This window comes from Paraburkholderia fynbosensis, assembly GCF_902859935.1.
Classification (GTDB): Bacteria; Pseudomonadota; Gammaproteobacteria; order Burkholderiales; family Burkholderiaceae; genus Paraburkholderia; species Paraburkholderia fynbosensis.
The window spans coordinates 284,592-399,934 of the sequence record NZ_CADIKI010000002.1; the positions used below are offsets into that span (position 1 = coordinate 284,592).

Sequence of the window (115,343 nt, forward strand, 5' to 3'; positions counted from 1 at the left end):
CGTTCGGCGTGATCTTCGAGACGAGATCCTTGAGCGCCTGATCGAGATCGAGGCCGCTCAGATCGACCACCAGCCGGTCCGGTCCCTGCAACAATTGCTGTGCGTTCTGCAACGGCTGATCGGATTCGATCGTCACGCGCGTGTAGTCGCGCGCCGGCCAGACGCGCACGCCGAGCACCGAACTGGCCATGGCCAGACGCGGCGCGACGAGGCCGAGCACGAGCGTGGAGGCGCCCGCCCGCAGAATCTGCCGGCGCCGCCAGTTATGCGTTGCGGTGGCCGCCGATTCGATCGAGCGGAACGGTTTGATCAACATCTTTCGAGACATGCCTTTCCTGATTCGCTGTATGCCCGTGCGACGAGCACGCGGCCGTCGCCGTCACTGTCGAGGTCGAGCGAGAAGACGAGATCCGGCACGCCGAGAAGACGCCCTGCGCGTTGCGGCCATTCGACGAGGCAGACCGCGCCGCTGTCGAAGTATTCGCGAAAGCCCGCGTCGGCCCATTCGGCCGGATCGGTGAATCTGTACAGATCGAAGTGATAGAGCGCGAGTTCCCCGAGTTCCCCGAGTTCGCCTTGTTCACCTTGCCGTGGTTCGAGCACGTAAGGTTCGACGAGCGTGTAAGTGGGACTGCGCACGCGGCCGGTGTGGCCGAGGCCGCGCAAGGTCGCGCGCACGAGCGTGGTCTTGCCCGCGCCAAGGTCGCCGACGAGTTGCACCTGCAGTCCGTGGAACGCGTTGCCACGTCGGGCGATCGTTGCGCGCACGCTTTCGATCGCCTGCGCGAAGCGCTCGCCGAAGGCGAGCGTGGCGGCTTCGTCCGCGAGCGCGAAGACGCGTTCGAGCAGGACGGCGGCGGGCGGTTGAATCGCGTGATCGGAGTTGGCAGACATTCTCGTAAAATGGCGTGATGAACCGAAGTCCGGAGTCCCCTGTTTCCAGCACGCCCGCGTCCGTCGACGCCGCGCGTGCCGTGCGTCATTTCGATGAAGCGGCGCTGAATGCGCTCGCGCTGAACATCAAAAGCTGGGGCCGTGAATTGGGTTTCGGGGCGATCGGCATTAGCGACACCGACCTCTCCGCTGCTGAAGCGCCGCTTGCAGCGTGGCTGGAAGCGGGGTGCCACGGCGAGATGGATTATATGGCGAAACACGGGATGAAACGCGCGCGCCCGGCCGAGCTTGTGGCCGGCACGCGACGCGTGATTACCGCGCGTATCGCCTATTTGCCTTTCGACACGCTGAGCGGCAACGCGAACCAGAGCACCACGCAGGAAGGGCCGCTCGCACGCGAGTGGCGCGCAGCGGAGCAGGCGCGGCTCGCGGACCCGTCGGCGGCGGTGGTGTCGATCTATGCGCGCGGGCGCGACTATCACAAGGTGATGCGTAACCGTCTGCAACATCTGGCCGAGAAAATCGAAGCCGAGATCGGCGGGTTCGGCTACCGTGTATTTACCGATTCGGCGCCGGTGCTGGAAGTAGAACTTGCGCAGAAGGCGGGCATCGGCTGGCGCGGCAAGCACACGCTGCTGTTGCAACGCGACGCCGGGTCGCTGTTTTTCCTAGGTGAAATCTATGTCGACGTGCCTTTGCCGACCGATGCCGAAACCTTGCCCGAGATCGCGCCGGAAACGCCGGGCTCGCATTGCGGCAGTTGCACGCGCTGCATCGGCGCATGTCCGACCGGGGCGATCGTCGCGCCTTACAAGGTCGATGCGCGCCTGTGCATCTCGTATCTCACGATTGAACTCAAAGGCAGTATTCCCCTGGACATGCGGCCGCTGATCGGCAATCGTGTGTATGGCTGCGACGATTGCCAGCTCGCGTGTCCATGGAACAAGTTCGCGCAGGCTGCGCCGGTCGCCGATTTCGATGTGCGGCATGGGCTCGATCGCGCGTCGCTGGTCGAGCTCTTCGCGTGGAGCGCGGACGAGTTCGATACGCGCATGCAGGGCAGCGCGATTCGCCGCATCGGCTACGAGAGCTGGCTGCGTAATCTCGCAGTGGGGATGGGTAATGCGCTCAGAGCGTCTGCGGGAAGTTTGAATGGCGCGGCGCGCGAGGCGATCGTGCAGGCACTGCGGCAGCGCGCCGACGACCCTTCCGCCGTGGTGCGCGAGCATGTGGAGTGGGCGTTGGAAGCGGCGTAGAGTAGCGGCAGTTCATTCAGCGAGATGTTTTTGTACGGCGCGGTTTGCGCATACGGTTCGCGTAGAGCGCCTGCCCATCCATGCAGGTTGCTACGTGGCCGTTGCAAGCCAGTGCGCCGCGTCTGTCAGGAGCAGGCAACCATGTTCAACGCAGTGATCGATGCACCGTTCGGCAAGGTCGGCATTCGTGTCGAAGGCGAGGCCGTGCGCGAGATCGTCTATCTGTCGGATTCGGTGCAGAGCGTCACGCCCGACACGCCGTTGGCGCGGCAAGCGGTCGAGCAGATCGAACGATATTTCGAGCAGCCGTCCGCGCGGTTCGAGTTGCCGCTGGCGTCCGTCGGCACCGCGTTTCAGCGGCGGGTGTGGCAGGCGCTCTGCGAGATTCCGCCCGGCGTCGTGCTGACCTACGGACAGTTGGCGAGGCAGTTGGGCAGCGTGCCGCGCGCGGTCGGCCAGGCTTGCGGTGCGAATGACTTTCCGATTGTGATTCCGTGTCATCGCGTCGTGAGTTCGAGCGGTATCGGCGGCTTCGCGCATCACGCCGAAGAGGGCTTCTTTCGCAACGTCAAGCGCTGGCTGCTGGCGCATGAGGGCATTCCGTACGCATGAGCGACATCACCGCAGACGGCGCGAGCGTCGTGTCACCTTCGTCCGCTTCATCGCCGGAGCTGCTCGCGAGCCTCGCGTCGATCGACGTGTTCTGCGACGCGCTGTGGCTCGAGCACGGGCTGTCGCGCAACACGCTCGAGGCGTACCGCCGCGACCTGCGGCTGTTCTCGGAATGGCTCGCGGCGAGCCGCAACATGTCGCTCGATACAGTCGGCGAAGCCGACCTCAACGCGTACAGCGCCGCGCGCCAGCACGACAAATCGACCTCGGCGAACCGGCGTCTCTCGGTGTTTCGCCGCTACTACGCGTGGGCGGTGCGCGAGCATCGCGCGACGGTCGATCCGACACTGCGCATCCGTTCGGCGCAGCAGCCGCCGCGTTTTCCGTCGACGCTCACCGAAGCGCAAGTCGAAGCTTTGCTCGGCGGGCCCGACATCGCCACCGCACTGGGCTTGCGCGATCGCACGATGCTGGAGCTGATGTACGCGAGCGGTTTGCGCGTTACCGAACTCGTCACGCTGAAGACGGTGGAAGTGGGACTGAACGAAGGTGTGGTGCGCGTGATGGGCAAGGGCTCGAAGGAGCGCCTGATTCCGTTCGGTGAAGAGGCGCATGGATGGATCGAGCGTTATCTGCGCGAGGCGCGCCCTGCGCTGCTCGGCGCGCGCGCCACCGATGCGCTGTTCGTCACGAGCCGTGCCGAAGGCATGACGCGCCAGCAGTTCTGGAACATCATCAAACGCCACGCGGCGGCGGCCGATGTGCACGCGCCGTTGTCGCCGCACACGTTGCGGCACGCGTTCGCGACGCACCTGCTCAATCACGGCGCCGACCTGCGCGTCGTGCAACTGCTGCTCGGCCATACCGATATCTCGACTACGCAGATCTATACCCACGTGGCCCGCGAACGGCTGAAGTCGCTGCATGCGCAGCATCATCCGCGAGGATGAGGCGCGCTTGCGTTGCGCGCGCGCGGCGCATGCCGTTGCGCCTGCTTCAGACGAATTCGCGCAGCCGGTGTTTGAGGATCTTGCCGGTCGAAGCGGCCGGCAGCGCGGCGAGCACTTTCAATTCGGCAGGCCGCTTGTACGGCGCGAGACGCTCCCCGCACCACGCGATCAAGTCGGCGGGCGTCACGCTCGCGCCCGCCGTCAATTCGACGAACGCGATCACTTCCTCGTTGCCCTCGACCGCCCGTCCGATCACCGCCGACTGCACGACTTGCGGATGCGCATTCAACACATGCTCGACCTCGGCCGGATAGACGTTGAACCCCGAGCGGATGATCAACTCCTTGCTGCGCCCGACGATATGCAGCGCGCCGTCCGTGTCCTGGCGCGCGAGATCGCCGGTCTTGAGCCAGCCGTCCGCGGTCACGGCCGCGCGGGTTTGCTCCGGACTGCGGTAGTAGCCGAGCATCACGTTCGGCCCGCGCACCCATAGCTCGCCGATTTCTCCCGGCGCCGCGTCGGCACCGTCGAGTCCGACGAACTTCACCTCGACGCCCGGAATGACCTCGCCGACCGAGCAGTCGCTGCGTGGCGCGTCGAGCATCGTGTGCGATACCGTGGGGCTGCTCTCGGTCATGCCGTAGCCGTTGTGCAGCGGCAGACCGTAGACGGCTTCGACCTGTGCCTTGAGCGCGGCGTCGAGCGGCGAGCCCCCCGAGTAGGCAAAGCGCAGGTGCGGCGCGGACCACGGAAGGCGGCGCGTCTGCAGATGTTCGAGCAGTTTGGCGTGCATGGCCGGCACGCCCTGGAAGATCGACACGCGTTCGTCGGCGAGGGCGCGGCGCACGGCTTCCGGCGCGAAGCGCGGCGCGAGCCGCAAGGTCGCGCCGGCGTGCAGGCTGCCCAGGCACACCGACGCGAAGCCGTACACGTGCGAGATCGGCAGCACGGCATAGACGACGTCGCCGGGACCGACCTTGCGCAGGCGGCTCGACACCGCGGCGATGTACAGCAGGTTGCGATGCGACAGCATCACGCCTTTTGGCGCGCCGGTGGTGCCGGTGGTGTAAATCAGCGCGGCGCATTGGCGGTGGTTGGCGGCTTCGACCGGTTCGGCTAGCGCCGCGCTGTCCACGGTGTACGCCCACGCGCCGATGTCCGGCGTGATGGCCGGCGCTGGCGTCGCCTGGTGGCGCAGCGCGTGCTGTTGGGCATCACCGGATTCCACCGCGTACGCGACCACGCGAGGTTGTGCGTGCGCGCGGATCGCGTCGAGTTCGGCTGCGGACAGGCGGGCGTTCGACACCAGCGCCCACGCGTCGAGCCGCGCGGTCGCGAACAGCAGCACGATCTGCGCGATGCTGTTTTCCGCGACGATCATCACGCGGTCGCCGCCGCGCACGCCCCATGCGCGCAGCAGGGCCGTGACGGCGTCGACGGCTTGCAGCAGTTGCGCGCTGGTCAACTGGCGCGCGTCCTCGATCAAGGCGATGTGCTGCGGATCGCGCGCGGCGGCGAGCGCCGGAATCTCGGCGATGCGCGCCGGCAGCGCGGCGAGCAGGGCGGGGATGTCGATTGTGGAACGGCTGGATGAGTCGAGATTCAACGTTGTCTCCTGTGTCGATCGGAGTTAGCGCTTTAGCGCTTACTCCGATCCCATGCCAACGGCGGTCGACCGGAGTTAGCGCTTTGGCGCTTACTCCGATCCCATGCCAACGGCCGCCGATCGGACCTGGCGCTTTTCCGAACGATCGTGCCACACCCGCATGGACCGCACAATCGGCCGTTCGGCAAATAGCCGATGTGCAAACTCGCCATTACAATGCGCCGATGAGCAAATCCAGACACGTTTCCGAAACGCCGGCCACGCAGTTTTTGCGCCGCCATGGCGTCATGTTCGGCGAGCATCCTTACGATTACGTCGAGCACGGCGGCACCGGCGAGTCGGCGCGCCAGCTCGGCGTGGACGAGCATCATGTCGTGAAGACCCTCGTGATGGAAGACGAACACGCGAAGCCGCTGATCGTGCTAATGCACGGCGACCGCACCGTCAGCACCAAAAACCTCGCCCGGCAGATCGGTGCAAAGCGCGTCGAGCCCTGCAAGCCCGAGGTGGCGAACCGGCATTCCGGCTATCTGATCGGCGGCACGTCGCCGTTCGGTACGCGCAAGCAGATGCCGGTCTACGTGGAGTCGAGCATTCTCGAAATGGACAGGATCTGGCTGAACGGCGGCCGGCGCGGCTTTCTGGTCAGCATCGAACCGACGGTGCTGACCGATCTGCTGGCGGCGAAGGCGGTGCAGTGCGCGAGCGTCGATTGACGTTTGCGCGAATGTTTTCCGTGCGGCCGCGTTCGGTAGAATGTGCGCCGCTTTGTTCCGAGTTGCGTTCCCTGTTGCGGTTGGAGTATCAAGTTTCAGACCGCTGATCCTTATAAGAGTCCCAGATGCAAAACCTGATCGTTGCTGTCGTTGCCTATCTGATCGGTTCGGTGTCGTTCGCCGTGATCGTGAGCGCCGCAATGGGCCTCGACGACCCGCGCTCATACGGCTCAGGCAACCCCGGCGCCACCAACGTGCTGCGCAGCGGCAGCAAGAAGGCGGCGATTCTCACGCTGATCGGCGATGCTTTCAAGGGCTGGCTCCCGGTGTGGTTCGTCGTGCACTTCGGCGCGCGCTACGGGCTGGACGAGACGTCGGTGGCGATTGCGTCGGTCGCGGTGTTTCTCGGCCACCTGTATCCGGTGTTCTTCCGCTTCAAGGGTGGCAAGGGCGTGGCGACCGCAGCGGGCGTGCTGCTCGCGATCAATCCGACGCTCGGCATCGCGACCCTGCTGACGTGGCTGATCGTTGCGTTCTTTACGCGTTATTCCTCGCTGGCGGCGCTGGCCGCTGCGGTGTTCGCGCCGCTTTTTTACGCGTTTCTGTTCGGGCCGCGCGTGATCGCGCTGGCGATCGTCGTGATGAGTTCGCTGCTGGTGTGGCGCCATCGCGGCAACATCGCCAAGCTGATGCGTGGGCAGGAAAGCCGCATCGGGGATAAGAAGAAGGCGGCTACGCCGGCGGCGGGTAACGACCTTTGAGGATGGATGGGGCGTGCATGCCACACGAGTGGCGCTTCGATTGATCGCGCAAGCCGTCTCATCTGGACTGCCCGCAGACCGGCCGTTGCTGCTGCCCGGGCGGTGTGGCGGCGATACGGGACTTCATTCGGGTTGCTCGCTGACTCCGCCCAGGCCGTGCGCTGCGACTGCGAAACCCGGCGCGGCCGGCTAGCCGGCAACTTACGAGTACGTGTTGGGCGGCGCACTGGTAAGGCGACCCCGGTGTGGAAGGCTCGCAAGCCCTGCGCGGGGGCACGCCTCGCGCTTGCCCGTTGCCCATGATCCGTTCTCCTCCCTGGGGACATAGCCGCGCCCCCTGAGCCTCAGTCCCGGAAGTTATTGAAGTCGAGTGGCGTATCGGTCACGTCCTTGCGCAGCATCGCAATCACGCTTTGCAGATCGTCGCGCTTGCCGCCGGTGATGCGCACCGCGTCGCCCTGAATGCTCGCCTGGACCTTGATCTTGCTGTCCTTCACGAGACGCACGATTTTCTTCGACAGATCGCCCGACACACCCTTCTTGATCTTGATGACCTGCTTGACCTTGTCGCCGCCGATCTTCTCGATCTTGCCGTAGTCGAGAAAGCGCACGTCCACGTTGCGCTTGGCCATTTTCGACAGCAGCACGTCCTTCACCTGGCCGAGCTTGAAGTCGTCGTCGGCATAGGCGGTGATTTCGTTTTCCTTATGTTCGACGCGCGCGTCCGACCCTTTGAAGTCGAAGCGCGTGGAAATTTCCTTGTTGGACTGTTCGATCGCGTTCTTGACTTCGATCATGTTCGCTTCGCAGACGACGTCAAACGATGGCATTGCATTCTCCCAATAGTGCTGCGGTGCGTGACGCGGCCGGTCGGCTGCGCACGGGGCACTCGCTATAATCACGAACCGGACGTCATTTTACCGACGCCACTCCCTTTTGCCCAAGGCCGCCGCGCATTGTCGCGCGGCCGGGGCGCGATCTGGTCTCTTTCGCTGCTTCATTCTCCTCGATTCCGATGTCCCACTCCGATTCCGCCGCGTTCATTGCCGGCTATCCGCTGAAGGCGCACAACACCTTTGGTTTCGATGTCCGCGCGCAGTTTGCATGCCGCATCGAGCGCGAAGCGCAATTGATGGCCGCGGTGCGCGACGCCCGCGCGGCGGGACTGCCGCGCCTCGTGCTGGGCGGCGGCAGCAACGTCGTGCTGACCGGCGACTTCCCCGGCCTGGTGCTGCTGGTGGCATTGCGGGGCCGCCGCCTCGTGCGCGAGGACGATGACGCATGGTACGTTGAGGCGGCCGGCGGCGAACCGTGGCACGAGTTCGTCGCATGGACTTTGTCGCAGGGATTGCCGGGGCTGGAGAATCTCGCTTTGATTCCTGGCACGGTCGGCGCGGCGCCGATTCAGAATATCGGCGCCTATGGATTGGAAATGTGCGAGCGGTTCGCCTCGCTGCGGGCCGTGGAGCTGGCCACGGGCGACGTCGTCGAGTTCGACGCCGAGGCCTGTGGGTTCGGCTATCGCGACAGCTTCTTCAAGCGGGCAGGGCGTGACCGGTTCGTGATCACGTCGGTGACGTTCCGCTTGCCGAAGGTCTGGCAGCCGCGCGCCGGTTACGCGGATCTGGCGCGTGAGTTGGCCGCGGGCTCTGACCGTGCCACGGGCGGTGACAGGCCGCCGACCGCGCGCGCCATCTTCGATGCGGTGGTGGCGGTGCGGCGCGCGAAGCTGCCCGATCCGCTGGAACTCGGCAACGCCGGGAGTTTCTTCAAGAATCCGGTGGTCGACGCGGCGCAGTTCGACGCGTTGAAGAGCCGGCAGCCGGATGTCGTGTCCTATCTTCAGGCGGATGGGCGGGTGAAGCTCGCGGCGGGCTGGTTGATCGACCGATGCGGCTGGAAAGGCCGTGCGATGGGCGCGGCGGCCGTGCATGAGCGGCAGGCGTTGGTGCTCGTGAATCGTGGCGGCGCGAGCGGTGCGGACGTGTTGGCGCTTGCCGATGCGATTCAGCGGGACGTGCTGGAGCGATTCGGTGTGGAGTTGGAAGCGGAGCCGGTTTGTTTGTGACGCGGCGGGCGCGGGTGCGGCCGACTGAGTTTGAGGCGCCGAAGTCTTGCTGCCAGCGCTCTCAGAAGTGGTTCGACGCTGCGCTGGGCGCGTTGTGACTGGTTAGGCGGAACGCTGAATGAAAAAAGCGCCGGGAGTTCTCTCCCGGCGCTTTTTTATCGTCTGCGTTTGGATCAGGCCTCGCCTTCAGCGCTTGACTTCGCTCGCGCGAAATTAGCCTTCACCGAACGCCCACCCTCAGTCGCGCTGACGGCGCGCATTTTCCGCAATCCGCATACGCAGTGCATTCAGCTTGATGAAGCCGCCGGCGTCCGCCTGGTTGTATGCGCCGCCGTCGTCGTCAAACGTGGCGATGGTCTTGTCGAACAGGGTTTCCTTCGAATCGCGCGCGACCACCGAGACGCTGCCCTTGTACAGCTTCACACGCACCCAGCCGTTGACCTTTTCCTGCGTGTGGTCGATCAGCACCTGGAGCGCGCGGCGCTCCGGGCTCCACCAGTAGCCGTTATAAATCAGCGCTGCGTAGCGGGCCATCAGGTCGTCTTTCAGGTGAGCGACTTCACGGTCGAGCGTGATCGACTCGATGCCGCGGTGCGCTTTCAGCATGATCGTGCCGCCCGGCGTTTCATAGCAGCCGCGCGACTTCATGCCGACGTAACGGTTTTCCACCAGATCCAGACGGCCGATGCCGTGCTTGCCGCCCAGGCGGTTCAGTTCGGTCAGCATTTCCGCGGCCGACAGACGCTTGCCGTTGATCGCGACCGGGTCGCCGTGCTCGTACTCGATGTCGAGGTATTCGGCCTGGTCCGGCGCCTGTTCCGGCGACACGGTCCAGCGCCACATATCGGCTTCGGCTTCCGCCTTCGGGTCTTCCAGGTGACGGCCTTCGAACGAGATGTGCAGCAGGTTCGCATCCATCGAATACGGCGCGCCGCCTTGCTTGTGCTTCATTTCGATCGGAATGCCGGCTTTTTCCGCGTACGCGAGCAGCTTTTCGCGCGACAGCAGGTCCCATTCACGCCACGGTGCGATGACCTTGATGCCCGGTTCCAGCGCGTAGTAACCGAGTTCGAAGCGAACCTGGTCGTTACCCTTGCCGGTGGCGCCGTGCGACACCGCTTGCGCGCCGGTGGCGCGGGCGATTTCGATCTGACGCTTGGCGATCAGCGGACGCGCGATCGACGTGCCCAGCAGGTACTCGCCTTCATAGATCGTGTTGGCACGGAACATCGGGAACACGAAGTCGCGCACGAATTCTTCGCGCAGGTCTTCGATGAAAATGTTTTCCTGCTTGATGCCGAGCTGCAGGGCCTTCTTGCGCGCCGGCTCCAGCTCTTCGCCCTGGCCGATGTCGGCCGTGAACGTGACGACTTCGGCGTCGTAATTGTCCTGCAACCACTTCAGGATGACGGAGGTGTCGAGGCCGCCCGAATAGGCGAGCACGACTTTCTTGATATCGCTCATGGTGAACTCGTAGCTGGAAAAAGCGGGAAAACAAGGCGCGCCGGCGGTTCCGGAGCGCGGAAAACCACTATTTTGACACTAAACCGCCGGGCGCCCGCGTTTTTGGAGCAGTGCGGTGATGCAGCCGGGTCCAGTTGCAACCGTGGACGCCGGCCCGATGCGCGGCGCGGACGTGGACGCGTTCCCTGGTAGTCAAGGCCCGTCGCGCTTCACGCAGATTTCACGCGGGTACTGCAGGGAGTGAAAAAAGCTCGCTCAGTGATTCAGCTTGCCGAGCAGCAGATATTCCAGCAACGCCTTTTGCACGTGCAGGCGATTTTCCGCCTCGTCCCACACCACACTTTGCGGGCCGTCGATCACTTCCGCGCTGACTTCCTCGCCGCGGTGGGCGGGCAGGCAGTGCATGAAGAGCGCGTCCGGGTTGGCGCGCGCCATCATTTCGGCGTCGACGCACCAGTCTGCGAAGGCTTTCTTGCGCGCTTCGTTTTCGGCTTCGAAGCCCATGCTGGTCCAGACATCGGTGGTGACGAGATCGGCGCCCGCGCAGGCTTCGTTCGGGTCGTCGAATTCTTCGTAGAACGGCGCGCTTTCGGCGGCGACCATCGCGCGGTCGAGCTTGTAGCCCGGCGGCGTGGATAGCCGCAGCCTGAAGCCGAGAATCTGCGCGGCTTCGATCCACGTGTACAGCATATTGTTGGCGTCGCCGACCCACGCAACCGTCTTGCCGCGAATCGGGCCGCGATGCTCGAAGTACGTGAAGATGTCGGCCAGCACCTGGCAGGGGTGATATTCGTTGGTCAAGCCGTTGATCACCGGCACTCGGGAATTTTCCGCAAAGCGCTGGATGATGTCCTGGCCGAAGGTGCGGATCATGATGATGTCGACCATGCGCGAAATCACCTGCGCAGCGTCTTCGATCGGCTCGCCGCGGCCGAGCTGCGTGTCGCGCGTGCTCATGAAGACGGCGTGACCGCCCAGCTGGAAGATGCCGGCTTCGAACGACAGGCGGGTGCGTGTCGAATTCTTTTCGAAGATCATGGCCAGCGTGCGATCGTGCAGCGGGTGGTAGGTCTCGTAGTTCTTGAATTTGCGCTTCAGAATGCGCGCGCGTTCCAGCACGTACTCGTAGTCTTCCAGCGAGAAATCCTTGAACTGCAGGTAGTGGCGAATTTTCTTGGCGGTCATGAAACAAATACGGCGGACTCACCCGGCAGGATTGCCGGACGGCGCCGCCGTCGTTTGTGGTAACCCAATGCAGCATAAAGGATTTCGCCCCGTTTGACGAGTCGGCCAAAGGGCCAAGAAAGCTGTCCGAAAGCGTCGCACCGCTGTCGGACGAGGCTTGTGTGCGCTGCGGAAAAAGGTCCGCTGCGCTATAATCTGGCGGTTCTCCCAAAGCCCGGCAGGTCGGAATCCGGCCTGCGGGACACGGCTCGCGCGGTTCGGAAAGCCTGCTCGCGGTGCGCCGTCATGACAAGCGACGAGGCTGCCCAGCCGGCCCGTGGCGTTTTCTGGTGGCGCGGCTCGCCATCGCGGCGTACAGCCGCGATGCAGGCATTTGAAGCCGGCGCGTGCCGTCGGCTTTGCCGTCATCACGCTGGGCAGTTACACAGGTATTCCTACATGGCCGAAGCAGCTCCAACCGAATTTTTCATTCAGGGCATTACGTCGACCGGAAAGCGATTCCGGCCGAGCGACTGGTCGGAGCGGCTCGCCGGTGTGATGGCATGTTTTGGGCCGGGAGCGAAGAAGGGGCCGAACGCCTATATGCAGTACTCGCTGTACGTGCGGCCAACCATGATCGGCGATCTCAAATGCGTGATTCTCGATTCGCGCCTGCGCGACATCGAACCAATGGCCTTCGATTTCGTGCTCAACTTCGCAAAAGACAACGACCTCGTCGTGACCGAGGCGTGTGAGTTGCAACTCGAGCACGCTGCCGTGCCGCAAGCCAAAAGGCACGTGATATAACGCAGGCCGCGCCGGATCTGCAAAAGCGAAAAAACCCGCAATTAGCGGGTTTTTTTGTGCGTGATGCGGGGGGCAGGGCGGTCCGTCAATTACGAGCGCGCGGCGCCGAACTGTTGCGGCAGCGTGCGAATCGGTCTGTTCCAAGCAAAAAAGCCCGCCGAGGCGGGCCTTTCTGTGCAGCGGAAACAGGAGGTAGCCCACCGAAGCGGGCTGACCGGAATTACTGTGCTGCGGACGCTTGCAGACCCTTGATGGCTGCAGCGAGACGGCTCTTATGGCGAGCAGCCTTGTTCTTGTGAACGATGTTCTTGTCGGCGATGATGTCGATGGTCTTCGACGATGCCTGGAAGATTTCCGCGGCCTTGGCCTTGTCGCCGGCGTCGATCGCCTTGCGAACAGCCTTGATAGCCGTGCGGAACTTCGAGCGCAGTGCCGAGTTGTGCGAGTTTGCCTTGGCGGCCTGGCGGGCGCGCTTGCGTGCTTGTGCGGAGTTAGCCATGACGGTTCCTTATCCTGTTCCTGTTTCCAGTACCTGACCTTCAAGTGGTGAGGTGCTGCTTTTAGATCCGAACTCTTGGAAGCGATTGCCCAAGAGCGCAAAAAGTGTCGAAAAAATCGATCGAACTACGCGAAGGCGGGCCTGTATTTCCGGCGATTCGAGGACGTCGCCAAGCGGCTTAGAGCCGGCCTGGCCGTTGTCCCGGAGCGCGTCCGAAAACTGAGCGAGCTTCGAAACCGGCGATTATAGCAACAAAATCAGGCACGTGGCAACGGGAATGCGTGAGCGCGCCGCGTGGGCCTGTCGCGGGAAGGCTCGCATCCTTCGGCGGGGATGGGGTGGCGAAAGCGGCGCGGCCGGGGCGACGCGAGTCCGGAACGACCGTTCCGGCGCAGGTTTCGTGACGCACGGCACGGCCCGACGCGCCGCAAAAAAATGCGCCGATCAGCCGATCGGATCGAACGTCTGCGCAGCAAATCGGTCCGAATCGCGTTCCGGCTCGTCGTCCGCACTTGCGGCACCCGTATAATAGGCGCCCCATGAATCTAATCCGAGCCCTGCTGACGGTCAGCGGCTTCACGCTGCTGTCGCGCGTGACCGGACTGGCCCGCGAAACGCTGATCGCTCGCGCGTTCGGCGCCAGTCAATACACTGACGCGTTCTACGTCGCCTTCCGTATCCCCAACCTGCTGCGCCGCATTTCCGCCGAAGGCGCGTTCTCGCAGGCCTTCGTGCCGATTCTCGCCGAGTTCAAGAACCAGCAGGGCCACGACGCCACCAAAGCGCTCGTCGACGCCACCTCGACCGTGCTCGCATGGGCGCTGGCGGTGCTGTCGCTGATCGGCGTGGCGGGCGCGTCGGGAGTGGTGTACGTCGTCGCTTCGGGCCTCGCGCACGAGGGCGAGGCGTACGCGCTCGCGGTCACGATGACGCGCATCATGTTCCCGTACATCATTTTCATCTCGCTGACCTCGCTGGCGTCGAGCGTACTGAATACGTACAAGAACTTCTCGCTGCCCGCATTCGCGCCGGTATTGCTGAACGTGGCCTTCATCGTCGCGGCGGTGTTCGTCGCGCCGCGTCTGCAAACACCGGTCTATGCGCTCGCGTGGGCGGTGATCGCCGGCGGCATCCTGCAGTTCATCGTACAACTGCCGGGGCTGAAAAAGATCGACATGGTGCCGCGCATCAGCCTCAATCCGTTGCGCGCGCTCGCGCATCGCGGCGTGAAGCGGGTGCTGTCGAAGATGGTGCCGGCGATGTTCGCCGTGTCGGTCGCGCAGATCAGCCTCATCATCAACACGAATATCGCGTCGCGCATTGGGCCGGGGGCGGTGTCGTGGATCAACTACGCCGATCGGCTGATGGAATTTCCGACCGCGCTGCTCGGCGTCGCGCTGGGCACGATCCTGCTGCCGAGCCTCTCGAAGGCGCACGTCGATGCCGACGCCCGCGAATATTCGTCACTGCTCGACTGGGGTTTGCGCGTTACATTCCTGCTGGCCGCGCCGAGCGCGGTCGCGCTGTTCTTCTTCGCGCAGCCGCTGACCGCGGTCCTGTTCAACTACGGCAAGTTCGACGGCCACTCGGTCGTGATGGTGAGCCGCGCGCTGGCCGCCTATGGCGTCGGCCTGATCGGTCTGATCCTGATCAAGATTCTCGCGCCCGGCTTCTACGCGAAGCAGGACATCAAGACGCCGGTCAAGATTGGCGTCGGCGTGCTGATCGCCACGCAGTTGAGCAACTACGTATTCGTGCCGCTTTTCTCGCATGCAGGCCTTACGCTGAGCGTCGGGCTCGGCGCTTGCGTCAATGCATTGCTACTGTTTGTCGGTCTGCGCAAGCGCGGCATTTATATGCCCTCAGGTGGCTGGCTCAAATTTTTCGTACAGTTGTTCGGCGCCTGTCTGGTGCTGGCCGGCACGATGCGCTGGCTGGCGATCAACTTCGACTGGATCGCCATGCATGACCGGCCGGTCGACCGGATGGTGCTGTTGGGCGCGTGCCTCGTGCTGTTCGCCGCGCTATATTTCGGTATGCTTTGGCTGATGGGCTTCAAGTACGCGTATTTCAAAAGGCGAGTGAAGTGATCACGATGACGCGGGTTCTCGACTATTTCAGCACGCTCGTCGCCGAAGACGACAGTCTCCCACTGACCGAGGCGGCGCTCTCCCTCGCGCAGGACGCCTACCCCGATCTCGATCTGCAAGCCACGCTCGCCGAGATCGACGAACTGGTGGTGCGCCTGCAGCGCCGCATGCCGGCCGACGCCGACATCAAACAAAAGCTCGGCATTCTGAACCGGTTCTTCTTCCGCGAGCTCGGCTTTGCCGCCAACCTCAACGACTATTACGATCCCGACAACAGCTATCTGAACGCGGTGCTCAAGCGCCGCCGCGGCATTCCGATTTCGCTTGCGGTGCTGTATCTGGAGATGGCCGAGCAGATCGGCATCCCGGCGCGCGGCGTGTCCTTTCCGGGGCACTTCCTGCTGCGCGTGACGACGCCCGATGGCGAAGAGATGCTCGATCCGACCACCGGCCAGTCGCTGACCGAAACGCAGATGGTCGAGATGCTCGAGCCGTATGTGGCGTCGGCGGGCGAGTCGGTGAGCCGGGCGCTGCGCATGCTGCTGCAGCCGGCGACGCGCCGCGAGATCATCGCGCGGATGCTGCGCAATCTGAAGTCCACCTACCTTCAAACCGAGCGCTGGCAGCGCCTGCTGGCGGTGCAGCAGCGTCTCGTGATCCTGCTGCCGGACAACATCGAAGAGGTGCGCGATCGCGGCTTCGCATACGCGCGGCTCGATTACCTGCGCCCCGCGCTCGAAGACCTCGAAAGCTATCTGGGCGACCGGCCGGATGCCGAGGACGCGACGGTGGTCGAGTCCCAGTTGCATGAGTTACGCCAACGTACCCAGCACGACGATCGCGAATAGCGCCCGGTGCTTTCCCGCACGCCGCTTTAAAACAGAGCGCCCGCACATGATTCATGTGCAGGCGTTTTTTTTCGGGCATGCCGCATCAGGCGGCAGGTGGGCGCATCGTTACTTCGGCTGCATGCGGATGGCGCCGTCCAGACGAATCACTTCGCCGTTGAGCATCGGATTGTCGAAGATCTGTTTGGCCAGCATCGCGTATTCGGCCGGCTTGCCGAGGCGCGGCGGGAACGGGACCATCGCGCCGAGCGCGTCCTGCACTTCCTGCGGCATGCCAAGCAGCATTGGCGTTTCGAAGATGCCCGGTGCGATCGTCATCACGCGGATCGCGTTGCGCGACAGGTCGCGTGCGATCGGCAACGTCATGCCGACCACGCCGCCTTTCGACGCCGCATAGGCCGCCTGGCCGATCTGGCCATCGTACGCGGCCACGGATGCCGTGTTGATGATAACGCCGCGTTCGCCACTCGCATTCGGCTCGTTCTTCGACATTGCCGCGGCGGCGAGCCGGATCATGTTGAAGGTGCCGATCAGATTGATCGAGATGGTGCGCGCGAACGAGTCGAGCGGATGCGGGCCGTCCTTGCCGACCGTTTTGACGGCCGGTGCTACGCCCGCGCAGTTGACGAGACCGCGCAGCGTGCCGAGCTTCGTCGCGGCTTCGACGGCCTGGATCGCGTCGTCTTCGCGGCTCACGTCGCATTTGACGAACACGCCGCCGAGTTCCTTGGCGAGCGCCTCGCCGGCATCCTGATTCAGGTCGGCGAGCACCACCTTCCCGCCGTTCTCGACGAGCAGGCGCGCGGTGGCGGCGCCCAGACCCGATGCACCGCCGGTGATCAGGAACGCATTGTCACGAATCTCCATGTCTACTCCTTTGCTACGGTTGTTCAGTCGTCTCTCGATCGAATATTTTTTCGATGATCGATTGTAGCGGCTATGGTGCAATGCGGAAAGCGCGGCGCAAGCAGGCAAACCGCTACGGATGTCTAACTAATCTGGATGGGTGTGATCAGCAGGGAATGGAAGGCGAGGCCCGCCTGAGCCGTCGGCCCAATTAAAAACCCGCCGGCAGGGGCGGGTTTTTCGTCAAAACAGAAGCGATCGGCAGCGAGCTTACTTCAACGCGTCGAATACGCGAGTACGAATCTCGTCGACGCTGCCGAGGCCCGAAATGCGGCGGTACTGCGGCGCCTTCAATGCGGTCGATGCATCGCCGTTCTTCGCCCAGCCGTTGTAATACTCGATCAGCGGCTTGGTCTGCGCCTCGTACACCTCCAGACGCTTCTTGACCGTTTCTTCCTTGTCGTCGTCGCGCTGGATCAGCGGTTCGCCGGTCACGTCGTCCACGCCTTCGACTTTCGGCGGATTGAACTTGACGTGATACGTACGGCCCGAAGCGGCGTGCGAGCGGCGGCCGCTCATACGCACGATGATTTCGTCGAACGGCACGTCGATTTCCAGCACGTAGTCGATCGCGACGCCGGCCTGCTTCATCGCTTCCGCTTGCGGAATGGTGCGCGGGAAACCGTCGAACAGATAGCCGTTCTCGCAGTCCGGCTGTTGCAGACGTTCCTTCACCAGGTTGATGATGAGTTCGTCCGTGACCAGCTCGCCGGCATCCATGAAGCGCTTGGCTTCGAGGCCCAGCGGCGTGCCTGCCTTGACGGCCGCGCGCAGCATGTCACCGGTGGAAATTTGCGGAATGCCGAATTTTTCCTTGATGAAGTTCGCCTGAGTGCCCTTGCCCGCACCGGGTGCACCCAAAAGGATCAAACGCATGTGATATCTCCAGATCTATGTGAATTCTTCGATGCCGCTGCAGCCATCCCACGATTCGTCGAGGGACCCGCATCGGCTACCGTGGCAGGTCTCGCGCTGCACGTCGAAACACGACGGCGCTGCAAGAGGGCAACGGTGCGACCGGGCAAACCCTGAGTTTCGCTGCTTTCGCTGGGGATGGGAGGCGCGTTTAAGCGTCCGATTATGCCATGGGTTTTTGTGCTCAAGACCCGAATAAAGCCTGTACGCGCGCGAGGTCCGCGGGTGTATCGACGCCGGGCAGCGGCGCGTCCGGCGTGACGAGCACCGCGATGCGCTCGCCATGCCACATCGCGCGAAGCTGTTCGAGCGCTTCAACCTGTTCGATTGGCGAGATCGCAAGACTCGGGTACGTGCGCAGGAACTGCGCGCGATATGCATACAGCCCGATATGCCGGTGAACCACCGCGGGCGCAGGCGGGACGGGCATCGATGCGATCTTCGGCCAGTGCGGCTGATAGGCGTCGCGAGCCCACGGAATCGGCGCGCGCGAGAAGTACAGCGCGACGCCGTGCGCGTCGAGCACGACCTTGACGACGTTCGGATTGAAGATTTCAGCGGGGTCGGTGATCGGATGCGCGGCGGTGGCGATCGCACAACCGCTGTTCGCCGCGAGGTGCGACGCGACGCCGCACACCAACGCCGGGTCGATCAGCGGTTCATCGCCTTGCACGTTGACGACGATTGTGTCGTCGCTCCAGCCGAAGTGCGTCGCGACTTCCGCGAGACGGTCGGTGCCCGACGGATGGTCGGCGCGCGTCAGCACGGCTTCGAAGCCGTGATCACGTGCCGCGTCGAGCACCGCTTGCGCGTCGGACGCGACCAGCACCTGCTGCGCGCCCGACTCGCGCGCGCGTTCGGCGACCCGCACCACCATCGGCTTGCCGCCGACATCGGCGAGTGGCTTGTTGGGCAGACGCGTCGAAGCGAGCCGGGCCGGTACGACGGCAATGAACGGGGCAGTGGCGGTGTGGGCTTGGGTCATCGGGAAGGCGAGCAGCGATCAAGCGGGAGGAAGCGCCCGCGCAGGCAGCGCGTGCGCAAACGGGAAAGACGGTCGCCGGCGCGCAGCAACGGCGCGGGGAGTGCCGACGCGTGGCCGCCCCGTGCGGGCAAACCTGACCTCAGGCGACCGAGCCCGGATTCAGATCGACCGGCGTGCCTTCCACGGTCTGCCTGGCTTCGTCGACGAGCATCACGGGAATGCCGTCGCGGATCGGGTACGCGAGCTTGTCCGCGTTGCAGATCAGCTCCTGCGCGCCACGGTCGTAGCTGAGCGGGCCCTTGCAGATCGGGCAGACGAGAATTTCAAGCAGGCGAGCGTCCACGAACTTTCTCCACAACTAATGCAATGAGGCGATGATCGAGCGCGGCTTCGACCGGGACAACCCAGATGCGCGCATCGTGCCAGGACCCTAATTTTACCGCATCCTTTTCGGTTATCAGGATCGCATCGGCGTCGACGTCCGTAAAAGGATTGCGCTCGAACGCGTAGTGATCGGGCAGCGCGCGCGTGGCGGGCGCGAGACCGGCGGCGCGCAGCGTCGCGAAAAAACGCTCCGGCGCGCCGATGCCGGCTGCAGCCAGCACGCGCTCGCCGCTGAATTGCGCGAGCGGACGGCGAAGTGCGGGGTTCTCCAGATGCCACGCGTCGGCGGGGGCGAGTTGCAGCGCGAACGTGTTCGGCCAAGGTGGAAGTGCGCGCGCGTAGGGGTCGTTGACGAGCGTTGCATCGCGGCGGCGCGACAACGGCTCGCGCAGCGGGCCGGCCGGCAGCAGAAAGCCGTTGCCACCGAGCCGGTGATCGAATACGACCAGTTCGGCGTCGCGTGCGAGGCGGTAATGTTGGAGGCCGTCGTCGCTCACGATCACGTCGACGTCGCGATGTGCGGCGCACAACGCTTGCGCGGCGGCCACCCGGTCCGGACAGACCCACACCGGCGCGCCGGTGCGACGCGCGATCAGCAACGGCTCGTCGCCGCCGACCGCTGCCGCCGATGCGGGCGTGATCGGCGTCGGCGTCCGGACGCGTGCACCGTACCCGCGCGACACCACGCCGGGATTGAAGCCCGCGGCGCGTAAGGCTTCAACCAGCGCGATCACGGTCGGCGTCTTGCCGGTACCGCCGACGGTCACGTTGCCGACCACCACCACCGGCACGCCGACGCGCACGGATTTCAACCAGCCCAGCGAGAAGGCGGCGCGCCGTGCACCGGCAATCGCGCCGAACAGGCACGCGAGCGGCGTCAGCGCCCACGCGAAAGGGCCGCGCTGTTGCCACTCGCGGGCGAAACGGGCTTCGAGACGATCGCCGAGTTCGCTCATGGATTGGTCGCGCGGACGAGCGGTGCGCCGTTCGCCGGGTGGGGGCGGCGCGGCGGCGTGGAGGTGCCAGCCGCAATACGCGGGGTCTGCATCAACGCGGTTCTCCGGACAGTCGAAAGTGAGGCGAAAAATGAAGCAGCGGCATTGTTCGCCGCACTCGCGCGGTGGCCACATCGGCGTCCTTTGCGCGGCGTTCGGCATGCCGTCGAACCCACCACTCTAGCGCGTGGGCGCCCCGCCCGGCAAGCCGCGCGGCGCATGTGCTGCGGTGAGTTGCAGCTGAGCTCGCTCTCCACGGCCTGTGGATAACTTTGTGGAGAACCTGCCGACGAACCGCCGGAAAGGGCTGTCGTGAGCCGCGCGCATCGGAAAGTGCCGCTGTTACCCAGTTATAAACGCCATATAAATCAACGGTATGCCTGGAATCCATGCGCGCCGGTGGGAGATCTGGCGGTATCTGTCTGGCAACTCCCGCCATGTGGACACTTTTAACAGTTCAGCGACTACGCTGGACGCGGATAGCCAGTCGGTCTATTGTCTGTCCGGCCAGTCACGGATATTCCCTCGCATGAATCCCGAAAGTCCCTTTTCTTCGTCGGCGGCGCCCGGCGGTGAAGTCGTCGTTCCCGTTTCCGCGCTCAACCGGGCGATCGGCACGATGCTCGAACGTTCGTTTCCGCTCGTCTGGGTGGCCGGCGAAGTGTCCAACTTCACCCGCGCCGCAAGTGGCCACTGGTATTTCTCGATCAAGGACGCGCAGGCGCAAATGCGTTGCGTGATGTTCCGGGGACGGGCTCAATATGCCGAGTTCACGCCGCGCGAAGGCGACCGCATCGAAGTGCGCGCGCTCGTCACGATGTACGAGCCGCGCGGCGAACTGCAACTGAACGTGGAAGCGGTGCGCCGCACCGGTCAGGGGCGGCTCTACGAAGCGTTTCTCCGGCTGAAGGCGCAGCTCGAAGCGGAGGGGCTCTTTGCCGCCGAGCGCAAGCGCGCGTTGCCGACCCATCCGCGGACGATCGGCATCGTGACGTCGTTGCAGGCCGCGGCGCTGCGTGACGTGCTGACTACGCTGGCGCGCCGTGCCCCACACATTCCGGTGATCGTTTATCCCGCGCCGGTGCAGGGCATCGGCGTCAGCGGCAAGCTCGCGGCGATGGTCGAGGCGGCCGGCGCGCGGCGCGAAGTCGACGTGCTGATCGTGTGCCGCGGTGGCGGCTCGATCGAAGACCTGTGGGCGTTCAACGAAGAAGTGCTGGCGCGTGCAATCGCGGAAAGCGCGATTCCCGTGGTGAGCGGCGTCGGTCACGAAACCGATTTCACGATCGCCGATTTCGCTGCCGACGTGCGCGCGCCGACGCCGACCGGCGCGGCCGAACTCGTCAGCCCGCAGCGCGTGTTGCTGCTGCGCGAACTCGATCATCGGCACGCGACGCTCGCGCGCGGCTTCGGCCGCATGATGGAGCGGCGTGCGCAGCAACTCGACTGGCTCGCTCGCCGTCTCGTGTCGCCGGTTGAGCGGCTCACGCGGCAACGCACGCATCTGCAGCAACTGAGTGTGCGGCTCGCGTCGGCGGGCGCGCGTCCGGTGCGTGACGCGCGAGCACGTTTTTCGCTGCTGCAGATGCGCTGGCAGCGTTGGCGTCCGGATCTCGCCGCGCATCGGACGAAGCTCGGCAGTCTTTCGCAACGTCTGGACGCGGCCTTGTTGCGCCAGCATGAGCGTCAGGTCGCGCGGATCGACACGCTAGCCGCACGGCTCGAAGTGCTGAGTCCGCAGCGCACGCTGGAGCGCGGTTATGCCGCGATGATCGACGCGCAGAGCGGGCGTGCAGTGCGCGCGCCGTCGTCGTTGCGACCGGGGCGGCGCCTGACTGTCCATCTCGCCGAAGGCTCGGCCGACATCGCACTGGCCGACGTGCAAGCGCGTCTCACGGACGGTTTCTGACACTTCGCCGACATTCGCGACAGCCGTCCTTGCAGCGAGCGGATGAGCCGGGCACGGGCCATGCGATCGCACTGATTACGCTGCGCGCGCGGTCTGTTTTCCGCTGCCGGGCGTAAAGTCCGTTGGTTTGCGGGGTTATTCCAACTCGCCTACAATCGAGTGCTCATAAGCGTTATCCGCAGACTCCCCCACAACAGATACAGACAGAAGGAAAGCACCATGGAACATACGCTCCCGCCGCTGCCGTTCGCGAAAAACGCACTCGCTCCGCACATGTCGGAAGAGACGCTCGAGTTTCACTACGGCAAGCATCACCAGACCTATGTGACCAACCTGAATAATCTGATCAAGGGCACGGAGTTCGAAAACCTGTCGCTGGAAGAGATCGTCAAGAAGTCGTCGGGCGGCGTGTTCAACAACTCAGCTCAAGTGTGGAACCACACGTTCTTCTGGAACAGCCTCTCGCCGCAAGGTGGTGGTGCACCGACCGGCGCGCTGGCCGACGCGATCAACGCCAAGTGGGGTTCGTTCGACAAGTTCAAGGAAGAATTCGCGAAGACCGCAGTCGGCACGTTCGGCTCCGGCTGGGCATGGCTCGTGAAGAAGGCCGACGGTTCGCTCGACCTCGTGTCGACGAGCAACGCCGCTACGCCCCTGACCACGGATGCCAAGGCACTGCTGACGATCGACGTGTGGGAACACGCGTACTACATCGACTACCGCAACGCGCGTCCGAAGTTCGTCGAAGCGTACTGGAACATCGTCAACTGGGAATTCGCGTCGAAGAACTTCGCGTGAGATTGCTGTTCCGTGACAATAAAGTTTGGAAACGGCAACAAAGTTTGGAAAGTGGGCAGGGAGCCACGCAATAAACATTGGAAACTGTAGCCAATCTGAAAGCCCTCTACGCGAGGGCTTTTTTGTGGCCGTCTCCGTGGCTAAGGCGGTTGCCACGAGTGGAAGGGCTAAAAGGCCATCGCCCGACGGTGGTGATCGGCGCTCTGCGGCCCCTCAAAATGCAGGCTGAAGCCGACGGCTGAGACTTCGCTAACCGTCTCCGTGCGGTCAAGCCGGTAGAATTTGCGTAAAGGCCTACTTGGCACCTGGGCTTCGCCATAACCAGTTCACGTAGCACGTGAGTAGGAGACAACCATACAAAGGGGGGAGATGGCATCTGCTAAGCGAGACTTTGAGCGATTTGTATCGTGGCTGCATCTGCCGGCCACCCAAGCCCCGCCAGAGGTGAAACGACTGGCGAACCTTGCCTTGGCTAACTTTGATGGGCTGGCTCAGACCGTTCGCCAGCACAGTCAGCGGTCCACCTACTTGGTCGATCACGCCCGCAGGACCCTGGCCCAGACGTCCGACGGACCGCCCGACATCCAAGCTGTGGTGGCTGATGGCGTCTGGCCGTGGCAACGGCTGCGGAACATGACTATCGGCCCCTTCCGAGGCTTTCGGATGCCCGAGTCCTTCGATCTACAAAAGCGGGTCATCCTATTCTACGGCCCCAACGGCAGCGGCAAAACCAGCTTTTGCGAGGGCCTGGAATATGGCCTGCTGGGCTCAGTCGAAGAGGCCGAGAGCAAACGCATCGACGGACGCACGTATCTCGCCAACCTCCACGCGCGCCGCTTTGAGCCACCTGCCCTGCGGGCGACCGACAAGCAGAACCGGGAAGTCGCGGTCAACTCAAACCCGGACACATTCCGGTTCTGCTTCATCGAGAAGAATCGGATCGACGCGTTCTCCCGAATCGCCGCTCGGCCGCCCGCTCAACGCACCGAACTAATCGCCACACTGTTCGGAATGGACAAGTTCAACGAGTTCGTGGGCCACTTTAATGAGTCCATTGATCAGCAGCTCGTGCTGACCGCCACCAAGCAACTCGCGCTGACTGGAAAGCGCAACGCCCTGGTCACCGACCAAGCCATGGTCAATGGCGAGGCGAAAGCCCTGCTGGACTTGGCGAACGAAGAGGCTGCCCTCGCCCTTACGCACTCTGCGGGTATGACGTATGCGGGACTCAAGGCGTTTATCGGCACAGCCGACGCGCCCGGCTGCGCATCCTCAGTGAAGGCCATATTCGGTGCCTAGGCTTGGCGATCTTGCTCGCCAAGGGCCAGAGCATCCAAAGCCCACTGATCGTGTTCGATGACGCGATCAACGCCATCGATCACGACCATCGTAGCGGCATCCGCGAGACGATCTTCGAGAGCGACCATTTCGCTCAAACACAGCTCATCGTCACTTGCCACAGCAACGAGTTCATCAAGGACATCCAACAGCACTTGCCTGCTCAGCGGCGCGGCGATTGCCAGGTCTATCTGTTCCGCAACCACACCGGCAACTACCAACCTCGCGTGACGGGCAATGTCCCGAGCAAGAACTATGTGATGAAGGCCCGCGCGTCAAAAGACGCGCTGGACCACCGCGAGGCCCTCGCGTCTTGCCGGCAGGGGCTCGAGATGCTCTCTGAGAAAGTGTGGCGGTGGCTGGCCAGCCACGACTTGGGCGTGCTGAATCTGCAACTCGCTGGGGTCGGCGCGGAGCCCGGTTTGCGCAATCTTTGTGAGGCGCTCCGCAAACGGCTAGAAGACGCGGCGACCTTCAACCACGCCAATAAGCCGGTGCTGGTGGCCGCCTACAGCCGGATTCTTGGCATCCCGGCCGCCAACCTAGTCTGGTCCTATCTGAACAAGGGCACACACGAAGAAGCGAACCGGGACGACTTCGACGCTAATCTTGTGGAGACGGTTGTCCGAACCCTTGAGGCGCTGGATGACCTTGACCTTCGCGTAGGCCGGTAGCCCTCGCTACGCGTTTGCATGAGTTCGGGTTGCTACCAGAGGAGAGCAGAAAAATCTTCGTTCAAACCGTGAGCGCATATGCCATTAGTGTCGAAGACGTGCACGCGCTCGATGACGAGAACATTCGCAGCATGTTCACTGATGCTGAATTCGACGCGCTTATCGCTAGGGTCCGCGCAGACCTACTGCCAAGGCTGGGCAGTGTGCGCGAAAAGGAACAGGATGGATACCGAGCTGACGAACCTGCCGATGAACACATGGAACATATGTTCGAAAGGTTCAAGACGCTGAAGGACAAGTTCGGCGATGACGCGGAAGCCGTGCGGATCATTGATCGCGAGATCGATCTGGCAAAAGACTGGATCAACGACAACGACCGTGTACGTCCAGATAGGGCGTCCCGATCACTCGGCATAGCCGGGACCATCGACAAGCCACATGGCACCCGGAGCATTTTCGACGATGTTGATGTCTGAGAAGCCGGCTCTATTGGGCGTGTCCCTCCGCAGCTGTCGCTCGTCAACGGCGCGTTGGCTCAAGTCAAGCTGCGTGATGGATGCGGAATCGTAGTTCAGCGACTAGCGTAACCAAGCCACAAGGCCGATCGTTTTTCCCGACGTGGGACCGAGTGCGGCCAGAAACCGCCGGTCGTTGGAAACCTCGCACGGACAATCGAGCGACGCTTCTTATCCAAACCCAGCCATTGGTCTCGGATCGTTCAGATCCCGAACACCCGAACGCAGTCATCCGTCCAGCTTCGCGGCCGACAACTTAGGAGGGAAGGTTGGTACCCTTCATGTGAAATTTAGGATAGCAGCGAGTCGCGTGGCGAGGTTGGATGGCCCTTTACCGTATCGGCGAGCCAAATGACGGCCTAACGATAGCTCACGTCGCCGAAGGACCAAATGTGCCGACTTGAAATGTCTGAGTGGGCTGAACATTCCGGTGAGGTATAGTTTTGCCATGAGCACATCTTCTGCCCCACGCCCCTACCATCGCTGCTTCGTCAGCGGCAACGATCCTGAGGCGACCAATCGTCTGGCCGAAATGGTGCGGGCGTGCGGCATTGAGGCCGCCAGCGCGGCCGAGATGCGGGTCGGGGAAACAATCACTAAGGAGGTGATTCGGCTGATTACGGATGCGGATTTCATCGCCGCCGTGATCACTGACGGCCCCCAGACGGCGGTCGCGTACGAATTGGGTGTTGCCCAGGGACTGGGCAAGCCGGCTTTCGTGATTTTTGCCAGCAGTCCAAGCATCGATCTTGCCAATGCCTACGTGGTGGCAGTCGAAGACGGGATGCACTTGGAAGGTGCCGTCGAGGATCTCGATCGGTTCGTCCGTCACGCCAAGCGGCCCGGCCGAATGGGCCAGGATAGCAAAAGCCGTACCGTCCATTCTCTCGACTGGGCGCGCAAAGAACTCGACGAACTACGGGTGTCAACAAGCCCTGATCGTTACCAGCGGTTTGAGAGGCTGTGCGCCAAGATATTTCGGGCAACGGGTGCTGAGGTTTCAGAGGTCGGTCAGGATCAAACGATCGGCGCGGATCTGATCGTTTGGCTCAACGATATCGCCTTTGAACTGGGCGGCCCGACGCTTGTGGAATGCAAGTTTTATGGCGGCGGTGTCGGGAGCGTTCTCAAAAACTCGGAAGAGACCGTCCGGCGCATAGAAAGGGTTATGGAGCGCAGCGATGCAAAGCTAGCGCTGTTGGTCTACGACCATGACCGTAAAACGCCGCCTCCGAGCCTGTTCGAGACGCCGCGGGTGTTGTCGTTTGCGGTCGAGGATCTGATTGCGTCAATTGAGAATCTCGAGCTTGATACCGTGGTCCTCAAGCGCCGCGATCGTGCATTATTTGCGAAGCGTGCGCAATGAGCATCGATTCGTCGTGGGTCGCGAACGAGCTCACAGCCATCGACGCACTTGGCCACGTGCCGCAAGAAAAGGGCAAGCGCCTGGAGACGCTGGTAACAACAATCTTTTCGCTGGTCTCCGGCCTCCAGTATGAGGGGACTAACCTCCTCAATTTTTATCGGACGGAGGAAATTGACCTTCTATATTGGAACGACCGCGAGCGCGACGGTGTCCATTTCCTCGACTGTCCGTTGATTATTGAGTGCAAGAGTTCGAAGACGCCACTTTCGGGCCGCGACCTGCGTTATTTCGCAACGACGCTCCGCGATAAAGGCCGTAGCAGCGGTGTACTCGTGGCGCTGGCCGGAGTGGCCGGCGACGAGGAAGCAGTCACGGCAGGCTTCTACCATATGACGGTTGCCCTTATTGAAGGCGTCACCGTACTCGTAGTCACACGGGATGATCTGCTCGCACTGAAATCGGGCGCGGATCTGGTTACGTTGCTAAAGCGGCGTCTGCTTTCTGTCGTGAAATCGCAGGTTCTTCAGGCGGCCGCAGCCTCGAGCTAGGAGCTTAAACACCGAAAAGTCCGTCGTCCAAAATGCGCCTTAGTTCTCAGCGCAAAAAAACGAAGCGGATCTAGGTCGGGATTGGAACAATCGGTTCCTTGGCCATGATCATGCAGTCGGCATCGAGGGTTGGTCGCGTCGATGCGGACTACGGACAGCGAACCGCTCGAAGGGCGCGTTGCAAATAGCCCAGAAGATCCGCCAGCTTTTGCTTGTCTGCAATCCGAATCCAGACGGTCGGCAAAAGGCCAAACTTGGCTAAGGCGGTTTGTATCGTGGAAGGCGGGTGTGTTGGGAGGAGACCTTCACGTCGACTCGCCATGGTGAGTTCTGCTTCGTCCGCTTTGCCGCAGACTCAGCCCCCCGATGATGGGATGCCGAATTGCCGATAACCTGCCGACCACACTTCCGTCCCGAACGGCCGTTAAACATTGAAAGCAGCCCTCAATGAGGCCCACATCCCCGGAGGTAGGGCGGTGTCCATTCCATCTGGGGCGAGATCGGCCCTCTGCAGGGCAGTCAACCTATCACACCACATCCATACAGCGTTCTAGCGGCTACCTCGAGCTTCTCAGCCAAGCGGGTTGCGGTCCTCTGGCGCGCGGGCCATTGTACTGCCGTCCGATCGCCCAGGAAAACTGGATCGCATTAGCCACCATCAGGTCGACATTCGAAAAGGGAAAAGGTTGAAAAAGCACGCCGCAAGGTCGGCAAGTGCCTTGAACACCTCAAGTGGTCGCCCTTAAGCGCCGATAGCAATATTGTGATCGTCGGCAAGGAAATAGACACGCGATGGGCAACAGGGCCGCATATACGACAGGCGAGATCGAAGCCGCTTTGGAAATGGAAAAGGCAGTCTATGAGGGGCGACTGAAACGATCCGAGGCGATTCGCTACCTTGTTTCCAAGGGGTTTGCTGAAGGCAGTGCGAGCGTTTTCATAAACGGCTTCCGCAAGATGCGCCGTGGCGAGACATACCACATGGCGCTGAGCAAAGAGGCGGTCGAGCTGTTCCTCAAACGGGCATATGAAAGCGGCGACTTCGACGTCCTGCGCGCAGGGCTTGTCGCGCTCAATGGAAACATCGACTACTACGAATCGGTGGAGGAGAAGCGGAAAGGCACCAGACCGACGCTCCATTCTGCGCGCGCACTGTATGCGCGATACTCGCAGATTGCAGCGGAGGTCGCGGCGCAATCAGAACCAGCCTTCAGCATCGGGCATGACGAAGCGTTCGTTAGACTCGGAGCTTTGAGACCCGGACAGCATTGGTCGATGTTTGACGTACCCTTCAATCTTGCACGAGACGGCAAAGCGAAACACCTCGTGACCACAATCTGGAATCACGGTAGCGAGACTGACTCGAATGGACGGCGCATCTCGAATGGCATTGCCATCCTCGAAGACTCTGCGAATCGCACGCTCTGGTACAAGGTGCCTAAGGTAAAGGAAGGCGCTAACGCGTCCCCAAACAGGATTGCACACTGGAACCGGCTTGAACTCGCCGCTGAATCGCAACTGCCGATAATTGGGGTACTGAAGGACTATCGCACAGGCCGGTGCTCGCTCGAGTACGTCTTTGACTGCATCCCGGCGACACACACGATTGACCCCGCCGCGATCTGGCTTCAGCTGAGGCCGAGAAACGGCGCGTGGCCGCCAGAAACTCTCGCGATCGACGCGCAGGCTTTGATCTTCGGTAATGTTGTCCGAACGGATAGTCCAGCGCCTGATATGAATGCAACCCTTCGCGTCTCGCTCGGCGCGCTGCAGGATGATTTCGAGCGCGACGTTGTGAAGTCGCTTCGAGACAGCACGGAAGCTCGTGCCGCTCGCCTTCGCAATGCGCGACCGCACCCGCAAAAGGTCATGGTCGTGACGGAAGTATTCGTTCGAAATCCCGATGTCGTCGCCGAAGTTCTGTCTCGGGCCGCCGGTCGTTGCGAGAAATGCCACTGCGAGGCTCCATTCAGGCGCCGGACGGACGGCAGCCCCTATCTTGAAGTTCACCACATCAAGCGGCTGGCTGACGAAGGGGAAGACACTCCAGAGAACGCGCAGGCGCTCTGCCCAAATTGTCATCGAGAGAGCCATTACGGATAGATGCCGCCTAGCGTGAAGCTTTTCGAATCGCACATTACAGTATGTAGACGGGGATCGACATGTTCTGATTGAACAAGGCGGCGAATGGCTGATGGACGAAGTGGTCCGGATGGGGCAGGCTCGCCGGAACCAGCAACGCTATTACGGCCCATCGGCGGAGGACCTGCGTCGCGAAGCGCCCATTCACGAGGAGCGGTCCAGAAATATCAGGCTCGCCGTCCAGCACAACCAGTTTTGGACGAACAAGGACAACGAGCGGAAAAAGCTGCGTCGTTTGTACTGCGAGCAGTACAACCTGCTTGCGTGTCAGCGTGCTACCTTGGTTGCGTTGGAGTCTGTTGTCGAGGTATCGGAAGAGGACCGCAGGTGCAAACAACTACAAACTAATGAGGCAGCTGGCTGCGACCTGCTTACTGAATGAAAAACGACTATCGGGAAGTACTTGAGAAAACGTCGGCACATGGACGACGAGAATATGCGTGGGTAGCGAGTCGGGGCATTCTCATCTTGGGATTCGTGATTGCGACATACATTTATCTCGTAAGCGTAACGATGTACGGTGCTTCGCTTGTTGCAGCAATAGGCGCGTCTGCGACGCACCACAACGCACCTTTTAGCCCTATGGAGTGGGCACTAATTGCGATGTTTGCAGCGATGTTTGTCACTGTTTCGGCAGCGTGGTCGAAGATCCCTGAGATGGTGACTTTCTTTTGGACGCAGTTTGAGGACGCTGTCGGGCGAATTGTCGTCCCCGCACATTCCATCTGTCACATTTGCTTCCCTGACCGACTCTGGTTTTTCCGCAAAGTATTCGTGTGGGTCGCCGTATTTATTGTGATCGCGGGCGCATTGGCATGTTTCCGTTGGACGGCAAGCCAACTACCTGCGCTCCCCAAAAATATCGACGTGTCTAGTGCGCTAACCCAGTTCGTGACCCCGCAAATGTTCAAATTCGTTTCGGGGCTCCTGACCGGGACGATAGTTACTGCGCTGGCGATAAGGTTCGGCTTCTCGTCCAAGTGGCGCATGGTATTCGAAAAGCCCGAGTGTGCGGAAGCTGTGGCGCCTTCGAGCGTAGCGGAACATATCGCGCACACGTTTCGTATTCTGCATGCGTCCGATCTGCATATAACCGACAGCGGCGATGTACCCCTGACAGAAGGATCGCTGCGCATTTCCGATGACCTCGTCTCAAGCGTGTTGTCAGCGTTGGCACGAGACTCGCAGGATTGCGCTGCCGTTTTGCTGACTGGCGACATAACCGATAGTGGCTCAAGCGGGAGCTGGACGCGATTTCTTGACGCCTGTCCCGTCGATCTTAAAAATAAGATGATTTTTGTCCCAGGCAATCATGATCTGAATTTGCAGCAGGGCAAGTTTCCGACTCGAGCCGAGCGACTCGATAGTTTTGGTCGACGAATGAGGCAGATTCGTGCGATGTGTTCTATGGCCGAAGTCATGGGTGAGAGGGCCTACTTGATTGACCGTCAGACGAGGCGGCTCATAACCTTAGCGACTATGTCCGCCGCCAAGGCGCTGCCTTGGAAGCGCACATCAGCGGTAATCTGCGCTCACGCAGGCCAATGACGACGATTTGGGACGATATGTTTCCGATAGTAGCGCTCATCGAAGGCACGAGGGTGGGCGTAGTGATCCTGGACACTGTGAAGCCGGCGTCGATCAACGTTACCAATGCGATCGGCGCCGTCCCAGCTGAGACGATTGATGCATGTGGTGAGTTGATGGCACAGATGGCGCCCCTATGCGACAGCTTCGTGTTCGCGACACATCATCATCTAGCAACGCCATACGCAAAAAAATGGCGTTCCCGTGTTCAGAACGCGTTTCTCGTATTCCAGAACGCAGTTCAACTCGTAGACATGCTGTCAAAACGTGGTGAGCCGACGGTAGTGTTCCACGGGCACAGACACATCGCCTATACGGGGAAAGTGCAGGACACGGACATCAGTATCGTCGCTAGTCCGTCGGCGACTGTGGGTGGACATGCTCGGCCCGGAGAGGGAAGTTGGCGAGTAGTAGACCTTCAGGCTTCTAGTGGAGCTTGCAGACTCATCGGGCGCCCTCAATTCAGATCACTGACCGTTCACCGGCAAGACATCGAGTCCACCCTATAGCAGCGGGGAGCTTTTTTTCGCCCGCTCTGTGCGATGGCGCGTAAGGGTACGGGTACAAAAAACCTTGTGAGAGAGACGGTCAGCGACTTTTTCAACAGCATCTGGCCGAAGCGGTCGTTTGCGGTTCGTCGTTTAGTGTCGATGTGGTTTGTACAATCTGCGAACGAACAGGACTTTTCTGCAACCCCCGTTGGCATTCTCGAAGGCGGCCAATTACCCCGAGTTATCTATTGGAGAAGATAAATTGGCGAGCATGTTCCAATTGACTGATGAAGACGGCCCCCAACTGGATGCGCGTTTCTCGGTAGACCAGGCGGACATCATCCTGCACAGTCGAGGTGGTGCAAAAGGTCGGCATGGGGCAGTAAATGCGGACTATGCGAAAGGTCTGCTCTTGTTGCTCAACAGGCTTTCTCGGGCAAGTATTCCCATTTTGGGCGCGTGGGTCGATAGCGCAACTGTCCAGTCGCTGCCGCTCAGTGCACGATCGATTCTCAGCAATTCCGAAGGAAGTCTGTCGCCGGAGCGAATTTGTAGTTTGCTGAGCAGTCGCATGAGAGATGTTCGCAGCGATCCAAATCCAAGCGCAAAGGGGGGCAATTCAACGAAGCGCATTAGAATCGCGACCGGTTTCGACGGATTCAGTGAGGACTTGGCTGCCCGGCTAGGCGGTATAGCCGCGGAAGGAGATCTCCGCAGCATGGAAAGGCTGCCCGCCGACGTGCTGCGCCGCGCAACTCCCGAGTATGTCTGGCGCGCCGTTCAGCAATTCATTGCGGGCGACGTGCAGCATCCTTTTGGCCCGTCCACCGACTATGATCTGATCGCTGACGATGGCCGCCGGCTTCCGCCCAAAGCTGTCTTTGGACTTGCACTTTCGATGGCACTCGATGGTGCATCGATTGAACCGAGACACTTCACGGCTGGGGGTATGTGTTTCACCTTGTTACGGGCGGCAGGTTATCAGGTCGTGCACAAAGGCGAGGCGTCGGAATCTCCCGAAAGCGAAATCTACATCGACGAGGAGTGGCGTGAGGGGGGCGTCAAGCTCAAATCTCACCTGACGCGGGAACGGGCCCCTCGCCTCGCCAGAGCAAAAAAAGCGCAATATCGTCGAATACACGGACGGCTTTCTTGCGAGCGATGCGGCCTTGACCCAGTGGCTCACTACGGAGCCGAAGAGGCCGAGGCATGCATCGAAGTTCACCATTTTTCCACTCACGTCAGCGAAATGGCAGAAGGTCACAAAACCACTCTCGACGACCTCCAATGTCTCTGCGCCAATTGCCACAGATTGGTCCACAAGATCCTGCGCGAACAGACCAAGAAGACCTGATCCGGCCGTATTAAATCTGGCGCTGTGCCGCAATAAATCTGTGAGCCAATGAACGGCCGCCGCGAAAACGCATACCCACCTGACTGACAGTTCCCAAGATGACCGCGAGCGACAAGCGCATGAAACACACGCCTGCAAAACCGTACACACTTCGTTCGAGCGCAACTAACTGGGATGCCTGGCGAGAGGTGAGAAACCGCGTCCTCGCCGCACTGGACGGCGAGTCTGGAAGGTTCGGCCGGCTGCGATTGCATGCAAGCGAACCAGCGGAGCGCAAATCGAAATGCAAGTTGTCAGTCGAATGCTTGGATTGCGGATTGGGCCGGGACGGCAGTTGGAAGACCTATTACGACAACGTACGCATGTCACCCCAAGGCTGCCCAGTCTGCAAATGCGCTCGGCCGCTGATCGACCGCTTCACTGCCAAGTTTCCCGACCAGTCGCTCTCGCTGTGCGTTCCCGACAGCGGTCCTCCTAACGTACCTGACTTGAGGTTCATCGTGCAGCCCAAGGAATGGTCACTGCCCGATGACTTCGCTTGGGTCATGCCCTCGATCGGCATAGCCGCCATCAAGAAAGCGCTGAGGCAACATCGCTTGCCCGGTGAAGCTGCTCAGGCCAGCTTCGGGGACTTTGTGGAACTACTGTCGAACTTCAAGCATGCTTTTCCCTCGGGGACGCTTCGGTTTGCCAGTCGTCACCATCCCGAGACTACGTCGCCTGGCCCTTTCTTCGACATAAATACCGGGACTCGATTGCTGCGTTCACCGATTGCGGGAAGCTGCGTGTCACGCGCGGCAGTGCTTAAAGCCGTGCGCCAGGAGAGCAAGGATCTCAAACTCCGCAACGAGCTCCTTGAACGGGCAGAGAAGCACGGTGCAACAGAAGTCTCCTTCCAATGGAGTCCCGGTTATGGCGGGGGCTTTTTCATCCTCTATCGCAGCCGCACGGGCTTTTACCATCTCGACACGCGGTGGCGTGCGGAGCAGAAGGCATGGGGCCAGTCTGGATTTCGGCGCGGCGAAGCACTGGCGCTCGTCGTCATCTCCCACCTTTTCCCTGCCCTCGACTGGGTGCGGACCTCCCGCCCGGCCTTCCTCCTGAGAGACAACGGGTATCGGCTCGAACTTGACGCCTACAGCCCAAGTCAGCGGCTGGCGCTCGAGTATCACGGAGCGCACCACTACGCGCCTCGGTCGCAAAGCGCGGAGGACCTCTCAGCCCACGCCGATCAGGTCCAACGGGATGCGGAGAAACGGGCCCTCTGTGCGAAAGAGACGGTGCGCCTGCTCGAGATGAAGGACCGGCCGCTGGACCCAGCGGCGTTCCTCTCCTGCATTCAAGACCTAGCCCTCCAAGCCGGGCTCGTGCCAACCTGCTCCAATCCGGATCTTGAAGTGATCGTCGCGCGCTGGAATGAAATCTGTGAAAACCCCCTCGAAGAATTCCAGCAAGCGTTGCTGAGGAATATAGGTCATCACAAGCTGATGTCGCATGAACTTACCCAGGTGACCAAAGGCTGCAAGGTCACCTACCTATGCGGGCATTGCAACAAGCTCAACACGGCGCAGGCCAAAGGCTTGGTTGAGGGGAATGTTCGCCAATACTGTCCTCAGTGCATGTACGACGCCAATCCCCAGCAGCGCCGCGCTGAGGCGCTCGAGGCCTGGGGCGCACAAGGCCTGCCGAAGTTTGTGACTGACCGCGTGGAGTTCGATGAGTCAAACCGCTACCTGTATCGCTGCGAGGCGGATCACGTGACCATCTTGCACAGCTGCTCGTCCGCCCTGCGACATGTCAGTGATGGTGCGTTCAACTGTCCAACATGCGTCAGTGTGCATTCCGGCGTCGCAGTGAACCACGCGACGCTTTTTCCTGGCTATGCGAAGGCGTTTTCCGACTCCCTCGCCGAGCTCAAGCTCACGATACAAGGCTCGCCGTGGTACGAGGAGGGTGAGCTCTCGGCCCGCGTGCGGTGCCCCGCTGGCCACGAGCGAGTGATTAACCGCTCCTTGTGGAACCGGATTCGCAGCAACGCGAGCTTGACAGATCTGGGCGTGGTGCCGTCGGCTTGCCCGGACTGCGCGTACCCCGGCATCAGTGCAGCTAACGCCGTAAAGCTCATGGGAACGCTGCATCATCGGCTTTACATAATGAAGGATATGTACCCGGAGATCAGATACCTTCACGGCTTTGATGCAACGGGGTGGAGCGAGGAAACGTTCTCCTGCGGATGCAACGGTCCTGATGGAGTCCCCCATCCGCCCTTCTCCATTACGTTTCGCAATCTCCTGAGGTACGCGAAACACAAGAGCGATCAGCATCTCTGCTTGCCCTGCAAGCTGGAGGCCGGCACGACCAACAAGCGTGGGAAGACCCTGGCAGATACGGTCTCACGAATGACAATCCTACGTGCCGCGGTGCTGGCGGTCACACCCGTCCACCTGCGGCCGATTGCAGTGCAGCCACCAACGGCAACGCTCATTACCGAGGGCTTTGGGGGCCGCGGTGAGTTCTCGACAACCAAGGCTCGGATTCGCTTTGAATGTGGTGTGCCTAGCCACGCGCCGATGGACGCGTCATACAGCAACTATTTCCATCGTTTTGAATCTCGGGGATACGGGTTCTGCCCAGCATGTGTCAAGAATGCCGGGCTGACCCAGGCGCCGATGCCGGAGCAAGGCCGCGAGGCTGCTGGCGCATTGAGATCCATCGCCCTACGGATTGACTGAGCGCGGACGTTGAACGGCTGCTAGCAGGCAACGAATCCCGCCGAGCATAGGGCCGCAGCGGGTCGACTACGGATCGTCCCGCGCAAAGCGCTTGATGCCACGCTTGATGCGCGCTAGCCTCGTGCCGTTTCATCCGAGACGCAAGTAAGACAATGGCTACGTTGCACCCTTGGAAGCGCAAAGTATTCGTCGACACTGAATTTTCCGATCTCGATGCCCCTGTTTTGCTGAGCATCGCGATGGTCGCTGAGGATGGCGCCGAGTTCTACGCCGAGATGAGTGACTTCAGTACTAGTGGCTGTAGTGAATTCGTTCGAACATTCGTAATACCTCAGCTCGGCCGATACCCGGATCGAGTCATGAGTTCTCACGAAGCATCGAATCAACTTTGCAACTGGATGGAAAAGTTAAAAACGAGCCGGCAGAGACCAGTGATCTGCTATGACCACCCCGTGGATGTCCAACTGCTAACCCGTCTGATTGAAAAAAAGCCGTCAAGTTGGCAGCTCGAAAATATTTCCGCCCGGCTTGACGTCGAGCGCCGGGAACAATATTTCGCCCTCTACGGTGGGAGACACCACGCTTTACACGATGCGCGCGCGAACCGTGCCGCCTATCGCTAGCGACGCCAGCCAATTCGAGTTGCGGCGATACTTATCAATCATTCAACCATTTGTTGGGTCGCCTGAGGCACGGTGCCGACAGCAGTCAAGTGCTCACGCGGTTTCTGGTACCGCACATAGGGCTACAAACTTGGACAAGCAGGTATATCGCAGCGTTTGCGGGAAATTACGAGTAGGTGACAGTGCCAACAAGTACAAGAAATCGTGTGCCATGACTTCGCCTCCGCGGACGACGACTCGATTTTCACCAGTGAAAATGGCGATCAACAAACGTTGTGTATTTGACTTATATATCTCAAGAAAACGTTCAATAAATATATAGGAAAACTAAATTATTTACGTCTGTGCTTGTCTCGGTGTTTAATGTGAGGAGTCAGAGCGGGCGCGCCGAAATGGCCAGCGAGTGAAGCAATCGAAACAGGAGGTCGCATGTAGAAAAGAAAAAAGCCAACCGATGACGAGTGGCTTTTTGTCTTGGCTCTAAAAGAGCACGGTACTGCGGGACTGGACATCCTCAGTATCGTTCTCGATTTCAGCCGAGTCAAGGCCTTTTTGTCTCCGTGTTATGGGTTGGCGTGTCCCCGATGTATGGAGGGCCACCGACTCTTACCTAGTCACAACTGTCATCCGGCGCGCTAAGGCCGCTGGCGACCGCCTGTGTGGCATCGGAGTAAAAATGAAACGAACGATGACGTGGGATAAGTTGCAAGAATTGATTGAGAGCGGGGCCGGCCAAGGGCATGGTGAACGCTACCACCCCTTCATACAAATCCACAGAGGGAATTCATCTTCGAAGGGCAATCAGACCGTTGGACCCTTGCCCGGGCAACAGCGCTCCTTCCACGGCCTTGCCAGGCTTGAGCGTCAATTGGGGATCCTGTGTTACTGGCTGGGCGCGCAAGACGTCCGTGAACAATTTCCCATGTGGCCGTTTCCACACCTTCATCCAATTGTCGGTGCTAAAAACGCCCGGTCGTACTCGCGTTCAAAGGTGCCCGGTCTGCTTAAAATCGCCGAGGAGGCCGGAGTCGATCACGGAGTTTTTGTTGGAACGAATATTCCATACATCGCTACTTTGGACGTCGTCGCCACGGTAGATCGAGACTCCGGTCCATATCTTGTCGCATTTTCATGTAAGCCGCGGAAGGCAGTATTAGAAGCCTGTTCAACCTCTCGGATCCTCGAAAGGCTGGAGCTCGAGCGTAGCTATTGCAATCGAATTGCGGCTCGCTATCACATTGCACACGAACTTGCATTGCCTCCCGACCTGCTAAAAAATCTCGAAAACTGCGGAGCCGCATGGGCGAGACAGAAGGAGATCGTTGCCGCAACCGGGTTTCATGAGTTCCGGCGTGTCTTGCTAGCGAAGCTCAATTCAGTGTCAATCCGCTGCGCGGTTGAGCGTGCCGTCGAAGTATCGAGAATCGACGCATCCGTTGCATGGCCCGCGTTCAAGCTGCTCTGCTGGACTCTCGAAATCGATGTCGACCTCTCGAAGCCGCAGCTCCATTCGTACCGCATGGTGCCGGGTGGTCGGGAACTGCATACGCGGTTGAAGCAAACCCTCTTGGGTGGAGGGTCACGATGAGCTCGATTCATTTGAACTGCCTGATTCGGCTTTCACACGGGGCGTCATCTGCAGGGGGGATATTTCGCGTAATTCATGCGAATCCGTCGATCGATAGGTTGTGGGCTATCAAAGTTTCGAATCGAGACGGATCATCAGTCTCTTATTATCGACGTCCCTCCGATTTTTCAATCTTGGCAGTGGAATCAATGCTGAGAGAATCCTTGGCAGAATTGGTCGCCGATAAGACTCCGAAGCTATGGCTTATGTCGGACGGCCAGATTAAAGCGCGATACGGGAAGCGAGGAGACGGCGGTCAGTGCGCCCAATTAGTTCGCCGGGATCGTGACTGGCGTGTGATCGAAGGGTTAGTAAAAAACTACACACTTCATGAACTGCTTGAGCGAGGACTGTATCGCGGCGTCATACATCAACGAGCATTGGAGCTTGGGTGCAGGCCGAAATCAGTGGCGTCGGCACTTCACAGGTTTTGGGCGGGATCATGCAACAAGAACGCCCTATTGCCGAAATTTGACAGATGCGGAGGCGCAGGAAAAACGCGCAAACAGGAAAAGAAACTAGGGCGCCCGAACGTCTTTGTGCGGCAGCATATGTTCGACCGCGCTGGCTACTGCTTACGTGACGATGATCGCTCGCAATTGGCCTTCGGATGGGAAAATTACGTCCGTCCTGGCGTGACAGTTCAGTCAGCATATCTGCGCACGATGGAAGCATTTTACCGCCAGCCAGACGAGACTCAACGCGCAGATGCTGCGCCGATCTTGAAAGAGCCGCACGACCGACCCACTATCCGCCAGTTTCGCTACTGGGGATCGCGTGGCGACAACGAAAGAACCGCCGTTCGGCTGCAAATGGATCGAGGGGATTTCGAGCGCGATCACCGTGCGCTTCACGGAACTGCGCGCGACGGCGTTGATTGCGTGGGTCAGCTGGCTTACTGCGATGCCACAACGAATGACGTCCATCTGCTTTCGGCAATCTCGAGGACTAGGGTCGTGGGGACGGCGCACCGAATAGTGATTGTCGACACGGTTACAGGACTTATCGCTGGACTGGATTGTGGCTTCGATGCACCGTCGGCGCAGACCGCTTTGAGCGCCGTCGCAAATGCCGCGCTTGATAAGGTCGACTTCTGTGCCCGATTCGGAATCGACATTATTTCCGAGGAATGGCCTGCTATTGCCTTTCTTCGTTATCTGGCTGACAACGGTGAGCTCCGGAACCAGCAGTCGATCGATTCGATTCCGGGCATTGGCGGAACGCTCGAATTTGTACCGGTGTTTCGTCCAGAGCTGAAGTCGATTGTCGAGTCAATTCATCACGTCCTTCATAAAAAGCTTGATCACAAGCTTCCTGGCACAACGCGTGGACAATTGCGAAAGCGTGGGCAACGCCACCCCGCGCTTTCCGCATGCCTTACGTACTTCGAATACATGCGTCTTTTGATCCGCCGAATCCTTCACTACAACAATGAAGAACGTGTGCCGCAGCTTCTGACTACCGAGATGCGTCGCGATGGTGTGGTGCCGACTCGATTGAATATGTATCGTTGGCGTCAAGAGAACGGATACGGTGCCGCAGCGCCCCCCTCCGCAGATATGGTCAGGGCTCATCTTTTGCCGGTCTTGCCTGCGGTCCTGACCGGCCGGGGCATTTTTCTGCTTCGAACGGACCGTGGGGCGAAAGCAGAACATATCAAAGGCGCTCGATTCGTTGGCAGTGTCCTTAAAGAGCGGGGAATGATGGAGCTGGCGCGAAGGAACCACACGCGGGTTGAAGTGCGAGGGGATCCGCAAGATCTTCGGCGAGTCTGGCTTGTCATGGACGGAGTGCATGAGCTTCTCAACATGGCTGCTGATCCTCTCGCAGCTCGGGAATGGACCTTCAAGGATCATCTTTCGGTACAAGACGAAGATCTTCTGAATAGCAACCTCGATATTGGCCGGCGCACGCAACGAGACGCCGAGTTGGATACGGGAATGTTTGTAGACGTTGGCGAGGCGCAGCGTGCTAAGCGTGCGGAGACGGGGCGTCAAGGATCGCGAGTTTCTCTGCACAAACAGATCGCTGACATGCGGGCGAATCGCAGAGCCGAAAGAAAACTGCCAGCAAGTCTGCCAGCATTCAAATCGCAGATTACTAATGTCCCACCTTCGCATATGCCGGGCTCAAGCCCGCTGCCTCCTGCCGACTGCGGAGAAGACCTGCTGTCGCCCGCGCACGCAGCTCTACGCGCTTTCAACAAGACTCGGAGATAGGTATGAGCGATGAAATGAATCTTAAGGGGGACGGCGCCAGCGGCCCTTGGAGCGTCAATCCTCTCCTAGCTGCGCTGCCCCCGGCAGTATGTTATGAGGATTTACCTGCCCTTCTGGCGCACGAGCCGCTGTCCTCGATCTCCTTGGAAGGGTTGCCGCTGCAACGTCGAGCAGAATACCTATCGAAAATAGGCTCGCATTTTGTGCCAACGTCTGCGGCGATTGACATCGCGGATGCCGTACTGACGGCAATCCGATCGGGATATGAAGACCGAGATCCGTCATCCAGGGCCTTTAAACAGGAGCGATATAACGTCGGCGCCTGGAGCGCGCAGGACGGTGTCTTGATACGTTCCGCCTCAGTGAGAAACGCACGGGGAATCACAATCAAGGGAATGACCGGCGTTGGAAAATCGACGATCGTCGCAAGGACCTTATCCCTTCTTCCTCAGGTTATCGATCATGGTTTTAACGAGCAGTGCGGTTGGGCCGCGCAGAAACAGCTAGTCTGGTTAAGAGTCGATATGACGTCGGACGGCAGTCGTCTCGGTTTCCTGATGCAGATCTACCGAGAAGTCGACGCGGCACTAGGTACCAACTATTTCGCGCAATATGCATCAAAAAAGATGACAGTGGAAACTCACATGGTGGCTGTCTCGAAGATCCTGTTTAATTGCTTTTGCGGCGTGCTAGTGATCGAGGAGATCCAGTTCCGAAATTTCGGGACTGCGGCCGCACGAGACCTTATGTTGCTCTTTTTTCTGAGGCTCGCAAACTTGGGTGTTCCGATAGTTTTGATCGGAAATCCGCAGGGATTTGACGGGTTCGACGTTTTTTCCCAAGACGTCCGGCGAATGAGTTCTGGTGGATCCTTCGAGCTGTGGCCAGCTGAATCGCAAAGCGACGTTGACTGGGGGGAGTTTGTGGTTCCGGGAATGCTTCGATTCACCGTGCTTCCTAGGCCGCCGAACGTAGAACATGCGTCTGCACTTCTGTTCGACTGCACCGGCGGCGTTCTGGACTTCCTCGCGAAAGTGCTCACACAGGCACAACTGCTCGCGATAAGAATGGGACGCGATCAGATAACAGGATCAGAAATCGTGGCGGCTTACCATAGTCCAGTATTGCGACCACTGCATTCACTGATTCGAGGGTTGGTTGAGCGGAAGGTGGATCAGCTTCGGTCCTTTGAAGACGTACCGGTGGAGTTACTTGCGGAGTGGTGGGCGCGTGCGAGGGACCATCGAGAAACGGAATTGCATCCGGAAGGGAGTGGGCGCGCACGGGCGTCAATGCAAGGCAAATCCCGAGAGGCAACTGGAGGGACCAGAACTCACTATCAGCAGGGTGCCGCTCGCTATAAGGCGAAAATTACAGCTGGCAAGCGTCGTGACAATCGAGCCAAGGAGCTGGAGGCCAATCTGTCGCCAGAGGATATAAGGGCGAACGGACGGAAAGAGGCGCTGCTGGGAAATTTTTCTTTGATGCAGTGGGATATAAATCGGAAGAAACAGTAGCCGGCGACGTCACATGAGTCATTCAATCAGCGAGTGAACTACGTTCGCTCGCGCTTCATCGAATTTACGATTTCTTCGAGTAGTAAAGCGGTTTGGGGCATTTTAGCTAGCTGAACCGAAAAGGGCAATTCGCCCAACTGGCGGAGTATCGTAGCCGCAGTTATCCGCGAGCTATTCGAAATGACTATGTGTGGCCGTTCCCGTGCAATCAATTTACACATCTTGGCGTCACGACTCGACCAGTTTACCCAAGATGCGCGTCCCGTTCGTCCTGACCGCAGTGGCGGGGTGTTTGAGATGAGCCACGTGGGGTCATTTCGGTACAGCCAACGCCAGTTGCTGGTGGTTTCCATTTTTACTCGCGATCGTGACGCTTCGGGATGTTGGCGCATGTAGCGTTCGATGTGGTCAGTTGCCTCACTCCAACGGTTGCGCCTTTGGTCCTCATTCATCCTGCTGTTCGGTACCACGCGAATTGGGGGCGAGGCAGTTGCGTCCTTGTGCATAATGGGAGCCGACGAAAGCGTCGTTTGCCATTCGTACATGGCGATGAATCGCTCCCATGAGCCAAATAACATCTCGATCAGGACAAGGTGTGGCACGGTGTTAAAGGTTTCAGACCGCGCCCGCAGCACAGAAATCAGCGCGATAGGCCCTCGTGACACTTCGGGGCGACACAGCCGCACACCGTCGGGAAGGCCCTCGATATGAGCCTCAATGCGAGTCTCCAAGTCCACTAGCCGAAGGCGCCCGCTTTTGGATAGGAGGCCCTCCGCTTTCAGTGCGGCTCGATAGGTGTGATACAGCGCTTCGGCGTCGAAATCGCCAGGAAAAGGTGTTTGCAACGCTGCGCTGGCAAGGCGGCTAAACTGAAGCGCGCGCTTGTTTGCTGTCCGCGTGAGGCGCCTATGGTCCGATTTGGCGTATTCGATCTGACGTGGGAGGAAAAATGTCTGCTGCTTTCCCGGCCGCATCGACTTTGCTTCCATCAGCGCAACTTCATGCTTTGGACACACCAAGACCCCGGGCAGCTGCAAGCTTCGATGCCAGTACGCAGTTCCGTATCCACCGACGTCGTCCGACATGCATTCCGGGCATGCCCGGATTGCGCCCATCGACCCGGCTGCGCTCGCGCGCAGACCGAGGTCGTGTTTGAGAAGACCAACAGAGCTTCCACAGAGAATCCGCGCTGCCTGACCTGAAAACGCGCTCTTTCTAAAACGAGTGTAGAAGGGCAAGCAAGTGGCGGCGCATGCCAGTTGCTCCGGATTCCCTTGGCCAACGAGCATCACGCGCGTCAGCCGCTCAAGTTCATAAGGGAAGTCAAAGACTAGTCCTGCTCTCCTGCTCGGCCAGTCGCCCGCAGTTTGGTGAGCATTCCCATATGCTCCTAGGCAGGAAGCACGCGCGAGAAAACTAAAAAGCGTCTCGTCAGGCGCGAGCAACGGCACAAAGTCGAGCGAATGGTGGACCGGCGCAGCGTCCATTGGCTATCCCCGTCACGAACGTCAACTAAGAGTGCCTTCAGCCTATTGCGGATGCATCAAATTTACTTGCATAAAAATATGCAAATACACATAATTGGATGTGGACTCAAAAAATGAAGAGCAGCTTTCGTGGCTGCGCGCAGCCGTCAGTGAGCGTCGCTTGACTCAAAGCCAAATCGCCGCGGCTACCGGTGTGGACCAGTCGCAAGTCAGTCGAATTCTGGCAGGCCGGGCGAAGCGAAACTCGGAGAACGTTACCGCTCTTTGCGCGTTTGCAGAGAAGGCGTCGCTTGCCTCGCTGAGAACAGGGGGCGGGAGCGTATCGGACGACGCTCATGCGATTTTCCAAGATCTGCTGAGCGGCACTGACGAGGAGCAAAATTTGATGCTCGAGATACTGAGGCGGCTAGCGAATCTCAAGTCTGTCTGGCGAGCGAAGCGCGATTCCGATGGATAGTGGCCTCCTATTTTTTCCGTCAGGGCCTCGCGATGCGACATTCTTTTCGTTGGTTGTTGCCGCGCATGCAATTTCGGGAAATCCGTTCAAGCACTCAACCCGTACGCAACTTTTCGGATCTCCCACGGCCTGTGTGGATGGTCATTTTTCTGCGAATATTTACCTAGCTGAAAAGCGAGGATTGATTAGAGACGCGGATCGGTTGATGCAACGTTCCGGGCTGGCTGGTTTATACGCGGCAGCCATGACTGAGGAGAGAGCTGCGGCGTGGAAGCGCGAGATGCGAGCGCGACGGTTCTATGGACCGCACGTTCAGCGGTTCGTCACGGGGTTGAGTAACCAGAAGCTAGGCAAGCAATCTATGCATTGCTGCGATAAGTGCATGGAAGAAGATATCGCTAATTTTGGCGTCGCCCATTGGCGCACAGCGCATCAAGTGCCGGGGGTTTTCCATTGTCCAGTACATCTTGAACCGCTTCGCGGGGCTTGTGAGGTATGTCACAAGAGTCAAGGATCTGATCGTCATTGGAATCACCCACGTTACGAGTGTCCGCACTGCGGCTCGCGTGCATTTTCTCAGTGTCGGGTGGAAATTTCCGACGTGTCTCGTCAGCATCTAGCTCTTGTCGCGTCTACGATCAACGGCCAATCCAGCGCTCTTAATCCCTCAGCGAGAACGGTCCTCTACGAACGCGCTTTCGGAGGCGACGGGGGAATCTCCGCCGGAGAAATTCTTCAATTGTTGCTGGATCGCTGGACATGTAGGACTGCAACACAACTATCCGAGGCTGTCGGAGCAAAGGTCACGATAGAGTTCGTGAAAATGGCAACTGCCGGCGATGACGCTGGTGTCAATCCGCTTGGGCACCTTGCGTTAATCGCCCTCGCAGACGAACAACTCTCCGCTAGTACGGCCGAGCGATCCGGTTTTCATGACGAGAAGGATGCTTTCGGCGATAGCCTTCAAGGGCTGCGGCGCGCTTTGTCGCGAGCTGGCTTGCCCGAGCGAATGGCCGACGCTCTCGCACGCGGCGACAGTCTTACAAAAATCGCTCGCAATTGGAAGGTTCCGCCACCGCGGCTTCGCAGAGAGCTATCGCAGGTGTTTGCAACAGATATCGGTTCCCTGTGCGATGGGGCGGTCCGCGGCGAAGCTGGAGTCATCGCGAAGAGAAATCTTCATGCAATGAGCATGAGACTCAAAGAGCCGGTGCATTCTATTACTGTATTCGAGAAGTGCGACCCCCAGATGACCTTCGGGCAAGCGCGTGAGCGCAATCGGGCGAAGGTCCTACACTATTTGGCCGCGGGCGTACAAACTCGAAAGCAGTTGCACTACAAGAATTCCGACGTAGGGGATTGGTGCCGCGAACACGATGCGGCATGGTTTGAGATGGTATTGCCGGCGATTCCGCAATCTGAACGAAAAGGAGCTGGTAGGGCGAAGGGTTCTAAAAATAGGAGAAAGGGCGCTCCTATAGTGCCGTGACTATTCGACAGTGATTGGTCGCTGAACCTTGATATTCTAGGCTTAGAAATGAGAGTGTCGTGCTCGGCCGCACAGGTGTCGTAGAATCGGATCGCATATCGGCGGTCTAGGATCGACGCAAAGTTGATGAAATTCAACCGAGTATTCCCAAATCCTGTCCAAAACTCTTTTTTGTTTATGCTCAACGCCTATCGTGATTTCTTGTTCCAAGATATTTACAAGTTTGCAGCGCTGGTGGAGGACTGCGTTGATGACCCAACGACGTTCTTAGAACTCGGAATTGAGGATAACGAATCTCTTGTTCGCAGTCTGGTCAAACCGCAAAAAGTTTCATTTCTTCATCAATACATCTTCGTGATGATACAGGTTTGGCAGTCGCGCGATTATCGGAAGAACCCGGATAGCTACGAGGATACTGAACCTTCCCGGCTGAGACTTGTATTTGAAGAGTACGGCATTCCGCTGACACCGTATCCCCTTGACGACAACGAAGTCAGTGAGGCGTTGGACGACACCCGTGACGAAGACGAAGATGACGCCGAGGTAGACACTGGGCAAATTTTTTACGGCTGGTTTCTAGAGAATGAGGCTTCGTTTTTGTGGTATTGGGCGCAGGTCGCCGATGAGGTTTTCCATATTGTTTTCGCCAATCGACGCTTCCTACAACGATTCGGGTCCGCGCTTGCTGATTATTTGGAAACCGAACTGTCAGTTGATTCGGTGGGTCGCGCGATCTTAGGTTCTAAGATCAAACGACTGGGCCGTTGTCCAGGTTGGCTAAAAACAGCTGTCTTTCATCGTGACCATGGCCGCTGCGTTTTCTGCATGCGCGACCTTAGCGCGCTTATTGCGACTGATCGAAGGTTGCACCTCGATCATATTGTTCCGCTGAATCGAGGGGGCAGCAATGATCCTTCAAACTTCCAGTTGCTTTGCGAAGGCTGCAATTTGCAAAAATCGGATGGACCGGCGAGAGCGGGGCGACTGTATATTCCATGGTGGGACTACTAATGGCTCGTCGGCTACACCGGACCATTGACGCTACGGGCAGCGAGATTGTCTTGGGACGATGGGGTCGCCGCTTGCTATGCGAGTGTCAGGTCATGGCGGCTGCGTACCAGCTGATGCTGCCATTAATCTTGCAGCAAGGCGTCAGTTGAACGCTTGTCGTCCGTCATCGTCAGCTCGTTTCGCTGTTTGATTCCCAGACGCAGCGACCGGAAGATTCACCTTGCCTCCGCCAATCTTGAATTACCTCTAGCCCCTCAACAAGCTGTGCGGTACGCACCAGCGCATTGAAAAAGTCATGCCTATGACTTGCAACAATCACCCCTATTGCTCAAAGCGAGAGAACCAACCTTTAGGTCGCGCAAGACGATAGCGAACCGCGGCTTCGCCTTGAAGACGCGGCGCCCTCTATTCATCGAGGAACCGTTCGCGCATCGCAGTTGCCCCTATTTCTTTGCGGTGGTGGAATTTTCGATCGCACAAATCTTATCTAACTCGGGGCGGAAGTGTTGGGCCGAAATTTCACCCCGAGAGCTTGGAAATATCGATTCGAACTTCCGTACTGCGTTGTCTAGATACGTCTCGACGTTCCGATAATCTTTGCTATAGCGCCCTGATTTCGAATTTATGATCCATCCATTGCCTTTTCGTTTGAGTTCGCCAGCAATTCGCGCTGGCTTAAAGCCCGTCAGACTTGGATGGCCCTTTTCGCTTATCTCTTTCCCGATCAGTAGTGCGCCGTCGTGTGCAATCGCCCAGATCAAAAAAGAGTTCTCATCGTCCGGCACAATCTCGGGGAATGTGTTCGAAAGCGGCTGCTGAACGGATTCGAAATACCTGATCAATGTGTCATTGCTTGCGATTTCACCGCCGACAAGTTCATTTGCTTTTAGATATCTGGGCGCCCGCGGTTTTCCATACGTGGTCGACAAATGATCCATGAGTCCGGGTTCAGGGCGCCTCAGCCTTCTCAGAAATGAGCCATAGAAGTAGTCTTGCCTGTTTTCCAAATAACTACTTCCCGCATTCGCATATTTGGTGAAGATGTGCAGGATGCGACGGGCTGCTAGCTGATTTTCGATGTAGATACCGGATACCGCGTCGCCTTGGGGGATATCCGTCGCATCAAAGAACACCTTGAACGCGGGCACACCCCAACATACGAAGGTCGCAACCCACTGAAACCGCGCATAGCTGGCGGTCAGGAATGCAGCCTTCTTGTCGCGCAGATCATCAAGATCGTTTTCCGACAAAAATGACGGCCCTCCCAACGCGGAGAAATCGGTCTGTATCTGGCTCGCTAGGACTTCCTTCCGAATTTCAGATATTTCTGCAAGCTGGAGTCGAAAGTGCAGACGCGGGGGATGGCTTGCAGTGCCGCTGGTCAGTGCCCGCTCTGCTTCTGGTTTTGACTTTTCGTCTTCAATTGCTCGTTCAAGCCATCGGTTGTATTCGTCGACAATGAACCTAGCGGTGTTTCTGGCGAAGTTATACGGCAGCCGAACCTTCTTGTGCGACAGCGCGATAAGACTGTCCGGAACCAAGACCTCATGCGCCTCCTGCCATTGCCCTGCATCGTTTTTCCGTTGCAGTTTCAATCCCCACCCAGGCTCTACTTCGAGTGCGACATCTTGGAGAGAGACAAACGTTGCTTTTGCAAAAGGGCCTAAGCGGTCATCGTGGAGATACAGAACTGTCTCGTCGTCATTTGCTTTGTAGCCGACAACTGTGACAGCATGTCCGGCTTGCTTAAGCCAACTGTTGCTTTCGCCGCGCGCGAAAACTTCAACCCCGAGGATCAGCGGCAGTTTACTATCGATATGACACCGTATGGTATCGAAGAATTCTGGCTGAGCGGTGTTTGTTAGCGTCTCGTTATGGTGGCGAAGTTCTTCAACGTCGAGTGCCCGTAGGATTTGCTTGTTCGACAACTCTTTGTTGGGAAATCCGTTGCTCGAACCATCAATAAAGTTGATTGCATTCGTCGTAATTTCGCTGCACGAAGGTATGTCTCGAACATTTCTCCAAGGGATGCATTGCAGCGCGCTCCAAATGGCGGTCGTCGCGCATGCAGAAACCACCTTGTCTTGCTCCTGAAAGGCGATTGAATCGACCACTAGGTCGACGCCAAATAAGTCGACTGCATAGCGCCGCTCAAGCATTCTCTTATCTCCAGCGAAGCCGGAATCAGGATAGCGCTTGAGACACGTTCTACCGATGAAAGTTTTGGGCAGCGGCTTGATAACCATGAAGCCCAGATATGCGGACTGCAGTTCGCACCGAAATGACGGTGAGCCTTTGCCCGCCAGCAGATCGTCCAAGTTCCCGTGATCTATTTCCTGTGAAAAAAAATGCAAACGCGCGCACTTATGGCCATCGCTGCTGAAGCGCCTTACGTAGTATCGCGAATAGTCATCGAGATAGTCTTTATCGACATATTGAAATTCAAGCAGTACTGATTTTGCACTGAGGTCACTCAAATATCTATAAATATAGTCGATCTGCTCTTTGTGGAAGATGTCAGGAAAGTCCGCACCAAAGCACTCCTTCACGAGGTTGCTCAGGGTCGGCTTTTCGAACTTACATACAAGGTAAGGAATCATTGAGCAGGCAAAAAAATAGCAGCCGTGAGGCTGCTATATAGACATACGGGTAAGAATTACATGCTGTAAGTGCGCGACATGAATTCGTTGGTAACAGCTTTCAAGGTTGCCTCGGATTCGAACAGTCGCTCGGCCACATCCATGCGCTCGCGAAGGGCTTCGACTTCGCGATCATCAATGACTGTCCTCTCTGCAGCCGCGAAAAACGCGTCAAACTCCATGGGACCCCCAAGTTTGTCGAAAAATATGGACGAATGATACGTGCAATTTTTCGCGCTCGCAACGAGGTGTTGGATCCAGGCGTCGCAGCGCGCAGCCCAGTGCAGACGGGCGTGCCGCGCTCACGATAATTATCCGATTGCGTAAATTTAGCCGTTGTTATAAATTTATGAAAACATTATTGGAGCCTTGATCATGAGTCTGTCCGTCCCCGCTCTGCCCGAATCGCCGCCGATTGAAAACCCCTACAAGCCCGGGGCTGGCCATCGGCCGCCGTTCCTCGCGGGTCGCGACCCCGAGATCCGTGATATTGAACGCTACTTCGACCAAGGGGAGATCCTGTGCAACATTGTGCTAACGGGGCTTCGCGGCGTGGGAAAGACTGTTCTGCTGGATGAGTTGAAAAAGCCTGCCACGGCGAAGAATTGGTTTTGGGTCGCTACCGACCTGTCTGAATCTGCGACCGTTTCCGAGGAAAGTTTGGCGACACGCCTGCTTGCGGACCTATCGGTTGTTACTTCGGGGTTCACATTCAATCAAGAGCAACCCGTCGGTCCTGGCTTCCTTCAGCAGAAGACCACAGTTGTACGAAGGCTTGACTTTCAGTTCTTAAAACAAGCGTTTGACTCCACTCCGGGGCTGATCGCCGACAAGTTGAAGGCAATTCTCGAGATGGCGTGGACGGCCATCCGTGGGACGGGAGCGCGCGGCATTATCTTCGCATATGACGAAGCACAAAACTTAACCGACCACGCCGCAAAGGAACAGTATCCACTGTCGATGCTACTTGACGTGTTTCAGTCGCTTCAAAGAAAAAATGTCCCGCATATGCTGTTGTTAACGGGCTTGCCTACATTGTTCCCAAAACTTGTCGAGGCGAGAACGTTTGCGGAGCGCATGTTCCACGTCGTCACGCTGAATCGACTGGACCCGCAGGATTGTAGGGACGCTGTTAACAAACCCATTGAGAATTTCCCGATTAAATTCACTGATTTTGGAATAAACAAAATCGTTGAATGGTCGGGTGGGTACCCCTATTTCATTCAGTTTATTTGCCGCGAATCGTACGATGTTGTTTTGCGCGGGGAGTCACCGGATGAGGCTCGCTTCCAGGCAATCATTGCAAAGCTTGACGCGGATTTCTTCGCGGGCCGCTGGGGGCGCGCGACAGATCGTCAAAGGGATTTGATGGACCTAATCGCTTCACTGCCGAATGCGGAAAACGAATTCTCCGTACAGGAGATTGCTGAAAAATCCCGAACATCGGGCGATAAACCTTTTTCGAGTAGTCACGTAAATCAAATGCTGGGTTCTTTGGTAACGGCCGGGCTGGTATTTAAGAATCGACATGGGAGATATGCATTTGCCGTCCCGCTGCTTTCTCACTTTATTCTGCGTCAGCGTGAGACTCAGAATTAAGAATCAAGGTTTTTGTATCTATCTTGAATGCGGAGAAATTTAATGACGGCCAGACACCGCGTCCTGTGTATCAATAAAATAGACCGAGGAAACCGGCATGAACAGATATCTTATATAGGTGGAATGAACGCCGATAAATCGCGTTGGCGCATTGCGCAGGCCAACGCGATAGAAGGAATCGAATCCGGGAGGTGGGCATTTTATGTGGTTGTTGGAAATATAACTGCCGAAGTAGTCGTATCAACCTCGGTAGAGGGGCGCAAATATTTAAAAACTAATCGTGATTCGTCCATTGTGGATAATCTTTTGTCCCTTCCTGAATGTCCTTAACCTCGTTAAAATTAGCTTGAAAGAAATGCCAGGATGCTTCGGCGGCTTGCATTCCTAAGAGGGGTTGGCGAGTCTGATCTTCCTAGTTCGCGTTCGCATCGTCTCTTGTGTGGAACAGTAAATGACTGAGAGCACCATGAACGCCGCATTGCGCCAATTCGAGGCGGTTGAGGCAAATCTCGTAAAAGCGGAACGCCTGCTTGACGCAATTAACGAAGCAATTCCGCAAGGCATCGTCTTCGGCAGCAATCCCGACTACGAAAGCAACTGCTACCATTTTGACGCCGTCTATGCAGCCCTTCCTAAGATCAGAGGATGGAAGCCGGACATTCACCTCATGGAATTAGACGAGATTGCGCAAAACCGCCTAGATGCCGAAGAGGTGGGTGAAATCGAATGCAAGATCTCCGTTGGGCGCTCGATAGAGGAACCATCAAGGACACTCCGGCAATATCGCATGCAGTTCGATCAGATGCGCCGTGAGCTTGTTCGTGACGCATTGCAAGAACTTATATCGGGTGTGGACGAGTGCATTCAGGTCCTCTCCCATCTCCCGGAAACAACCGAAAGGCATCTTGAGGTCGAGCATCAACAATTCGAGGAGTTGAAGCAGAACGTCGCTCAGATCAACATGCTAATGGGTAGCAGCATATCCAAGCCCCCACGATGGAGCGACCTAGGTCGTCACATTCGCTTCGGGCTATACGGAGATCTACAAGACATTATCCTGCATGACTGGCCCGCTGCAAGGGCCGGACTTCAAAAGTCTATGTATGGAGATAATGAGCCTATGCCGGTTGGTATCGAAGATCTAGAAACCTTGATCGGGGCGAAGCCGCGAGGTTCTGTCGCGACCAAGCTTAGATGGGACAACCTAACCGAAGAACAGTTTGAGCGACTTATCTTCGCGCTTGTTGCTACTGAGCCGGGCTATGAAAACGCAGCATGGTTGACTAAGACAGAAGCACCAGATCGAGGACGTGACGTATCAGTGTTCCGCGTACAGACTGACACGCTAGGTGGAACCACGCGGCAACGGGTCATCATTCAATGCAAGCACTGGCTCAGTAAGAGCGTCGGCATTGCTGAGATCGCTACGCTCCGCGAGCAGATGAAGACTTGGGAACCGCCACGCGTTGATGTTCACGTTATTGCCACATCGGGACGGTTCACGAGCGACGCCATCCTATCTGTGGAAAAACACAACCATTCAGACAGCGCGTTGCGAATTGAGATGTGGCCGGAAAGCCATCTCGAGCTACTGCTGGCAGCAAGACCCTCGCTCATTGCAGAATTCAGCCTGCGGTAAAAGGCTGTAGAGATGCTCTAGTAGTGCGTGCGGGAACTCCTCGAAACATGATGTGGAGAGGTTGTGTCACGGCGGACTCTTGCTCATCCGCCTGCGGCGAGGATGGCATACGCGGAAGCCGAGTTGCGCATGTTGAGAACGTACGTATCTCGCTGAGATTGGGCTTGCGGGCATCAAAAATTTCAACGGATTGAATCCTGACAGCATGTTTTACGAAGTATTGTCTTGATATCTAGATAGGATATTTTATTGAATATTGGATTAAAGGATAGATCACATCTTATATTTTGTGTATTTGCATTCTAGGAGCCCGGCAAGAGTTGGCTTCATTAGTTTGAAATCGTCCTTGTTATACTGCGCAAGTCTCTTGCTAAGCAACGGGTGTCTGATGAAAACCAAAGCTCTCTCGTGCTTTGGGTCGATGAACGCGATTTTTCCAACTTTCACATCCGGATCACATTTGGAGGCATCATAGAGATCTGATCCGTATGCAATAGTATCGACAAAAAATTCTTTTACCCCAGAAGTAAATAGCAATTGCGGTGCAATCGAACAGGTGCCGAGCACTAGTGTGAGTAAGAACAGAGCGGTGACAGCCGCGAACTGTTTTCGTCGAGCGTATTTGTCAGATCTCAATTCAGATACGGCAATCGCAAAGAAAGACATCAATTGGGTTGCTACCATACCCAATGAAAATGGGAAGGCGAGAAATCCCAAGGCTGCAGTGAAGGTACCCGCGCCAAAGGCCAAGTTCATGTGTTCGGATGCTGCTCCGTACGTGCTAGAGAGCATTTCTACTGTTTGGGCATGGCCCGCCCACACGCAGGCAGCAAAGCTCACGAAAAAAATAAGTTTAACTGTTGGCAGAGCAAGCCAAGTGTTAAATTTTTCGGCGCGAGCAAGCAAAATTGAGACAGAGGTGACAGGAATAAGAGTAATCAAGACAAGTATTCCAGCTCCTGAATAAATATCAACTTGTTGAATGTAGGAAAATATGCAAATGCCCGCGACTACTGCGGACAATATCGCGACCGCAACCGTCGACGTATGGCCGAATGGCATCAGTATTTTACTTAAAAAATCAATAATCTTGTTTTTTTACATAAAATCGCTTAGATGCAGCTGTAACGCGCCTTAAGATGTATATTGTGAGAATTGGTAGTGTTGTGATTGTTATTATTGTGGATAAAAGAATAATGAGTGCTGCTGCAATTCGAATTGATGTCATGTTTTTAAATAAAATTGTTGTTGCTTTTCAATTTCGTCGACATTGAAAATTTCAGTCGGAACAAGAGTTAACGGCATTGCGGGAGAATTCTGAACGTATGGACACATCTGAGCACGTGAGAAACACGGGTCGCTTATGTTGCTGCCATTCCCCATCCCCATGGCATCGCACGACGGTTGCAACGCGCGGATTGGAACAACCGGAGGAAGAAGGGGGACAACCTCAACCATGCTTCAGATGGAATGCCTTTTTTGATCGTCAGTGAAGAACGGGGTTGCCGGTTGAGTTTAGATTTGCTGCGTCGATCCGTGGTTGCTGGATCGTGAGCCGCACACGTCTAAACTGGCCTTTGTCGCGGATACTGATCTAGCATTAAAGTAAGGAAAAATGCCTGCGAACGCCTTTCAATGAATCAGATTGGGCCGCTTGTAGTGTGGATTATGTTTTGTTCGATACGCCACTGTCCGTTCAAGATGCGTTTATCGATATGGTGGAATGGGAAGTGTAATCGTTGTAAATTTTGTGAAAGTCATTTTTCTCCCAAACTTTATTGCGAGGCTCTCTTAACTTTTTTGTGACGAAACAATTGCCGGTAGCCGCGTGACGGCAAGATTCGTGTCGCCTGATCGGCTTGGGGCGATGTGAGTTCGATAACGTCATGGCGTTGGCAACTGTTGCAAAAGTGAAAGCCCTCCGGTGTGAGGGCTTTTCTTTTTTTGGGCCTTGGAGTGGTGGGGCGGGGCGCGCTCGATCAAACGAGCGTCGATGTCGGCGCGGTGACCAGCGCGATTGCAACTTTCAAGGCCGCGGTGAAAACGCGTTTTTGTCACAGTTAGTAACGATGCAGCGCGTCAACGACGTGCATCACATGCGTCTTTCCCGCCTCGCTATACCGCGCGGATAGATGGCTCGAGACAGTGTCGATGCTCCACCGCCGCCATCCGGATTGCTCGACATCCGTCGATGCCGATGGCCGCGACCGCCACCGCCACCGGACGTCGCACACCGACCTCGCGGGCGCGGAATGTGTCGGCGGATGGTTCATGTACTGGAAATCCTGCGCGATGGCCGAGCTCGTCAATGTCGTGACCGGCTGCTGGGTCGCATCGGCGGACAGCCCCGAATCCGACTGCCCGAAGACGGACGATGCACACGCGGCGCAAGCCATCCTCACAGCCAAAGCCAGACGTTTCATTGAGTCATCCTTCCTTTTGTGGGCACGCAGCGATAGCCCCGCGCTGCGACTGCGCGTATAGTCGAGCCCCGCACGTCACCGGGACCGAGTCTTGCGGCGGGTGGTATGTGCAGTCGCGTGCAAACGAGTCTAGGCGGTGCGATGCGAAATTTGATCCGCGGCGCGCTGACAAGCGTTATCCGATTTAACGCTGGCGACGCTGCGCGCGATGCGAGACACGCTCTCGATTCACCAGCCACGGCGCACGGCCCGGCGAATAACTTTCTGTAACTATCCGGTAACCATGGATTGCGCCGATTGGCTTAACGTTTGAATTCCCATCTCGAAACGCACCGCATGATGTTCAGCACTAAATCAATAAGTATGGCGATACCTGCCGCCGTTGTTGCACTCGCACTCGGCGGGTGCGCGGTGATGCCGCCGAGCGGCCCGAGCATTGTCGCGCTGCCGCACAGCGGTGAATCGCTCGAGCAGTTCCAGCAGAACGACTATGCGTGCCGTGACTACGCGAATCGTTCCACGAACTCGTCCGGGGCGGCGCAGGCGGGCACCACGAACAGCGTGAATAGCGCGGCGCTGGGCACGTTCGGCGGTGCGGCGATCGGCGCGCTGTTCGGCGCGGCGGCCGGCAATGCAGGCGCGGGCGCAGCGATTGGCGCGGGCAGCGGACTACTGATCGGCGGCGCGAACGGCGCCAACAGCGCGCAGTATTCCGCCGCCGGCTTGCAGGCGCACTATGACGCCGCGTACGCGCAGTGCATGACCTCGAAGGGTGACACGATCGCGCAGCCTCGACCTTATTACGCCGCGCCGCAACCGGTGTATGTCGCGCCGCAGCCTTACTATGCGCCTCCTCCGGGATACGTCGCGCCGCCGCCGGTTATGTATGCACCTTATCCGTACTACTGAACTCGTTGTGGGATGTTATTGACGGCGGTTCGACGGCACATTCAGCCGTTGGCACCGGCTGTCTTCAACGGGGACGGCGGCCACCGCTCCCCAGGATTTCGCGCTTTCTGCTGGAAAGACGCGATACGCTTTCGAGCACTCGACGCGCCGAGCGCTCGCGCACCGAGCGACGATGAGGCGAATAGGCAGAGACCGCAAGCCGGCTCTTTGATCCGAGTATCGGATAGCGAGCGTGCGCGTGGCTGGTCGGATACTTGCGTTGCGAAGCCCGACCACATTTCCTTGATCCCGGCGCGACGCCGGCCATGTCGGCCAAAGGGGCGAGCAATGCAATCGTGCCGGCGGCGGACAATGGCACGACCGGTGCTTTGCGCATGTACGACGGCGGCAACCGCTCGCGCGACTTGTACAACAGCAATCGGGGGGCACGCGCAACCAGTGGGGTGCTGGCAACAAGCTCATCACGTCCGATGATCGCGCGCAGTAGGGTATATATGGTGCTGCGATAAGGGGGTGATTGGAGCTGGCGCCGTAACGGAATGCGACGATGGCGTTTCCAGAGAAATTGGCGCTTGTGGTCGATTTCCGCTTTGGCAATGGACGTCGAATTTCGTCCGACTGAGGACATATCTGCGGTTCTTGGCGCGACAGGCACACAGTGGATTGGCGTTGCAAAGCCCCTGCTCATAATGAGCAGGGGCTTTGTGCTCAATACGCACGATGTTCCGTTGCATGCGCATGCGATAGTCCGCTCCGAGCCCAATCTGCGCGATTCACGCAATGCAGGCCGCTTACTCCGTGTCGCTCGTCGCCGCTGTCTTACGCGGACGACGGCTCCGCGGCGCGGCTTTGCGCGCTGCCTTCCTGGCGGCGACAGGAGCTTGCTCGGTGTCGACAACCGGTGCTGGTGCTTCAGCAGGCGCGGCGATCTCGGGCACGTCATCGATCGTTCGCGGCGTGCTTTTCTTCCCTTTCTTCGCGGCGGTCTTGCGCGGCGCGCGTGTCTTGCGACGCTCCGCCTGATTGCCGTCCGTTTCCGGGGCGTCTTCATTGCCACCGACCGCATCCGACGCAGCAGCGTTGCTCGGCGGTTCCACCAAAGTGGCTTCCGGCCGTTCGACATGCGATGCACTGGCCAACGGCGCCTGATGCTGCACTGGCTCACGTGCCTGTGGCTCGTCCTCCCACGCTTGCGCGTGACCTGCTTGGTCAACGGTGGCTCGCTCTTCCTGAGCGACCTCCTGCTGACCACGTGCCGACTTGCGATTGCCGCGGCCCCTGCGACGCGACTCGTGCTTGCCCGCTGGCTCGATAGCGGTGGCCGACGTTTCAGCAACCTGCGCCTCATACAACTGTTCGGCCGATTCTGATTCGCCAGGCTCATTCACGCTTTCGCCGGCCGCGCCCGCCGCCGTGCTGCGATACACGTACGCCCCGGACTTTTCGTCGCGGCCAAACTCGAGCAGTCCACGCGCGTGCGCTTCTTCCAGCAGATTGCCGAACGCACGAAAACCGTAGTAGGTCTCGTTGAAATCCGGTTTGCGGCGCTTGATTGCGTTCTTCAATACGGATGCCCAGATCTTGCCGCTGTCGCCACGTTCGGACGCGAGCGCATCGAAGGTTTGCACCGCGATCTCGACTGCCTTGGTACGGCGTTTTTCCAGATCTTCCTTCTGCCGGCTCTTATCTTCATCGGGCGCGCGTTTGGCCGTCTGTTGAGCGTTTTGCTGCGGGCGAGCCGACTCGCGCTTCGCGACCGCACGCTGACTTTCGCGCACGAGGTCGTCGTAAAAGAAGAACTCGTCGCAGTTAGCGATCAGCAGGTCGGACGTGGATTGCTGTACGCCAACGCCGATCACCTGCTTGGCGTTCTCGCGCAGCTTTGACACCAGTGGCGAAAAATCCGAATCGCCACTGATGATGACGAACGTATTGACGTGCGATTTCGTATAGCAGAGATCGAGCGCGTCGACCACGAGCCGGATATCCGCGGAATTCTTGCCTGATTGGCGCACGTGCGGAATCTCGATCAACTCGAAATTGGCCTCGTGCATCGCGCCTTTGAAACTCTTGTAGCGATCCCAGTCGCAATACGCCTTCTTGACGACAATGCTGCCCTTGAGCAGCAGACGTTCGAGCACCAGCTTGATATCGAACTTGTCGTACTTTGCGTCACGCACGCCGAGCGCGACGTTTTCGAAGTCGCAGAATAGCGCCATGCTGACGTTTTCGTTGGATGACGCCATGTATATCTCCATTGAAGCGATCGTCGAATTCGACGGATCGCGACCATGATAGCGATTCCAGCGAAGGTGAGCAGCTTTTGTGTTCTCGCCGCACCGACCGGGACAGTAAAAATGAGGGCGCACGAGTGGTCAGGGCGGACGCCACGCCCTCTTTCCGTAACGAGGAGAGCGCGTGGTGCTCGATCGAGCCGAGCGGAAAGCGTCTGAATGGCGCATTGAGTTTGGTTGTATGAATTGGAACAGGCGTGCATTGCGCGCTCGGGCCGGCTCCGAACGGAGGCACCTGCACCATGGCGGAAATGCGAGAGGCCGCCGAACACAAGTTTTGGCTCTCGAAGTGTTGGTTGAAAGCCGGAAGGGCGACGGGTTGCCGTCACTACATGTCATGCCGCCGCAGCATTTCGCCCAGCCCTGCGCGCGTTTCCAGCACGCCGTCGATCAAGCCATACCCCTTCGCTTCATGCGCCGACATGAAATTGTCGCGGTCCGTGTCGCGCACGATTTCCTCGAGGCTGCGCCCCGTGCGCTCGGCCGTGATGGCGTTCAGGCGCGCTCGCAGATACAGCACTTCCTTCGCCTGAATCTCGACGTCCGCCGCCGTGCCCTGGCTGCCACCGGAGGGCTGGTGAATCATGATGCGCGCGTTCGGCAACGCATACCGCTTGCCGTGCTGGCCTGCGCTGAGCAGGAACGTTCCCATACTCGCGGCAAAGCCGGTACACAACGTCGACACCTCGGGCTTGATGAACTGCATGGTGTCGTAGATCGCGAGGCCGTCGTACACCGAGCCGCCCGGCGAGTTGATATAAAAGGAAATATCCTTGTCGGGATTTTCGGATTCCAGAAACAGCAACTGGGCGACAATCAGACTGGCTGATTGTTCGTTGACGGGCCCGACCAGAAACACGATGCGCTCGCGCAGCAAACGGGAGTAAATGTCGTAGGCACGCTCGCCACGCCCCGACTGTTCGATCACAGTGGGAACGAGGCCGAGACCGGTGACGGATGGATGGGTCGAGTGCATAGGTGTCCTGTAATTGGCGGTGCGGCACGAATAGCCGATGGATGCCGATTGCGGCCGGTTCACAAACCGCGCGCGCCACGCGCCGGTTGTTGCTCACTTGACGAGGCAACCCGTGGCCGCGTGACAGGAATATTTTTGCGCCGCGCTGTCACATCGGCATGTGCTCGGGCGTCAAGCTGGAAAGAATGCAGACTATGGCGAGCGCCTCGGCAGTCCCGCGGCAGGCAAGGCGCGCAATTTTTCACCACGCACGATCCGGAGGTCTATGTATGACGGAACAAGGAATCAATAAGGCATCCAGTTTCGAGGCCGTGCGCGCCCGCCTGCTCGCGCTGGCGTACCGGATGCTCGGCAGCCGCGCCGAAGCGGAAGACGTGGTGCAGGACGTCTGGCTCAAATGGCAACTGGCAGATACGCGCGCGGTGCAAACGCCGGCCGCCTGGCTTACCACGATCGCCACGCGCACGGCGATCGACCGTCTGCGGCACGTGCAACGCGAACGCTCGCAGGCTGCGGGCTGGCTGCCGGAACCGTGGCTCGACGAGATGGCGCCGTCGGCGGAAGAACTCGCGTTGCGGGCGGCGGAGATGTCCTACGGCGTGATGCTGCTGCTCGAACGCCTGAAGCCCGACGAACGCGCGGCTTTCGTGTTGCACGAAGCCTTCGATTGCGACTACGCGGAGATTGCAAAAATTCTCGAGCGCACACCGGCGAGTTGCCGGCAGATCGTCCATCGGGCCAAGGCGCGTTTGCAGCGCGCGGGTGCGCCGTTGGAGCGGACCGACCCTGTCGCGCATGCGCGCATCGTCGAGCGTTTGCGCACGGCGCTGGAGGCGCAGGATCGAACCGGGTTGCTGCGGCTCTTCAGCGACACCCCTGACGTCGTGAGCGACGCGCCCGTGTGTGCGCCTGCATGCGCACGCGAGCCGGCAGCGGCAGAGTGGGTGGACACGGTCACGTCGCTCGCGCAGCAGGCGAGCAATGCCGAGGTGGTGTCGATCGAAGGGAACATGTGTGTCGCCCTGTTCTTCGAAGGCGACGTCGTCGGCGTGCTCGACGTGTGGACAAATGGCGTGGCGGATGGCTCGACAAAGATCATCGCACTGCGCATCGTGACCAGCGCCACGCGTTTGCAAGCTGCCAACCGGGTGCTGGGCCGTGCCGCCGTCGCGCAGTTGCTCTCGCGCATCCGGCGGCACCCGGCGCCTTCAGTTGCGATGCGCCGCGAGTTCCCAGTTGATATCGACGCATAACACCTGTGTGCCATGCGGCGTATGCGCGGCGATCGAGGCGGTGACACACAGATGCGCTTCGTTGATCGACAGATAAGGCGGCGTGAGATGCACTTGGCCGGGCACGCGCATCGCCTGGATAAAGTACGGCCGGCGTTCCCAACTAGCGCCTTGCGAATGCAACAGCGGCCGGAAGCGCTTCGCGCGTTGCGACGTGCGCCCGGGCGGCAGCACGTTGTCGCCGATCTGCCGGCCCGAACCGTCGAGCACGAAGCAGCGTGCAGTTTCTCCGAGCAACAGCAATGGGGCGGTGGCGTGGGCGATCGACTCACCGGCCATCAGTTGTGCGGCGGCTGTCTCCAGCGCCGTGACGTAGGGTGCGAGGCGCGCGGACTGTGCGCGCTGGCGTGCGGCGACCCGCTCGCGCAACGCGGCCGAAAGCGAGTCCATCAGTCCGGCCGCGGCTTGCGGCTTGACCGGCTCGACGCTTGGGCCCGCGAAGAACGTGCCTTGCACGAAGTCCACGTTGCATTCGAGCGCGATCAGCGCGTCGCGCTCGGTGCTCAGGCCGCCCATCAGCACCAGTTGCCCGGACTCGTGCAGCAGCGAGACGAGGCCCGGCAGCACGCGTTCAATATGCGAGTGCTCGCTGGCTTGCGCGAGGATGCAGCGGTCGAGTGTGACGATGTCCGGACGCAGATTCCACACGCGGTCGATGTTCGAATGTTTCGCGCCGAAGCCGTCGAGCGCGATCAGGAAACCGGATTTGCGCAACGAGTCGATGATTTCGGCGAAGCGCGTGGTTTCCCCGCCTGCCTGCTCGGACACTTCGAGCACCACACGTTGCGGCGGCAGGCCGAGCGCCTTGAGGCCCGCCAGCAGGGCATCGCCGTAGCTGGTGTCCATCAGCGCGGCCGGGTGCAGGCTCAGGAAGAGCCACTCATCGTGGCTGTCGAACGCGTTGAAGTTGCCGAGATGCAGCGATTCGGCCAACCGGCCGAGCTCCAGCAGGTCGCCGCGCCGCGCGGCCTGCGTGAAAACCTCGTGGGAGGGCACTTGTTGCGCATGTTCGTCGTGTGCCCGCAGCGACGCATGGTAGCCGATCGCGCGCCGGTGCGACACCGAGAAAACTGGCTGAAAGACGCTGAAGACGGTGTAGCCGCCATACAGGACGGTGCGCCGGGAGCCTTCGTCGCCGGCCATCGGGCGCGGCGGCTGGAAGCCGGGAGGATCGAGTTCGATCATGCTCATCATGTCGGTCGTATGGAGTTGGCGGCGCGCTGCGGCTCGTTACGAAGGTGCGCGCAAAACGAGAGTTTACAGGATAGGCGAGCAAGAACTATGCGCATGCAGAAACACAGCCTGTGCGTGTCGCAGCCGCGCGCTGATACGACGATTGTGCGCCAGCGCGGGTGCGAACGCGTTGCGTCGCACTTCGCTGGTGCGGGTTGCGCCCCGTTGCGGGTCGGCGACGGGCGCGATGCATGTCAGGTCCGCTCTGACGGATCGGTCTTTTTTGCCGGCGTGCGGATGTCCGGCGAGAGTTGCGCGAAGATCCACGACGAGCAGGCGGTGATGATGCCGACACACAGGAACGTCGCATGAAACGCGGGCAGCGAGTTGATCGCGGTCACCCGCTGCAACAGGCCGGTGAAGGTCGCGAGCAGCGCGCCGGCAACGGTCACGCCGAGACTCATCGACAGCATCTGGACGAGCGAAAACAGGCTGTTGCCGCTGCTCGCACCGCCGGTGCCCAGGTCCTTGAGCGTCAGCGTGTTCATCGCGGTGAACTGTATCGAGTTGACGGCGCCGAACACCGCCAGTTGCACGAGCCGCAGCCACAGCGGCTGATTCGCGCTGGTCAGTGCGAAACTCGCCATGGCCAGGCCGACCAGCACCGTGTTCACGATCAACACGCGCCGATAGCTGTACTGGACGATCAGCTTCGTCACGAGGCGTTTGGACGCCATGCCGGCGGCGGCCACCGGCAGCATCATCAGGCCGGCTTCGAATGCGCTGTAGCCGAGGCTCACCTGCAACAGCAGCGGGATCAGGTAGGGCATCGAACCGCTGCCGATCCGGGCGAACAGATTGCCGAGCAGGCCGACGCTGAACGTGTGGATCTTGAAAAGGTCGAGCGGGAAGATCGGCGCGGGTTCGCGCACTGCATGCAACGCGTAGGCGACGAAACAGGCGAGGCTCAGGATCAGCAGCACCAGCACCGTTGCGTGCTGAATGCCGAACTCGGTACGACCGTCGAGCGCGAAGGAAATTGCCACCATGCCGACGATCAGCAGCAGGTAGCCTTTTATGTCGAACTTGCCGGTGTGTTCGTTGCGACTATCCGGCATGAAGATGAACGTGGCGATGCAGCCCACGATCCCCACCGGTACGTTGATCAGAAAGATCCAGTGCCACGAGGCGATTTTCACGAGCCAGCCGCCGAGCGTAGGACCGATCAGCGGTCCGATCAGGCCAGGAATCGCGACGAACGAGAGCGCCGCCAAATAACGTTCCGCCGGAAAGGTGCGCAGCACAGCGAGCCGTCCGACCGGCAGCAGCATCGCGCCGCCCATGCCCTGCATGATGCGGAAGAACACCAGCTGATTCAGCGTGTGCGCGTTCGCGCACAGCAGCGAGCCGACCGCGAACACGAGGATCGCGCTGAAGAACACGCGCCGCGTGCCGAGTTTGTCCGCGAGCCAGCCGGACACCGGGATCATCACCGCCATCGTCAGCGAATAGGCGATCACCACGGATTGCATGCGCAGCGGCAACTCGCCGAGGCTCGTCGCCATCGCGGGGAGCGCGGTGTTGACGATGGTCGAGTCGAGCGTCTGCATGAAGAAGCCGGTGGCGACGAGCCACAGCATCACGGTGAGGGAGCGGGCCGAAGGTCCCGAGGGGGCGTTGACAGCGGAGGCGGGCGGAGTCGGCGTCGTGGACATGGAGGGCGGCTGGGCGCGCAGGACGGGCTGGGACTCGCTATTCTAGGGAAAAGCGGAGTGCGGCGCAGCCCAGGGAGCATCGGGCATGATGGGCGAGAGGCGTTGAGAACTGGCCTCGGGGGCGCGGTAGGAGCGGGATGCTCAGCCCCCGTCCAGCGCCGCCGCCGCATGAAAAAACGCCTGCGCCCGCGGCTCATTACCAAACGCCACGTGAATCCTGATCCACGGACTCGTCTCCATATTCGGCCGGAAGTAGCTGCCCGGCACCACCGTCACCCCAAGCGGCGCACCGCATGCGACCAGCCGTTCGGCATCGGCGACATGCGGCACGCGCGCCCACACGAACTTGCCGCCCACCGGCTTTTCGAAAATCTCCCAGCCCGCGTCTTCGAGTGTCTGGATCGTCGAACCAAGCGCGTCACGCATGCGGCGACGCATGCGCTCCAGATATTTCCGGTACGCGCCGCGCTCCAGCAGCGACACCGCGACCGCTTCCGCAAAGCGCGAGCAACCAATACTCGTCAGCATCTTGATGTCGACCAGATCCTTGATGATCGCGTGGCTCGCCACCACGCAGCCGATCCGCAGCGACGACGATAGTGTCTTCGACAGCCCACCCACGTAGATCACATGTTCGAGTTGATCGAGGGTGGCGAGGCGGTCGGTGAGCTCGGTCTGGAAGTCGGCGTAGATGTCGTCCTCGATGATCGAGAAGGCATGCTCGCGTGCCAGCTGCAGCAGCCGGAAGGCCACTTGTGGCGCGACCGTGGTGCCGGTCGGGTTGTGGAACACGGTATTGATGAACAGCAGCCTCGGCCGGTGTGTCTTGAGCTGCTCCTGCATGACGTCGAGGTCAGGACCGTTGCGCGTGCGCGGAATGCCGATCAGCTTCACGCCGTGCAGCTTCAGCAAGCCATACAGATTGTAGTAGCCGGGGTCTTCGACAAAGATCGTATCGCCGGGCTTGAGCAGGTAACGCATTAGCAGATCCAGCGCTTGGCTCGCGCCGTTGGTGATCAAAATCTGCGACGCGTCCGCCTGAATTCCCAATTGTCCGATCCGGCTTTGCAGATGCTCGCGCAAAGTCAGGTTGCCGAGCGGCGTCGCGTAATCGACCATGCTCTGCCGGTCGGTGCGCGACACGTGGCGGATCGCTTGCGCGAGGCTGTCCGTGTCACGCCAGCTTTCCGGGATGAAGCCGCTGCCGAGCTTCAGTGTTTCGCCGGGATGGTTGAACTGCTGCAGTAAATGTCCCGATTCGTCTTCGGCGCGGCGCGGGTCCGAGGCACCCTGACAACCCGTCGCGAGCGGCTGACGGTCGGCGACATAAAAGCCGGAACCGTGGCGCGACTCGACATAGCCGAGCGACACCAGCCGGTCATATGCCTCGATCACCGGAAAGCGGCTCACGCCGAAGTCGGCGGCGAACTGGCGGATCGACGGCAGCTTTGAGCCGGGATGCGCGGTGCGCGAGCGGATCCACGCGGTGACGCCCGCGACGATCTGCTCGGTGAGCGGCACGCCGTTATCGCGATCGAGCTGGATTTCGAGTTTCATGCGCTTGCTTCCTTCCGGATGACGCGGTGCCTGCTGCGGCCAACTGCATAAGCGCCTGATTCACGATGCATCAGTCGCCCAACTGTCCGGTTTTTCGACTGAACAGTTCCACTGAAAGTGTTCTGAACTGTGCATGGGTATCCGATCATCGCACGTCAATAATCGGTACAACAGAAAAGTTCTTTGAAGGAGAACGGCGATGCGTGAAGTGCGGATTTTCGAATTGGAACAGGGCGAACCCGTGGCGGCCTGGCGTGTCGCGCGGCCGTCGACTTTTAAGGTGCTCTCGGGCGAAATCTGGCTGACCGTCGAAGGCAGGAGCGAGGATCACTGGCTCGCTGCGGGCGAGTCGGTCGAGCTGCCGCGCCGGGCGCTCGCGTGGATCAGCGCGAGTCAGGGCGGCGCACGCTTTTCACTGGCGAGCGGCTCCGAGCAGGTGGCGCCGAAGCCGGGGCTGAGTCTGCCGGTGTTCGGCCGCTTGCCTCGCTGGCTTGGCGTGGCCTGAGAAAGCTTTGGCGAGCGTCGGCTGAGCCGTGGGCCGACCGATCTTCGATCCTCAGTCCAGGCCCGCCGCGTCGTACTCGCCGATGTACCGCGCCCTCGGCCGGATCAACCGTCCATCGCGCGTCTGTTCCATCGCATGAGCGATCCAGCCGACCACCCGGCCCACCGCGAATAGCGTGAACGCGGCGCCGTCCGGCAGATCCAGCACGCGCTCGATCGCGGCGAGCGCGAAATCGACGGTCGGTTCGGCGCCGGTCGTGTCGCACACCGTGCGTGCAAGCCGCAGCACGTCCCCGAGCGGCGAGCGCGTTGGCGCACAGTCGGCAAGCATCCCTAACAGCAGCCGTGCCCGCGGATCGCCATCCGGATAAAGCGGATGGCCGAAGCCCGACAGCACCGGTCCCTGCGTGCCGCCTTCCTCGCGCGTGAGGCGGTTCGCCAGATAGCGATCGAGATCGGGCGCGCGCGACGCTTCTTCGAGCAGCGCGGCAATCCGCACCGTCTCACCGCCATGACGCGGGCCGGCCAGGGCCGCGAGTCCTCCCGCCACGGCGCCGAACAGGTGGGTTCCCGTCGACGTGATACAGCGGACCGTGAAGGTCGACGCGTTCAGTTCGTGATCCGCGCAGGCCACCAGCGCTGCGCGCAGCAGGCCGGCCTGGTGCCGGTTGCGCACCCGCCACGCGCAAGCGAGTTGCCGGTGCAGCGCCTCGTTCGACGGCGCTGCCGAGATCATCGCGGCGGCCAGCAGCCGCATGACGGCGCAAGCGGTATCAAGTTGCGCATCGCGGCCGAGCGCCCACACGCGCGGCATGTGCGCAGCGGCGGCCGGCAGCAGCACGAGCGCGCGATCGAGCGGCGTGCTGTCGCTCCAGAGCCTGAGCCACGCGGCCCACTGCGCGGCGGCGAGCGGCACGGCGGGCACCTCGGCGATGCGCCGCGCGCTGCAATCCCACAGCAAGGCCGCCGTGTCCTCGAGCGACGCAGTGCACGCCAGTTCCATCGCATCGTGGCCGCGATACAGCAGGCGGCCGTCGGCGACCAGCGTGATCGACGATTCAAGCACCGGCACGCCCCAGTCCAGCACCTTTTGCGCGACCTTGCCGGCGCGCTTGCCGTCGGCCTTGCGACGGGCGAGGCGGCGCACCTCGGCGGCGTCGTAGAGCCGGTTTTTGCCTTGCGCATCCGGCGACGAACTGAGCATGCCGCGGCTCACGTAAGCATAGAGCGTAGGCAAGCTGATGCCGAGCGCGGCGGCGGCTTCGGTGGCGCTCAGGAAAGTGGTGGTCGGCATGGAAAAGCGGAGAAACCGAAGAAATTAATATATATTGATTATCATAATCAAGATTGATTGCGGCAGGCCGGAATTCTAGACTCGAGTCACTTCGCGGTTCACTTCCACCTGCTCCGGTAAGAACGCCATGACGCCCGAACTCGCTCTCCAACAGATCTGGACCGTCGCCGGATGCGACCCGAGTGCGCTGCGCTCGGTGTCGCTGAGCGGCGCAGACCCCGGCTTGCCGTCGATCTACCGGGTCGGCAGTCTGGCGTCGGCGACCATCGCCGCGACCGGTCTCGCGGCGGCCGAATACTGGCGCTTGCGCACGGGCCGCCGGCAGCATGTGTCGGTGCAGATGCGGCGCGCGCTGGCGGCGTTTCGCAGCGAACGCTATTTGCGCGTGGACGAGGGTCCGCCGCCTGCGCTGCGCGATCCGGTCACGGGTTTCTACGAGACACGCGACGGCCGCTGGATTCAACTGCATACGAACTTTGCGCATCATCTTCAGGGTGTGCTGAAGGTGCTCGGCTGCGGCAATGATCGCGCCGCCGTGGCCGCCGCGATTCGCGGCTGGGACGGCGCGACGCTCGATCAGACGCTCGCCGACGCGGGCTTGTGCGCCGCGTTGATTCGCATGCCCGACGAATGGGCCGCACTCGACCAGGCGAAAGCGATTGCGAGATTGCCGCTGTTCGAGATCGAGCGCATTGGCGACGCGCCGCCCGAGCCGCCGCGCGCGAGCGGCGCGGACCGGCCGCTGGCGGGAGTGCGGGTGCTGGACCTGTCGCGCATCATCGCGGGGCCGGTGGCCGGGCGAGCGCTCGCGCATCATGGCGCGGACGTGTTGATGATCAACGGGCCGCATCTGCCGAACATCGCACCGCTGGTAATCGATAACGGACGCGGCAAACGCTCGGCGTTAATCGATCTGCGCGACGCGGCCGGGCGCGAGACCTTGCGCGGCCTCGCCGGCGACGCCGACGTGTTTCTGCAGGCATATCGTCCCGGCGCGCTGGCGGCGCGCGGCTTCGGCCCCGAAGAGCTGGCGCGGCAGCGGCCGGGAGTCGTGTATGTGTCGGTGTGCGCGTATGGGCACGAGGGACCTTGGGCGCAGCGTCGCGGGTTCGATAGCCTCGTGCAGTCTGCGAGCGGCATCGCCTTTGCCGAGCGGCAGGCGGCGGGCTGCGATGAGCCGAAGCATCTGCCGTGTCAGGCGCTCGATCATGCGAGCGGCTATCTGGCCGCGTTCGGCGCGATGGTCGCGTTGACGCGGCGTGCGAGCGAAGGCGGCAGCTGGCACGTGCGCGTCTCGCTCGCGCAAACGGGTCGGTGGTTGCAGTCTTTTGGACAAGTCACCGACGGCTGGCGGACCCCCGATGTCACGCTCGACGACGTGCGGGATTGCGTCGCGACCGTGCAGTCGGAGTTCGGCCGGGTGCTGGGGGTGCAGCCGGCCGAAGAGATGGAAGAGACGCCCGCTTTTTACGCGTTGCCGCCTGTTAGGCTCGGCGCGCATGAGGCCAGGTGGGTGTGACGGCTCTTTGGCGCTACTTGCGCAACTCCGCAACAAAATCGTAGTAATCGTTGCGGCAGTACGTGTCGGTCAATTCGATCGCCCGCTGATCGGCGGTATAGCCCACGCGGGTGATCAACAGCAGCGCCTCGTTCGGCGCGATGCTCATCTGCTGCGCGATCTCCTCGCTCGCGTTCACCGCGCGAAAGTGCTGCAGTGCACGCACGATCGTCAGGCCGCGATTTTCCAGGTACGTGTACAGCGAATCGCCGATGGCTTGCGGATCGGGAATCACCGCTGCCGGAAACGTGGAGTTCTCCACCGCCATCACGATGCCGTCGGCCAGCCGCAAGCGCCGCAAACGCGTCACCGCTGCGGCCGGCGACAGGCCAAGCTGAATCACCTCATCGCGGTTGGCCGGCGAAATCTCGCGCGACAGCCATTTCGAGCTCGGCGTAAAGCCGCGCCGCCGCAGCATTTCGCTAAAGCTCGACAGACGCGACAGCGGATCTTCGTAGCGCGGCGTGATGAAACTGCCCGCGCCCTGGGTGCGGCGGATCAACCCCTGTTCGACCAGCAACGCGATCGCCTTGCGCGAGGTGATCCGCGATACGCCCAGCGCTTCCGAGAGGACGCGCTCGGAAGGCAGCGCTTCACCGGCATTCCAGCGGTTTTCGTGGATGGCACTACCGAGCTTGCGGGCAAGTTGCAGATAAAGCGGCGTGTCGTTTTCCGGGTCCGGGCGCAGGTCGCGCCAGCGGTCTTCCGAGGCAGAGGTCATGGGACTCACGCAAGATAGGCAAGCGGCAATTCTATGACATCGGCGCATCCCGTTATAGCGGGCTTTTGCCTGGGCCGCGGCCGCGGGCGCGTCGAGCCGCTAAACTCGTCGCTATGACTTTCGTAGGGGCGTCGCGTGCAGCCGCGGCGCCGCTGCATCGGTTTGCATCCAGACACTTCGAGGAGTCCATATGACGAGCGATATCGCGAGCGTGAGCCTGCCCGACGGCGAACGCATCCCGGCACTGGGGCAGGGCACGTGGGAAATGGGCGAAGCACCGGCGCGGCGGGCGGCGGAAATCGCCGCGTTGCGCTGCGGCATCGAACTGGGCATGACGCTGATCGATACCGCGGAAATGTACGGCGACGGCGCAACCGAAACGCTGCTCGGCGAAGCGCTGGCCGGTGTGCGCGACCGGGTGTTCCTCGTTAGCAAGGTGTATCCGCACAACGCCAGCCGGCGCGGCGTGATCGCCGCGTGCGAGCAGAGCCTGAAGCGTTTGAAAACGGACCGGCTCGATCTGTATCTATTGCACTGGCGCGGCTCGGTGCCGCTCGCGGAAACCGTTCAGGCGTTCGAGGCGTTGCGCGCGGCGGGCAAGATCCGCCATTGGGGCGTGAGCAACTTCGACACCGACGACATGGAAGAGCTGCTTGCCGCGCCGGGCGGCGACGCGTGCGCGACCAATCAGATTCTCTACAACGTCGCGCGCCGCGGACCTGAATTCGATCTGCTGCCGTGGCTCGCCGCGCGCAAGATGCCGGCGATGGCGTACAGCCCGGTCGATCACGCGCGCCTGCCGAAACGTTCGCCGCTCGACGACATCGCCGACGCGCGCGGCGTTTCGGTGTTCCAGGTGGCGCTCGCGTGGGTGCTGCTGAAGCCCGGCGTGTGCGCGATTCCGAAGTCAGGCCGCGTCGAGCACGTGCGCGACAACCATCGCGCATCGCAATTGCGGCTCAGCGCAGACGAGCTTGCCGCTCTCGACACCTATTTCAAACCGCCGCGCAGCAAGCGTGCGCTCGAGATGCTGTGAATGGGGTGAGCGCGGCCGCGAGCGCTTGCGGCACGGCGGCCCGCCGCATGCAGGTGCTCAGGTGCAGGCGTGGTGCATGTGGACGGAGCCCAGCACGGCGACTTCGGCGGGGGTGTGCCTGAGGGCGTCGTCGTCGACCTGGGCGGCATCCGCGAGGAAATCGGCGACGATCGACGACACCGCTACGTCGCGCAGACACAGCGACACGCGCTGCGTCTCGTTGGCCGGGAGCGCCGCGCGCTGGCCGAGGAACAGGACACCGTACTGATAGCCGTGAATGATGCCGCGGATCGCGCCGACGCACTGGCCTTGCGCGGCGTTGTCGTCTCTCTGCTTGCACATCTGCACGAGCGTGTAGGCCGAGAAGCTAGGGTCGACGGGGGGCGCCGCCTGCGACAGGGTCGGCGGCAGCGGCTTGGCGGGAGGTTGCGCCGGTGTTTGGGCATGAGCGAGCGATGCGAGGCCCAGAGCGGCAACCATCAGCAGGCCGGTGGCCGCGCGTGCCGCGGAGCGAGGAACGTTTCGTTGCATGTTGTAGGCCCTCATATCGAACGTTGAATCTGATATGAGGCGATCGCCCCGGAATGGTTCCATAACACTGGCGCGCGGCCACGTGTTTTGTTGTCGGCGGTTCGTGTGACGGTTCGCGTGACGATTTGCAGCTGTCTGGCGGCACTATGTCCGGGAGATGACGGCGCGCTTGGCGGGTTCGCGAGTCGTTGCGCGCGACGGGTCTCGGGCGGTGACGCTCGACCGGGGGATCGAGAACATCACTGCCGATGCCAGCGGATCGCGGACGCCATGCCCGGCGCATAACGCTGGCCGGAGTATGGCGCGGGGGCATCCTACCGGGGAGCGCGCGCCTACTATTGCCGGTCCGCTCCGCCATTGCCGCCACCGTTGCCGGCGCCGCTGCGTCCGTGGCCTCCTCCAGTGGTCGCGAAGCCTTGCAGCGGGAAGCGCGCAATGGGGATGTGCGGCGCGTAGGATGAAAAAAGCGCATGAAAACGTTTCGACGATGAAACGCGTCGACGCAAAGCGGCATCCAACCGCGCTATTCGTGGCGACCGATGTCCCGCGGTGCGCGAGAGGACTGGTCGTCGGCGGAAACTTCGTTCAGCGCATCGCGTGAGGCGCTTTGCAGCGCACGCAAGGTGTCGACGGGGATATGGCAGCGGATTCGATGCGCGGCCGATGGGGCAGCGCCGCCTTCGCCGCTAGTGGCGTCGGCGTCGGCGTCGGCGTCGAGAAAGGGCGGATCCTGCTGCTCGCAGATCGCGCCGAGCTTGCGCGGACAGCGTGTGTGAAAGACGCAACCCGAAGGCGGCGAGACCGCGCTCGGCAGATCGCCGGACAGGCGGATGCGAGCCTGCTTGTCGTGAGCATTGAGCGAGGGGACCGACGACAGCAGCGCCTCAGTATAAGGATGCTGCGGCCCGTCGAACACCGCCGCGGCCGGCCCGATTTCCAGCAGCCTGCCGAGATACAGCACGGCGATGCGATCCGCGAGATAGCGCACCACGTGCAGGTCGTGCGAGATGAACACGTAGCTGACGCCGCGCTCGCGTTGCAGGTCGGCGAGCAGGTTGAGGATCGCGGCCTGCACGGAGACATCGAGCGCGGAAGTCGGCTCATCGCAGACCACCACGCGCGGCTCGCCGGCAAACGCGCGGGCAATCGCGACGCGCTGCTTGAGCCCTCCTGACAACTGCCGCGTGCGCGAGTCGAGATAACGTTCCGGCAAACGCACGGCGGACGTCAGCGTGGCGAGCCGTGTGTCGATCGCCGGGCCGCGCAAGCCGGTGAGGCGTGTCAACGCGCGGCCGATCAGCCGCTTCACCGAATGCGCCCGATTGAGCGCCGAGTCGGGATTCTGGAAGACGATCTGCAGCGACTTCACCTGCTCGTCGCTGCGTCGTGTGACCCGCGCGGCGAGCGGCGCGCCGTCGAGTTCGAGCACGCCGCCCGCATCGGGCGTGAGCAGGCCGAGCATCAGTTTCGCAAGCGTCGTCTTGCCGCTGCCCGATTCGCCGACGAGGCCGAGCGTTTCGCCGCCGGCGAGGTCAATTGAGACATCGTCGAGCGCGCGCAGCGAGGCGCCGGATACGTGGAACGTCTTCGACAGTTTGCATGCGCGTAGCACGACTGCGGCCGATGAATCGGCCACCGGGCCGCGCTGATTTTCAACCGGTGCGTCCGGCGTCGCGCGCGGCAATTCGATCGCGCGCTCATGGTAGTGGCAACGCGCCATCTGGTCGCCGTGCGCGACCGAAAGCCGGTACGGCGGCGGCGCTTCGCGGCGGCAGCGCTCGTCGGCGAGACGGCAACGCTCGGCGTAAATGCAGCCTTGCGTGACCGAGCCCGGTGACGGCAAACCGCCCGCGATCGTATCGAGCCGCTCCCTGTCCTTGCTGCGCCCGATCGTCGGCAAGCAGCGCAACAGCCCGACCGTGTAGGGATGACGCGGCCGCGTGAAGACGTCGCGTGTCGCGCCTTCTTCGACCAGCTTGCCCGCGTAGAGTACGCCGACGCGCTCGCACATTCGCCCGATTACCGCGAGGTTGTGGCTGATGAAGAGCACGGCGGTGCCGAGTTCCTCGCGCAACTGCGCGACGAGATCGAGCACTTCCGCTTCGACGGTGGCGTCGAGCCCGGTGGTCGGCTCGTCGAGAATCAGCAGCGCGGGGTTCGATGCGAGCGCCATTGCAATCACCACGCGCTGCTGCATGCCGCCCGACAATTGATGAGGATAGCTGTCCATCACCCGTTCGGGCGCGGCGATGCGCACGCGCTCGAGCATGTCCAGCGCGCTGTGCAATGCGTCGTCGCGCGTGGCGCCCGCGGCTTCGAAGGCTTCGCAGACCTGTCGCCCGATCGTCAGCGACGGATTCAATGCGCGCCCCGGGTCCTGATAGACCATTGAAATGCGGTTGGCGCGCAGCTCGCGCAGCGCATCGGCATCGAGCTTCTGCACGTCCGCGCCGGCGATCATGATCTTGCCCGCTTTCACTGTGCCGTTACGCGGCAGATAGCGCACGATCGCCATTGCGACGGTCGATTTACCGCAGCCCGATTCGCCGACGAGCCCATACGCTTCGCCGCGCCGCACGCGAAACGAGACATCCTGCAGCACTTCGCGATCGCGCCCGCGGGTCCGGTAGGTGACGGTCAGACCCACCAACGTGAGCGCATCGGTGCGATCGCTTTTCGACACGTCGAAGGCCGCGAACGGGGAGGGCGGCGCGCTGTTCATCGGTCGAGCACGCCTTGCACGCTGTCGGCGATCAGATTCACGCCCACCACCAGCGTCGCGATTGCGCCGGCCGAGAACACCACGGTCCACCATGCGCCGCCCGCCATCAACGTGTACGACTCGGACAGGGCGAGACCCCAGTCGGCCGACGGCGGTTGAATGCCGAAGCCCAGAAACGACAGCGTGGCGACCGCGAAGATCGCATAGCCGAGGCGCACGGTCGCCTCCACGATGATTGGCGGCAGCACGTTCGGCAGAATCTCGACGAACATGATGTACGGCGCGCGCTCGCCGCGCAATTGCGCGGCGGCCACGTAGTCGAGATGCCGTTCGGCGAACACGGCAGCGCGCACGGTGCGCGCGGTGATCGGCGTGAAGGTGATGCCGATCACGAGGATCACCGTGACGTTGCTCGCACCGACCGCCGCCAGTGCGAGCAACGCGACGATCACGAGCGGCAGCGCGAGCACCGCGTCGATCGCGCGGCCGACCACGTTGTCCACCCAGCCTTCGAAATAGCCGACGATCAGACCCAGCGCCGTGCCCGCCGCCGTGCCGAGCAGCGTCGCGAGCGGCGCGATGGTGAGGATGTCGCGCGCGCCGACGATCACGCGCGAGAATACGTCGCGGCCGAGCTGGTCGGTGCCGAACCAGTGCGTATGGTCGGGCGGCAGCAGCGAATTGAGCGGATCGGACGCATACGGATCGAGGCGCACGATCCACTGCCCGGCGAGCGCGCAGACGATCCACCACGCGACGATCACCACACCCACCACGAAGGTGGGCGAACGCAGCAGGAGGCGCAGCTGCTCGAAACGTGGTTCGGTGGCCGCGGCTTGTTGAGAGGGAGGCACGACCGTGCTCATTCCGCGCTCCTCACGCGCAGCCGCGGATTGAGCAGTACGTGCAGCGCATCGGCGACGAGATTGGCGAGCGTGTAGACCACGCCGATCGTCAGCACGCCCGCTTCGAGCATCGGAAAGTCCTTGGCCTTGGCGGCGTTGTAGATCAGCGAGCCGATGCCCTGATAGTGGAACAGCGTCTCGACCACGACGAGCCCGCCGATCATATAGCCGAGCTGTGTCGCGGCGACGGTGATGGTCGGCAGCAGCGCATTGCGCAACACGTGCCGCCAGATCACGATATGGCGCGGCAAGCCTTTGAGGATCGCGGTGCGCGTGTAGTCCGCGTCGAGCGCTTCGACGGTGCCCGCGCGCGCCATTCTCGCGATGTAGCCGAAGAACACGAGCACGAGCGGCAGCACCGGCAGCACCAGATGCCGTAGCTGTTCGAGCGCGTTCGCTTGCGGCGGATACGACGCTTCAATCGGCAGCCAGCGCAGCCACACGCCGAACACGAGGATCAGCACGATGGACGAAACGAACTCCGGCACCACGGTCGCCGACAAACCGGCGATGCTGATCGTGCGGTCGAGCCAGCGGCCCGCGTGCATGGCCGACCACACGCCGCCCGCGATGCCGAGCGGCACGACGACGACGAACGCGAGCAGCCCGAGCCTGGCCGAATGAGCGAGCGCGTCGGCGATGAACGGCCCGACCGGCTCGCGATACGCATACGAGAGCCCCATGTCGCCGCGCACGAAATGCGTGATCCAGTCGACGTATTGCGTGAGCAGCGGCCGGTCCGCGCCGAGCTGATGGTTGAGCGCGGCGACCGCCTGTGCATCGGCGAGCGGTCCGAGCACCGCGCGGCCGATGTCGCCGGGCAGCAGCTGGCCGCCCGCGAACACGATCACCGACAACAGCCACAGCGTGATCAACGACAAGCCCACGCGCGTGCCGAGAAACCGCGCGACGCGGCCCGCGTTGCCGTTCGATGCGCGGGGGGCGGAGGGGGACGCCGTGGCCGACATCGTAAGCTCCTGCCGAAGGCGGCGCCGGCGCTTACGCGCTCAGCACCGCGCGGTCGAAATAGAGTTGCGCGAGCGCGGTGAAGCGCACGCCGCTTACGCCTTTGCGCATCGCGATGAGCTGATCATAGAAGAACGGAATGATGACCGGCGTTTCGTCGAGCAGCAGCGTCTGGATTTGTCCGGAGATTTTCTTCTGCGTGCCGAGGTCGATCGCCGCGACGAACTGCGCGACCAACTGATCGTATTGCGGATTCCTGAAATGCGCGGCGTTCCACGTGCCGGTGCTCGTGAGCGGCGCGTTCAGGAACACGTTCGGCACGCCGCGATGGCCGTAGTCGGTTATGCCGAGCGGCGAGTCGAGCCAGTCGGATTTGCCGGGTGTGCCCGCGCCGTAGTACAGCGACTGACTCTCGACCTTCAGATTGATACGCACGCCGATCGCCTTCGCCGCGTTCTGCACGACCACGGCGAGGTCGGGAATCTCCATGTACTTCTCGGTGGTCAGCGTGACGTCGAAGCCGTTGGGCACGCCCGCTTGCGCGAGCAGTTGCTTCGCTTTCGCGATATCGACCTTGCGTTGCGGCACACCCGCATCCGATGACGGAAACACCGGCGCGAACGGACTGTCGTTGCCGAGCTGCGCGCGCCCCTTGAAGAGGCCGCGCACCAGCACGTCGCGATCGAGCGACAACGCCAGCGCCTCGCGCACGCGCTTGTCCTTGAACAGCGGATTGTCGTTGCGCATGTGAATCTGCCGATGCGCACTCGACTTCACCCCCACCGCTTTGTAGTCCGGATTGTTCAGAATGCCGGCGCCGCCCTGCACGGTAAAGGTGCCCATCACGTCTGCCTGATGGCCTTGCAACGCGAGCAACTGCGCCTGCTGATCGGCGTAGAAGGAAAACTGTACGCGTTGCGGTAACGCTTTCTCGCCCCAGTAGTCGGGATTGCGTACGAATGACGCGCCCACCTTCGGCTGATACTTCTCGAACCTGAACGGCCCGGTGCCGATGAAGCTCTTTTCATAACCGCCTGCGTAGTTCGCGGGCAGGATCACGGCGTTGTAATTGTCCGAGGAGACGTAGTACGGAAAATTGCCGTTCGGCGCATCCAAATGAAACGCGATCGTGTGTTCGTCGACGACTTTCGCGCCGCCTTTCGACAGCACGCCCTTCAGCACGGAGAGCGCCGCCGACCCGCTCGCGGGATCGGCGAGGCGGTCGAAGGTGGCGGCCACGTCTTTCGCGGTAAACGGCTGGCCGTCGTGGAACTTGACGTTTGGGCGCAGCGTGAAGGTCCACACGTCGCCCTTGTCGTTCGGCTTCCACGACAACGCGAGTGCAGGTTTGAGCATCAGCTTTTCGCCGTCGTCGTCGATCAGGAATTCGCCGGTCTGGTTCAGCAGCGCGAGACTGGCGGCATCGGTGACGGTGAGCGGATCGACGGCGCCGGCCGGCGTCAGGTGGGCGACGCGGATCGTCTGGTTGCCGGCACCCGGCGCGCCTTGCGCTCGTGCCCGCGGCGCAGTCAGCACGCCGCCGCCCGCGAGCGCCAAACCGATCACGCTCGCATGGCGCAGCAACTCGCGGCGCGTGATGCGGCCGGCGAGGAATTCGTCGATGGCGTGGTTGCCGTAGGCGTCGGCGGTGAGGCGGGCTGCGTCGAGTGCGAGAAATCGGTCCGCGGGAGTTTTCATCGATGGAGAGTCCAGTCCGTTCTGTTGCCGGTTCTGAAGAGCCGCGCAAGCCTGCGCAAAGCCGGTTCAGTGTAAGCGATTGCTCGCGGGTCTGGCGCGCTTGCGACGCTGGGAGGTGGCCGATTGGCCGATAAAAGAGCCGCTGTGTATCGTCATCACAACGTTCGGCGCGTGCATTGCAGCGCGTGCGGAATTTGCACGGGGATGCTTATTCAGGGTAATGAGCAGATTCATGCGCCGCATCGGGTTGGATTTACCGCGCCACCGCCCCCGGCCTGCGCCAGCGATGGAACAGCACGGAGCCGATCCAGCACGCCATGAAGGCCGCGACGATCGCGTAACCGAGCGCCCCGAAGCGCTCGTTGACGCTCGCCACCGCGTCCCAGATGCCGCCGCTCAAACCGAGCTTGTCCGACAGCAGCCCGAGCGCTTCGACACCGCCGATCACGATCGCCACCATCGCCGACACGAAGGTGATGCTCGCGTTGTAGTAGAGCTTGCGCTTCGGATCATCCATCGCCCAGCCGTAGGCGTGCACCATCAGCACGTTGTCGGTGGAATCGACGAGCGTCATGCCCGCGGTGAAGAGCGCGGGGAACACGAGGATCGAGTACAGCGGCAGACCGGTGCCCGCCTGCGATGCGGCGATCGCGAGCAAGCCGATCTCGGTCGCGGTGTCGAAGCCGAGGCCGAACAGCACGCCGACGGGGTACATGTGCCAGCTTTTGGTGACGAGCCGGAACAGCGGGCGCAAGGCGCGCGACAGCAGGCCCGCCGGCGCGATCGAATCAACCGCTTGCGCAACCGGCTCGCCGTCGCGTTGAACATGACGATAACGGCGCCACACGTCGCGCAGAATCACGAGATTGACGGCCGCGAGCCCCAGCAGGAAGGTTGCGGATACGAGCGTACCGACCGTGCCTCCCAATTCCTTGAAGGTCTCGAAACGGCCGTGCAGCGAATGCGCGGTCCATGCAATGCCGATGGTCGCGGCGATCACGATCGTCGAGTGTCCGAGCGAAAACGAGAGACCCACGCCGAGCGGACGCTTGCCGCTTTGCATCAGCTTGCGCGTGACGGCGTCGATCGCCGCGATATGATCCGCGTCGACCGCATGACGCAGGCCGAAGCCATACGCGAGCAGCGCGGTCCCGAGCAACAGCGGGTAGTGGCGAAAGGCGATCAGCGCCCATGCCCAGGCGCCGAGATTGGCGGCAATCAGGATCGCGTACAGCGAGAGCAGGCGAGGGCGCAGCGAAGCGGTCGGCGTCATGAGTCGCAGGATGAAGAGTGGACAGTCGAGTTAGTGATCGTGCGGATGCTTGTGAATCGGATCGACCCAGTAGACCGTTTCAGGCGCTTCCACTGCGTCGATGTTCAGATTGACGACCACCGCTTCGTTGTCGCTGCGCACCAGCACGCATTCGAGCGGCTCGTCCGTGCTCGCGTTGATCTCCTGATGCGGCACGTAGGGCGGCACGAAGATGAAGTCGCCGGGGCCGGCCTCCGCGGTGAACTCCAGATGCTCGCCCCAACGCATGCGCGCCTGGCCGCGCACCACGTAAATCACGCTTTCGAGCGCGCCGTGATGATGCGCGCCGGTCTTCGCGTTCGGATGGATCGTGACGGTGCCGGCCCATATCTTCTGCGCGCCGACCCGGGCGGCGTTGATCGCGGCGGCGCGGTTCATGCCCGGCGTTTGCGCGGTGTTGCTGTCGAGCTGGTCGCCCTTGATGACCTTCACGCCGTGCTCGCGCCAATCGACGGGCGCGGCCGGTTGCTCGGCGCCATGTTCGGCGCGATAGTGCGGGTGTTCGTGATCCTGGCTCATGGTGTCTCCTCCTGGGCATCGCCCCGGTGCCCGGCTCGGCGCCGTCAGGCATTTTTGCACGTTCAAAAACGGCTGTGTGGAGAACCGCATCAACGCCGTGCCCACCGGGCGATGGACGAAAAAAAGCCCGTTCACGTGGAACGGGCTTCGGGCGCTTTGGTTGGCCGCTGCAAGCGCGGCGGCTTCGTCGCAGCGCTTGCGCTTACTTCTGTTTCGCGTTGATCACGGCTTCGGCGACGTTATTCGGCGTCTCCGCGTAGTGCTTGAACTCCATCGTGTAGGTCGCGCGGCCCTGGGTGGCCGAGCGCAGCGACGTCGAGTAGCCGAACATCTCCGCGAGCGGCACTTCGGCGCGCACCAGCTTGCCGCCGCCGCCCGCGATGTCTTCCATGCCCTGTACGAGTCCGCGGCGGCTCGACAGGTCGCCCATCACGTTGCCCATGAAGTCTTCCGGTGTTTCCACTTCGACGGCCATCATCGGTTCGAGCAGTACGGGTTTGGCCTTGCGCATCGCTTCCTTGAACGCGATCGAGCCGGCCATGCGGAACGCGTTTTCATTCGAGTCGACGTCGTGGTATGAACCGAAGGTCAGCGTCACCTTCACGTCGACCACCGGATAGCCCGCGAGCACGCCGGCCTTCAGCGTTTCCACGATGCCCTTGTCGACGGCCGGGATGTATTCGCGCGGAATCACGCCGCCCTTGATGGCGTCGACGAACTCGTAGCCCTTGCCCTGCGGCGCCGGTTCGAGCGTGATGACCGCGTGGCCGTACTGACCACGCCCGCCCGACTGCTTGACGAACTTGCCTTCGACATCTTCGACCTTGTTGCGCACCGTTTCGCGATACGCGACCTGCGGCTTGCCGACGGTCGCCTCGACGCCGAACTCGCGCTTCATCCGGTCGACCAGAATTTCCAGGTGCAGCTCGCCCATCCCGGAGATGATCGTCTGACCGGATTCCTCATCGGTTTGCACGCGGAACGACGGGTCTTCCTGGGCGAGACGGTTTAGCGCGATGCCCATCTTTTCCTGGTCGACCTTGGTCTTCGGCTCGACGGCCTGCGAGATGACCGGCTCAGGGAAGATCATCTTTTCGAGGATGATCACGTGGTTCGGATCGCACAGCGTGTCGCCGGTGGTCGCTTCCTTCAGGCCGACGGCCGCGGCGATGTCGCCCGCGTAGACTTCCTTGATTTCCTTGCGCTCGTTCGCGTGCATCTGCAGGATCCGGCCGAGGCGCTCCTTCTTTTCCTTGATCGCGTTGTAGACCGTGTCGCCCGAATTCACCACGCCCGAGTACACGCGGAAGAAAATCAGCTGGCCGACGAACGGGTCGGTCATGATCTTGAAGGCGAGGGCCGAGAACGGATCGGTATCGTTCGGATGACGCTCGATTTCCTTGTCGTGTTCGTCGTGACCGGTAATCGCCGGCACGTCGACCGGCGAGGGCAGGTAGTCGATCACCGCGTCGAGCATGGCCTGCACGCCCTTGTTCTTGAACGCGCTGCCGCACAGCATCGGCACGATTTCATTGGCGATGCAGCGCGCGCGGATGCCGTGCTTGATTTCGTCTTCGGTCAGCGTGTCGCCGCCCAGGTATTTTTCGAGCAGCGTCTCGTTTGCCTCGGCGGCGGCCTCGACCATCTTGTCGTGCCACTCCTTCGCCGTAGCCGCGAGTTCCGCCGGAATATCGCGGTACTCGAACTTGATGCCCTGGTTCTCTTCGTCCCAGAAGATCGCCTTCATCTTGACCAGATCGACCACGCCCTGGAAGTGCTCTTCCGCGCCGATCGGAATCTGGATCGGCACCGCGACGCCTTTCAGGCGATCGCCGATCTGCCGCTGCACGCGAAAGAAATCCGCGCCGACGCGGTCCATCTTGTTGACGAACGCGATGCGCGGCACCTTGTACTTGTTCGCCTGGCGCCACACGGTTTCGGACTGCGGCTGCACGCCGCCGACCGAGTCGTACACCATGCACGCGCCGTCGAGCACGCGCATCGAGCGCTCCACTTCGATCGTGAAGTCGACGTGGCCCGGGGTGTCGATGATGTTGATCCGGTGTTCCGGATAGTTGCCGGCCATGCCTTTCCAGAAGGCGGTGGTGGCCGCCGACGTGATGGTGATGCCGCGCTCCTGCTCCTGTTCCATCCAGTCCATCGTCGCCGCACCGTCGTGAACCTCGCCGATCTTGTGGGTCACGCCGGTGTAGAACAGGATGCGTTCAGTGGTGGTAGTTTTGCCGGCATCGATGTGAGCGCTGATACCGATATTCCGGTAGCGCTCGATGGGAGTCTTGCGGGGCACGTGAACCTCCTTGGAATGGCGCGCCTGAAACGCTTGCCGGGCGGCGCTTTGGCCGCCCGGAGAACCTGGTGCTGCTTAACTGAGATTACAAGGATAGCGCGTCGGCCTGTCTTTTGCAGGAATCTTGCCAGCCGGGCGCGAGCGCCTGCCAGCAGGCGTTCGGCCGCCGCCGCACGGCGCCACCACGCGACGGCGGCAAGGTGGCCCGGATGTAAAAAAGCCGGCGCCTCGCGAGAGGCGCCGGCTTTTCGAGGAGCGCTGAAACGCGGCGGGGACGCCCGCCGTTGCCGTCATCGAGGCGGCTTATTGCTGCACAGCCGGCAAGCCCTGAATCTGCATTCCCGGTTTGATGCCCTTCGACGTGAACCAGCCTTTGGGCATTTCCAGCGCGAACACGCCGTTGTGCGTCGGGCAATGGTTGTTGGTGGTCTCGGCCTGCATCTCGTCGATGTCGGTGATCGTGCCGTCCGCGCGCATGAATGCGATCGACAGCGGGATCAGTGTGTTCTTCATCCAGAAGCAATGCCCTGCGTTCTCGTTGAACACGAACAGCATGCCTTCGTTCGGTCCGAGATTCGTGCGGTACATCAAGCCTTGCTCACGGTCCGCGTCGTTGGCGGCGACGGCGGCATCGATCACGAACATGCCCGCGGTCAGCTTCACGCGCGGAAATTCGTTGGGCTGCTTCGCACCGGCCGGCATCTGCTGAGCGTGAGCAGGGGCGGCGGTGATCGCGGCGAACGACAACGCGGCGAGCGGCAATGCAACGGCAACAGCGAAACGCGCAATCAACGAGCGCATGGGAAATCGCACGGCATGACTCCTTGCTGGAAATTAACTCGCGAATGTTACGCGAGCGCGTCAAAAACAAAAAGGCAGATCGCCTTGCGGTGATCTGCCTTACAACGCCGTAAGAACGGCGGTGAAGCTGGTTCTTGACTGCGTCGTTACAACAAACTTACTCCGATGCTGCCGAAGCTGCAGCAGCAGCTGCTGCCTTCTTGTGCGACTTCTTGTGAGCGTGCTTCGTGGTCTTCTTAGCCGACGAAGCTGCTGCCGGAGCTGCCGAAGCTGCTTCCGGTGCCGAAGCTTGTGCGAATGCTGCCGTTGCGAAAAGGCCAGCGACCAGAGCGGCGATCAGTTTGTTCATTGTGTGAATCCTCAGCTTGAGTTAATTAACCAAATGACCCGGCTATATGTAGAGTCATGTCGGTAAACGTGCCATCCACCTTTCGGTTGACAGTCGCATCGAACAAATTTTTTTCGACACGTCTGCGTAGCGCTCAGACTCCCCGCGCGCACCGCAAAAACGGCTTGCGCAAAGGGCCCTTCAGGCTGAATGCCGGATAGCGTCGGGCGGCATCTGCGTCGAATAACGCGTGAGCTCGCACACCGGTTGACGAAAACTTTCCGGAAATTTATATCGCGAAAGCGCGGTGTCGATATGCGGCTTCGCTGCTCTCGTGAGTGTGTTCGTTTCACGTTTTTTTGCGGGCGTTTCACACGTGTTTTTGTTTGCCGATACAACGGCTTAGCTTTTTTATTCTGCGTGAAACACGCGCACGTGAGGCGAGTTTTGCAAACCCGCGCGCAGAGAGTCGAGCGTTCGGACCACGCTCAGACGACACCGTCCCAAGGCGCCTTCGTTGGCAATTCGACACTTTCCCCGGGTTGAAGGCCGAGTGAAAAGATGTCAAGCGCCCCGATGCCGACGCGCACCAGACGCAGCGTCGGGAAACCAACCGCGGCTGTCATGCGGCGCACCTGACGGTTCTTGCCTTCGGTGATCGACAACTCGATCCACGTGGTCGGTATCGCCGCGCGATAACGGATCGGCGGCGTGCGGGTCCAGAGCGTGTCGTTCGGTTCGACATATTCGGCGCGGCAGGGGCGCGTCACGTAGTCGCCGAGATCGACGCCGCGTGCGAGCTTCTTCAAAGCGGCTGTGTCGACCGCGCCTTCCACTTGCGCCCAATAACGTTTGACGAGCTTATGACGCGGCTCGGCGATGCGCGCTTGCAGCGCTCCGTCGTCGGTCAGAAGCAGCAAGCCTTCGCTGTCGGAGTCGAGGCGGCCCGCCGGATAGACGCCGGGCACCTTGACCCAGTCGGCCAGCGACGCACGTGTCTCATGCGGCGAGAATTGACAGATGGTGCCGAACGGCTTGTTCAGTGCGAGAAGGCGCATAGGGAAACGAATGAGAGTCGCGCGGACACGACCGCGACGGCCAGCGCCGCGAAGTCCCCGGGGGAGCCGCGGGTGCGGTTTTGAATGGCGCGATGATAATGCATAAACGAAAACGGCCTTTCTGCTGTCTTATAAAAGACCCATGAGCCGGCGCGCGTGGGGCCACGGTTTTTGCGTCCATGTTGGGAAAACCCCGAGCCGTTGCCGGATGGCTGCGCGGGGCGCGTGGGCTAGAATAGCGGCCAGGCTTGCTTGCGAGCGTCCTGGCATTGCGCGCAGCGAGGAGCGCCCATTTTCGCAGTCTCCCTTCAGCTTTCTGCACAGCCTTCACTGGAGTCCGATCATGTCGTATCAGCACATCAAGGTTCCGACCGGTGGTGACAAGATCACTGTCAACGCCGATTTCTCGCTCAATGTTTCCGACCAGCCGATCATTCCGTTCATCGAAGGCGACGGTACGGGTCTCGACATCACGCCGGTCATGCTGAAGGTCGTGGACGCAGCGGTGGAGAAGGCGTACGCAGGCAAGAAGAAAATCCACTGGATGGAAATCTACGCGGGCGAAAAAGCGACCAAGGTGTATGGTCCCGACGTGTGGCTGCCGGAAGAGACGCTGCAGGTGGTCAAGGAATACATCGTGTCGATCAAGGGGCCGCTCACCACGCCGGTCGGCGGCGGCATCCGTTCGCTGAACGTCGCGCTGCGCCAGGAGCTCGACCTGTATGTATGCCTGCGGCCGGTGCAGTATTTCAAGGGCGTGCCTTCGCCGGTGCGCGAGCCCGAGAAGACCAACATGGTGATCTTCCGCGAGAATTCGGAAGACATCTATGCGGGCATCGAATGGGCGGCCGAATCGGAGCAGGCGAAGAAGGTCATCAAGTTCCTGCAGGACGAGATGGGCGTGAAGAAGATCCGCTTTCCGGAGTCGTCGGGGATCGGCATCAAGCCGGTGTCGCGCGAAGGCACCGAGCGTCTGGTGCGCAAGGCGATCCAGTACGCGATGGACAACGATCGCCGCTCGGTCACGCTGGTGCACAAGGGCAACATCATGAAGTTCACCGAAGGCGCGTTCCGCGACTACGGCTATGCGCTCGCGCAAAAGGAATTCAGCGCGGAACTGATCGACGGCGGCCCGTGGATGAAGGTCAAGAATCCGAAGACAGGTGGCGACATCGTGGTGAAGGACGTGATCGCCGATGCATTCCTGCAGCAGATCCTCCTGCGTCCGGCCGAATACGACGTGATCGCCACGCTGAACCTGAACGGCGATTATGTCTCGGATGCGCTGGCCGCGCAGGTCGGCGGCATCGGCATCGCCCCGGGCGCGAATCTGTCGGACTCGGTCGCGATGTTCGAAGCGACGCACGGCACGGCGCCGAAATACGCGGGCAAGGACTATGTGAATCCGGGTTCGGAAATTCTCTCGGCGGAAATGATGCTGCGCCACATCGGCTGGACGGAAGCGGCAGATCTGATCATCCACTCGATGGAGAAATCGATTCTGCAAAAACGCGTCACTTATGACTTCGCACGCCTGATGGAAGGCGCGACGCAGGTGTCGTGCTCGGGCTTCGGCCAGGTGATGATCGAGAATATGTAGAACGAAGCGAACTGAATTATTCAGGTCGCATGAAAAGCCCTGGCGTCGCAAGATGGCTGGGGCATTTTTTTGCCCGCTCGTTGAAGCGACCGCTATCGATCCGAACAGCGGTAGGGTGAGCGCGAAAGCCGCCGGCAGCCAAACTATACGGGCCTACCCGATAATTGGGAGCCGTGGCTGTCCGATAAAAACTAACGGAATGAAAAAAGCGCCGCACAAAAAAAGAAACCCGGCAAGCCGGGCTTCAAAGGACGGGTAACGAACAGCCTCAGGCGGGTGCCTGAATGTTCGATGCCTGTTTGCCTTTCGGGCCTTGCACGACCTCGAAGGTTACCTTTTGGCCTTCCTTGAGGGTCTTGAACCCATTCATCTGGATGGCCGAGAAGTGTGCAAACAGATCCTCACCACCTTCATCAGGCGTGATGAATCCGAAACCTTTTGCGTCATTGAACCATTTGACCGTACCAGTTGCCATTCCAACATCCCCTGTAACTCATGTCACTACCACGAGCCCTCGAAAAGCTCCGCGACCACGCAGGTAGCCGCTCCCTCCTCACAAGCTCACCATCGGCATTTTTTCGAAATTATGGCTCGGTGAAAAAAGTGCCAGCTTGATTGTTGGGGCTCTTTATTCGAGTGTCAAGAAAATTTTGAGATGTCGTTGTCGCGTTGCAAACAAGCGCTTTCCAGGGGTTTTTCCCGCTTCCGTTATGTGCGGTTGCGCAAGCGGGCCGTCTTGAAAAGTCGCATAATCGACTCACATGCTGTGCTATGCGCCACCCCCCGCCGTCAGGCTCCGGCGAGCGCCGGCAACCAGCTCCGGCAGGTTGTGCGATACTCGATCCGACTGCGGTGCAACACGGCCGCGCTGCATCATTTGGATAGGGGCCGGCTCCGCAATCGGCTCGTCGAATCGCAAATGCATGGCGGGTCATTTACCCCATCACGCAGAAGCGAACGGGCTCACCGGCGGGTTGGCCGGGTTTTGACAGGATTGCGGGCCTGTCCTAGTTGTTTAGAATGGGTGTATGGCGATTATCCCGGACAAGCAGGACGGCACCGTACTGGAGCGGCAGGAGAAGAAGCTCAAGCCGCCATCCATGTACAAGGTGGTGCTGCTGAATGACGACTTCACGCCAATGGAATTTGTCGTGATGATCGTGCAGGAATATTTCAATAAAGATCGTGAAACCGCAACGCAGGTGATGTTGAAGGTGCATCGCGAGGGCAGGGGAGTTTGTGGGGTCTATACGCGGGACATCGCGTCGACCAAAGTCGAGCAAGTCGTTACCCACGCACGGCAGGCCGGGCATCCGCTGCAGTGTGTGATGGAGGAAGCATGATTGCCCAGGAACTGGAAGTCAGCCTGCACATGGCGTTCATGGAAGCACGCCAGGCGCGGCACGAGTTCATAACGGTCGAACATCTTTTGCTGGCACTGTTGGACAATCCGACAGCGGCGGAGGTGTTGCGTGCATGCGCGGCCAATATCGAGGATCTGCGTCAGAACCTGCGCAACTTCATTCATGACAACACGCCGACCGTGCCTGGCACGGACGACGTCGACACGCAGCCCACGCTGGGTTTCCAGCGTGTGATCCAGCGCGCGATCATGCATGTGCAGTCCACCTCGAACGGCAAGAAGGAAGTGACCGGCGCGAACGTGCTGGTGGCGATCTTCGGCGAGAAGGATTCGCACGCGGTGTACTACCTGCAACAGCAGGGCGTGACGCGTCTGGACGTGGTCAATTTCATCTCGCATGGCATCGCCAAGACGAGCAGCACGGACGCCGCGAAAGCGAGCGACGCGAATGCCGAGTCCGACGAAGCCGCCGCGCAGAAGGAAACGCCGCTCGCCCAGTTCACGCAGAACTTGAACCAGATGGCGAAGGATGGGCGTATCGATCCGCTGATCGGACGCGAGTCGGAAGTCGAGCGCGTGGTCCAGGTGCTGTGCCGTCGGCGCAAGAACAATCCGCTGCTGGTCGGTGAGGCCGGCGTCGGCAAGACGGCCATCGCTGAAGGTCTCGCATGGCGTATTACGCGCGGCGAAGTGCCGGACATCCTCGCTGACGCGCAGGTGTATTCGCTCGACATGGGCGCGCTGCTCGCCGGCACGAAGTATCGTGGCGACTTCGAGCAACGCCTGAAGACGGTCCTCAAGGAGTTGAAGGAACGTCCGCACGCGATCCTGTTCATCGACGAAATTCATACGCTGATCGGCGCGGGCGCCGCCTCGGGCGGCACGCTGGACGCGTCGAATCTGCTGAAGCCTGCGTTGTCCTCGGGCACGCTCAAGTGCATCGGCGCGACCACGTTCACGGAATATCGCGGCATCTTCGAGAAAGACGCGGCATTGTCGCGCCGTTTCCAGAAGGTCGATGTGACCGAGCCGACCGTCGAACAGACGGTGGCGATCCTGCGCGGCCTCAAGTCGCGTTTCGAAGAGCATCACGGCGTGAAGTATTCGTCGGGTGCGCTGTCGGCGGCGGCTGAGTTGTCGGCACGCTTCATCACGGATCGTCATCTGCCGGACAAGGCGATCGACGTGATCGACGAAGCGGGCGCGGCGCAACGCATCCTGCCGAAGTCGAAGCAGAAGAAGACCATCGGCAAGAACGAGATCGAGGAAATCATCTCGAAGATCGCCCGTGTCCCGCCGCAAAGCGTGTCGCAAGACGATCGCAGCAAGCTGCAGACGCTCGATCGCGATCTGAAGAGCGTGGTGTTCGGGCAAGACCCCGCCATCGACGCGCTGTCGGCCGCGATCAAGATGGCGCGTGCGGGTCTCGGCAAGCTGGACAAGCCGATCGGCGCGTTCCTGTTCTCCGGACCCACGGGTGTCGGCAAGACCGAAGTGGCGAAGCAACTGGCGTTCACGCTGGGGATCGAACTGATCCGCTTCGACATGTCGGAATACATGGAGCGTCATGCGGTCAGCCGGTTGATCGGCGCGCCGCCGGGCTATGTCGGGTTCGACCAGGGCGGTCTGCTGACCGAAGCCGTCACGAAGAAGCCGCATTGCGTGCTGCTGCTCGACGAAATCGAGAAGGCGCATCCGGACATCTACAATGTGCTGCTGCAGGTCATGGACCACGGCACGCTGACGGACAACAACGGCCGCAAGGCGGACTTCCGCAACGTCATCATTATCATGACGACGAATGCGGGCGCCGAGGCGATGGGCAAGTCGGTGATCGGCTTCACGAACCGCCGGGAAGCCGGCGACGAGATGGTCGACATCAAGCGTATGTTCACGCCGGAGTTCCGTAACCGTCTGGACGCGACGATCAGCTTCCGTTCGCTCGATGAAGAAATCATCATGCGCGTGGTCGATAAGTTCCTGATGCAGCTGGAAGATCAGTTGCACGAGAAGAAGGTCGATGCGCTCTTCACCGACGCGTTGCGCAAGCATCTCGCCAAACACGGTTTCGATCCGTTGATGGGCGCGCGGCCGATGCAACGTCTGATCCAGGACACGATCCGTCGTGCGCTGGCCGACGAACTGCTGTTCGGCAAGCTGATGAACGGCGGCCGGGTCTCGGTCGACGTGGATGCGGAAGACAAGGTGCAGTTGACCTTCGACGAGCATCCGGCGCCGCGCAATCCGAATCCGGAAGCGGTCGAAGTCGAGTAAGGCGTCGAATCAAGTCGCTGGCAGTATTGAAGAAAGCAGAACGGCGCGGGTTCAACCCCGCGCCGTTCTGCTTTTTGCGTCCTGATTTGCGTCGTTCAGGGTTAGTGTTTGCCGGTACTGCCGAACCCGCCGCCGCCACGCTCGCTTTGTTCGAAATCGTCGACGATATTGAACTCGGCCTGCACGACCGGCACGATCACGAGTTGCGCAAGACGCTCCATCGGATTCAGCACGAAGGTCGTTTCGCCACGATTCCAGGTCGAGATCATCAGTTGACCCTGGTAATCGGAGTCGATCAGGCCGACCAGATTGCCGAGCACGATCCCATGCTTATGTCCCAGTCCCGAACGCGGCAGAATCAGCGCCGCATAGCCCGGGTCACCGACGTGAATCGCGAGGCCTGTCGGGACCAGCGCGGTTTCGCCGGGCTTCAGCGTCAACGGCTCGTCGAGGCAGGCACGCAGATCGAGGCCGGCACTGCCGGTGGTCGCGTAAGCCGGGAGTTGCTCGCGCATGCGCGCGTCGAGAATCTTCAGGTCGAGTTTCATGCAGAGTGGAGTGAGGTTAGGGCGTGGTGTTTGAGCCGAGCTGGAATGCGTCGGCGAGAAGTTCATAGGAGCGCAGCCGGGCGCGGTAGCTGCCTGCGACGGTCAGCACCATCAGCTCGTCTGCCTGGAATTGCTCTTGCAATGCATGTAGCCGCTCTGTGACCGTCTCAGGCGTACCGATGATGCTGCGTGGTTTTTCCCGTGCAATCACAAGTTGCTCGCGCTCACCATACTCCTGCTCGATTCCCTGTTCGATGTTTGGAATGGGTTCGTTCAGGCCGTACGCCATTTGAACGCGGCGCAGGTCGACGGCCTTTTCCAGAGCGGCGGCTTCCTGTTCCGTATCCGCGCAAATCACGAAGACGGCAGCGGCCAGATACGCTTGCTGTGTTTCCTGACTCGCCTTGAAGCGCTCGCGATAGGCCTGCGCCACCTGATGTCCGAAATGCGCATTGATGAAATGCGCGAATGCGAAGCGAATGCCGAGTTGCGCGGCGAGCAGTCCGCCGAATTCGCTCGAACCGAGCATCCATAGTTGCGGACGCGTGTCGATCTGCGGCTGCAGCAACACGCCACGCGCCATGTGATCCTCGGGCAGCGCGCCGTGCATCAGGCCGAGCAGGTCGGTGACCTGCTGCGGGAAAATATCGCCGCGGTTGTAGTCGCCGCCGGCAACCGCCTGCGCTGTGTGCATGTCGCCGCCCGGCGCGCGTCCGACGCCGAGATCGATGCGATTCGGAAAGAGCGCCTCGAGCATCATGAATTGCTCGGCGACCTTGAACGGGCTGTAGTACGGCAGCATCACGCCGCCGGAACCGAGGCGGATGCGTCGAGTCACGCTCCCGAGGCGCGCCAGCATCACCTCTGGACACGGATTCGATACGCCGCGCAAGCCGTGATGCTCGGCGCACCAGTAGCGCGTGTAGCCGAGGTCGTCGGCGAGCTGCGCGAGTTCGACGGTGGCGGCGATGGCGTCCGGCACCGAGTGCCCGGCGATCACGGGCGTTTGGTCGAGCACGGAAAGTAGCGTCATGTCAGTGGCTCCAGATGTTCCGATTCGTCAGCGCGGCTTGCCGTGGTGGCGAGAAATACGCCGTGACGAACTCAACGAATCAGACTCGTGTCGGGCAGACGCTTCGCAATTTCTGCGATCAGCGCACGCGCGAGCGTCTGCTTGTCCGCGCGCGGGAGCTTCGTGGCGCCGCCGGCTTCGAACAGGATCACTTCGTTGTCGTCGAGACCAAAGGTGAGGGGACCGAGATTGCCGATCAGCAGAGGCACGTTTTTGCGCATGCGCTTTTCTTCGCCATGCACTTCGAGGTCGCCGCTTTCCGCCGCGAAGCCGACCGCGAACGGTGGATGCGGCAGCTTCGCCACCGAGGCCAGAATGTCCGGGTTTTCGACGAAGGTGAAGCTTGGCAGTGCGCGTTCGGCGGTCTTCTTGATCTTATGCTCGCTTGCGTGAGCGACACGCCAGTCGGCCACTGCGGCGACGCCGATGAAGATGTCGGCGTCGGCGACCGAGCGCATCACCGCATCGTGCATCTGCTGCGCGGTTTGCACGTCCTCGCGGAACACGCCCCACGGCGTTTCCAGCGAGACCGGGCCTGCGACCAGGTGCACCTCGGCGCCGGCCTGTTGCGCGGCGCGCGCGAGCGCGAAGCCCATCTTGCCGCTGGAGCGGTTGGTGATGCCGCGCACCGGATCGAGCGGCTCGAAGGTCGGCCCGGCGGTCAGCAATACGCGACGGCCGGAGAGGATCTTCGGCGAAAAGAACGATGCGATTGCTTCGTAGGTCGCCTTGGCTTCGAGCATGCGTCCGTCGCCGATTTCGCCACAGGCCTGCGGGCCGGAGTCCGGCCCCAGCAGTGTGACGCCGTCCGCGCGCAGTTGCGCGACGTTGCGTTGCGTCGCCGGGTTTTGCCACATCTGCCGGTTCATCGCCGGGACGACGAGCAGCGGACAATCGCGCGCGACGCACAGCGTCGACAGCAGGTCGTCGGCCATGCCGTGTGCGAGTTTCGCGAGAAAGTCGGTGGAGGCGGGCGCGATCACGATCGCATCTGCTTCGCGCGACAGATCGATGTGCGCCATGTTGTTCGGCACGCGCCCGTCCCACTGGCTCGTATAGACCGGACGGCCCGAGAGCGCCTGCATCGTGACGGGGGTGATGAACTGGGTGGCCGCTTCGGTCATGACGACCTGCACGGTTGCGCCTGCCTTGGTCAGCAGACGCGTGAGTTCGGCGATCTTGTAGCAGGCAATCCCGCCCGTCATGCCAAGGACGAGGTGTTTTCCTGCGAGTTCTGCGGTTGCCAACGAAAGCCTCCGGCAAAGCGTGGTGGCGGGCGGCAGGGCGGGGCGTTCTCCGCGCCGCCGCGCCTTTGAATCCTGACACAAAGCGCGGACGCCGGCGCCTCGTGTCGGTGACGTTAGCGGGTGCCGCGCACGCGCCGCAACTCGTCGAGCACGAGCAGGATCGCGCCGATCGTGATCGCGCTGTCGGCGAGATTGAACGCCGGCCAGTGCCAGCCGCGCACGTGGAAATCGAGGAAGTCGATCACGTGCCCATACGCGAGCCGGTCGATCACATTGCCGAGCGCGCCGCCCAGAATCAGCGCGAGCGCCGTGCAGAACATCTTCTGCCCGCCATGACGCTTGAGCAGGTAGCAGATCACCAGCGCGGCGAGCACGCCGAGCGCGGTGAATGCCCAGCGCTGCCAGCCACCCGCCATCGCGAGGAAGCTGAACGCCGCGCCACGGTTGTACACGAGCACCAGGTTGAAAAACGGCGTGACCTCATGCGCGACACCGTAGGCGAACACCTTCTGGACCGCGATTTTCGTCAACTGGTCGAACAGGATGACGATCAGCGCGATGCCCAGCCAAGGGGCCAGCGAACTGCTTCCGATGGACGTTTTCGACGAGGTTTTCGACATGGTTCTGGCCATTATGCCGCGCTCCTTGTTTCACCGTTGCCGAACAGGTTGCTGAAGCAGCGGCCGCACAGCGTGGGGTGTTCGGCGTTCGCGCCGACGTCCGCGCGATAGTGCCAGCAGCGCTCGCACTTCAGGTACTTCGAGGCGACCACTTCGACGCCTTCTTCCGCTTCGCTCGCGACCTTCACGACGTTCGCACTTGAGGTGATCAACACGAACTTCAGGTCGTCGGCGAGGCTCGCGAGCGCGTCGTAGCGCGCGCCACTCGCGCGGATTTCCACTTCCGCCTGCAGCGACGAGCCGATCAGATTCGCGACGCGCGCTTCTTCCAGCGCCTTCGTCACGTCGCTGCGGGCGGCGCGCAAAAGCGTCCACTTGTCGAGCAGCGCGCCGGCGTCCGGCACCGCCGGGAACGCGTGATACGTCTCGGTAAAGATGGTTTCGCTATTCGGCTGGAAGACCTTCCATGCTTCTTCCGCGGTGAACGACAGGAACGGCGCCATCTGACGCAGCAAGCCGTGCGCGATGTGATACAGCGCGGTCTGTGCCGAGCGGCGTGCGACGGAATCCGCCGCCGTGGTGTACAAGCGGTCCTTCAGCACGTCGAGGTAGAAGCCGCCGAGGTCCTCCGAGCAGAACGTCTGCAGCTTGGCAACCACCGGGTGGAACTCGTACTTCTCATAGTGCGAGAGGATGTCGTCCTGCAGATTCGCCGACAGCGCCACCGCATAGCGGTCGATTTCGAGCCAGTCTTCGACCGGACGCGCATGCTGCGCGAAGTCGAAGTCCGACAGGTTCGCGAGCAGGAAGCGCAGCGTGTTGCGGATGCGGCGATAGCCTTCGGTGACGCGCTTGAGAATTTCCTCGGAGATCGCCAACTCGCCCGAGTAGTCGGTCGATGCGATCCACAGGCGGATGATTTCCGCGCCGAGGCGGTTCGCCACTTCATGCGGATCGATGCCGTTGCCGAGCGACTTGCTCATCTTGCGGCCTTCGCCGTCGACGGTGAAGCCGTGGGTGAGCAGCGCGTTGTACGGCGGCCGGCCGTCGAGCATCGACGCGGTCAGCAGCGACGAATGGAACCAGCCGCGATGCTGGTCCGAGCCTTCCAGATACAGGTCGGCCGGGAATTGCAGTTCGTCCTTGTGCGAGCCGCGCAGCACGTGCCAGTGCGTGGTGCCCGAGTCGAACCATACGTCGAGCGTGTCGCGGTTCTTCTCGTACATGTTGGCGTCGTCGCCGAGCAATTCGCGCGGGTCGAGCGATTGCCATGCTTCGATGCCGGCCTTCTCGACGCGTTGCGCGACTTCTTCGAGCAATTCCTGCGTGCGCGGATGCAGCGCGCCGGTTTCCTTGTGCACGAAGAACGCCATCGGCACGCCCCATTGACGCTGGCGCGACAGCGTCCAGTCCGGACGGTTGGCGATCATGCTGAAGAGGCGCTGCTTGCCCCACGCCGGATAGAACGCGGTGTTTTCGATGCCTTCGAGCGCGGTTTCGCGCAGCGTCCTGTCGCTGTCGTTCGGCTTCACGTCCATGCCGGCGAACCATTGCGACGTCGCACGGTAGATGATCGGCGTCTTGTGGCGCCAGCAGTGCATGTAGCTGTGCGTGTACTTCTCGGTGCGCATCAGCGAGCCGGCGCCTTGCAGCGCTTCGACGATCTGCGGATTGGCCGCCCAGATGGACAGGCCGCCGAACAGCGCGAGCGATTCGATGTAGCGGCCGTCGCCCATCACCGGGTTGATGATGTCGGAGTCGGCCATGCCGTGCGCCTTGCACGACGCGAAGTCTTCCACGCCGTAGGCCGGCGAGGAGTGCACGACGCCCGTACCGGTTTCGGTCGTCACGTAGTCGCCGAGATAGACGGGCGCGGTGCGCTTGTAGGCCGGATGCGCGGACGCGAGCGGATGGTTGAAGCGCAGGTTGACGAGCCTTTCGCCCGGCGTGGTGGCGACGATCGTGCCTTCCAGCCCGTATTGTTTCAGGCAGGCTTCGACGCGTTCTTCAGCCAGGATCAGCAGGCCGCGCGGCGTGTCGACCAGCGCGTAGACGATTTCCGGATGCAGGTTCAGCGCCTGGTTGGCGGGGATGGTCCACGGCGTGGTGGTCCAGATCACGATGCCGCCTTCGTCGCGCGGCAGCGTATTCAGACCGAACGCCTGCGCGGTCTTTGCCGGCTCGGCGAAGCTGAACAGCACGTCGATGGTCGGATCGGTCTTGTCCTTGTACTCGACCTCCGCCTCGGCCAACGCCGAGCCGCAGTCGAAACACCAGTTCACCGGCTTCAGGCCGCGAAACACGTAGCCCTTTTCCATGATCTTCGCGAGCGCGCGGATTTCGCCGGCCTCGTTCGTGAAGTTCATCGTCTTGTACGGGTTGTCCCAGTCGCCGAGCACGCCCAGACGGCGGAAGCCGACCTTCTGCTTCTCGATCTGCTCGGTCGCATAGGCGCGCGCCTTCTGCATCACTTCAGCCGCCGGCAGCGACTTGCCGAACTGCTTTTCGATCTGGATTTCGATCGGCATGCCGTGGCAGTCCCAGCCAGGCACGTAGACCGCGTCGAAGCCCGCCAGATTGCGCGCCTTGACGATCATGTCCTTGAGAATCTTGTTGACCGCGTGGCCGAGATGGATGTCGCCGTTCGCATACGGCGGGCCGTCGTGCAGGATGAACTTCTTGCGGCCTTTGGAAGCGGCGCGGATCTTTTCGTAGATCTTGCGTTCCTGCCATTCCTTGACCCATTGCGGCTCGCGCTTGGGCAGGTCGCCGCGCATCGGGAACGGCGTGTCGAGCAGGTTCACCGGGTAGCGTGACTGCGGTTTCGAATCGGCTTTCTTGTTGCTCATGATGTGGTCGCGGTGAATTCGTTCTATGCGCAGCAAAGGCGCGGGGTTGCGCACGATGCGCGAGGACGTGGGACGCGCCCGGCAGGTCTGTCGCGTGATCCACGGACGCCTTTCGATGCGCGCGGCGACGGTACGCGCGGCGCTTGAGCGCTCGCCCGTACCGCGGCGGTTACCTAATTCGGTCGGTGGCCGAGGTGGCGAAACCGGTGGAGCGGCTGCCCGGCGTGCCGGCGCCGACGGCCGCGAACCACGCGCGCGCATTGGCGGCGTCGCGCGCGATGGCGGCGGTCAGCGTTTCGAGGTCGACGAACTTTTCCTCGTCGCGCAGCTTCTTCAGGAATTCGACGCGCACGAGTTTGCCATACGCGTCGCCGTGCCAATCGAGCAGGTGCACTTCGAGCAGCACGCGGCCGGAGTCGTCGACGGTGGGGCGCAGGCCGAGGCTCGCGACGCCCGGCAGCGGTTCGTCCGCCACGCCGTGCACGCGCACGACGAAAATGCCGGCGAGCGCCGGACGCTTATGGGCGATCGGCAGATTGAGCGTCGGGAAACCGAGATCGCGGCCGAGCTTCATGCCGTGCGCGACGTGGCCGCTGATCAGATAATCGCGGCCGAGCGCGGCGCGCGCCGCGTCGAGGTCGCCCGCCACCAGCGCCGAGCGCACGCCCGAACTGGAAATGCGCGCGCCCGACGGATCGGCGACCGTGGCCATCTGTTCGACTTCGAAGCCATGCTGCTGGCCCGCGGCCTTTAGCGACGCGAAGTCGCCGGCGCGCTTCGCGCCGTAGCGGAAGTCGTCGCCGATCATGACCCAGCGCGCGTGCAGCCCGTTGACGATGATCCGCTCGACGAACGCATCCGGTGACTGGCTCGCGAACGTGTGATTGAAATGCTCGACCACCACCCGGTCGACGCCGTTGGTGCGCAGCGCCTCCAGCTTGTCGCGCAGCATCGCGATGCGCGGCGGCGCGCCGGCCGGATTGAAGAATTCGCGCGGGTGCGGCTCGAAGGTCATCACGCAGACGGGCAGGCCGCGCGCATCCGCTGCTGCGCGCACATGGGCGAGCAGAGCCTGATGGCCGCGGTGGACACCGTCGAAGTTGCCGATGGTCAGTGCGCAGGGCGCACGGCTTTCGGCATTGGGAAGACCGCGGAAGACTCTCACGATAGCGGGTTGCAGTAGGGCGGCCGGAATGCCGCAAAACAAATGATTATAAACGCTCGGCGCGGCAGCCGCCTCTCGCGTCGCGGTTTGGGTGTTGCCGAATGATAAAATCCGCGGATGAAAAAACTCGTCATCCTGATTTCGGGGCGGGGAAGCAACATGGAAGCCATCGTTCGGGCCTGTCTGGACGAAGGCTGGCCGGCGCAAATCGCCGCCGTGATTGCCAACCGTCCTGACGCCGCGGGCCTTGCGTTCGCGGCGTCGCACGGTATTGCCACGGCGGTGGTCGACCACCGCCGGTTTCCCGACCGCGACAGCTTCGACGCCGCGCTGGCGCGCGAAATCGACGGTTTCGCGGCGGACCTCGTGGTGCTCGCGGGCTTCATGCGGGTGCTCACCGCCGCTTTCGTCGACCGCTACGCCGGGCGCATGCTCAACGTGCACCCGTCGCTGCTGCCGAGCTTTCCGGGCCTGAAAACCCATCAGCAGGCGCTCGACGCCGGCGTGCGGCTGCATGGCGCGTCGGTGCATTTCGTCACGTCGCAACTGGATCACGGGCCGATCGTCGCGCAGGCGGCGGTTCCCGTGGAAACCGGCGACACCCCCGCCACGCTCGCCGAACGCGTGCTGGCAACCGAACATATTATTTATCCACGCGCGGTGCGCTGGTTCGTCGAAGGGCGTCTTGCGCTCGACGGTCTGCGTGTCACGCTTACGCCGCCAGAGCCGCAATGGCTCTTTGCCGGTCACACCGCCGGAGAGGGCGCATGAGATTACATGGTTTCCTGATTGGACAAACCGAGACTTTGCTGGCTGAAGTCCTGAAACTGACCGGCCCCGCCGACGCCACCACCAGCCGTTTTTTCCGCGCCCATCCGAAGCTCGGGCACGGTGAGCGCGGCGTGATCGCCGAGGCGGTCTTCGCGGTGCTGCGTCGCCGGATGGAATTCGCCCACCTCGCCGAAAGCGGCGCGGGCAGCCCGGCGCGCCGCATGGCCTTGCTGGGCCTGATGCAGACGGCAGGGCGCTCGGCGCTCAAGCCGTTCGTCTCGGAGTCGGAATCGAAGTGGCTCGATCACGTCGCGATGATCGACCCGGAAAGCTTGCCGCTGCGGATTCGCCTGAATTTGCCTGGCTGGATCAGCGAGGCGCTGAGCCAGCGTTTCGAGGCCGCGGAACTCGCGCAACTGGCCGCCGCGCTGAACTACCCTGCGCCGCTCGATCTGCGCACGAACCCGATCAAGGCGAGCCGCGACGACGTGCTGAACGCGCTGTCGAAGGCCGGTATCGAGGCCGGCGCGACGCCGTTCGCGCCGTTCGGCGTGCGCGTGGTCGGCAAGCCGCCGCTCACCAAACTCGACGCGTTCCAGCACGGTTGGCTCGAAGTGCAGGACGAAGGCAGCCAGTTGCTGTGTTCGCTGGTCGCACCCAAGCGCGGCGAGATGATCGTCGACTTTTGCGCGGGCGCGGGCGGCAAAACGCTGGCGCTCGGCGCGGCGATGCGTTCTACCGGGCGTCTCTACGCATTCGACATTTCCGAGCGGCGTCTGGCCAAGCTCAAGCCGCGCCTTGCGCGCAGCGGGCTGTCGAACGTCAATCCGGTGCTGATCGACAGTGAGCATGACGCGAAGATCAAGCGCCTCGCCGGCAAGATCGACCGTGTGCTGGTCGACGCGCCGTGCAGCGGCTTGGGCACGCTGCGCCGCAACCCCGACCTGAAGTGGCGCCAGTCGCCGGAATCGGTGGCCGAGCTGGCGCCGAAGCAATTGTCGATTCTGGCAAGCGCGGCGCGTCTGGTGAAGAAGGGCGGCCGTCTCGTCTACGCGACCTGCTCGATTCTGGAAGTCGAGAATGAGGCCGTGGTGCAGCAGTTTCTCGCCAATCATCCGGACTTCGCGCTGGTGCCTGCACGTGACGTGCTGGCCGAGCAGCGGATCGACCTCGAAATGGGCGACTACCTGTCGATGTGGCCGCATCGCCACGCCACCGACGGCTTCTTCGCCGCCGTGCTGGAACGCCAGAGCTAACGCAACAGTGGCTTCTTGTCGACGCTAACGGGTTCATTGCCGAACCCGCTAGCGCCGGCGGATTCGGCAACATTCATGGAAAACCGCATTTTTTCTCACATGTTCGGCGATCTCGCGCGCGACTTCGGTCAGCCCGTGATGATATGGCAAGCCGGCATCCTGCTCGCGGCGCTCGTGCTCGCGTGGCTGCTTGCGCGCCTGCTGCGCCGCTCACTGGATCAGCGCCGGGAGTCGCGTTACCACACGGTGCGCTTCGGCGCGGAAAGCCTGAACCGCGCGGCCTTTCCGCTAATCGGCGCGGTGCTGGTGTGGCTCGCCCGAGCGATCGCCGGGCGCTTCATGCACACGGCGCTGCTCGATCTGGCGCTCGTGCCGCTGTTCGGCATCAGCCTGATTTACATTGTGTTTTTCTTCGCACGACGGGTTTTCAGCCGGGACGGGCAAATCCATCCGTGGCTGTTCCTCGTCGAGAAACTTGTTTCCATCGTCGTCTGGCTGGGCATGCTGCTCACCGTGATGGGCATTCAGGACGACGTGATCGCGTGGATGGGCAGCGTCCAGTTCCGCATCGCCAACGCGCACCTGACGCTGCTCTCGCTCGTCACGGGCCTGCTGTGGGTGGGCGTTACGATGATCGTTGCGATGTGGCTCGGCTCCGCGTTCGAAGACCGGCTGATGCGCTCGACCACGCTCGACGCCAACCTGAAGGTGGTGGTGGCGCGGGTCGGCCGGGCGGCTTTCGTGCTGGCGGCGGTGCTTGTCAGCCTGTCGGTGGTCGGCATCGACATTACGGTGCTGGGCGTATTCGGCGGCGCGCTCGGCGTCGGGCTGGGCTTTGGCATGCAGAAGATCACCAGCAACTACGTGTCGGGCTTCATCATCCTGCTCGACCGGTCGCTGCGCATCGGCGACACGATCAACGTGAGCGGCCTGCAGGGCATGGTCACGCAGATCCGCACGCGTTACACCGTGGTGCGCGGGCTGGACGGCATCGAGACGCTGATTCCGAACGAAAAGCTGATCACGGACGTCGTGCAGAACCAGTCGTCGTATCTGACGCGCGGTTATGCGAAAGTGGCCGTGCAGGTCGCCTACACGTCCGATGTCGAGCACGCGATGCGTCTGCTCGCCCACGCCGCCGAGAACGTTCCGCGGGTGCTGCGCGAGCCGGCGCCCACGCCTTATCTGGCGAGCTTCGGGCCAGACGGCATCAATCTCGAACTGGGCTTCTGGATCGAGGAAGCGGCAACCGGAACCTCGGGTGTGCGCTCGACGGTCAACCGCAATATCTGGCGTTTATTCTCCGAGCACGGCATTGCGATTCCGCTCGCGCAGCGCGAAGTGCGGCTAGTCGGCCATGCGGCCGAAGCAATGCTGAATCCGGTAACAGTGATCGCCGCGGCTGCCAGTCAGACGGACGGCGCCCGCTGACGGGCCGTTGGAGCTGCCTCCGGCGTTAAATTTGACCCCGGCGGGCTTCGTTCTCTTGATACCGCACAAAAAATCCCTATTTGTTACAAACACTTGGAACGCTTCAAGTAGAATGTCGTCCAATCCCGCTGTATGCTTTCACTTTCTTGACACACGCATGCTGCGGGTGTCTCGTGTCTCTCGTTCCACAGGTAAATTGCCTTGTTGAATTCATTGCTCGCTTTCCTTGCCCACGGCCTGTTGCACTTCTCGTGGTGGCAACTCGTCGTGTACACGCTGGTCGTGACGCACATCACCATTATTGGGGTGACGGTCTATCTGCACCGCTGCCAGGCGCACCGCGCGCTGGAGCTGCATCCGATTGCCAGTCATTTTTTCCGCTTCTGGTTGTGGATGACCACCGGCATGCTGACCGGCCAGTGGGCCGCGATTCACCGTAAGCACCACGCCAAGTGCGAAACCGAAGAAGATCCGCACAGCCCGCAAACGCGCGGTATCTGGAAGGTGCTGCTCGAAGGCGCGGAACTGTATCGCACCGAGGCGAAGAACGAAGAAACAATGCGCAAGTTCAGTCACGGCACGCCGAACGACTGGATGGAGCGCAACGTGTATACCAAGTACCCGATCCTCGGCGTGAGCCTGATGATGGTGCTGAACGTCGCGCTGTTCGGCGTCGTCGGCCTGACGATCTGGGCCGTGCAGATGGTGTGGATTCCGTTCTGGGCCGCCGGTGTGGTCAACGGCCTCGCGCACTTCTGGGGGTATCGCAACTTCAACTCGTCGGATGCGAGCACCAACATCTTCCCGTGGGGCATCATCATCGGCGGCGAAGAGCTGCATAACAATCACCACACATATGCGACGTCGGCCAAGCTGTCGAACAAGTGGTACGAGTTCGATATCGGCTGGATGTACATCCGCATCATGTCGGCGTTCCGTCTGGCCAAGGTGAAGAAGGTTGCGCCTACGCCGCGTCTGACCACCGGCAAGCTGGTGCTCGACCAGGACACGCTGCAAGCCGTTCTGGCCAACCGCTACGAGGTGATGGCCCGCTACGGCAAGGCGCTCAAGCGTGCTTACCGTCAGGAACTCGCGCATTTGAAGGAAGTCGGCGCGCGCGAAAAGTATCAGGTCATGCGTGGTGCTCGCAGCTGGTTTCATAAGGAAGAAGCTGGACTCGACGAGCCGCAGAAGCGCCTGCTCCCGCAGATCTTCGCGAACAGCCAGAAGCTCAAGACCTACATCGACATGCGCAATGAACTCGCGGCCATGTGGGAGCGTTCCAATGCATCACGCGATCAACTGCTGGTCCAGTTGCAGGACTGGTGCCATCGCGCCGAGCAGAGCGGCATCAAGGCGCTGCAGGATTTCGCGACGCGACTGCGTCGTTATGCTTGATCGCGAAATCTATTAAAATTTCGTTACGTCACAAAACCCCGCGTTGGCGGGGTTTTGCTTTTTGGGCCGCGGAAATTGCAACGACATGAGATTGGCAGTCAGCGGCGGCAGAGCGAAGGCAGAGGAGATCATGGATCAGCAGGCGACTAGGACGGTCGAGTACGACCGGCCGCAAGCACAGGGCACCACCTGTGGAATCGGGCAGGCGTGGGCAAAAGTGCCCGAGATGCCGTCTAGGGAAGAGAAGGTTGCGCTCAAAGCCCGCATCCGCGCGTTGCTCGAGCGCGAGAAAGCCGTGCTTGTCGCGCACTATTATGTCGACGCCGAATTGCAGGAGCTTGCGGACGAAACCGGTGGTTGCGTGGCTGACTCGCTGGAAATGGCGCGTTTCGGGCGCGATCACGAAGCGCAAACGCTGGTGGTGGCCGGCGTGCGCTTCATGGGCGAGACCGCGAAAATCCTTAGCCCGGACAAGCGCATTCTGATGCCGGATCTCGATGCGACCTGTTCGCTCGATCTGGGCTGCCCCGTGGACGAATTCTCCGCTTTCTGCGATGCGCACCCGGATCGCGCGGTGGTCGTGTACGCGAACACTAGCGCCGCGGTCAAGGCGCGCGCGGACTGGATGGTGACCTCGTCGATAGGGCTGGAGATAGTCGCCGACCTGCACGCGCGCGGCGAAAAGATCATCTGGGCCCCGGACCGGCATCTCGGCGGCTATATCCAGAACAAGACCGGCGCGGACATGCTGTTGTGGCAGGGCTCGTGCCTCGTGCACGACGAATTCAAAGGTATCGAACTCGATCTGTTGCGCGCCGAGTATCCGGGCGCGAAGGTGCTCGTACATCCGGAGTCGCCGGCCAACGTGGTCGCGCAAGCGGATGTGGTCGGCTCGACCACGCAATTGATCGACGCCGCCCAAAAGCTCGACGCGACGCACTTCATCGTGGCGACCGATCTCGGCATTCTGCACAAGATGCAACTCGCCGCACCCGGCAAGACGCTGATCGCCGCGCCGACGGCCGGCAATAGCGGGACTTGCAAGAGTTGCGCGCACTGCCCGTGGATGGCCATGAACGGCCTCGCGAATCTGGCCGACGTGCTGGAGCGTGGTCACAACGAAATCTTCGTCGATCGCGCGATCGGCGAGCGGGCGCGTCTGCCGATCGACCGGATGCTGGATTTCGCCGCGCGTCACAAAAAGCGCGTGCAGGCAAGCGGCGATCTCGCGCGCGACGCGCAACTGTATTCGAACGTGGGGGCAGCGTGATGGGGGCCGTTGAAGGGGTAGTCGAGGGGGTAGCCGAGCACCAGCAGATCCAGGCGGTGTCGCCGCTGTTTGCCGAGATTCACGCGCAGTATGGCGCGGCTTTCGACGCCGCCTTGGCGCGCAACGTCGCCGATGCGTTGGCCGAAGATGTCGGCACGGGTGATCAGACCGGCCGCCTTGTCCCCGCCGACGACGTGCGCAATGCGCGCATCGTCGTGCGCGAGGATGCGGTGCTGTGCGGCGTGCCATGGTTCAACGCAGTGATGCGCGAGGTCGATCCGCGTATCGATGTGCGGTGGCGTTATCGTGAAGGTGATCGGATGGCCGCGGACACGCCGGTCTGCGAACTGCGCGGACCGGTTCGCGCGCTGTTGACTGCGGAACGCAATGCACTGAATTTTTTGCAGTTGCTGTCGGGTGTGTCGAGCGCGACGCGGCGGTATGTCGACGCGATCGCGCATACGCGCACGCGCATTCTCGACACGCGCAAGACGTTGCCCGGTTTGCGGCTCGCGCAAAAGTACGCGGTGCGCGTGGGCGGCGGCGCGAATCAACGGCTCGCGTTGTACGACGGCATCCTCATCAAGGAAAACCACATTGCCGCGGCAGGCGGCGTGGGTGCTGCCATGGACGCGGCGCTCGCGTTAAATGCGGGCGTGTCGATCCAGATCGAAGTGGAGACGCTCGAGCAACTGGAAACCGCACTGTCGCATCGCGCGCAATCCATTCTGCTGGACAACTTTTCGTTCGACGCAATGCGCGACGCGGTCCGCATCACGGCGGGGCGTGCGGTACTGGAGGTGTCCGGCGGCGTGAACTTCGAGACCGTGCGGACGATTGCCGAAACGGGTGTCGATCGCGTCTCGATCGGCGCGCTGACCAAGGACGTGCGCGCAACGGATTACTCGATGCGGATCGTTTGACCGCTTGTGCGCAAGCGGTTTCGATCAATGATGAAGGCCATCGCCGGATCAGTCGGGCGATGGCCTTTTCGTTTCATCCAGCTCAAAACGATCATACGTTGCGATTGCGCACGTGCTCTGGCGAGAGAACCGTCGGCAGCGCTTTGGGCAGTGTTGCCGGCCAGTCCCGGCTGAAATGCAGCCCGCGGCTTTCACGCCGTGAGCGCGCGCCTTCGACGATCAACGAGGCGACGTCGACCAGGTTGCGTAGTTCGAGCAGATCGCGGCTCACCTTGAAGTTCGCGTAATACTCGTGAATCTCGTCGCGCAGTAGCGCCAATCGGTGTTTCGCGCGTGCGAGCCGCTTGTCGGTGCGCACGATACCGACGTAATTCCACATCAGCCGGCGCAGTTCATCCCAGTTGTGAGCGACCACGACTTCTTCGTCGGGATCGGACACGCGGCTTTCGTCCCAATCCGGCAACGGCGCATGAACGGCCGCGCTAAAGCCTTCTTCCTCGATGGCTTGGGCCGCGGAGCGTCCGATCACGAGGCATTCGAGCAGCGAGTTGCTGGCCAGGCGGTTCGCGCCATGCAGGCCGGTGCACGACGTCTCGCCGACGGCATACAGGCCTGCGAGATCGGTGCGGCCGGCGAGGTCGGTTACGACGCCGCCGCACGTGTAGTGCGCCGCCGGCACGACGGGGATCGGTTCCCTGGTGATGTCGATGCCGAATTCCAGGCAGCGCGCGAGAATCGTCGGGAAGTGTTCGCGCAGGAATTCGGGTGGTTGATGGCTGATGTCGAGGTACACGCAATCGATGCCGCGCTTCTTGATCTCGAAATCGATCGCACGCGCGACGATGTCGCGCGGCGCGAGTTCGGCTCGCCCGTCGTGGTTCGGCATGAAGCGCGTGCCGTCCGGTAGCTTCAGAACGCCGCCTTCGCCGCGCACCGCTTCCGAAATCAGAAACGACTTCGCGTACGGATGGAACAGGCAGGTCGGATGGAACTGGATGAATTCCATGTTCGACACGCGGCAGCCGGCTCGCCATGCCATTGCGATGCCGTCGCCGGTCGCGGTGTCGGGATTCGTGGTGTACAGATAGACCTTGCCGGCGCCGCCCGTGGCGAGCACCGTATGCGGCGCTTCTATCGTCACCGTGCGGCCGCTTTGCAGATCGAGCGCGTACAGACCGTGGCAACGGCGGCCGGGCAGGCCGAGGCGGTCGGACGTGATCAGGTCGATCGCGTAGTGGTCCTCGAACAGCGTGATGTTCGGATGGCGGCGCACGCGTTCGCTGAGCGTGGCAACCACCGCGTGGCCCGTCGCATCCGCAGCATGAATGATCCGGCGATGGCTGTGGCCGCCTTCGCGCGTCAGATGGAAGCCTAGTTCGGCGGCATCGTCTTTAGTGAACGGCACGCCTTGCTCGATCAGCCATTCGATCGCGGCACGCCCATGCTCGACGATGAAGCGCGTAGCGGCCTCGTCACACAGCCCGCCACCGGCGATCAGCGTGTCGCGCACGTGATTTTCGATGCTGTCCGCCGAATCCAGCACCGCGGCGATGCCGCCTTGCGCCCAGTCGCTTGCGCCTTCGGTCATCGATCGCTTGGCGACCACTGCAACCCGCCGGGTCTGCGCCAGATTGAGCGCTACGCTCAAGCCAGCCAGACCGCTACCGACAATCGCCACATCGAATTCCATTACTTGCATCTCCGTCTTTCGTTTTCCACGACGGCGCGCGATCCGCTCGCCGCTAAAGCAAGAAAGCATACGCGTCGCAACGGATGAACGAAAGCTGGCTGAACGGCATAAGACTGTTCGTGTGGACGAAGAGCGAATCAACGACGTGGAAATGAGATAAGAGAGGCGCGCAGAAACAAAAAAGCCTCGCACGAATGCGAGGCTTTTTTTGCATGTCTTTTGCCTTCGTCAGGCAGGAGCCAAGATTTATTTAATCTTGGTTTCCTTGTACTCAACGTGCTTGCGGACGACCGGATCAAATTTCTTGATCAGCATCTTTTCCGGCATGTTGCGTTTGTTCTTCGTCGTCGTGTAGAAGTGACCCGTGCCTGCGGTCGATTCCAGCTTGATCTTGTCGCGTGCGCCTTTCGCCATGATTTACTCCTTAGGCTTCACCGCGTGCGCGCAGATCTGCGAGCACAGCGTCGATACCGTTCTTGTCGATCAGGCGCAGGCCGGCGTTCGAAACGCGCAGACGCACCCAACGGTTTTCGCTTTCCACCCAAATGCGGCGGTTTTGCAGGTTCGGCAGGAACCGGCGCTTGGTTTTGTTGTTCGCGTGGGAAACGTTGTTGCCGCTCATCGGCGCTTTCCCAGTTACTTGGCATACGCGTGCCATGAGAGCACTCCTAATACGCTAATTCTGAGTTCGAACGCCGTGAAAGTTTCCCGAAAAGGCCGCGCTTAAGTTTGGAAACTAGAGGCGCTTGAGCTTTCCGGAACGCCTTGATGGCTTCGGAACAGGGGGTTGGAAATAGGCAAACCGGAATTATAGCGGAAAAAAAGCCGCAAAATCAAACCTTATTTGCGACACTGGACACGGTGCCCCGCCTGCGCGGCCCTGGTCCTTGCGCTGTCACGGCCAGCCGGCGCGGGCGAACGAGTAGACGCTGTCCGTGGCGATCACCAGATGATCGATCAGTCGCACGTCGATCAATGCCAACGCGTCGCGCAGCGTGTGCGTCAGGCGGCAGTCGCTGGCACTCGGCTGGACCGCGCCGGAAGGGTGATTATGCGCGACGATCAGGCTCGCCGCATTCAGGTTCAGTGCGCGCCGTACGATTTCGCGTGGATAGACCGCCATGCGCGTGAGTGAGCCCTGCGCGCTTTCCTCGCAGCGTATCAGCCGATGCCGCGCGTCCAGAAAGAGCGACACGAACACTTCCTGGTGGCGGCCGCCGATCAACAGGCGCAGATAGTTTTCCACGGCTTCGGGCGAGTTCAACAGCGAGCGCCTGCGCATTTTATCGACCAGAGATCGCCGGGCCATTTCCATGATCGCCAGCAACTGCGCTTTTTTCGCCGGCCCGAGGCCGCGGATGCCGTCGAGGTCGACGTAGGCCGCGTCGAGCATGGCGCGCAGCGAGCCGAACCGGTCGAGCAATGCGCGCGCGACGCTGAAGACATCGTGGCCGGGCAGGCCGGAGCCCAGCACCAGCGCGATCATCTCGGTATCGGACAGGGCACTGGGCCCCTGGTTGATCAGACGCTCGCGCGGCATGTCTTTTTTTTGCCATTTACCGCGCAGCAGCGGTGGCCGGCCAGGCGCGCCAGTTGCAGCGGCGGCGCGTGGTGTCGGCGCCCCGGGCAGCGCTGTCTGCGCGGGTACATCGTCAATTGTGCTGACGTAATCGGCCATATAAATAGAATCCTCCGCTTGCGTGGGTGGCGCAGGGCGAGGCTGTACCCTGCCGCCATGCGCGCGACTGAGCCAAGCCGCCGCCCGCTATGTGGCTTACAATAGACGCTTTGCGCACGGCACCCCGATGGTTTGCCACACGCGTGAACTGCGGCGTCGACTGCGCCAGCAGCGCACCCGTGCAGCGCGCTTCGACTGAGCGAGCATTGCATGAGCATCATCGACATTTCCGAGGTGAAGGCCGGTTCACACGTGACGCTTCACTACCGGCTTTCCCTTGCCGATGGCGCCGAAGTCATCAATACGTTTACCGACAAACCGGCTACGCTGCTGCTTGGCGCCGGTCAACTGGCGCCGCCGCTGGAAGATATTTTGCTGGGTTTGAAGGTGGGCCACCATTCGACCTTTCAGCTAACCCCGGGCCAGGCGTTCGGTCCCCGCAATCCGGAGCTGATCCAGCGCGTGTCGCTGGCCACGCTGCGCGAAAACAGCATGATCGGCGAGGATTTTTCGCCAGGTGACCTGGTCGAATTCAACGCACCGGGCGGCGGGCGCTACGCCGGTGTCCTGAAGGAGGTCGGCGAGACGTCGGCCCTGTTCGATTTCAACCATCCGCTTGCCGGCCAGGCGCTGGCGTTTGAAGTGAAAATCATCGGGATTTTGTAAACATGAGCATCACGGATACGACTCTTGCCGAAACCGAGATCCTGCTGGCGCAGCCGCGTGGATTTTGCGCCGGCGTCGATCGGGCGATCGAGATCGTCGAGCGGGCCATCAAGCTGCACGGGTCGCCGATCTACGTGCGCCACGAAATCGTCCACAACGCCTATGTGGTCGAAGACTTGCGCAAGAAGGGCGCAATCTTCATCGAGCGGCTGGAAGAAGTGCCGGCCGGCAATACGGTCATCTTCAGTGCGCACGGTGTGTCGAAGGCCGTGCGTTCGGAAGCCGAGTCGCGCGGCCTGCGTGTGTACGACGCCACGTGTCCGCTCGTGACCAAGGTGCATATCGAAGTCGCGAAGATGCGCCAGGACGGCTTCGACATCGTGATGATCGGCCACAAGGGCCACCCGGAAGTCGAAGGAACGATGGGGCAGGCCGGCGAGGGCATGCATCTGGTCGAAGACATCGAAGACGTGCAGGCTTTGCAACTGGCCGATCCGGAGCGGATCGCGTTCGTCACGCAAACCACGCTGTCCGTCGACGATGCGGCTGAAATCATCCGCGCGCTGAAGACCAAGTATCCGTCTATCCGTGAGCCGAAGAAGCAGGACATCTGCTACGCCACGCAAAACCGCCAGGACGCGGTGAAATTCATGGCGCCGCAGTGCGACGTCGTGATCGTGGTCGGCAGCCCGAATAGTTCGAACTCCAACCGGCTGCGCGAGCTGGCCGAAAAGCTCGGCGTGCCGGCCTATATGGTGGATTCGCCCGATCAGATCGATCCCGTATGGGTCCAGGGCAAGCGGCGTATCGGCGTGACCGCTGGGGCGTCGGCGCCGGAAGTGCTGGCGCAGGCGGTGATCGCCCGCTTGCGCGATCTCGGCGTGCGCAATGTGCGCGCGCTCGACGGCATCGAGGAAAACATCGCGTTTCCGCTGCCGCGCGGATTAGGTCTGCCGGCCTGACAGTTCCGCTGAGCCAAGTTGGAAGAAAGCGCGCCTGAGGGGCGCGTTTTTTTCGTCTGGAGGCTAGTGGCGAGGCGCAAATATAAAGTGCCAGATCAGGCTGGCCGGCCCCTTTGTGTGACGTCCCCCGCAAATTCTTTGGAATTGCGATTGGGTTTTTTATCCATTATGACCTGATCTGTCCCTGATTAATCCGCATTAAATCCATCGCATGGAATTTTGACGCACTAAAGTAGTGCGTCACCTTCGGCATTGCAGGAAACGTAATACATAACGCAAAGCGCGCTCCAACCGGGCACCGGGCCGATTCGCTGCAACACTTGATGCCATGGGGTCCCGCACCGGTGCAACTGATGCACGAAAAACGGTCGCAACCGGGTTGCGCCTTCTAGCGGTTTTAGCTCTCAAAATAAGGTTGCAATGCAGGAAAACCCCACCGGTTCAACAATATTGCCAGCCGTAAAATTGGAGTTACAATGCGCGCGTTCTCAAGGCCTTACGGTCCCGAACAACGGATTTTGCAAGGCGCAGGAGACCTACTTAATGCGAGTCAGATTTGCTTACGCCGTGTCCATCGCGACAGCGGTTGCGATGTTGACCGCGTGCGGCAAGAAACAGGATGTCGAGGCGGGAGCGGGCGCATCGGCGGCTGCGGTAGCAGCGGCCCCCGCCAGTGAAGCGACTGTCGTGAAGATCGGTCATGCGGCCCCTCTGACGGGCGGCATCGCCCATCTCGGCAAGGACAATGAAAACGGCGCGCGTCTGGCGGTCGAGGAAATCAATGCGCAGGGTTTAACGATCGACGGCCGCAAGATCCAGCTGCAGCTCGACGCGCAGGACGATGCGGCCGACCCGAAAACGGGCACCGCCGTCGCGCAGAAGCTGGTGGACGACCATGTGGTCGCCGTGGTCGGGCATCTGAACTCGGGAGTGTCGATCCCGGCTTCGAAGATCTATAGCGATGCGAGCATCGTGCAGATCTCGCCGTCGTCGACTAATCCGGCTTACACGCAGCAGGGTTTCAAGACGACCTACCGGGTCGTCGCCACCGACGCGCAGCAAGGTCCGGCGCTTGCCAATTACGCGACAAAGGCGTTGGGCGCCAAACGCATCGCCATCGTGGACGATGCAACCGCCTACGGTAAGGGGCTCGCGGACGAATTCGCGAAGACCGTCGAGGCGAGCGGGGCGAAAGTGGTCGCACGGGAGGCGACGAACGATCGGGCCACGGATTTCCGGGCCATCCTCACAAAGATCAAGAGTGTTCAGCCGGACGTGATCATGTTCGGCGGCATGGACGCGACGGGCGGGCCGTTTACGAAGCAGGCGGCGGCGCTCGGTATCAGGGCAAAAATCCTTGGCGGCGACGGTGTGTGTACCGACAAGGTAGGTGAGCTGGCGGGAACCGCCGTGCAAAACCTGGTCTGTTCGGAAGCAGGGCTCGCGCTTTCGAAAATGGACCGCGGAGCGGACTTCGAAAAGAAGTACGAGGACCGCTTCCACACGCCGGTGCAGATTTACGCGCCGTTCACGTATGACGCTGTGTACGTGATCGTCGATGCAATGAAGCGCGCTAATTCGATCGAGGCGCCCAAGGTCCTGGCTGCGATGCCCTCGACCGATTACAACGGGGTAATCGGTCACATCGCGTTCGACGACAAGGGTGATTTGAAAGAGGGCGCCATTACGCTTTACGACTTCAAGGACGGCAAGAAAGCGGTTCTCGACGTCGTGAAGATGTGATCACGGAACGTTCAGCCTGACGGCACCGAAACCACCCAACGGTGCCGTTTTTGCATCCGTTCAAGGGCAAGCCCGCGACCGCATCCCGGTCGTCAGGGCGAACCGGCGGCGGATAACCCTTACCGGTCTTTTACATCAGTACCCGCAGTGCCGTTGAGATTCCGTAGCGCATCACCGCCCACCGGCTGATGAAGAACGCGAATCCAGTCGCACGGGCTAAGGAGCATTAAATGGATATCTTCATCCAGCAGATCCTAAACGGACTGGTGCTTGGCAGCGTTTATGCCATCATCGCACTGGGCTATACGATGGTTTACGGCATTCTGGGCATCATCAACTTCGCGCATGGCGACGTGTTGATGGTCGGCGCGATGGTTGCGCTTTCAGCCATAGGCGTGCTGCAGAACCACTTCCCCGGCCTCGGCAACGTGCCGACGCTTTGCATCGCGTTGATTATCGCGGCGGTGGTCTGCGCGGTGGTCGGCTACACGATCGAGCGCGTGGCCTACCGGCCGTTGCGTAAAGCGCCGCGTCTGGCACCGCTGATCACCGCGATCGGGGTGTCGATCCTGCTGCAGACCCTCGCGATGATGATCTGGTCGCGCAACCCGCTGCCGTTCCCGCAACTGCTGCCCACCGATCCGATCAACGTGATCAAGGCCACCGACACGACGCCGGGCGCCGTGATCTCGATGACCGAAATCGTGATCATCGTGGTGGCGTTCCTCGTGATGGGCGGCCTGCTGCTGCTCGTGCACAAGACCAAGCTCGGCCGCGCAATGCGCGCGATCGCCGAGAACCCGGGCGTCGCGAGCCTGATGGGCGTGAACCCGAACTTCGTGATTTCCGCGACCTTCATGATCGGCTCGGCGCTGGCTGCGCTCGCCGGCGTGATGATCGCGTCCGAGTATGGCAACGCGCACTTCTACATGGGCTTCATCCCCGGCCTGAAGGCCTTTACCGCGGCGGTGCTGGGCGGTATCGGCAATCTCGGCGGCGCGATGGTGGGCGGGGTGATCCTCGGCCTGATCGAACAGCTCGGCGCAGGTTACATCGGCAACCTCACGGGCGGGGTGTTCGGCAGCAACTATCAGGACGTGTTTGCCTTCATCGTGCTGATCGTCGTGCTGGTATTCCGTCCGTCGGGTCTGCTCGGCGAACGCGTTGCGGATCGCGCTTGATCCCAGGCCATAAGGAGTAAATAGACATGACCTCAATTCAACCGATCGAGCCGTCCACGACGCTCATTCCTGAAAAGAACCTGGGCAAGACGCTGACCGTGGGCATCGTCACGGCGATCTTCGTGATCGCCGCGCCGATGATCATTGGCGCGGCCGGCGGCAACTACTGGGTTCGCGTGCTCGACTTCGCGATGCTGTACGTGATGCTCGCGCTCGGCCTGAACGTGGTGGTCGGCTTCGCCGGCCTGCTCGACCTGGGCTACATCGCGTTTTACGCGATCGGCGCATACACGGCCGCGTTGCTGAGCTCGCCGCACCTCGCGTCGCAATTCGAGTGGATCGCGCATCTGGCTCCGAACGGGCTGCATATACCCATCTGGATCATCGTGCCGGTCGCGATGTCGTTCGCCGCCTTTTTCGGGATCGTGCTCGGGGCGCCGACCCTGCGTCTGCGAGGCGACTACCTCGCGATCGTGACCCTGGGTTTCGGGGAAATCGTGCGGATCTTCATGAACAACCTCGACCGTCCGGTGAACATCACCAACGGACCGAAGGGGATCACAGGGATCGATCCGGTGTCGGTCGGCGGCTTCAGTCTTGCGCAGACGCACTCGCTGTTCGGCGTCCAGTTTCCGTCGGTGTACCTGTACTACTACCTGTTCGTGCTGTGCGCGCTGCTCGTGATCTGGGTCTGTACCCGCTTGCAGCATTCGCGTATTGGCCGCGCATGGGCCGCGATCCGCGAGGACGAAATCGCCGCCAAGGCGATGGGCATCAACACGCGTAACGTGAAGTTGCTTGCGTTCGCGATGGGCGCGTCGTTCGGCGGCCTGTCGGGCGCGATGTTCGCCTCGTTCCAGGGCTTCGTGTCGCCGGAATCGTTCACGTTCTGGGAGTCGGTCGTGGTGCTGGCGTGCGTGGTGCTCGGGGGCATGGGCCATATTCCCGGTGTGATCCTCGGCGCGGTGCTGCTCGCGGTGTTCCCCGAATTCCTGCGCTCGACGATGGGTCCGCTGCAGAACATGATCTTCGGCCACGAAATCGTCGATACGGAAGTGATCCGTCAGCTGCTCTACGGTCTCGCGATGGTCGTGATCATGCTGTATCGCTCGGAAGGCCTGTGGCCGTCGCCGAAGCATGAAGACAAGATTGCGAAACTGGCCAAACGCAACGGCAAAAAGCCGGTGCGCGCTTAACTGACAGGGAGAAAGACATGAGCGATAACATTCGACTGTCAGTGAAGGGCGTCAACAAGCGCTTCGGCGGCTTGCAGGCGTTGTCCGAGGTGGGCCTGCAAATCAAGGCCGGGCAGATCTACGGTCTGATTGGTCCCAACGGCGCCGGCAAGACGACCTTCTTCAACGTGATCACGGGTCTGTACACGCCGGATTCGGGCGAGTTCAAGCTCGACGGCGAGAACTACACGCCGACCGCGGTGTACCAGGTGGCGAAGGCAGGCATCGCCCGCACGTTCCAGAATATCCGTCTGTTCGGTGGCATGACCGCGCTCGAAAACGTGATGGTCGGCCGCCACGTGCGCACGAAGCATGGCCTGATCGGCGCGGTGCTCCAGACGCCGGCCGAGCGCAAGGAAGAACGCGAGATCAAGGAACGCGCGGTCGAACTGCTGGACTACGTCGGCATTGCGCAGTACGCGGACTACACCTCGCGCAATCTGTCGTACGGTCACCAGCGTCGTCTGGAAATCGCGCGCGCGTTGGCAACCGATCCGAAGCTGCTCGCGCTCGACGAACCGGCCGCCGGCATGAACGCGACGGAAAAGGTAGAGCTGACCAAGCTGCTCGACAAGATCCGTGCTGACGGCAAGACGATTCTTCTGATCGAACACGACGTGAAGCTCGTGATGGGTCTGTGCAACCAGATGACGGTGCTCGACTACGGCAAGGTGATTGCGCAAGGTCTGCCGCAGGACGTGCAGAAGGATGCGAAGGTGATCGAAGCTTATCTGGGTGCGGGGGTCCACTAATGGCAACGGCAATGTTGAAAATCAAGGGCCTGCAAGTCAATTACGGCGGCATCCAGGCAGTCAAGGGCATCGACCTCGAAGTCGCGCAGGGCGAGCTGGTCACGCTGATCGGCGCGAACGGCGCGGGCAAGACCACGACGATGAAGGCGATCACGGGTCTGAAACCGTACGCGGCGGGCGACATCGAGTACATGGGCCAGTCGATCAAGGGCATGCCCGCGCACGAGCTGCTCAAGCGCGGTCTCGCGATGGTGCCGGAAGGGCGCGGCATCTTCGCGCGCATGTCGATTGTCGAGAACATGCAGATGGGCGCGTATCTACGCACGGATACGGAAGGCATCAAGAAGGACGTCGATCGCATGTTCGGCTTCTTCCCGCGCCTGAAGGAACGTGCGTCGCAATACGCGGGCACGCTCTCGGGCGGCGAACAGCAGATGCTGGCGATGGCGCGCGCGATCATCTCGCGGCCCAAGCTGTTGCTGCTCGACGAACCGTCGATGGGTCTGTCGCCGATCATGGTCGAGAAGATCTTCGAGGTGGTCCGCGCGATTTCCGCTGAGGGCATGACCGTGCTGCTGGTCGAGCAGAACGCGCGTCTCGCGCTGCAGGCGGCGAACCGCGGCTACGTGATGGACTCGGGTCTGGTCACGATGTCGGGCGACGCGAAGCAGATGCTGGACGATCCGAAGGTCCGGGCGGCCTATCTGGGTGAATAAGTCGGACTGAATTACCCTGCCGTACTGATGAAAAAAAGGCCGCATGCGTTTTCGCATGCGGCCTTTTCCATTCAGGCGTGCGGTACTTCAGGCAGCCGGCACGGAGTCCGCCAGTTCGCCTAAGCGCTTGCCGAGACTGATCACTGCATCGGTGCGATACCCGAGCGCCTCGTAAAACGCGCGCAACTCGTCTTTCGCGGACAGGATTTGCAGATTCAGCTTCGGACAGCCAAGCCCGGTCAACACTTGTTCGACGTGCGCGACCAGACGCGTGCCGATGCCGTGACGACGCAGCGATTCATCTACCGCCAGCGAATACATCCAGCCGCGGTGCCCGTCATAACCGCCCATCACCGTCCCGACGATGCGCTCGCCGAGCACCGCGACAAAGAACAGTTCGGGTTGCGTCGCCAGCTTGTTGGCGATCGACAGATGCGGATTGCGCTGCGGCCTCGTCGCGTCCCGGTACTCGGGAAACGCTTGCTGCCACAGCGCGACCACCGCATCGATATCGCTCGCGTCGAAGCGGCGGATCGATAGCGTTGCGCTCGTCGTCATCGGCGTGTTCCGGTTGATTACAGCGTGTCGAGGATCGAACGCAGCATCGCCATCATCTGGTCGATCTCTTCGTTCGTCACGTTCAGCGCCGGCATGAAGCGCAGCAGGTTCGGACGCGCCGCGTTCAGCAGCAGGCCGTCGGGCTGCATGTCGCGCGCCTTCTCGACGATCTGGTTGCCGATGTCCTTACCGAGCAGCAGCGCGCGCAGCAGACCCTCGCCGCGCTCGCCCTTGAAGCCGCGTTCCTCCGACAACTCCAGCAGCTTCGCGCGCAGATACTCGCCACGCGCGCGCACGCCTTCGAGGAAGCCCGGCGCCGTCAATTGCGAGATCACCGAATAGCCGACCGCGGTCATCAGCGGATTGCCGTTGTAGGTGCCGCCCTGATCGCCCGCTTCGAACACCGCGACCTCCGCCTTCGACAGCAGCGCCGCGAGCGGCACACCGCCGCCGATGCCCTTGCCAAGCGTCATGATGTCCGGCTCGATACCCGAGAGCTCGTACGCGAACAGCGTACCCGCGCGGCCGCAGCCGCTTTGCACTTCGTCGACGATCAGCAGCAGGTTGTGCTTTTTGGTCAGCTCGCGCAGTTGCTGCATGAATTCGCGCGACGCGGGAATCACACCGCCTTCGCCCTGAATCGGTTCGAGCATTACCGCGACCGTCTTCGCGTTGATCAGCTTTTCCACCGATGCAATGTCGTTCAGATCCGCCTTCGGGAAGCCCGACACCTGCGGTGCATAAATCGTGTCCCAGCCCGGCTTGCCGCTTGCCGACATGGTGGCGATCGTGCGGCCGTGGAAGCTGTGATCGAACGTGATGATTTCGAATGCGCCGTCCTTGAACTTCTTGCCCCACTTGCGCGCGAGCTTGATCGCGCCTTCGTTGGCTTCGGCACCGCTGTTCGCGAAGAACACCTTGTCGAAGCAGCTGTGCTGCGTGAGGAGGCCCGCGAGTTGCGCCATCGGCTCGTTGTAGAACGCCGGCGACGGATTGAGCAGCAGCTTCGCCTGCCTGTTCAGCGCTTCGATCATGCCGTCGTTGCAATGGCCGAGGCTATTGACCGCCCAGCCCTGGATGAAGTCCAGATAGCGCTTGCCGTTGTTGTCATAGAGCCATGAACCCTTACCGTGCGTGAAAACGATTTCAGGCCGGTTCGTGATGTACATCAGCGACTCGATCGGGTACTCATTGAAATTCATGACGGCGGGCTCCAGGAGACAGGTGAAAGCAGGGGTGAAGGTGAATGACCGGTTGGCCAGATAGCGGCCGGAAAAACAAAAAGCCACGGCATGCCGTGGCTTTCATGATTCGAACAGCTTGCGCCCTGGTGTGGCGCGAATCCGTGACGAAGCCGGCGGCGTCCCTAAGGGAGCGGCGAGCGGCGACGTCGGAGTTCGGACTGGATGCGGTTCATGCGCGAAAGAATACGACAAGGAAAGCGCCGGTGTAAACCATGAATTTGCACCGCGGGGCATGAAGGCGGCTTTTTGCGCCGCGGTCTTGATGCTGACACGTTGCGCGAGAACGGCCTCGCCGACATACCGGCGAGGCCTTGCAGCCGAGCAGGCCTCGTGCTGAGACCACGCGTTCAGACCGCGTTGGCCAGATCCGCTTCGCTCGTGAACGAGTCCGCGTAGAACTCGTCTTCCGGCAGACTGTGATGCTGCGTGAAATCGCGCTGCGCCGACTCCACCATCACCGGCGCGCCGCACGCATACACCTGGTACGCCGACAGATCGGGCAGGTCTTCGATTACCGCACGGTGCACGAAGCCGACCCGGCCCGTCCACGCGTCGCCGGTGGCCGGCTCGGACAGCACCGGCACGAACTTGAAGTTCGGAATCTCGCGCGCCCACTGTTCGGCCAGCTCGAGCAGATACAGATCTTTCTTGCGACGTGCACCCCAGTACAGCGTCATGGGCCGTTCGAGGTTCTTGTACAGCGCGTGCTCGACGATCGCCTTCAGCGGCGCGAAGCCCGTGCCCGATGCGAGGAGCACGATCGGCTTGTCCGAGTCTTCACGCAGGAAGAACGTGCCGAGCGGTGCTTCGAAGCGCAGGATGTCGCGCTCTTTCATCGTGTTGAACACGT

General features: G+C 61.2%; 102 protein-coding genes (2 of these 102 cut by a window edge). 53 read left to right on the forward strand and 49 right to left on the reverse strand.

What is annotated here, in order from left to right; translation table 11 throughout:
- Both HV770_RS04280 and tsaE read right to left on the reverse strand, forming a co-directional pair.
- Positions 1 to 328 carry the 5' end (the start) of an N-acetylmuramoyl-L-alanine amidase gene (locus HV770_RS04280; protein WP_175158248.1) on the reverse strand. It extends 1,265 nt beyond the left edge of the window, so 328 of the gene's 1,593 nt are visible here — the first part of the coding sequence; the start codon lies at positions 326 to 328; the stop codon falls past the left edge of the window.
- Positions 310 to 894, reverse strand: coding sequence for a tRNA (adenosine(37)-N6)-threonylcarbamoyltransferase complex ATPase subunit type 1 TsaE (gene tsaE / locus HV770_RS04285; RefSeq protein WP_175158249.1), 585 nt, complete (start codon positions 892 to 894; stop codon positions 310 to 312). The genes HV770_RS04280 and tsaE overlap by 19 nt, the downstream gene beginning before the upstream one ends.
- 17 nt (positions 895 to 911) lie before the next feature.
- Here tsaE and queG point away from each other — a divergent pair, with 17 nt between their 5' ends.
- The 3 genes from queG (at position 912) to xerD (ending at position 3,712) form a co-directional block, all read left to right on the forward strand.
- Entirely contained in the window at positions 912 to 2,150 is a 1,239-nt protein-coding gene (gene queG, locus HV770_RS04290; RefSeq protein WP_175158250.1) for a tRNA epoxyqueuosine(34) reductase QueG, read from the forward strand.
- A gap of 141 nt (positions 2,151 to 2,291) precedes the next feature.
- Positions 2,292 to 2,762, forward strand: coding sequence for a methylated-DNA--[protein]-cysteine S-methyltransferase (locus HV770_RS04295; RefSeq protein ID WP_175158251.1), 471 nt, complete (start codon positions 2,292 to 2,294; stop codon positions 2,760 to 2,762).
- Positions 2,759 to 3,712 (forward strand): site-specific tyrosine recombinase XerD, encoded by a 954-nt coding sequence (gene xerD, locus HV770_RS04300; protein ID WP_175158252.1) that lies wholly within the window; start codon positions 2,759 to 2,761, stop codon positions 3,710 to 3,712. The genes HV770_RS04295 and xerD overlap by 4 nt, the downstream gene beginning before the upstream one ends.
- A 46-nt stretch (positions 3,713 to 3,758) precedes the next feature.
- Here the strand turns inward: xerD and HV770_RS04305 are convergent, their stop codons facing one another.
- Positions 3,759 to 5,318, reverse strand: coding sequence for a class I adenylate-forming enzyme family protein (locus HV770_RS04305; protein ID WP_175158253.1), 1,560 nt, complete (start codon positions 5,316 to 5,318; stop codon positions 3,759 to 3,761).
- A 224-nt stretch (positions 5,319 to 5,542) separates the two neighbouring features.
- On the opposite strand from HV770_RS04305, the gene ybaK reads away from it, so the two are divergent.
- Both ybaK and plsY read left to right on the forward strand, forming a co-directional pair.
- On the forward strand, positions 5,543 to 6,034 hold the full coding sequence (ybaK, locus tag HV770_RS04310) for a Cys-tRNA(Pro) deacylase (RefSeq protein ID WP_175158254.1): 492 nt from the start codon (positions 5,543 to 5,545) through the stop codon (positions 6,032 to 6,034).
- A gap of 125 nt (positions 6,035 to 6,159) precedes the next feature.
- Positions 6,160 to 6,795 carry a glycerol-3-phosphate 1-O-acyltransferase PlsY gene (gene plsY / locus HV770_RS04315; RefSeq protein ID WP_175158255.1) on the forward strand — a complete coding sequence of 212 codons (636 nt, stop codon included), beginning with the start codon at positions 6,160 to 6,162 and terminating at the stop codon, positions 6,793 to 6,795.
- Between the two features lie 344 nt (positions 6,796 to 7,139).
- On the opposite strand, the gene HV770_RS04320 is transcribed toward plsY, so the two are convergent.
- Entirely contained in the window at positions 7,140 to 7,625 is a 486-nt protein-coding gene (locus HV770_RS04320) for a YajQ family cyclic di-GMP-binding protein (protein WP_007180572.1), read from the reverse strand.
- Positions 7,626 to 7,810: 185 nt separating this feature from the next.
- Here HV770_RS04320 and murB point away from each other — a divergent pair, with 185 nt between their 5' ends.
- Positions 7,811 to 8,863: a UDP-N-acetylmuramate dehydrogenase gene (murB, locus tag HV770_RS04325; RefSeq protein WP_175158256.1), complete on the forward strand. Its 1,053-nt coding sequence runs from the start codon at positions 7,811 to 7,813 to the stop codon at positions 8,861 to 8,863.
- 237 nt (positions 8,864 to 9,100) lie between these two features.
- On the opposite strand, the gene HV770_RS04330 is transcribed toward murB, so the two are convergent.
- Positions 9,101 to 10,327, reverse strand: coding sequence for an argininosuccinate synthase (locus HV770_RS04330; protein ID WP_175158257.1), 1,227 nt, complete (start codon positions 10,325 to 10,327; stop codon positions 9,101 to 9,103).
- A 255-nt stretch (positions 10,328 to 10,582) separates the two neighbouring features.
- Entirely contained in the window at positions 10,583 to 11,512 is a 930-nt protein-coding gene (gene argF / locus HV770_RS04335; RefSeq protein WP_175158258.1) for an ornithine carbamoyltransferase, read from the reverse strand.
- Between the two features lie 438 nt (positions 11,513 to 11,950).
- Here argF and HV770_RS04340 point away from each other — a divergent pair, with 438 nt between their 5' ends.
- Positions 11,951 to 12,298, forward strand: coding sequence for a DUF3579 domain-containing protein (locus HV770_RS04340; RefSeq protein WP_168665907.1), 348 nt, complete (start codon positions 11,951 to 11,953; stop codon positions 12,296 to 12,298).
- Between the two features lie 220 nt (positions 12,299 to 12,518).
- Here the strand turns inward: HV770_RS04340 and rpsT are convergent, their stop codons facing one another.
- Positions 12,519 to 12,797, reverse strand: coding sequence for a 30S ribosomal protein S20 (gene rpsT, locus HV770_RS04345; RefSeq protein WP_012434165.1), 279 nt, complete (start codon positions 12,795 to 12,797; stop codon positions 12,519 to 12,521).
- Positions 12,798 to 13,336: 539 nt separating this feature from the next.
- Here rpsT and murJ point away from each other — a divergent pair.
- Together murJ and HV770_RS04355 are read left to right on the forward strand one after the other, a co-directional pair.
- Positions 13,337 to 14,887, forward strand: coding sequence for a murein biosynthesis integral membrane protein MurJ (murJ, locus tag HV770_RS04350; protein ID WP_175158259.1), 1,551 nt, complete (start codon positions 13,337 to 13,339; stop codon positions 14,885 to 14,887).
- A 5-nt stretch (positions 14,888 to 14,892) separates the two neighbouring features.
- The gene (locus HV770_RS04355; protein ID WP_175158473.1) at positions 14,893 to 15,735 is read left to right on the forward strand and encodes a SirB1 family protein; all 843 of its coding nucleotides are present in this window, start codon (positions 14,893 to 14,895) and stop codon (positions 15,733 to 15,735) included.
- 108 nt (positions 15,736 to 15,843) lie between these two features.
- On the opposite strand, the gene HV770_RS04360 is transcribed toward HV770_RS04355, so the two are convergent.
- From HV770_RS04360 to lpxK, 5 genes are all read right to left on the reverse strand, one after another.
- Positions 15,844 to 16,602, reverse strand: coding sequence for a 3-hydroxyacyl-CoA dehydrogenase (locus HV770_RS04360; RefSeq protein WP_175158260.1), 759 nt, complete (start codon positions 16,600 to 16,602; stop codon positions 15,844 to 15,846).
- Positions 16,603 to 16,851: 249 nt separating this feature from the next.
- Positions 16,852 to 17,517, reverse strand: a complete 666-nt coding sequence (gene adk / locus HV770_RS04365) for an adenylate kinase (protein WP_175158261.1) — start codon at positions 17,515 to 17,517, stop codon at positions 16,852 to 16,854.
- 223 nt (positions 17,518 to 17,740) lie between these two features.
- A complete protein-coding gene (gene kdsB, locus HV770_RS04370; protein ID WP_175158262.1) occupies positions 17,741 to 18,541 on the reverse strand; it encodes a 3-deoxy-manno-octulosonate cytidylyltransferase in 801 nt (266 codons plus the stop codon).
- A 139-nt stretch (positions 18,542 to 18,680) separates the two neighbouring features.
- Complete coding sequence (locus HV770_RS04375; RefSeq protein ID WP_121315547.1) at positions 18,681 to 18,884, reverse strand: Trm112 family protein; 204 nt, start codon at positions 18,882 to 18,884, stop codon at positions 18,681 to 18,683.
- A complete protein-coding gene (lpxK, locus tag HV770_RS04380) occupies positions 18,865 to 19,881 on the reverse strand; it encodes a tetraacyldisaccharide 4'-kinase (RefSeq protein ID WP_175158263.1) in 1,017 nt (338 codons plus the stop codon). The genes HV770_RS04375 and lpxK overlap by 20 nt, the downstream gene beginning before the upstream one ends.
- Before the next feature lie 568 nt (positions 19,882 to 20,449).
- On the opposite strand from lpxK, the gene xseA reads away from it, so the two are divergent.
- The 16 genes from xseA to HV770_RS04455 all read left to right on the forward strand — a co-directional run bounded on the left by xseA (position 20,450) and on the right by HV770_RS04455 (position 41,360).
- Positions 20,450 to 21,829, forward strand: a complete 1,380-nt coding sequence (gene xseA / locus HV770_RS04385; RefSeq protein WP_175158264.1) for an exodeoxyribonuclease VII large subunit — start codon at positions 20,450 to 20,452, stop codon at positions 21,827 to 21,829.
- Between the two features lie 219 nt (positions 21,830 to 22,048).
- The gene (sodB, locus tag HV770_RS04390) at positions 22,049 to 22,627 is read left to right on the forward strand and encodes a superoxide dismutase [Fe] (protein WP_042321432.1); all 579 of its coding nucleotides are present in this window, start codon (positions 22,049 to 22,051) and stop codon (positions 22,625 to 22,627) included.
- Between the two features lie 369 nt (positions 22,628 to 22,996).
- Positions 22,997 to 23,926: an AAA family ATPase gene (locus HV770_RS38400; protein ID WP_246290705.1), complete on the forward strand. Its 930-nt coding sequence runs from the start codon at positions 22,997 to 22,999 to the stop codon at positions 23,924 to 23,926.
- 2 nt (positions 23,927 to 23,928) lie between these two features.
- Entirely contained in the window at positions 23,929 to 24,639 is a 711-nt protein-coding gene (locus tag HV770_RS38405; protein WP_246290706.1) for a hypothetical protein, read from the forward strand.
- Between the two features lie 29 nt (positions 24,640 to 24,668).
- Positions 24,669 to 25,115 (forward strand): hypothetical protein, encoded by a 447-nt coding sequence (locus HV770_RS04400; protein ID WP_217468571.1) that lies wholly within the window; start codon positions 24,669 to 24,671, stop codon positions 25,113 to 25,115.
- A gap of 487 nt (positions 25,116 to 25,602) precedes the next feature.
- On the forward strand, positions 25,603 to 26,520 hold the full coding sequence (locus HV770_RS04405; RefSeq protein WP_175158266.1) for a restriction endonuclease: 918 nt from the start codon (positions 25,603 to 25,605) through the stop codon (positions 26,518 to 26,520).
- Positions 26,517 to 27,068 carry a hypothetical protein gene (locus HV770_RS04410; protein WP_175158267.1) on the forward strand — a complete coding sequence of 184 codons (552 nt, stop codon included), beginning with the start codon at positions 26,517 to 26,519 and terminating at the stop codon, positions 27,066 to 27,068. Before HV770_RS04405 ends, HV770_RS04410 begins: the two co-directional genes overlap by 4 nt.
- A gap of 792 nt (positions 27,069 to 27,860) precedes the next feature.
- Positions 27,861 to 29,171, forward strand: a complete 1,311-nt coding sequence (locus tag HV770_RS38410) for an HNH endonuclease (RefSeq protein WP_246290707.1) — start codon at positions 27,861 to 27,863, stop codon at positions 29,169 to 29,171.
- 91 nt (positions 29,172 to 29,262) lie between these two features.
- Complete coding sequence (locus HV770_RS04420; RefSeq protein ID WP_175158268.1) at positions 29,263 to 29,592, forward strand: hypothetical protein; 330 nt, start codon at positions 29,263 to 29,265, stop codon at positions 29,590 to 29,592.
- The gene (locus HV770_RS04425; protein WP_175158269.1) at positions 29,589 to 30,758 is read left to right on the forward strand and encodes a metallophosphoesterase family protein; all 1,170 of its coding nucleotides are present in this window, start codon (positions 29,589 to 29,591) and stop codon (positions 30,756 to 30,758) included. The genes HV770_RS04420 and HV770_RS04425 overlap by 4 nt, the downstream gene beginning before the upstream one ends.
- 738 nt (positions 30,759 to 31,496) lie before the next feature.
- Positions 31,497 to 32,642, forward strand: a complete 1,146-nt coding sequence (locus HV770_RS04430) for an HNH endonuclease (protein WP_175158270.1) — start codon at positions 31,497 to 31,499, stop codon at positions 32,640 to 32,642.
- Between the two features lie 119 nt (positions 32,643 to 32,761).
- The gene (locus HV770_RS04435; protein WP_217468572.1) at positions 32,762 to 35,374 is read left to right on the forward strand and encodes a hypothetical protein; all 2,613 of its coding nucleotides are present in this window, start codon (positions 32,762 to 32,764) and stop codon (positions 35,372 to 35,374) included.
- A gap of 152 nt (positions 35,375 to 35,526) precedes the next feature.
- Positions 35,527 to 35,997 carry a 3'-5' exoribonuclease gene (locus HV770_RS04440; protein ID WP_175158272.1) on the forward strand — a complete coding sequence of 157 codons (471 nt, stop codon included), beginning with the start codon at positions 35,527 to 35,529 and terminating at the stop codon, positions 35,995 to 35,997.
- A 676-nt stretch (positions 35,998 to 36,673) separates the two neighbouring features.
- On the forward strand, positions 36,674 to 37,585 hold the full coding sequence (locus tag HV770_RS04445; protein WP_175158273.1) for a PDDEXK family nuclease: 912 nt from the start codon (positions 36,674 to 36,676) through the stop codon (positions 37,583 to 37,585).
- Positions 37,582 to 39,843 (forward strand): hypothetical protein, encoded by a 2,262-nt coding sequence (locus HV770_RS04450; RefSeq protein WP_175158274.1) that lies wholly within the window; start codon positions 37,582 to 37,584, stop codon positions 39,841 to 39,843. The genes HV770_RS04445 and HV770_RS04450 overlap by 4 nt, the downstream gene beginning before the upstream one ends.
- A gap of 2 nt (positions 39,844 to 39,845) precedes the next feature.
- A complete protein-coding gene (locus tag HV770_RS04455) occupies positions 39,846 to 41,360 on the forward strand; it encodes an ATP-binding protein (RefSeq protein ID WP_175158275.1) in 1,515 nt (504 codons plus the stop codon).
- A gap of 38 nt (positions 41,361 to 41,398) precedes the next feature.
- Here the strand turns inward: HV770_RS04455 and HV770_RS04460 are convergent, their stop codons facing one another.
- Positions 41,399 to 42,847: a TnsD family Tn7-like transposition protein gene (locus tag HV770_RS04460; RefSeq protein ID WP_175158276.1), complete on the reverse strand. Its 1,449-nt coding sequence runs from the start codon at positions 42,845 to 42,847 to the stop codon at positions 41,399 to 41,401.
- Positions 42,848 to 42,947: 100 nt separating this feature from the next.
- Between HV770_RS04460 and HV770_RS39630 the strand changes: the two genes are divergently transcribed.
- The 3 genes from HV770_RS39630 (at position 42,948) to HV770_RS04475 (ending at position 45,804) form a co-directional block, all read left to right on the forward strand.
- Positions 42,948 to 43,304: a helix-turn-helix domain-containing protein gene (locus HV770_RS39630; RefSeq protein WP_425497371.1), complete on the forward strand. Its 357-nt coding sequence runs from the start codon at positions 42,948 to 42,950 to the stop codon at positions 43,302 to 43,304.
- A complete protein-coding gene (locus HV770_RS04470; RefSeq protein WP_175158278.1) occupies positions 43,297 to 44,793 on the forward strand; it encodes a TniQ family protein in 1,497 nt (498 codons plus the stop codon). Before HV770_RS39630 ends, HV770_RS04470 begins: the two co-directional genes overlap by 8 nt.
- 126 nt (positions 44,794 to 44,919) lie before the next feature.
- On the forward strand, positions 44,920 to 45,804 hold the full coding sequence (locus HV770_RS04475) for an HNH endonuclease (RefSeq protein ID WP_175158279.1): 885 nt from the start codon (positions 44,920 to 44,922) through the stop codon (positions 45,802 to 45,804).
- A 443-nt stretch (positions 45,805 to 46,247) separates the two neighbouring features.
- On the opposite strand, the gene HV770_RS04480 is transcribed toward HV770_RS04475, so the two are convergent.
- Positions 46,248 to 48,404: a cysteine peptidase family C39 domain-containing protein gene (locus tag HV770_RS04480; RefSeq protein ID WP_175158280.1), complete on the reverse strand. Its 2,157-nt coding sequence runs from the start codon at positions 48,402 to 48,404 to the stop codon at positions 46,248 to 46,250.
- A gap of 56 nt (positions 48,405 to 48,460) precedes the next feature.
- A complete protein-coding gene (locus HV770_RS04485; protein WP_175158281.1) occupies positions 48,461 to 48,625 on the reverse strand; it encodes a hypothetical protein in 165 nt (54 codons plus the stop codon).
- Positions 48,626 to 48,818: 193 nt separating this feature from the next.
- Between HV770_RS04485 and HV770_RS04490 the strand changes: the two genes are divergently transcribed.
- The 3 genes from HV770_RS04490 (at position 48,819) to HV770_RS04500 (ending at position 51,681) form a co-directional block, all read left to right on the forward strand.
- On the forward strand, positions 48,819 to 50,042 hold the full coding sequence (locus HV770_RS04490) for an AAA family ATPase (RefSeq protein ID WP_175158282.1): 1,224 nt from the start codon (positions 48,819 to 48,821) through the stop codon (positions 50,040 to 50,042).
- Between the two features lie 42 nt (positions 50,043 to 50,084).
- On the forward strand, positions 50,085 to 50,372 hold the full coding sequence (locus HV770_RS04495) for a DUF3892 domain-containing protein (RefSeq protein WP_175158283.1): 288 nt from the start codon (positions 50,085 to 50,087) through the stop codon (positions 50,370 to 50,372).
- Positions 50,373 to 50,493: 121 nt separating this feature from the next.
- A complete protein-coding gene (locus HV770_RS04500) occupies positions 50,494 to 51,681 on the forward strand; it encodes a restriction endonuclease (RefSeq protein ID WP_175158284.1) in 1,188 nt (395 codons plus the stop codon).
- A 273-nt stretch (positions 51,682 to 51,954) separates the two neighbouring features.
- On the opposite strand, the gene HV770_RS04505 is transcribed toward HV770_RS04500, so the two are convergent.
- Positions 51,955 to 52,623, reverse strand: coding sequence for a hypothetical protein (locus tag HV770_RS04505; RefSeq protein WP_217468573.1), 669 nt, complete (start codon positions 52,621 to 52,623; stop codon positions 51,955 to 51,957).
- Positions 52,624 to 53,832: 1,209 nt separating this feature from the next.
- Here HV770_RS04505 and HV770_RS04510 point away from each other — a divergent pair.
- Entirely contained in the window at positions 53,833 to 54,165 is a 333-nt protein-coding gene (locus tag HV770_RS04510; RefSeq protein ID WP_175158286.1) for a hypothetical protein, read from the forward strand.
- 275 nt (positions 54,166 to 54,440) lie between these two features.
- The gene (locus tag HV770_RS04515) at positions 54,441 to 55,013 is read left to right on the forward strand and encodes a glycine zipper family protein (RefSeq protein ID WP_175158287.1); all 573 of its coding nucleotides are present in this window, start codon (positions 54,441 to 54,443) and stop codon (positions 55,011 to 55,013) included.
- Between the two features lie 64 nt (positions 55,014 to 55,077).
- Here the strand turns inward: HV770_RS04515 and HV770_RS39635 are convergent, their stop codons facing one another.
- From HV770_RS39635 to clpP, 3 genes are all read right to left on the reverse strand, one after another.
- A complete protein-coding gene (locus tag HV770_RS39635) occupies positions 55,078 to 55,641 on the reverse strand; it encodes a hypothetical protein (RefSeq protein ID WP_175158288.1) in 564 nt (187 codons plus the stop codon).
- Positions 55,642 to 55,804: 163 nt separating this feature from the next.
- Positions 55,805 to 57,259, reverse strand: coding sequence for an NYN domain-containing protein (locus tag HV770_RS04525; RefSeq protein ID WP_175158289.1), 1,455 nt, complete (start codon positions 57,257 to 57,259; stop codon positions 55,805 to 55,807).
- A gap of 376 nt (positions 57,260 to 57,635) precedes the next feature.
- Positions 57,636 to 58,283 (reverse strand): ATP-dependent Clp endopeptidase proteolytic subunit ClpP, encoded by a 648-nt coding sequence (gene clpP, locus HV770_RS04530; protein ID WP_175158290.1) that lies wholly within the window; start codon positions 58,281 to 58,283, stop codon positions 57,636 to 57,638.
- A gap of 269 nt (positions 58,284 to 58,552) precedes the next feature.
- Here clpP and HV770_RS04535 point away from each other — a divergent pair, with 269 nt between their 5' ends.
- A complete protein-coding gene (locus tag HV770_RS04535; RefSeq protein WP_175158291.1) occupies positions 58,553 to 59,536 on the forward strand; it encodes a sigma-70 family RNA polymerase sigma factor in 984 nt (327 codons plus the stop codon).
- Here HV770_RS04535 and HV770_RS04540 read toward each other — a convergent pair.
- The 3 genes from HV770_RS04540 to HV770_RS04550 all read right to left on the reverse strand — a co-directional run bounded on the left by HV770_RS04540 (position 59,492) and on the right by HV770_RS04550 (position 64,020).
- Positions 59,492 to 60,766 carry an EAL domain-containing protein gene (locus HV770_RS04540; protein ID WP_175158475.1) on the reverse strand — a complete coding sequence of 425 codons (1,275 nt, stop codon included), beginning with the start codon at positions 60,764 to 60,766 and terminating at the stop codon, positions 59,492 to 59,494. The genes HV770_RS04535 and HV770_RS04540 overlap by 45 nt on opposite strands.
- A gap of 236 nt (positions 60,767 to 61,002) precedes the next feature.
- Positions 61,003 to 62,463, reverse strand: a complete 1,461-nt coding sequence (gene mdtD, locus HV770_RS04545) for a multidrug transporter subunit MdtD (protein ID WP_175158292.1) — start codon at positions 62,461 to 62,463, stop codon at positions 61,003 to 61,005.
- A 141-nt stretch (positions 62,464 to 62,604) separates the two neighbouring features.
- Positions 62,605 to 64,020, reverse strand: coding sequence for an aminotransferase-like domain-containing protein (locus tag HV770_RS04550; protein ID WP_175158293.1), 1,416 nt, complete (start codon positions 64,018 to 64,020; stop codon positions 62,605 to 62,607).
- A 199-nt stretch (positions 64,021 to 64,219) separates the two neighbouring features.
- Here HV770_RS04550 and HV770_RS04555 point away from each other — a divergent pair, with 199 nt between their 5' ends.
- A complete protein-coding gene (locus tag HV770_RS04555; RefSeq protein ID WP_175158294.1) occupies positions 64,220 to 64,525 on the forward strand; it encodes a DUF2917 domain-containing protein in 306 nt (101 codons plus the stop codon).
- 51 nt (positions 64,526 to 64,576) lie between these two features.
- On the opposite strand, the gene HV770_RS04560 is transcribed toward HV770_RS04555, so the two are convergent.
- Positions 64,577 to 65,818: a citrate synthase family protein gene (locus tag HV770_RS04560; RefSeq protein ID WP_175158295.1), complete on the reverse strand. Its 1,242-nt coding sequence runs from the start codon at positions 65,816 to 65,818 to the stop codon at positions 64,577 to 64,579.
- A 127-nt stretch (positions 65,819 to 65,945) separates the two neighbouring features.
- Between HV770_RS04560 and HV770_RS04565 the strand changes: the two genes are divergently transcribed.
- On the forward strand, positions 65,946 to 67,337 hold the full coding sequence (locus HV770_RS04565) for a CoA transferase (protein WP_175158296.1): 1,392 nt from the start codon (positions 65,946 to 65,948) through the stop codon (positions 67,335 to 67,337).
- A 13-nt stretch (positions 67,338 to 67,350) separates the two neighbouring features.
- Here the strand turns inward: HV770_RS04565 and HV770_RS04570 are convergent, their stop codons facing one another.
- Complete coding sequence (locus HV770_RS04570; protein WP_042321463.1) at positions 67,351 to 68,097, reverse strand: GntR family transcriptional regulator; 747 nt, start codon at positions 68,095 to 68,097, stop codon at positions 67,351 to 67,353.
- 190 nt (positions 68,098 to 68,287) lie between these two features.
- On the opposite strand from HV770_RS04570, the gene HV770_RS04575 reads away from it, so the two are divergent.
- Positions 68,288 to 69,133: an aldo/keto reductase gene (locus HV770_RS04575; protein WP_175158297.1), complete on the forward strand. Its 846-nt coding sequence runs from the start codon at positions 68,288 to 68,290 to the stop codon at positions 69,131 to 69,133.
- Positions 69,134 to 69,190: 57 nt separating this feature from the next.
- On the opposite strand, the gene HV770_RS04580 is transcribed toward HV770_RS04575, so the two are convergent.
- From HV770_RS04580 to HV770_RS04630, 11 genes are all read right to left on the reverse strand, one after another.
- Positions 69,191 to 69,664: a hypothetical protein gene (locus HV770_RS04580; RefSeq protein WP_175158298.1), complete on the reverse strand. Its 474-nt coding sequence runs from the start codon at positions 69,662 to 69,664 to the stop codon at positions 69,191 to 69,193.
- Between the two features lie 523 nt (positions 69,665 to 70,187).
- The gene (locus HV770_RS04585) at positions 70,188 to 72,386 is read right to left on the reverse strand and encodes an ABC transporter ATP-binding protein (protein WP_175158299.1); all 2,199 of its coding nucleotides are present in this window, start codon (positions 72,384 to 72,386) and stop codon (positions 70,188 to 70,190) included.
- Positions 72,383 to 73,252, reverse strand: coding sequence for an ABC transporter permease (locus HV770_RS04590; protein ID WP_175158300.1), 870 nt, complete (start codon positions 73,250 to 73,252; stop codon positions 72,383 to 72,385). The genes HV770_RS04585 and HV770_RS04590 overlap by 4 nt, the downstream gene beginning before the upstream one ends.
- Positions 73,249 to 74,259: an ABC transporter permease gene (locus HV770_RS04595; RefSeq protein WP_175158301.1), complete on the reverse strand. Its 1,011-nt coding sequence runs from the start codon at positions 74,257 to 74,259 to the stop codon at positions 73,249 to 73,251. The genes HV770_RS04590 and HV770_RS04595 overlap by 4 nt, the downstream gene beginning before the upstream one ends.
- A 31-nt stretch (positions 74,260 to 74,290) precedes the next feature.
- On the reverse strand, positions 74,291 to 75,955 hold the full coding sequence (locus tag HV770_RS04600; RefSeq protein WP_175158302.1) for an ABC transporter substrate-binding protein: 1,665 nt from the start codon (positions 75,953 to 75,955) through the stop codon (positions 74,291 to 74,293).
- Positions 75,956 to 76,208: 253 nt separating this feature from the next.
- Entirely contained in the window at positions 76,209 to 77,228 is a 1,020-nt protein-coding gene (locus HV770_RS04605; RefSeq protein ID WP_175158303.1) for a HoxN/HupN/NixA family nickel/cobalt transporter, read from the reverse strand.
- Between the two features lie 30 nt (positions 77,229 to 77,258).
- A complete protein-coding gene (locus HV770_RS04610) occupies positions 77,259 to 77,786 on the reverse strand; it encodes a cupin domain-containing protein (RefSeq protein ID WP_175158304.1) in 528 nt (175 codons plus the stop codon).
- Positions 77,787 to 77,988: 202 nt separating this feature from the next.
- The gene (gene fusA / locus HV770_RS04615; RefSeq protein WP_121315525.1) at positions 77,989 to 80,094 is read right to left on the reverse strand and encodes an elongation factor G; all 2,106 of its coding nucleotides are present in this window, start codon (positions 80,092 to 80,094) and stop codon (positions 77,989 to 77,991) included.
- Positions 80,095 to 80,397: 303 nt separating this feature from the next.
- Positions 80,398 to 80,907 carry a DUF192 domain-containing protein gene (locus HV770_RS04620; RefSeq protein WP_175158305.1) on the reverse strand — a complete coding sequence of 170 codons (510 nt, stop codon included), beginning with the start codon at positions 80,905 to 80,907 and terminating at the stop codon, positions 80,398 to 80,400.
- Between the two features lie 145 nt (positions 80,908 to 81,052).
- Positions 81,053 to 81,244, reverse strand: coding sequence for a hypothetical protein (locus HV770_RS04625; RefSeq protein WP_121315523.1), 192 nt, complete (start codon positions 81,242 to 81,244; stop codon positions 81,053 to 81,055).
- Positions 81,245 to 81,711: 467 nt separating this feature from the next.
- A complete protein-coding gene (locus tag HV770_RS04630; protein WP_175158306.1) occupies positions 81,712 to 82,281 on the reverse strand; it encodes a pseudouridine synthase in 570 nt (189 codons plus the stop codon).
- 343 nt (positions 82,282 to 82,624) lie between these two features.
- Between HV770_RS04630 and icd the strand changes: the two genes are divergently transcribed.
- Positions 82,625 to 83,881 carry an NADP-dependent isocitrate dehydrogenase gene (icd, locus tag HV770_RS04635; protein WP_121315521.1) on the forward strand — a complete coding sequence of 419 codons (1,257 nt, stop codon included), beginning with the start codon at positions 82,625 to 82,627 and terminating at the stop codon, positions 83,879 to 83,881.
- 268 nt (positions 83,882 to 84,149) lie between these two features.
- Here icd and HV770_RS04640 read toward each other — a convergent pair whose 3' ends face one another.
- On the reverse strand, positions 84,150 to 84,356 hold the full coding sequence (locus HV770_RS04640; RefSeq protein ID WP_007180614.1) for a cold-shock protein: 207 nt from the start codon (positions 84,354 to 84,356) through the stop codon (positions 84,150 to 84,152).
- A gap of 553 nt (positions 84,357 to 84,909) precedes the next feature.
- Here HV770_RS04640 and clpS point away from each other — a divergent pair.
- Together clpS and clpA are read left to right on the forward strand one after the other, a co-directional pair.
- Positions 84,910 to 85,224: an ATP-dependent Clp protease adapter ClpS gene (gene clpS / locus HV770_RS04645; protein WP_006050100.1), complete on the forward strand. Its 315-nt coding sequence runs from the start codon at positions 84,910 to 84,912 to the stop codon at positions 85,222 to 85,224.
- Positions 85,221 to 87,518: an ATP-dependent Clp protease ATP-binding subunit ClpA gene (clpA, locus tag HV770_RS04650; protein ID WP_042321496.1), complete on the forward strand. Its 2,298-nt coding sequence runs from the start codon at positions 85,221 to 85,223 to the stop codon at positions 87,516 to 87,518. Before clpS ends, clpA begins: the two co-directional genes overlap by 4 nt.
- Positions 87,519 to 87,619: 101 nt before the next feature.
- On the opposite strand, the gene dut is transcribed toward clpA, so the two are convergent.
- The 6 genes from dut to HV770_RS04680 all read right to left on the reverse strand — a co-directional run bounded on the left by dut (position 87,620) and on the right by HV770_RS04680 (position 95,019).
- A complete protein-coding gene (gene dut, locus HV770_RS04655) occupies positions 87,620 to 88,066 on the reverse strand; it encodes a dUTP diphosphatase (RefSeq protein ID WP_121315520.1) in 447 nt (148 codons plus the stop codon).
- Between the two features lie 16 nt (positions 88,067 to 88,082).
- Positions 88,083 to 89,099: an LLM class flavin-dependent oxidoreductase gene (locus HV770_RS04660; protein ID WP_175158307.1), complete on the reverse strand. Its 1,017-nt coding sequence runs from the start codon at positions 89,097 to 89,099 to the stop codon at positions 88,083 to 88,085.
- Positions 89,100 to 89,170: 71 nt separating this feature from the next.
- Complete coding sequence (gene coaBC, locus HV770_RS04665; protein ID WP_175158308.1) at positions 89,171 to 90,385, reverse strand: bifunctional phosphopantothenoylcysteine decarboxylase/phosphopantothenate--cysteine ligase CoaBC; 1,215 nt, start codon at positions 90,383 to 90,385, stop codon at positions 89,171 to 89,173.
- A gap of 113 nt (positions 90,386 to 90,498) precedes the next feature.
- Positions 90,499 to 91,005, reverse strand: a complete 507-nt coding sequence (gene lspA, locus HV770_RS04670) for a signal peptidase II (protein WP_175158476.1) — start codon at positions 91,003 to 91,005, stop codon at positions 90,499 to 90,501.
- Positions 91,006 to 91,016: 11 nt separating this feature from the next.
- Positions 91,017 to 93,854, reverse strand: a complete 2,838-nt coding sequence (ileS, locus tag HV770_RS04675) for an isoleucine--tRNA ligase (protein ID WP_175158309.1) — start codon at positions 93,852 to 93,854, stop codon at positions 91,017 to 91,019.
- 169 nt (positions 93,855 to 94,023) lie between these two features.
- Positions 94,024 to 95,019: a bifunctional riboflavin kinase/FAD synthetase gene (locus HV770_RS04680; protein ID WP_175158310.1), complete on the reverse strand. Its 996-nt coding sequence runs from the start codon at positions 95,017 to 95,019 to the stop codon at positions 94,024 to 94,026.
- A gap of 117 nt (positions 95,020 to 95,136) precedes the next feature.
- Here HV770_RS04680 and purN point away from each other — a divergent pair, with 117 nt between their 5' ends.
- The 6 genes from purN to nadC all read left to right on the forward strand — a co-directional run bounded on the left by purN (position 95,137) and on the right by nadC (position 102,068).
- A complete protein-coding gene (purN, locus tag HV770_RS04685; RefSeq protein ID WP_175158311.1) occupies positions 95,137 to 95,790 on the forward strand; it encodes a phosphoribosylglycinamide formyltransferase in 654 nt (217 codons plus the stop codon).
- Positions 95,787 to 97,046 (forward strand): RsmB/NOP family class I SAM-dependent RNA methyltransferase, encoded by a 1,260-nt coding sequence (locus tag HV770_RS04690; protein WP_175158312.1) that lies wholly within the window; start codon positions 95,787 to 95,789, stop codon positions 97,044 to 97,046. The genes purN and HV770_RS04690 overlap by 4 nt, the downstream gene beginning before the upstream one ends.
- A 75-nt stretch (positions 97,047 to 97,121) precedes the next feature.
- The gene (locus HV770_RS04695; RefSeq protein WP_175158313.1) at positions 97,122 to 98,477 is read left to right on the forward strand and encodes a mechanosensitive ion channel family protein; all 1,356 of its coding nucleotides are present in this window, start codon (positions 97,122 to 97,124) and stop codon (positions 98,475 to 98,477) included.
- A 201-nt stretch (positions 98,478 to 98,678) separates the two neighbouring features.
- On the forward strand, positions 98,679 to 99,875 hold the full coding sequence (locus HV770_RS04700; protein WP_175158314.1) for a DesA family fatty acid desaturase: 1,197 nt from the start codon (positions 98,679 to 98,681) through the stop codon (positions 99,873 to 99,875).
- Positions 99,876 to 100,005: 130 nt separating this feature from the next.
- On the forward strand, positions 100,006 to 101,145 hold the full coding sequence (nadA, locus tag HV770_RS04705) for a quinolinate synthase NadA (protein WP_175158477.1): 1,140 nt from the start codon (positions 100,006 to 100,008) through the stop codon (positions 101,143 to 101,145).
- Positions 101,145 to 102,068, forward strand: a complete 924-nt coding sequence (gene nadC, locus HV770_RS04710; RefSeq protein WP_175158315.1) for a carboxylating nicotinate-nucleotide diphosphorylase — start codon at positions 101,145 to 101,147, stop codon at positions 102,066 to 102,068. The genes nadA and nadC overlap by 1 nt, the downstream gene beginning before the upstream one ends.
- A 91-nt stretch (positions 102,069 to 102,159) precedes the next feature.
- Here the strand turns inward: nadC and nadB are convergent, their stop codons facing one another.
- The 4 genes from nadB to radC all read right to left on the reverse strand — a co-directional run bounded on the left by nadB (position 102,160) and on the right by radC (position 105,436).
- Entirely contained in the window at positions 102,160 to 103,758 is a 1,599-nt protein-coding gene (gene nadB, locus HV770_RS04715) for an L-aspartate oxidase (RefSeq protein WP_175158316.1), read from the reverse strand.
- Positions 103,759 to 104,004: 246 nt separating this feature from the next.
- Positions 104,005 to 104,172, reverse strand: coding sequence for a 50S ribosomal protein L33 (gene rpmG / locus HV770_RS04720; protein ID WP_007180630.1), 168 nt, complete (start codon positions 104,170 to 104,172; stop codon positions 104,005 to 104,007).
- Between the two features lie 10 nt (positions 104,173 to 104,182).
- Positions 104,183 to 104,416 carry a 50S ribosomal protein L28 gene (gene rpmB / locus HV770_RS04725; protein WP_007180631.1) on the reverse strand — a complete coding sequence of 78 codons (234 nt, stop codon included), beginning with the start codon at positions 104,414 to 104,416 and terminating at the stop codon, positions 104,183 to 104,185.
- 237 nt (positions 104,417 to 104,653) lie between these two features.
- On the reverse strand, positions 104,654 to 105,436 hold the full coding sequence (gene radC, locus HV770_RS04730) for a RadC family protein (protein ID WP_175158317.1): 783 nt from the start codon (positions 105,434 to 105,436) through the stop codon (positions 104,654 to 104,656).
- 210 nt (positions 105,437 to 105,646) lie between these two features.
- On the opposite strand from radC, the gene HV770_RS04735 reads away from it, so the two are divergent.
- From HV770_RS04735 to HV770_RS04765, 7 genes are all read left to right on the forward strand, one after another.
- Positions 105,647 to 106,102, forward strand: a complete 456-nt coding sequence (locus HV770_RS04735; RefSeq protein ID WP_175158318.1) for an FKBP-type peptidyl-prolyl cis-trans isomerase — start codon at positions 105,647 to 105,649, stop codon at positions 106,100 to 106,102.
- A 2-nt stretch (positions 106,103 to 106,104) separates the two neighbouring features.
- A complete protein-coding gene (ispH, locus tag HV770_RS04740; protein WP_121315507.1) occupies positions 106,105 to 107,064 on the forward strand; it encodes a 4-hydroxy-3-methylbut-2-enyl diphosphate reductase in 960 nt (319 codons plus the stop codon).
- Between the two features lie 543 nt (positions 107,065 to 107,607).
- The gene (locus HV770_RS04745; RefSeq protein ID WP_175158319.1) at positions 107,608 to 108,807 is read left to right on the forward strand and encodes a branched-chain amino acid ABC transporter substrate-binding protein; all 1,200 of its coding nucleotides are present in this window, start codon (positions 107,608 to 107,610) and stop codon (positions 108,805 to 108,807) included.
- Positions 108,808 to 109,037: 230 nt separating this feature from the next.
- Complete coding sequence (locus tag HV770_RS04750) at positions 109,038 to 109,988, forward strand: branched-chain amino acid ABC transporter permease (RefSeq protein ID WP_121315505.1); 951 nt, start codon at positions 109,038 to 109,040, stop codon at positions 109,986 to 109,988.
- Positions 109,989 to 110,014: 26 nt separating this feature from the next.
- Positions 110,015 to 111,184: an ABC transporter permease subunit gene (locus HV770_RS04755; protein ID WP_175158320.1), complete on the forward strand. Its 1,170-nt coding sequence runs from the start codon at positions 110,015 to 110,017 to the stop codon at positions 111,182 to 111,184.
- A gap of 17 nt (positions 111,185 to 111,201) precedes the next feature.
- Positions 111,202 to 111,975, forward strand: a complete 774-nt coding sequence (locus tag HV770_RS04760; protein WP_175158321.1) for an ABC transporter ATP-binding protein — start codon at positions 111,202 to 111,204, stop codon at positions 111,973 to 111,975.
- The gene (locus tag HV770_RS04765; RefSeq protein ID WP_175158322.1) at positions 111,975 to 112,691 is read left to right on the forward strand and encodes an ABC transporter ATP-binding protein; all 717 of its coding nucleotides are present in this window, start codon (positions 111,975 to 111,977) and stop codon (positions 112,689 to 112,691) included. Before HV770_RS04760 ends, HV770_RS04765 begins: the two co-directional genes overlap by 1 nt.
- 87 nt (positions 112,692 to 112,778) lie before the next feature.
- Here the strand turns inward: HV770_RS04765 and HV770_RS04770 are convergent, their stop codons facing one another.
- The 3 genes from HV770_RS04770 to HV770_RS04780 all read right to left on the reverse strand — a co-directional run.
- On the reverse strand, positions 112,779 to 113,249 hold the full coding sequence (locus HV770_RS04770) for a GNAT family acetyltransferase (RefSeq protein WP_175158323.1): 471 nt from the start codon (positions 113,247 to 113,249) through the stop codon (positions 112,779 to 112,781).
- A gap of 17 nt (positions 113,250 to 113,266) precedes the next feature.
- Positions 113,267 to 114,451, reverse strand: a complete 1,185-nt coding sequence (locus tag HV770_RS04775) for an acetylornithine transaminase (protein ID WP_175158324.1) — start codon at positions 114,449 to 114,451, stop codon at positions 113,267 to 113,269.
- Positions 114,452 to 114,840: 389 nt separating this feature from the next.
- On the reverse strand, positions 114,841 to 115,343 hold the 3' end of the coding sequence (locus HV770_RS04780; protein WP_175158325.1) for a CDP-6-deoxy-delta-3,4-glucoseen reductase. It continues 529 nt past the right edge of the window; only the last 503 of its 1,032 coding nucleotides appear in the window; its start codon lies off the right edge, out of view — the gene reads right to left on this strand; the stop codon is at positions 114,841 to 114,843.

Coding starts and splice junctions, on each gene's coding strand:
- HV770_RS04440 (WP_175158272.1), top strand. CDS start 35,527: ATGGCTACGTTGCACCCTTGGAAGCGCAAAGTATTCGTCGACACTGAA.
- HV770_RS04515 (WP_175158287.1), top strand. CDS start 54,441: ATGATGTTCAGCACTAAATCAATAAGTATGGCGATACCTGCCGCCGTT.
- HV770_RS39635 (WP_175158288.1), bottom strand. CDS start 55,641: ATGTCCTCAGTCGGACGAAATTCGACGTCCATTGCCAAAGCGGAAATC.
- plsY (WP_175158255.1), top strand. CDS start 6,160: ATGCAAAACCTGATCGTTGCTGTCGTTGCCTATCTGATCGGTTCGGTG.
- clpS (WP_006050100.1), top strand. CDS start 84,910: ATGGCGATTATCCCGGACAAGCAGGACGGCACCGTACTGGAGCGGCAG.
- HV770_RS04610 (WP_175158304.1), bottom strand. CDS start 77,786: ATGAGCCAGGATCACGAACACCCGCACTATCGCGCCGAACATGGCGCC.
- nadA (WP_175158477.1), top strand. CDS start 100,006: ATGGATCAGCAGGCGACTAGGACGGTCGAGTACGACCGGCCGCAAGCA.
- HV770_RS04355 (WP_175158473.1), top strand. CDS start 14,893: ATGACGCGGGTTCTCGACTATTTCAGCACGCTCGTCGCCGAAGACGAC.
- HV770_RS04535 (WP_175158291.1), top strand. CDS start 58,553: ATGACGGAACAAGGAATCAATAAGGCATCCAGTTTCGAGGCCGTGCGC.
- HV770_RS04585 (WP_175158299.1), bottom strand. CDS start 72,386: ATGAACAGCGCGCCGCCCTCCCCGTTCGCGGCCTTCGACGTGTCGAAA.
- mdtD (WP_175158292.1), bottom strand. CDS start 62,463: ATGTCCACGACGCCGACTCCGCCCGCCTCCGCTGTCAACGCCCCCTCG.
- HV770_RS04500 (WP_175158284.1), top strand. CDS start 50,494: ATGACTGAGAGCACCATGAACGCCGCATTGCGCCAATTCGAGGCGGTT.
- HV770_RS04480 (WP_175158280.1), bottom strand. CDS start 48,404: ATGATTCCTTACCTTGTATGTAAGTTCGAAAAGCCGACCCTGAGCAAC.
- tsaE (WP_175158249.1), bottom strand. CDS start 894: ATGTCTGCCAACTCCGATCACGCGATTCAACCGCCCGCCGCCGTCCTG.
- murB (WP_175158256.1), top strand. CDS start 7,811: ATGTCCCACTCCGATTCCGCCGCGTTCATTGCCGGCTATCCGCTGAAG.
- HV770_RS04605 (WP_175158303.1), bottom strand. CDS start 77,228: ATGACGCCGACCGCTTCGCTGCGCCCTCGCCTGCTCTCGCTGTACGCG.
- HV770_RS04525 (WP_175158289.1), bottom strand. CDS start 57,259: ATGGCGTCATCCAACGAAAACGTCAGCATGGCGCTATTCTGCGACTTC.
- HV770_RS04555 (WP_175158294.1), top strand. CDS start 64,220: ATGCGTGAAGTGCGGATTTTCGAATTGGAACAGGGCGAACCCGTGGCG.
- lpxK (WP_175158263.1), bottom strand. CDS start 19,881: ATGAGCGAACTCGGCGATCGTCTCGAAGCCCGTTTCGCCCGCGAGTGG.
- lspA (WP_175158476.1), bottom strand. CDS start 91,005: ATGTCGAAAACCTCGTCGAAAACGTCCATCGGAAGCAGTTCGCTGGCC.
- HV770_RS04690 (WP_175158312.1), top strand. CDS start 95,787: ATGAGATTACATGGTTTCCTGATTGGACAAACCGAGACTTTGCTGGCT.
- HV770_RS04560 (WP_175158295.1), bottom strand. CDS start 65,818: ATGCCGACCACCACTTTCCTGAGCGCCACCGAAGCCGCCGCCGCGCTC.
- HV770_RS04625 (WP_121315523.1), bottom strand. CDS start 81,244: ATGAACAAACTGATCGCCGCTCTGGTCGCTGGCCTTTTCGCAACGGCA.
- HV770_RS04590 (WP_175158300.1), bottom strand. CDS start 73,252: ATGAGCACGGTCGTGCCTCCCTCTCAACAAGCCGCGGCCACCGAACCA.
- HV770_RS04485 (WP_175158281.1), bottom strand. CDS start 48,625: ATGGAGTTTGACGCGTTTTTCGCGGCTGCAGAGAGGACAGTCATTGAT.
- rpmG (WP_007180630.1), bottom strand. CDS start 104,172: ATGGCGAAAGGCGCACGCGACAAGATCAAGCTGGAATCGACCGCAGGC.
- HV770_RS04510 (WP_175158286.1), top strand. CDS start 53,833: ATGCTCCACCGCCGCCATCCGGATTGCTCGACATCCGTCGATGCCGAT.
- HV770_RS04455 (WP_175158275.1), top strand. CDS start 39,846: ATGAGCGATGAAATGAATCTTAAGGGGGACGGCGCCAGCGGCCCTTGG.
- HV770_RS04340 (WP_168665907.1), top strand. CDS start 11,951: ATGGCCGAAGCAGCTCCAACCGAATTTTTCATTCAGGGCATTACGTCG.
- HV770_RS04580 (WP_175158298.1), bottom strand. CDS start 69,664: ATGCAACGAAACGTTCCTCGCTCCGCGGCACGCGCGGCCACCGGCCTG.
- dut (WP_121315520.1), bottom strand. CDS start 88,066: ATGAAACTCGACCTGAAGATTCTCGACGCGCGCATGCGCGAGCAACTC.
- HV770_RS04755 (WP_175158320.1), top strand. CDS start 110,015: ATGACCTCAATTCAACCGATCGAGCCGTCCACGACGCTCATTCCTGAA.
- HV770_RS04435 (WP_217468572.1), top strand. CDS start 32,762: ATGAAACACACGCCTGCAAAACCGTACACACTTCGTTCGAGCGCAACT.
- HV770_RS04330 (WP_175158257.1), bottom strand. CDS start 10,327: ATGAGCGATATCAAGAAAGTCGTGCTCGCCTATTCGGGCGGCCTCGAC.
- HV770_RS04630 (WP_175158306.1), bottom strand. CDS start 82,281: ATGCGCCTTCTCGCACTGAACAAGCCGTTCGGCACCATCTGTCAATTC.
- HV770_RS04575 (WP_175158297.1), top strand. CDS start 68,288: ATGACGAGCGATATCGCGAGCGTGAGCCTGCCCGACGGCGAACGCATC.
- icd (WP_121315521.1), top strand. CDS start 82,625: ATGTCGTATCAGCACATCAAGGTTCCGACCGGTGGTGACAAGATCACT.
- HV770_RS04695 (WP_175158313.1), top strand. CDS start 97,122: ATGGAAAACCGCATTTTTTCTCACATGTTCGGCGATCTCGCGCGCGAC.
- HV770_RS04475 (WP_175158279.1), top strand. CDS start 44,920: ATGAAATTCAACCGAGTATTCCCAAATCCTGTCCAAAACTCTTTTTTG.
- HV770_RS04765 (WP_175158322.1), top strand. CDS start 111,975: ATGGCAACGGCAATGTTGAAAATCAAGGGCCTGCAAGTCAATTACGGC.
- HV770_RS04295 (WP_175158251.1), top strand. CDS start 2,292: ATGTTCAACGCAGTGATCGATGCACCGTTCGGCAAGGTCGGCATTCGT.
- HV770_RS04760 (WP_175158321.1), top strand. CDS start 111,202: ATGAGCGATAACATTCGACTGTCAGTGAAGGGCGTCAACAAGCGCTTC.
- xseA (WP_175158264.1), top strand. CDS start 20,450: ATGAATCCCGAAAGTCCCTTTTCTTCGTCGGCGGCGCCCGGCGGTGAA.
- HV770_RS04540 (WP_175158475.1), bottom strand. CDS start 60,766: ATGAGCATGATCGAACTCGATCCTCCCGGCTTCCAGCCGCCGCGCCCG.
- purN (WP_175158311.1), top strand. CDS start 95,137: ATGAAAAAACTCGTCATCCTGATTTCGGGGCGGGGAAGCAACATGGAA.
- HV770_RS04405 (WP_175158266.1), top strand. CDS start 25,603: ATGAGCACATCTTCTGCCCCACGCCCCTACCATCGCTGCTTCGTCAGC.
- HV770_RS04640 (WP_007180614.1), bottom strand. CDS start 84,356: ATGGCAACTGGTACGGTCAAATGGTTCAATGACGCAAAAGGTTTCGGA.
- HV770_RS04490 (WP_175158282.1), top strand. CDS start 48,819: ATGAGTCTGTCCGTCCCCGCTCTGCCCGAATCGCCGCCGATTGAAAAC.
- HV770_RS04445 (WP_175158273.1), top strand. CDS start 36,674: ATGAAACGAACGATGACGTGGGATAAGTTGCAAGAATTGATTGAGAGC.
- sodB (WP_042321432.1), top strand. CDS start 22,049: ATGGAACATACGCTCCCGCCGCTGCCGTTCGCGAAAAACGCACTCGCT.
- HV770_RS04775 (WP_175158324.1), bottom strand. CDS start 114,451: ATGAATTTCAATGAGTACCCGATCGAGTCGCTGATGTACATCACGAAC.
- HV770_RS04660 (WP_175158307.1), bottom strand. CDS start 89,099: ATGACGCTACTTTCCGTGCTCGACCAAACGCCCGTGATCGCCGGGCAC.
- HV770_RS38410 (WP_246290707.1), top strand. CDS start 27,861: ATGGGCAACAGGGCCGCATATACGACAGGCGAGATCGAAGCCGCTTTG.
- HV770_RS04425 (WP_175158269.1), top strand. CDS start 29,589: ATGAAAAACGACTATCGGGAAGTACTTGAGAAAACGTCGGCACATGGA.
- adk (WP_175158261.1), bottom strand. CDS start 17,517: ATGCGTTTGATCCTTTTGGGTGCACCCGGTGCGGGCAAGGGCACTCAG.
- HV770_RS04495 (WP_175158283.1), top strand. CDS start 50,085: ATGACGGCCAGACACCGCGTCCTGTGTATCAATAAAATAGACCGAGGA.
- HV770_RS38400 (WP_246290705.1), top strand. CDS start 22,997: ATGGCATCTGCTAAGCGAGACTTTGAGCGATTTGTATCGTGGCTGCAT.
- radC (WP_175158317.1), bottom strand. CDS start 105,436: ATGGCCGATTACGTCAGCACAATTGACGATGTACCCGCGCAGACAGCG.
- argF (WP_175158258.1), bottom strand. CDS start 11,512: ATGACCGCCAAGAAAATTCGCCACTACCTGCAGTTCAAGGATTTCTCG.
- HV770_RS04595 (WP_175158301.1), bottom strand. CDS start 74,259: ATGTCGGCCACGGCGTCCCCCTCCGCCCCCCGCGCATCGAACGGCAAC.
- HV770_RS04420 (WP_175158268.1), top strand. CDS start 29,263: ATGGACGAAGTGGTCCGGATGGGGCAGGCTCGCCGGAACCAGCAACGC.
- HV770_RS04745 (WP_175158319.1), top strand. CDS start 107,608: ATGCGAGTCAGATTTGCTTACGCCGTGTCCATCGCGACAGCGGTTGCG.
- nadB (WP_175158316.1), bottom strand. CDS start 103,758: ATGGAATTCGATGTGGCGATTGTCGGTAGCGGTCTGGCTGGCTTGAGC.
- HV770_RS04410 (WP_175158267.1), top strand. CDS start 26,517: ATGAGCATCGATTCGTCGTGGGTCGCGAACGAGCTCACAGCCATCGAC.
- HV770_RS04750 (WP_121315505.1), top strand. CDS start 109,038: ATGGATATCTTCATCCAGCAGATCCTAAACGGACTGGTGCTTGGCAGC.
- kdsB (WP_175158262.1), bottom strand. CDS start 18,541: ATGACCCAAGCCCACACCGCCACTGCCCCGTTCATTGCCGTCGTACCG.
- HV770_RS04770 (WP_175158323.1), bottom strand. CDS start 113,249: ATGACGACGAGCGCAACGCTATCGATCCGCCGCTTCGACGCGAGCGAT.
- HV770_RS04550 (WP_175158293.1), bottom strand. CDS start 64,020: ATGAAACTCGAAATCCAGCTCGATCGCGATAACGGCGTGCCGCTCACC.
- HV770_RS04460 (WP_175158276.1), bottom strand. CDS start 42,847: ATGGACGCTGCGCCGGTCCACCATTCGCTCGACTTTGTGCCGTTGCTC.
- HV770_RS04360 (WP_175158260.1), bottom strand. CDS start 16,602: ATGGAGATTCGTGACAATGCGTTCCTGATCACCGGCGGTGCATCGGGT.
- HV770_RS04320 (WP_007180572.1), bottom strand. CDS start 7,625: ATGCCATCGTTTGACGTCGTCTGCGAAGCGAACATGATCGAAGTCAAG.
- HV770_RS04735 (WP_175158318.1), top strand. CDS start 105,647: ATGAGCATCATCGACATTTCCGAGGTGAAGGCCGGTTCACACGTGACG.
- xerD (WP_175158252.1), top strand. CDS start 2,759: ATGAGCGACATCACCGCAGACGGCGCGAGCGTCGTGTCACCTTCGTCC.
- HV770_RS04600 (WP_175158302.1), bottom strand. CDS start 75,955: ATGAAAACTCCCGCGGACCGATTTCTCGCACTCGACGCAGCCCGCCTC.
- HV770_RS04450 (WP_175158274.1), top strand. CDS start 37,582: ATGAGCTCGATTCATTTGAACTGCCTGATTCGGCTTTCACACGGGGCG.
- ispH (WP_121315507.1), top strand. CDS start 106,105: ATGAGCATCACGGATACGACTCTTGCCGAAACCGAGATCCTGCTGGCG.
- HV770_RS04470 (WP_175158278.1), top strand. CDS start 43,297: ATGGATAGTGGCCTCCTATTTTTTCCGTCAGGGCCTCGCGATGCGACA.
- queG (WP_175158250.1), top strand. CDS start 912: ATGAACCGAAGTCCGGAGTCCCCTGTTTCCAGCACGCCCGCGTCCGTC.
- rpsT (WP_012434165.1), bottom strand. CDS start 12,797: ATGGCTAACTCCGCACAAGCACGCAAGCGCGCCCGCCAGGCCGCCAAG.
- clpA (WP_042321496.1), top strand. CDS start 85,221: ATGATTGCCCAGGAACTGGAAGTCAGCCTGCACATGGCGTTCATGGAA.
- clpP (WP_175158290.1), bottom strand. CDS start 58,283: ATGCACTCGACCCATCCATCCGTCACCGGTCTCGGCCTCGTTCCCACT.
- HV770_RS04570 (WP_042321463.1), bottom strand. CDS start 68,097: ATGACCTCTGCCTCGGAAGACCGCTGGCGCGACCTGCGCCCGGACCCG.
- rpmB (WP_007180631.1), bottom strand. CDS start 104,416: ATGGCACGCGTATGCCAAGTAACTGGGAAAGCGCCGATGAGCGGCAAC.
- nadC (WP_175158315.1), top strand. CDS start 101,145: ATGGGGGCCGTTGAAGGGGTAGTCGAGGGGGTAGCCGAGCACCAGCAG.
- ileS (WP_175158309.1), bottom strand. CDS start 93,854: ATGAGCAACAAGAAAGCCGATTCGAAACCGCAGTCACGCTACCCGGTG.
- murJ (WP_175158259.1), top strand. CDS start 13,337: ATGAATCTAATCCGAGCCCTGCTGACGGTCAGCGGCTTCACGCTGCTG.
- HV770_RS04565 (WP_175158296.1), top strand. CDS start 65,946: ATGACGCCCGAACTCGCTCTCCAACAGATCTGGACCGTCGCCGGATGC.
- ybaK (WP_175158254.1), top strand. CDS start 5,543: ATGAGCAAATCCAGACACGTTTCCGAAACGCCGGCCACGCAGTTTTTG.